Origin of the sequence: Promicromonospora kroppenstedtii (assembly GCF_044389675.1) — a bacterium.
Lineage (GTDB): Bacteria > Actinomycetota > Actinomycetes > Actinomycetales > Cellulomonadaceae > Promicromonospora > Promicromonospora kroppenstedtii.
Window position 1 is genome coordinate 114,140 of record NZ_JBIRYI010000003.1, and the last position, 113,539, is coordinate 227,678.

Genomic DNA, 113,539 nt, shown 5'->3' on the forward strand with positions numbered 1-113,539 from the left:
CGGTGTTCGTCTACTACACGTTCCAGTTCGCGCCGATCGGCATGGCGCTGCCCGCGATCGCGGCCCTCTACTCGGCAGCGGAGATGGGGCGCACCGGCTGGGCGGTCGGCGGCGGCGCCGTCCTGGTCGCGGTCGCCACCTACTACCGGGTGACGGGCACGGCCGAGGAGTACCTGACGCCGTACGACCTGGTCACGAACCTCGCGCTGGTCGCGGCGGCGATCGCGCTGGGCGTCGCGGTGCGGTTGTCCCGGGAGGCCCGGGTGCATCAGGCGCACGCCGCCGAGCAGCGGCTCCAGGCCGAGCGGCTGCGCATCGCCCGCGACCTGCACGACGTCGTGGGGCACAACCTGTCCGTGATCGCCCTGCACTCGGGCGTCGCGGCCGAGGCCGTGGGCCGGGACGACGACGCGGCCCGGGGAGCGCTGGAGCACGTGCGGCAGGCGACGTCGGGCACGCTGCACGAGCTGCGGTCCACGGTGCGGGTGCTCCGCGCGCCCGTGGGCGACGCCGCGAGCCCGGCCCCGACCGGCCTGGCCGGGGTCGAGGCCCTCGCTGCCTCCGCCCGCGCCACCGGGCTCGCCGTCGACGTGACGCTCGACGTGCCGGACGGCGTCCTCGACGGCGCGATCGACGCCGCCGCCTACCGGATCGCGCAGGAGTCCCTGACCAACGCGCTGCGGCACGCCGGGGCCTCACGCGTGACGGTGTCCGCGCGGGTCGACGGCAGGCGCCTCGCGATCCGCGTGTCCGACGACGGACGCGGGGCCGGTCCCGCACCGGTGCCCGGCTCGGGGATCTCCGGGATGCGTGAGCGCGCTGCCGTGCTCGGCGGCACCCTGACCACGGGCAACGCCCCGGGCGGCGGGTTCGTCGTGGCCGCCGACCTGCCCCTGCGTCTGGAAGGCTGAGCGCCATGATCCGGATCGTGCTGGTGGACGACCAGGAGCTCGTGCGGGCGGGGCTGCGCGCGCTCGCCGAGAGCGAGGGCGACATCGTGGTGGTCGGCGAGGCCGCAGACGGGCTCGCGGGGGTCTCGCGGGTGCGGGAGCTGCGCCCCGACGTGGTGCTGATGGACATCCGGATGCCGCGGCTGGACGGCCTGGCCGCTACCCGGCAGATCGTCGCGGACCCCGCCCTGGCGGGCACCCGCGTGCTGGTGCTGACCACGTTCGACGAGGACGAGCACGTCTTCGAGGCCGTCCGGTCGGGCGCGGCCGGTTACCTGCTCAAGGACGTCGCGCCCGCCGAGCTGCGCCGCGCCGTCCGCGTGGTCGCGGCGGGCGACGCGCTGCTCGACCCGGCCGTGACCGCGACCGTGCTGCGCGCCGTCGCCGCGGCCCCGGCGCCCCGGGCCGGCGCCGACGACCGGCTGGCCGCACTCACCGAGCGCGAGCGCGAGGTGCTGCAGCAGCTCGGCCGCGGGCTGACCAACGACGAGATCGCCGCGGAGCTCTACCTGAGCCCCGCCACCGCGCGCACCTACGTGAGCCGGCTGCTCGCCAAGCTCGGCGCGCGGGACCGGGCCGCCCTGGTGATCCTCGCGTACGAGACGGGCCTGGTCAGGACGCCCTGACCAGGCCCGTCCGGGCCGGCCAGGACGTCAGAGCGACCGCAGCCGCGGCAGCACGTCCTCGCTGAACTGCGTCAGGAACCGCTCCTGGTCGTGACCCGGCCCGTGCACCACCAGGTGGTTGAGGCCTGCGTCGACGTAGGGCTTGATCATCGCGACGGCCTCGTCGGGGTCGGAGGCGACGATCCAGCGCTTGGCGACCTGCTCGATCGGCAGCTCGTCCGCGAGCTGCTCCATCTCGGTGGCCGAGGTGACGCTGTGCTTCTGCTCCGGAGTGAGCGACAGCGGCGCCCAGAACCGGGTGTTCTCCAGCGCGGCGGCGGGATCACGGTCGTAGGAGATCTTGATCTCGATCATCTTGTCGACGTCCGCGACGTCGCGCTCGGCCTTCTCGGCACCCTCGGCGACCGCGGGCAGCAGCTTCTCCGTGTACAGGTCCATGCCCTTGCCGGAGGTGCAGATGAAGCCGTCGCCCGCGCGTCCCGCGTACTTCGCCACGAGCGGCCCGCCGGCCGCGATGTAGACGGGCACAGGGCTGACGGGCCGGTCGTAGATGTTGGCGCCGACCAGCTCGTAGTAGTCGCCCTTGAAGTCCACGGACTCCTCGGTCCACAGGGCACGCATGAGCTGCACGGCCTCACGCAGGCGCGCGAACCGCTCCTTGAACTCGGGCCACTCCATGCCGGAGACGGCCGTCTCGTTAAGAGCCTCACCCGTGCCGACACCGAGGATCACGCGGTTCTCGGTGAGCAGGGCGAGCGTCGCGAACTGCTGCGCGATCACCGCGGGGTTGTAGCGGAACGTAGGGGTGAGCACGCTCGTGCCGAGCTGGATGCGGGAGGTCCGCTCCCCCGCCGCGGCGAGCCAGGCGAGGGCTGAGGGCGCATGACCCCCCTCGTGCCGCCACGGCAGGAAGTGGTCGGAGACCATCGCGCTGTCCAGTCCCACCTCCTCGGCGCGTACTGCGAGCTCAACCAGCTCGCGCGGCCCGAACTGCTCGGCGGACGCCTTGTACCCGATCTTCAGAGTCACGGTTGTGACCCTACGCTCCATCGCCCGCCCGCGAACCCGCTCGTCGCGCACATCACATCGTCCCTGCTCAGGAACGCCGCATCGCCGCGGCGGACCACGCCCCGGCAAGCGCGACGAGCACCACGAACACCCCCAGGACCAGCGGTGCCGGCAGGTACACGAGGCCGACGCCGACCGCGAGCACGGGGACCACCAGCCCGGCGTAGCCCACGAGGAACACAAGGGCGAGGGCCTCGGCCCGCTCGGCGGGCGGCACCAGCGCCGCCGTCCGGCCCAGGGCGGACTTGAAGAGCAGACCCGCCCCGCCGCCGGCGAGCAGGCCACCCGTCAGGAAGAGCGCCGTCGACGGCAGCACGACGCCGCCGAACAGGGCGGCCGGACCCACGATCATCAGGGCCGTGGCCGCGCGCAGCTGGCGGGCCGGTGCGACGCCCGCGACGACGGACTGCCCGAGCGCGCCGGCCAGGAACGGCGTGGCCGCGACGACCCCGGTGACCACCAGCGACGTCTGCCCCAGCTCGTCGTGCACGAACGACGCCGCGACCGAGCTGAACAGGCCGAACACGGCGAAGGCCGTGAACGCGCCGACCGCGTTCGCCACGAACGGACGCCGGGCCTCGGGGCCGATCGCCACGCGCTGGGGGCGGTAGGGCCGCAGGCCCGGCCGGTGCAGGACCGTCTCGGGCACCAGCAGCGTGCCGACCAGGAGCAGCACCAGCACCCCGGCGAACACCGCGTACGGCAGTACCAGCGGATCGGCCGACGGCTCGGCGATCAGCCCGGACAGGAGCGGTCCGAGCCCCAACCCGCCGAGGTTCGCGACGGTGGCGACCACGGCCGCGCGGGCCGGTGCCGGGCGGGACCGGGCGCCGTCCAGCTCGGCGAGGTAGGCGGTGGCCGTCGCCGTCAGCGCGCCGATCCCGACACCGGAGACCAGCCGGGCCGCGACCAGCCCGGCCAGGTCGTCCCGGGCCAGAAAGACCACCGCGGCCAGGAGCTCCAGCGCGGCGGCGAGCAGGACCAGCGGGCGCCGTCCGACCCGGTCGCTCAGGTGCCCCACGAAGAAGAGGCTCGCCACGACGCCCACCGCGTAGGCGGCGAAGATCACCGTCACCGTGAACGGCCCGTACCCGTCGCGGGCCACGTACAGCGGGTAGAGCGGGGTCGGCACCGTCGAGAACGCCATGAGCAGCAGGAAGGTCAGACCGGTGACCCAGAACCCGGCGCCGTGGCGCCGCGGACCGGCACGGGTCGGTACGGGCGGGGCGGGGTAGGTCTGCGTGTTCGTCACCCCAGCAGTCTGCGCCCGGCACATTCATCAGGACAAGCGAATCATTGTGATGCGGTCTATCGCTTCTCGCGATAACTCTGCGACGATGGCCCCATGGACACCCGGCACCTGGAGTACTTCATCGCCGTCGCGGAGGAGGGCAGCTTCACGCGCGCCGCGCACCGGCTGCAGACCGTCCAGTCGGCGGTCTCGGCGGGCGTGCGCACGCTCGAACGGGAGGTGCGGGCGACGCTCTTCGTGCGCTCCACCCGCCGGGTCGAGCTGTCCGACGCCGGCCGCGCGCTCCTGCCCGAGGCGCGGGCCGCGGTCGAGTCGCTGGACCGCGTCTACGACGTCGTGGCCGCCGCCGAGAGCGGCCTGCGGGGGCGGCTGCGCCTCGGGGTCTTCGCCAACTCCGACATGCTCGACATCCCGGCGCTGGCCGGGCGGTTCCACCAGCTCTACCCGGGCGTCGCGCTCAGCGTCGTCGCCTCGCCCACCGGCTCGACGGGCCTGGTCGACGACGTCCGGGCGGGCCGGCTGGACGTCGCGATCACCGGGCTGCCGGCCGCGGACCTGGCGGGCCTGCGGTCGCACGAGCTGCTGGCCGACGAGTTCGTCGCGGTGGTCCCGGAGGCCCATGAGCTGGCCGGGCGCGCGGTGCTCTCCCTGGAGGAGCTCGTCGGCGAGCCGTTCGTCGACGGCCCGCCTGGGTTCGGCAACCGCGTGATCATCGAGCGCGAGCTGGCCGCGCGCGGCCTGCGCCGGAGCGTCGTGGTCGAGAGCCCCGACATGAGCCTGGTGGCCGCGTTCGTCGCGGCCGGGCTCGGCGTCGCCGCGATCCCCCGCATGGTGCTGCGCCCCGCGCCCGGCGCCGTCGTCCTGCCCCTCGACGTCTCGCTCACGTTCTCCATGCGGTCCGTCAGCCGGCTCCGCGCCACCCGCCCCGTCGAGGCGGCGCTGGACCTGCTGCACGGGGTCGCTAGGAGCCCGAGCCTCCCAGCGCCCGGTACGCCCGGCTCGTGAGCTCGTGGTCCAGATGCGGCTCCAGCCAGGCGCTGGTCTCCACCACCCGAGGCAGCGAGACCCCCGTGCTGATCCCGAGCCCGTCGAGCATCCACAGCAGGTCCTCCGTGGCGAGGTTGCCCGTGGCCGACTCCGCGTAGGGGCACCCGCCCAGGCCCCCGGCCGACGTGTCGAACGTGGTCACCCCGTGCCGCAGCGCGGCGGCGACGTTGCCCAGCGCCTGCCCGTAGGTGTCGTGGGCGTGCAGGGCCAGCACGTCGTCGGGCAGGCCGGCCGCGTTCAGCGCGTCCAGGAGCGCGGTCACGTGCCCCGGCGTGCCGACGCCGATCGTGTCGCCGAGCGAGAGCTGCTCCGCGCCCAGGTCCATGAGGCGCTTGCCGGCCGTGACCACCTGGTCCAGCGGCACGTCGCCCTCCCACGGGTCGCCGAAGCACATCGAGACGTACGCCCGCACCCGCATCCCCGCGGCGCGCGCCCGCGTCATGACCGGCTCGAACATCGCGTACTGCTCGTCCAGGGACCGGTTCAGGTTGCGGCGCGCGAACGAGTCCGTGGCGCTGGCGAACACCGCGATGTGCCGCAGGCCCAGGTCGTAGGCCCGTTCCAGGCCGCGCTCGTTGGGCACCAGCACCGGCAGGTCGCGGGCGTGGTCACCGAGCCGGTCCACCAGCGCCGCGAGCACGTCGGCGGCGTCGGCGAGCTGCGGCACCCAGCGCGGGTGCACCAGGCTCGTGGCCTCCACGTACGGCAGGCCGGCGTCGAGCAGGCGCTCGACCAGGTCCACCTTGACCGCGGTCGGGACCACCGCCCGCTCGTTCTGCAGGCCGTCGCGCGGTCCCACCTCGTAGACCGTCACGCGCTCGGGCAGGGCCGGGTCGCGCACCACCTGGGGCGTGCGGTACTCGCGAGGCGCCGACGCAGGCATCGACCCGGGGACCGGCTCAGGCATCGGGCACCTCCAGCACGAAGAGCACCTGCCGCGCCGCGACCTGCTCCCCCGCGGTCGCGCGCACGCGCACCACGCCGTCGGACGGCGCCACCAGTGCCAGCTCCATCTTCATCGCCTCCAGCACGCCGAGCGTCTGCCCGGCGGTCACCGGCTCGCCGTCGCGCACGTCGACCCGGGTCAGGGACCCGGGCATCGCGGCGACGACGACGCCGTCGGACAGGTCGGCCTCGGCGGCGCGGGAGCCACCGGGCCGGGTGAACCGGAACGTGTGCCCGCGGGTGCTCACCTCGACCGAGCGCGGGCGGACGTCGACCACGAACCGGGCCGTGACGCCGTCCAGCTCCAGCAGCTCCAGGCCACCGGTGCCGTCCGCTGCGGCACCCGCCGCGGCACCGCCCGCCGCGCGGCACGACGTCGGCGGCTCGCCGTCGCGCCGCACCTCGCCGCGGGCGGTGCTCACGCGCAGCACCACGTCGTCGAGCTCGACCCAGGTGTCGGCGGGCGGCCCGGCGAGCCGCCAGCCGTCGCCGCCGGCACGCACGGCGGCCGCGGCCACCGTCCAGGCCGCCGCGACGAGCGCGGGTCCCGGGTCCGGCGCGGGCAGCTCGTGCGTGTCGAGCCACGCGGTGTGCACCTCGCCGTCGCGGAACGCGCCGGAGTCCGCGAGCGCCCGCACGAACCCGGTGTTGGTCACGAGCCCGCCGATCGCGGTGTCGTCGAGGGCGTCGACGAGGGCCTGGCGGGCGGCCTCGCGGTCGGCGCCGCGGGTGATGATCTTGCCGATCATGGGGTCGTAGGCGGCGGGGACGACGGTGCCGTCCTCCAGCCCGGCCTCGACCCGGACGCCGGGCGAGCCGGGCCAGCGCACCCGGGTCGCGGTGCCTGCCTGCGGCAGGAACCCGCCGAAGGCGTCCTCGGCGTAGATCCGCGCCTCCATGGCGTGGCCGACGACGGTGACGTCGTCCTGCGTGAAGCCGAGCGGTTCGCCGGCGGCGACCAGGAGCTGCTGCTCGACGAGGTCGATGCGCTGCCCGCGCACGCGCACGACCTCCTCGGTGACGGGGTGCTCGACCTGGAGGCGGGTGTTCATCTCGAGGAACCAGGCGCCCTCGATGCCCTGCCGGGTGTCGACGAGGAACTCCGCGGTGCCGACGCCGGTGTAGCCCACCTGGCGGGCCAGGTTCACGGTCCATCGGTGCAGCGCGTCGCGCAGGGCGGGGTCGAGGTCGGGGGCGGGCGCCTCCTCCAGGACCTTCTGGTGGCGGCGCTGGGCGGAGCAGTCGCGTTCGTGCAGGTGCAGCACGTTGCCGTGCTCGTCGGCAAGGACCTGGACCTCGACGTGGCGGCCGCGTTCGACGAACCGTTCGAGCAGCAGGGTGTCGTCGCCGAACGCGGCGGCGGCCTCGCGCCCGGCCGCCGCGATCGCCGGGGCGAGCTCGGGCTCGGAGCGCACGATGCGCATGCCCTTGCCGCCGCCGCCGGCTGCGGCCTTGACCAGGAGCGGGAACGTGACGGCGGAGGGCGTGCGTCCGCGCAGCGGGATCTCCTGGAGCACGGGCACACCGGCCTCCCGCGCGATCTCCCGCGCCGTGTCCTTGCGCGCCATGGCGTCCATCGCCTCGGGGGGCGGCCCCACCCAGATCAGCCCGGCGCCGACGACGGCACGCGCGAGCTCGGCCCGCTCGGACAGGAACCCGTACCCGGGGTGGACGGCGTCGGCGCCGGTCTCCTTGGCGGCGGCGAGCAGCGCGGGGATCGACAGGTAGGACTCGGCGGGCGGCGTCGGGCCGAGGCGGACGGCGACGTCGGCGGCGCGGGTGTGCGGGGCGCCGGTGTCGGCGTCGGAGTGGACGGCGACGGTGCGCAGCCCGAGGCGGCGGGCGGTGCGGATGATCCGCAGGGCGATCTCGCCGCGGTTGGCGATCAGGAGGGTGTGCATCGTCATCACATCCGGAAGATGCCGTAGGAGGGCGCGGGGATCGGGGCGGCGGCCGTGGCGGCCAGCCCGAGGGCCAGGACGCGGCGGGTGTCGGCGGGGTCGACCACGCCGTCGTCCCAGAGGCGCGCCGTGGCGTAGTAGGGGTTGCCCTGGGTCTCGTACTGGGCGCGGATCGGGGCCTTGAACGCCTCGACGTCGGCCGCGGGGGCGTCGGCGAGGTCCTTGCGGACGGTGGCCAGGACGGACGCGGCCTGCTCGCCGCCCATGACGGAGATGCGGGCGCCGGGCCACATCCACAGGAACCGGGGGTCGTAGGCGCGGCCGCTCATGCCGTAGTTGCCGGCGCCGAACGAGCCGCCGAGCACCACGGTGAACCGGGGCACGGAGGTGCAGGCCACGGCCGTGACCAGCTTGGCGCCGTCCTTGGCGATGCCGCGGTGCTCGTACTCCTTGCCGACCATGAACCCGGCGATGTTCTGCAGGAACACCAGCGGGATGCGCCGCTGGTCGCAGAGCTGTACGAAGTGCGCGCCCTTGAGCGCGGACTCGGAGAACAGGATGCCGTTGTTGGCCACGATGCCGACCTGGTAGCCGTCGATCCGCGCGAAGCCACAGACCAGTGTCTCGCCGTAGCGGGCCTTGAACTCCTGCAGCTGGGAGCCGTCGACGATGCGCCGGATCACGTCGCGCACGTCGTACGGGGTGCGCGGGTCGGCGGGCACGTCGTAGAGCCCGTCGGGGTCCGCCTCGGGCTCCTCGGGCGGCACCCGGTCCAGCACCTGCGCGGGCGCCGGGGTCGTCGCGACGATCTCGCGCACGATGCGCAGGGCGTGGGCGTCGTCGTCGGCCAGGTGGTCCGCGACGCCGGAGGTGGTGGTGTGCACGACGCCGCCGCCCAGCTCCTCCGCCGTGACGACCTCGCCCGTGGCGGCCTGCACCAGGGGTGGCCCGCCGAGGAAGATCGTGCCCTGGTCGCGCACGATGACGGCCTCGTCGCTCATCGCGGGCACGTACGCGCCGCCCGCGGTGCACGAGCCCATGACGGCGGCGACCTGCGGGATGCCACGGGCCGACAGGTTGGCCTGGTTGTAGAAGATGCGCCCGAAGTGCTCGCGGTCGGGGAACACCTCGTCCTGCATGGGCAGGTAGGCGCCGCCGGAGTCGACGAGGTAGACGCACGGCAGGTGGTTCTCGGCAGCGATCTGCTGGGCGCGCAGGTGCTTCTTCACCGTCACGGGGTAGTAGGTGCCGCCCTTGACGGTGGCGTCGTTGGCGACGACCACGCACTGCCGCCCCGCGATGCGCCCGATCCCGGTGACGATGCCCGCGCTGGGCACGGCCCACTCGCCCCCGTACATGTCGTAGGCGGCCAGGGCCCCGATCTCCAGGAAGGGGCTGCCGGGGTCGAGCAGCCGGTCGACCCGGTCACGGGCCAGCAGCTTGCCGCGCCCGGTGTGGCGGGCGCGCGCCTCGGGCGAACCGCCCTGGCGCACGCGCGCCAGCCGTTCGCGCAGCTGCGCGGTCAGGGTGCGCAGATCCGGTCCAACGCCGACGTCGGTGGTCATGTGCCGCAGCATAGCCCGCTGGTTAACGATCGTTAACCCCGGGAGCCCGCCGGCGCGTTCCGGGTCAGCGGAGGCCGCGCCGGTAGTCGCCCGGGGCGACGCCGCACACCTGGCGGAACGTGTCGTAGAAGCTGCTCTGCGCGGTGAACCCCGCGGCGTGCGCGATCTCGGCGGCGGTGCGGTCCGAGGTGATCAGCAGCCGCTGCGCCTCCGCGACCCGGCACCTCGCGATGTACGCGCCGACCGTGGTGCCGACCACCCGCTTGAACAGCGTCATCGCGTGGCTGGGACTCAGGTGGACGGCGCGGGCCACGTCCGTCGCGGTGATCGGCTCCCGGTAGTGCTCCGCGACGTACTGCGCCATGGCCGTGGCCCGGGCTGCGGCGCCGGACAGGGGCACCTCCGCGGCCCCGGGCCCCGAACCCGCTGGGCCGGCCGCGCCCGCGGGACCCGCCGGGCTGTCCAGCACCCGACGCACGAACGCCTGCGCCTCCAGCATGACCACCGTGCGGTGCCCGCCGTCGAGGACGTCGCGGTGCCAGCTCGCGAACAGCGCGGCGACGTCGCGCACCAGCACGGCCGCCGGCACCACGACGGGCCGGGCACTGAGCAGCACCGCGACGTGCTCCGTGGGCAGCGCCCAGCGCAGCACCTCCGTGAGCGGGATGTGCACCCAGGACACGTCGGTCGGCGTCGCGCACGGGTGGACGAGCTGGTGCGGGGTGCCGCCCCAGAACAGCGCGACCTCGCCCGCCTCGACCCGCAGGCCGGAGCCCCCGAAGAGGTACTCCAGCCGCCCGGTGTGCACGAGGTTGAGCTCCAGGTCGTCGTGCCGGTGCGGGCGCGCCATCACGGGCGGCACGCCGTGCCGCACCCACAGCGCGGCCTCGTCCAGCTCGACCTCGTCGTCCGCGAGCACCATGGGCAGGCAGCATAGGGGCTGCCCCGGCACGCCGCCGGTCGAAGGATCCCGGAGACGGCGGGCACGCAGCCGGAGGTCTCACCGGCATCCTCGGACCTAGCGTCGCCGCATGGCTCATTCACCGAAGATCACCATCATCGGCGCCGGCGGCTTCGTGTTCCCGTTCCGCCTCATCGGCGACCTGCTCAGCTTCCCCGCCCTGCAGGCGGCCACGCTCACGCTCATGGACCTCGACGCGGGCCGCCTGGACCGGGTGGCGGGCGCCGCCCGCGAGCTCGTGGACCACCACGACCTGCCCACCGTCGTCGAGCAGACCACCGACCGGCGCGCGGCCCTGGCAGGCGCCGACTTCGTGATCATCACGTTCCAGGTGGGCGGCGTGGAGTCCTACCGCCACGACGTCGAGATCCCGCGCCGGTACGGTGTCGACCAGACCGTGGGCGACACGGTCGGGCCGGGCGGCGTCTTCCGGTTCCTGCGCTCGGTGCGCGCCTACCAGGACATCGCCGCGGACGCCCTGGAGCTGTGCCCCGGTGCCCAGTTCATCAACTACGCCAACCCGATGGCCATGGCCACCGCATACCTCAACGCGCTCGGCCTGAGCACGGTCGGCCTGTGCCACTCCGTGCAGGGCACCACCCGCATGCTGGCGCGCACGCTCGGCCTCCCGTACGACGAGGTGTCCTACCGCTGCGCCGGCATCAACCACCAGGCGTGGATCCTGGAGTTCCGGCACGGCGCCGAGGACGTCTACCCCCGCCTGCGCGAGGTCATGTCGACGCGGCACCAGCGCGGCCGCGCGGCCTCCGACCTCCTGGCCGACGACGGCGACCACTCCGACGCCGCGCTCGCCGCCAGCACCTACGAGGGCGGCAACGAGCAGGTGCGCACCACGCTGATGAACCACTTCGGGTACTTCGAGACCGAGTCCAGCCACCACGCCTCCGAGTACGTGCCGTGGTTCCGCAAGGACGATGCCACCACCAGGGAGTACATCCCGGAGCGCTGGGACTACTACGAGATCTGCGCCGCCCACGACGAGCAGGGCGACGTCGACGAGCAGCTCGAGCGCCTCAAGGCCGACCTGACGCCGTCCGTCGAGTACGGGGCGTCCATCGTCAACGCCGTCGTCACCGGCGTACCCGCCGTCGTCTACGGCAACGTGCCGAACTCCGGACGCGTCATCACCAACCTGCCCCACGACGCCTGCGTCGAGGTGGCCTGCCTCGTCGACGCGAACGGAGTACAGCCCACCACGCTCGGCGACCTGCCGCCGCAGCTCGCCGCGATCAACCGCACCAACGTCAACGTGCAGACGCTCGCCGTGCGCGCGGCGCTGACCGGCGACGTCGAGCACGTGCACCACGCCGTCGCGCTGGACCCGCTCACCTCCGCCCACTGCACGCTGGAGCAGGTCCGCGCCATGACCGACGAGCTGCTCGCGGCCCACGCCGCCCTGCTGCCCGCCGCCCTCGCGCCCGCTGCCACGGCGCGCTGACCACCCGGCGGCCCCGGGCGACGGCGCCCGGGGCCACCGGCCCCCCGATAGAGACATCAGCACCACCCTCGACGAAGAGGAGACGACATGCCGACCCAAGGGCTGTCCCGCCGCGCGTTCATCGCGGTGGCGGGGATCAGCGTGGCGGGCGCGCTCGCGGCCTGCTCCGGCGCCCCGACCGGGACCAGGCACCTGCGCCTGTCCTCGTGGAACATCCCGCTCGACCTGGAGTCGTACCAGGCGATCGCCGACGAGTTCGTGGCGAACCACCCCGGCACCAGCGTCGCGGTCGAGGTGACCACCGGGCAGTTCCACCAGTGGTTCATCACACGGCTCGCGGCCGACCTCGCGCCCGACATCATCCGCATCACACCCCAGCAGATCGGCCGCTACGCCGCGAACGGCAGCCTGGTGGACCTCACGGGCGCCGTGCCCACCGACTACCGGGACGACTACTCGGAGCCGTTCTGGGCCATCGGCGCCAAGGAGGACGGCCTGTTCGGCGTCTTCCAGCACACCGACAACTTCATCACCTACTACCACCGGGGCGTGCTGGACCGGATCGGCGTCACGGCCCCGGCGTCCCTCGACGAGGCGTGGCACTGGGACGAGTTCCTGGAGATCGCCCGCGAGGCCCGCCAGGTGACCGGCGGATACGGGTTCGGCTACGGCTGGAGCGGCCCGGAGACGGCGTACCGCTGGCTGCCGATCGTCTACCAGAACGGCGGCGCGTTCCTCGGCGACGACGGCGAGACACCCTCCATGGACAGCCCCGAGGCGATCGGGGCCCTGGACTTCGGCCGCCGCTGGTACGCGGAGGGCCTCGTGTCGCCGGCGAACATGAGCAAGTCCGGCGGCGGGGCCGTGGCCCGCGACCTGTTCCTCACCGGGCAGATCGGGCTCATGCTCGACAACCCGGAGTCGATCGCCGCCCTCGACGAAGGCCTGCCCGACGAGTGGGGCACGGCGCCGATGATCCGCAACACCGGCGAGGCGTCCGACCTGGGCGGCAACGCCCTGGCCGTCACGAGGTCCAGCAAGTACCCGGAGCTGGCCGCCGAGCTCGTCGCGCACATCACCAGCCGCGCCAACGTGGTCGAGTTCTGCCGACGCGGCAACTGGCTGCCCGCCCGGTCCTCGCTCGACGCCGCCGACATCGGCTACGAGCGGCACGCCGACACCATGCAGCAGTTCATCGACCAGGCCGGGACCATCCCGCTGTCGATGGTGCGGGCGGAGTCCGGCCGTTACTTCAGCTCGCTCAACTCGGTGTTCGCCGACTACCTCGACCTGTGCCTGCTCGGCGAGCTCACCCCGGCGCAGGCCGGCGCCCAGATGACGGAGGCGATGCGCAGTGTCACCACACGTTGAGCCGCCGCCGCGACGGCGCGCCCGCTGGGCACCGTACGTCTTCGCGGGGCCCGCCGCGCTGCTGTTCCTGGCGTTCTCGCTGCTGCCCATCGTCATCGCGGTGGCCCTGTCCTTCCAGGACACGGCCACGCTCGGCGACGGCGAGTGGGTCGGCACCGCGAACTACGAGACGATGCTGGGCGACCCGCTGCTGCGCACCGCGCTGTGGAACACGGTGCTCTTCACCGTCGGCACCGTGCCCACCGCGATGGCGATCGGCCTCGCGCTGGCCGTCGCGCTGAACCGGCCGCTGCCCGGACGCGGCGTGCTGCGTGCCCTGTTCTTCGTGCCGATGGTCGCCGCCGGCGTCGTGGTCGGCGTCATCATGTCGTGGATCTTCAACCCCGACTACGGCGTGGCCAACAACGCGCTGGCCGCCCTCGGGCTGGGCGGCCTGCCGTGGCTGACGTCGCCGCGCACCGCGATGCTCACGCTGATCGTCGTGGTGGTCTGGACCCGGATCGGGTTCTGCATGGTGATCTACCTCGGGGCGCTCCAGTCGATCCCCGCGGAGCTGCGCGAGGCCGCCGCGATCGACGGCGCGAGCGGCTGGCAGCGCTTCCGGCGCCTGACGGTGCCGATGCTGGCGCCGACCACGTCGATCCTGCTCATCCTGAACGTCGTGTTCTCGCTCCAGGCCTTCGACGTCATCTACGTCATGACCGGCGGCGGGCCCGGGTTCTCGACCACCGTGCTCATCCAGTACGTGTTCCGGTCGGCGTTCGCCGACGCCCGCATGGGGTACGCGGCCGCGCTCGGCCTGCTCCTCGTGCTGATCCTGCTGGTGTTCACGCTGCTGCGGCAGCGGGCCACCAGGCGAGCGGAGGAGCTCCTGTGACCCGGACCAGCAGACGACGCACCCGGCGCTGGCTGCTCACCGCGGCCCTGACCGCCGTCGCCGCCCTCGTCGTGTTCCCGCTGTACTGGATGGTGGTCTCGGCGCTCACGCCGGGCGGCCAGTCGCAGAGCAGCGAGTTCTACCTGTGGCCCGACGCGCCGACCACGGACAACTTCACCGAGGTGTTCGCCCAGCAGCCGGTGTGGCAGTGGCTCGGCAACTCGTTCTTCGTGGCGTCCGTGGGCACCGCGCTGTCGGTCTGCGTGTCGCTCGGCGCCGGGTACGCGCTGGCCAAGTACCGGTTCCGCGGCCGCGGGCTGCTGTACGCGGCGTTCCTGGTGACGATCATGATCCCGATCCAGGTCACGCTCGTGCCCGCGTTCCTCGTCACGGCGCGCCTGGGGCTGGTCGACTCGCCGTGGGCGGTGATCCTGCCGACGTTGTTCGACGTCGTCGGCATCTTCATCGCCCGCCAGTTCATGCTCGGCGTGCCCGACGCGCTGATCGAGGCCGCCCGGCTGGACGGCGCCGGGGAGCTGCGCACGTTCTTCCGCGTGGTGCTGCCGACCTGCTGGCCGCTGGTGGGCGTGCTCGTCATCCTCGGGTTCATGAACCGGTGGAACGACTTCCTGTGGCCGCTGGTGGTGCTGCAGGGCAACGAGAGCCTGACCGTGCCCGTGGGGCTGTCCACGCTGACCAACAACCCGGCGTTCACCTCGCCCTGGGGCGCGGTGATGGCCGTCGCCACGGTCGCCGTCGTGCCGCTGCTCGTGGTGTTCCTGGTGTTCCAGCGCACGTTCGTGCAGGGCATCGCCAGCACGGGGATCAAGTAGCCGCCGCCGACAGCCGCGCTCGTAGACTGCACCGGTGACCCCGCGCAGGCAGCAGATCCTGAGCACGGCAGCCGACCTGTTCGCCGCCCGTGGTTTCCACGGCGTCTCGATGGGCGACATCGGCGCGGCCGTCGGCATCTCCGGCCCGGCCCTCTACAAGCACTTCGCCAGCAAGGAGGACATCCTCGGGCAGTGCCTGCTGCACGCCTCCGACCAGCTCCTGGCCGGGGCGCGCGAGCTGCTGCCCGACCCCGCGGTGGCCGACGGCGCGCTGGCCGCGCTGATCGACCGGCACGCCGACTTCGCGCTCGACAACCCCGCGCTCATCGTCATCCAGGAGCGCGAGTGGGGCGCCCTGGGCACGGAGGCCCGTGCCCAGGTGCGCAAGCACCAGCTCGCCTACATCGACGTCTGGACCGACGCGCTGCGCCCCCTGCGCCCCGACCTCGGCGCCACCGAGGCGCGGGCCGCCGTGCAGGCCGCCTTCGGCCTGCTCAACTCCACGCCGCACAGTGCCCGGATCGGGCGCGCCGCCATGCGGGCCCTGCTGACCCGCATGGCGCACGCGGCCCTGCTCGCTCCGCCTGCGGGCCCTACTCCACCGGCAGACCAAGCCCCCGCGCGATGAGCATGCGCTGCAGCTCGGACGTGCCCTCGCCGATCTCCAGCACCTTCGCATCCCGGTAGAACCGGGCGATCGGCCCGTCCTCCATGACGCCGTAGCCGCCGAAGACCTGCGCCGCGATGCGCGTGGCCGTCACCGCCGACTCGGTGGCATAGAGCTTGGCGACGGAGGAGGCACGCCGGAACTCGTCGAGCGGCGCCCCCGAGTCCTTCAGTGCCGCGGCCCGGTAGGTGAGCGCCCGGCTGGCCTGGAGCATGACCTCGATGTCGGCGATCTGGAACGCCACACCCTGCTTGCGGCCGATCGGCCCGCCGAACGTGGGGCGCACGCCGGCGTGCTCCACCGTCAGGTCCAGCATGGCCTGGATGCAGCCGGTCGCGAGCGCCGCGACGGCCACGCGGCCGGTGTTGAGGCAGAGCATGAGCTGCTTGAAGCCGTTGCCCCGCTCCCCCAGCAGGTTCGCCTCGGGTACACGCACGTTCTCGAAGCGCAGCGGGTGGGTGTCGCACGCGCGCCAGCTCATCTTGTCGTGCAGGGGCTCGACGACGAACCCCGGGGTGTCGTTGGGGACGATGATCGCGGACAGCTCCGGGCTGCCGTCCGGCCGGGTGCCGGTGCGCGCCGCGACGGTGCAGAGGCTGGTGACGGGCGTGCCGGAGTTGGTGATGAACTGCTTGGCGCCGTTGATCACCCACTGGCCGTCGGTGAGCTCCGCGGTGGTGGACATGGCGTTGGCGTCGCTGCCCGCGCCGGGTTCGGTCAGGCCGAACGAGGCGAGCCGCCGGCCGGCGATCAGGTCGGGCAGCCAGGTTTCCTTCTGCTCCGCGGTCCCGTACGCCAGCAGGCTGCCGACGCCGAGGCCGACACCGGCCCCGAGCGTGATGCCGACGGACTGGTCCACGCGGCCGATCTCCTCGACGGCGATGCTGAGCCCGGTGAGCCCGAGGTCGGACCCTCCGTATTCCTCCGGGGCGGTCAGGCCGAACAGGCCCAGCTCCCCCATCTGGTGCACCACCTCGACGGGCAGGCGGCATTCCCTGTCCCATCGGGCGATGTGGGGCGCGATCTCGCGGTCGGCATAGTCACGTACCGCGTCCCGGAGCTTGGTGTGCCCCGGGTTCTCTGGTGTATGCATGTTGCGCATGTCACAGAGGTTAACCACCATTAACCTCACAGCGCCAGGCCCCACCCGGAGGACTTCTCGATGACCGACCACAACCAGGTCACCTACGACGTCGTCGCACTCGACCGACCCGACGCCGCGCCCGACGCGCCGCCCGTCCCTTACGCCCGCATCACGCTCGACGCGCCCCGGCGGCGCAACGCCCTGTCCGCCGCCCTGCTCGACGAGCTGCGGGCCGCCCTCGACCGCGCCGCGCACGACGACGTGCACGCCGTGGTGCTGGCCGCCGCCGGCCCCGCGTTCTGCTCCGGCGCCGACCTCACCGAGGCCCTGGCCGACGGCATGACCACCTCCGCGCGCCGGCTCGCCGACGTGCTGCGCGACCTGCTCGTCCTGCCCAAGCCCGTGGTGGCGCGCGTGCACGGGCCGGTGCGGGCGGGCGGCATCGGCCTGGTCGCCGCGTGCGACGTCGCGGTCAGCGCCGACCACATCACCTACGCCTTCACGGAGGCCCGCCTGGCGCTCGCGCCCGCCGTCATCTCGCTCGCGGTGCTGCCGCGCCTGTCACCGCGGGCCGCGCAGCGTACGTTCCTGACCGGCGCGCAGTTCACGGCCGCCGAGGCGGCGGAGTGGGGGCTGGTGACGAGCGCGGTGCCGGCTGCCGGTCTCGACGCGGAGGTGGACACCGTCCTGGCCGGCCTGGCCGCGGGCGACCCGCAAGGGCTGGCCGCGACGAAGGAGCTGCTCAACGCGGACGTGCTCGCTCGCTTCGACGCCCACTCGGACGACGTCGTGGCCTCGTCGGCGGAACTGTTCGCCTCGCCCCGGGCGCGGGCGGCGATGGAGAAGCTGCTGGCACGGTGAGCCCGGGTCGCGTGCGTACACGTTTCCCGGCACCCTCCCGGCTCGGCTGCGACGGTGCGGGCCGCGACGGTGTTGGATGGGGGGCGTGGCTACCCGGATCTCCCAGCGCAACGCACGCTTCCAGCAGCTCCAGACCCTCGTGACGAACCGCAACAAGCGGCACCGCGCGGGCGAGTTCCTGGTGCAGGGCGTGCGGCCGATCACGATGGCCGTGGAGCACGGCTGGGAGGTCCGCGCCCTGCTGTACGACGCCGAGCGCCGGCTCTCGCAGTGGGCCCGGGACCTGCTCGCGGCCCACCCGCACACCGAGCACGTCAAGATGGCGCCCGACCTGCTGGCCGAGCTCGCCGAGAAGGAGGACGCCGAGCTGCTCGCCGTGCTGGCGATGCGGCCCGACGACCTCGACCGCATCGAGGCCGGTCCCGACTTCCTCGGGGTCGTGTTCGACCGGCCCACGCAGCCGGGCAACATCGGTGCGATCGTGCGGTCGGCCGACGCGTTCGGCGCCCACGGCGTGATCACCACGGGGCATGCCGCCGACGCCTACGACCCCAAGTCGGTGCGCGCCACCACCGGCTCGTTCTTCGCGATGCCGGTGGTGCGCTCGCCGTCGACCGCCGAGGTCATGGACTGGGTCGCGGCGCGCCGGGCCGCCGGGCTGCCCCTGGTGGTCGTGGCCACGGACGAGCACGGCGACGCCGACGTCTCCGCCTACGACCTGACGCAGCCGGTGCTGCTGCTGGTCGGCAACGAGACCGCGGGCCTGACGCAGTCGTGGCGCGACGCCGCGGACGTGACGCTGAGCATCCCGATGACGGGCTCGGCGAGCTCGCTCAACGCCGCGAACGCGGCCACGGTGGTGCTCTACGAGGCCCGCCGCCAGCGCCTGGCGAAGTAGGCACCGCCACCGCCGGTCGTCAGAGCTCGATCGACAGCATGCGCGAGCCCGTCGTCTTCGTGTATCCCAGGCTCGCGTACAGGCCGTGCGCCCCGCTCGGGTTCGCGGTGTCGACGTCGAGCGCGGCGTACTCCATGCCGTCGGCCGCGAAGGCCCGCATGCCCGCCGCGAGCGCCGCCAGCGCGGCCTTGCGGCCCCGGTAGGCGCGGCGCGCGCCGAGGATGTCCGTGTACCCGAACGAGTACCCGCGCACGGCGAAGTCCTCGGGGTAGTGGCCGGCGAGCTCGTAGCCCACCACGAGCGGTTCGCCGGCCCGCAGCGCGGCGGCGGTCTCGGGGTCTGTGTCAGGCGACGCCAGCAGCGCGTCGACGTCGGGGGCGTCGTCGACCACGAGGAAGGACCACTGCGGAGCGAAGCCCGCGCGCTCGGCCCACTGCTCGCGGGTCTGCGGCTGGCTGCCCCAGTGGTCGCGGAACGCGTCGTTGTGCGCGAGGCGCGCGGCCTCGTCGAACGCCTCGGACCACGGGGCGAGGCGCAGCGAACCGGACAGCGCCACCTCGGGCACGGGCGCGGCGTCGGGTCCGGCCAGGGGCCGCGCGAGGTCGGAGTAGTAGCGGCGCACCTGCATACCGGCACGCTCGTACAGGCGCGCCTTGTCGGCGGGCGAGTTGTCCTCGGCGAACACGGCGATGCGCGCGGGCACGTCCTTGCCCGACTCCGCGAGCATCTGCCGGGCGCGGCCGATCGACCAGGCCAGCAGCTCGCGGCCGATGCCCTCGCGGCGGCGGTCGGGGTGCACGCCGCCCCAGGTGAAGGCCCGCACCAGGGTGACGTCGCCGGGCGGGCTGGCGACGTAGCCCCAGGCCACGAGTGTGCCGTCGGCGTCGAAGCCGAGCAGGGAGTCGCGGGTCATGTCGCGCCAGGCGCCGTCGAAGATCTCCTCGATCTCCTCGGCGGTCTCGACGTAGGGCTCGGCGTCGGCGCGGGCGATGAGGTTGCGCAGGGCGAGCCACACGGGCACGTCCTCGCGCGTGGCGGGGCGCCAGGTGAGGTTGCCCGCGGTGGGCACGGTCACGGCGGCCGGGGCGGCGGCGCGCTCGGCGATCGGGGCGAGGGCGGCGGACTCGTCGGTCTCGGTGCTCATGGTGCTTCCTTCAGGGTTCAGTTCGGGTTCGGGTTCACAGCTCGATGGCGTACAGCGTGGAGCCGTCGCTCTTGGTGTAGCCCAGCCGGGCGTACAGCGCGGGGGCGCCGGTCGGGTTGTCGGTGTCGACGTCGAGCTCGGCGTGCTGCATGCCGTCGTCGGCGTAGACGCGCATGGCATGGGTGAGGAGCGCGACGGCGATGCGGCGTCCGCGGTAGGCACGGCGCACGCCCAGCAGCTCGGTGTAGCCGGCGGTGTAGCCCTGCGTCGCCCAGTCGTGCTCGTACCTCCCGGCCCGGTGCAGGCCGACGACGTACGGCGTGCCGGGCGGCACGGTCAGGTCTCCGGGCTGCTCGTGCTCGGAGCCGGGGTAGCGCACCGACTCGTCGACCACGACGAACGACCAGCCGGGCGCGAACGAGCTGCGGTGCGCCCGCCAGGACTCCGGCGTGCGCGGCTGGCTGCCCCAGTGGTCCCGGAACGCGTCGTTGCGTGCCAGGCGGGTGGCGTCCTCCAGGGCGTCGGTCCACGGGACCAGGCGCAGCGGCGGCTCCAGGCCGACCGCGGGCACGGGTGCGGCGAGGTCGCGCAGCAGGTTGGCGTAGTAGCGCACGGGCTCGAAGCCGCCGGCGCGCAGCAGGTCGCGCCGCTCGGGCGGGTCGCTGTCCACGACCTCCACGGAGATCCGCGCGGGCAGCCCGGCCAGCCGCGGGTCGCCGTCCGACGCCGCGAGCGCCTGCCGGGCGCGGCCCATGGCCCACGCGAGGAGCTGGGTGCCGATGCCCTCGCCGCGGCGGGTGGGGTGGACGCCGCCGACCAGGGTGGCCCGCAGGAGGTCGACGCCGTCGGTCGGGAAGCGCTCGACCCAGGCGTAGGCCAGCAGCGCGCCGGTGGCGTCCAGCCCGACGAGGGTGTCGGCGTCGGCGTCGAACACGGGGGCGTCGAAGCTCTCGGCGGTCTCGTCGGCGGACGTGAACCAGTCGCGTCCGTCGGCTTCCTGGACGGCGCGCACGAGCGCCGTCAGCGCGGGCACGTCGGCCCGCGTCCAGGGGCGCCAGGTGAGGCCGCCCGCCGTCGGGGGCGGCAGCGCGGACGGCGCGGCCGCGCGGTCGCCGATGGTCGCGCGTACGGGTGGGGACATGCCGTCACGCTAGGCGAGACGGGTGCTGTCGGCCACGGGATTTACGCGCCGGCGCCCACCGGGTCGGCGCCCACTCGGACGAGGCGGGCGAGCTTGTCGGCGTCGGCGGACCCGGCGTCCGGGTGGTAGACGACGAGCATGAGGTCCTCGGCGCCGGCGATGCTCAGCCGCTCCCGGTTGACGGTCAGGTCGCCGACCACGGGGTGCGCGATCCGGAGCGGGGTGCCGCGCTGCCCGCGCACCTCGTGGCGTGCCCAGAGCTCCCGGAACCGGCCGCTGGCCGCGGACAGCTCGCCGGTGAGCTCGACGAACCGGGGGTCGTCGACGTCGGTGCCCGCCGCCTGCCGCAGGCTGGCCACGAAGCACTCGGTGACGTTCGCCCACTCGGGGTACAGCGCCCGTACGGAGGGGTCGAGGAACAGGTCGCGGAGCTGGTTGCCGCCGACGGCGAGGTGCGGGTCGATCGCGCGGGCCAGGTCGTTGGACGCCAGCACGTCGAAGTACCGGCTCTCGATGAACGCGGGCTGCACCAGGGAGCCAAGGAGCTTGCGGGCGCCGTCCGGCACGGTCTGCGCGCGCGGCCGGGGCGTCCGGTGCCGGGGCGCCTCGGCGACCAGGGACAGCAGGTGGGCGAAGTGGTCGTCGTCGAGGCGGAGCACGCGCGCGAGGGACTCCAGCACCGCCACGGACGGGTGGCGGTCGCGGCCGCGCTCCAGGCGCAGGTAGTAGTCGGCGCTGATGCCGGCCAGCATCGCGACCTCCTCGCGCCGCAGCCCGGGCACGCGCCGCCCGCCGGCGTCGGGCAGGCCCGCCTGCCGGGGCGTGACCAGCTCGCGCCGGGCTCGCAGGTAGGCGCCGAGCCGGTTGGCCGTCGTGCGCCGAGGGGGTCCTGCGGCACCCCCGGCTCCGGAGGGTCCTGGCTGGTCGTGGTCGGCGCTCATAACGTTCCCAACGGCCCGCCCGGGCCGCCTATTTCTGGAGGAACGCATGACCGTCACGCTGATCACCGGGGCCAACAAGGGCATCGGGTTCGAGACCGCCCGCCTGCTGCTGGCCGCGGGCCACGACGTCTGGGTCGGCGCCCGCGACGCCGGGCGCGGGGCGAAGGCCGCCGCGGAGCTCGGGGCGCGGTTCGTCCAGCTCGACGTGACCGACGACGCCTCGGTCGCCGCCGCGCTGGCGACCGTCGACGCCGAGGCGGGCAGGCTCGACGTCCTGGTGCACAACGCGGGCATCCTGGACACGGGCCTCGACGGTCCCACCGCGCTGCGGTCCTTCGACACCAACGCGGTGGGCATCGTGCGCGTCACCGAGGCGGCGCTCCCCCTGCTGCGCCGGTCGGAGAGCCCGAACGTGGTGACGGTGTCCAGCAGCGCCGGGTCGTTCTGGGCCGTGACCAACCCCGAGCGGCCGGAGTACGGCCTGCCGATCGCGCTGTACGCGGCGTCGAAGGCGGCGGCCACCATGCTGACCGTGCAGTACGCCAAGGCGCACCCCGGCATCCGGTTCAACGCCCTGGAGCCCGGCACCGCCGCCACCGACATGACGGCGTCGTTCGGCATCGGGCGGACGCCCGCGGAGTCCGCCGCCGTGGTGGCGCGGCTGGCGACGCTCGGCGCGGACGGCCCGACCGGCACGCTCCAGGACGAGAACGGCACGCTGCCGTTCTAGGTCCCTGGGGCGTGCCGGCCGGGCCGTCCGCAGGCCGGGCCGCGGGCCTCAGGCGAGGTCCGCGAGCTCCTTCTCGAACCGCGTGCGCAGGGCCGCCTTCTCGGCGGGCGGCAGCCACGACGCCTCGACGCCGGCCAGCGCCATCTGGCGCAGCCGCTCGTCGGGGACGGCGAGGTCGTCGGCGAGGATCCGGTACTCCCCCGCGAGCGTGGTGGGGAACATGCCCGGGTCGTCGGAGGCGGGGATCACGTTCAGCCCGGCCTCCAGCATCGCGGCGATGGAGGCCCGCCGCCACGGCCGCCACGAGCGCCGCGACGTCGTGGAGATCACCGTGAACGGCACCTGCTCGTCGCGCACCCGCGCCACCACGTCGTCGTCCTGCAGCACGAAGTAGCCGTGGTCGATGCGGTCGCAGCCGAGCACGTCCAGGCAGGTGATCGTGTTGACCGCGACCGGGGCGTGCTCGGACGAGTGCGCCGTGCGGCCCAGGCCCGCCTCGCCCGCGAGCCGGTAGGCCGCCGCGAAGCGCTCGGGCGGGCCCGCCGTCTCCAGGTTGTCCAGGCCGATGCCCGCCACGTACTCGTGCGGGTTGTCGACCACGGTGCGCACGCGGTCCAGCGCGTCCTCGCCCGAGCCCGACCGGTCGATCGCGGCGATGAGCCGGCCCGACATGCCGAAGTCGCGCTCCGCCATCCGGATGCCCTCGGCGTACGCCTCGACGGAGCCGAGGTAGCCGAGGGACGCCAGGTGCTCGGGGACGGCGTCGAAGGAGACCTCGAGGTGGCGCGTCGCGCTCGTGCGGTGCGCCGCCTCGAACGCCTCGTAGGTGATCCGGGTGAGGTCGTCCGCGTCGCGCAGCACCTGCGTGACCCAGCGGGACGCCTGGAACAGGGAGTAGGAGACCTCGGGCTCGTCTGCGCTGCGGCCCTGCGGCACGGGGACGCGCGTGTCGCGGTACAGGTCCGGGTCCGGCGGCAGGGAGTTGATGTCGGCGAAGATGCGCTCGGGCTCGGCCGGCAGGTCGAGGCCCTCGCGCCGGGCCAGCTCCGCGAAGGTGCTCGCCCGGACCGTGCCGATGAGGTGGCAGTGCAGGTCGACCTTGGGCATCAGGTCCAGGGTGCTGGGCCGGGCCTGCGGGTCGGCGGTGAGCTCAGGGCTCATGTCGGTGCTCGTCATGGTGTCGGGCCCGGTCAGCCGGCCGTCACCTCACGGGCGAACCGGTCCACCCACTCGCCGCGCGTGGGCACCAGCTCCGCCGGGTCGAGCGTCGCGTAGCCGGCCGCGACCGGGTCGGTCGCGATGTCGCCGACCACCGCCGAGATGGAGTCCGGCACCGTCGCGTCCGGGTTGACCGGCAGGTCGCCCACGAGCTCGGCGGACCTGGTCTGCGCCTCGGCCGAGAGCAGGTAGTCGATGAACTGGTGCGCGCCGTCGGCGTTCGGGGCACCCGCGGGGATCATGGCGCGGTTGGTGGCCATGTACCGGCCGGTGGCCGGCGGCGTCCAGGCGAACGGCTCGCCCGAGGCGACCAGGTCGGTCGCGAATCCGCTCAGGGAGTCGGCGGCGACGATCTCGCCCTGCGTCAGCAGGTTCGTCACCTCGGTGGACGACGAGTAGAACTGCAGGATGCCCGGCGCCCAGCCCCCGATGGTGCCGAGCGCGGTGTCGATGTCGTACGGCCCGTCCCCGTAGGTCTCCCCCACGCCCGAGATCATGAGCTGGCCGGCCGTGACCGAGATGTCGGGCAGCGCGAGGCTCCCGGCGTGCGCGGCGTCGCCGTACAGGTCCCAGTCGGCAGCCTCCTCGGCCGAAAGCGCCTCGGTCGAGTAGATGGTCCCGTTGAGCTGGTAGCTGTAGGCGGGGCCCGCGTAGGAGTCCTCCAGCGCGAAGTCGGCGACGTCGTCCAGGGCCGGCACCTTGGCGGCGTCGACCTGCTGGAACAGGTCGGTCTCCTGGCCCAGCGCGGCGTAGTAGTCGGAGAGCAGCATGACGTCGATGCCGGAGCTGTCGCCCGCCACCTGGAGCTGCGAGAGCCGGTCGGCGTTCGAGCCGGTCTCCACCTCCACCTTGATCCCGGTCTCGGCGGTGAACGGGTCGATCACGGCCTCCTGGAACTCCTCGACGCCGAACGGGAACGTGGACACGACGATGGTGTCCTCGGCCGCGGCGTCGTCCCCGGCGGAGCAGCCGGAGGCCAGCAGGGCGGTGGCCGCGAGGCCGGCGGCGACGGCCGCGGAGCGGCGGGCGGTCGGGGCCGCGAGGCGGCGGACGGGCACGGCGTGGGTCATGAGATTCCTTCGGTTGCGGGTTCGGCGGTCAGCGGGGCCAGCCGCGCCGTGGGCGCGAGCAGGCGGACCCGGTCGCCGGCGGCCGGGGCCGGTCCGGCTCCGGCAGCGGTGTGGTCGGCACGGTGGTCGGCGACCAGGCGCACGGTGGCGCCGGCCGGGTCGGTGGCCTCGCAGGTCACGAGCACGTCGACGCCGCGGTAGGCGACGTCGCGCACGACGGCGTCCAGCACGACGGCGCCGTCGGCCTGCCCGTCCAGCGGGGTGTCCGCGGGCAGGACGCGCAGGTGCTCGGGGCGGACGGCGGCCTCGCGGCCGTCGGCCAGGGTCAGGAAGTTCTCGTAGCCGAGGAACTCGGCGACGAACCTGTCGGCCGGCGCGGGGAAGACGTCGCGCGGCGCGCCGGTCTGCACGACCTTGCCGGCGCGCATCAGCACCATCTCGTCGGACATCTCCAGGGCCTCGTCCTGGTCGTGCGTGACGAGGACGACCGTGAGCCCGGTCTCCGACTGGATGCGGCGGATCTCGGCGCGCATCTGCACGCGCAGCCGCGCGTCCAGGTTGGACAGCGGCTCGTCCAGGAGCAGCAGGCGCGGGCGGATGGCGACGGCGCGGGCCAGCGCGACGCGCTGCTGCTGGCCGCCCGAGAGCTGCTTGGGCTTGCGGTCGCCCAGGTGCCCCAGGCCCACGAGCTCCAGCGCCTCGGCCGCCCGGCGGCGCCGCTCGGCCGCCGGCACCTTGCGCATGGTCAGGCCGTACGCGACGTTGTCCGCGACCGTCAGGTGCGGGAACAGCGCGTAGGACTGGAACACCATGCCCAGGTCGCGCTTCTCGGGCGGCGTGCGCGTGGCGTCCTGGCCGTCGATCAGGATGCGGCCCGACGTCGGCGTCGCGTACCCGGCCAGCATGCGCAGCGTGGTGGTCTTGCCGCAGCCGCTGGGGCCCAGCAGCGTGGTCAGGCGGCCGCGCGGGATGCGCAGGTCGATCGAGTCGACGGCGGTGAAGCTGCCGAACCGCTGGGAGACGCCGACGAGCTCGGCGGCGGGGGTGGTCATCGGTTGATCCCTCCGAAGATCTTGGCGAAGCCGACCGTGCGCTCGGCGACCACGGCGACGACGACCGTCGCGGCGAGCACGAGCGTGGAGGCGGCGGCCACCATCGGGTCGTAGCTCTGCTGGACGTAGTCGAGCATCGTGACGGGCAGCGTCCGGAAGTCGCGGGTCTGCAGCAGCAGCGACAGCGGCACGTTGTTGAACGAGGTGACGAAGCCGAGCAGCCCCGCCGAGATGAGGCCGGGCCGCAGCATCGGCAGGGTGACGGTGACGAAGGCCCTGATCGGCGAGGCGCCCAGGCCGCGGGCCGCCTCCTCCAGGGCCGGGTCGGCCAGCGCGAGCGAGGCCCCGGTGACGCGCACGGCGTACGGCAGCAGCAGGGCGGTGTGGCCCAGCAGCAGGGTGGTGAAGTTGTCCAGGTGCAGGCCGATCATGAGCTGTTGGTACAGCGCCAGGCCCACGACCAGCTCGGGCACCACCAGCGGCGACAGGAACAGGCCCTCCAGCAGGCCCTTGCCGGGCAGCCTGCCGCGGTGGATCGCCAGCGTGACCGGCACGCCGAGCACCAGCGCCAGCGCCGTGGCCAGCACGGCGAGCTCCAGGCTGGAGACCACGGCCTCCATGAACGGCGAGTAGGCCAGCGCCTCGCCGAACCAGCGCGGCGACAGCCCCTCGGGCGGGAAGCGCAGCGTGCTCCCGGCCGTGAACGCCGTGGCCACGACGAACAGGATGGGCACGATCATGATCACGTAGCCCGCGACGGCGAGCGTGCCCGCCACGGGGTGGCGCAGCTTCAGGCTCCGGCTCACGAGGTGGCCCCTTTCCGGCCCGCCAGCGCCGAGATCCCGGAGACCAGGAAGACCAGCACCGTCATGACGATCGCCGTGGCCGACGCCGCGGCCCAGTCCACGGTGACGCTCGCGTAGGAGAAGAGCTGGGTCGACAGCATGCGCTGGCTGGACCCGCCCAGCAGGTACGGCGTGGTGTACGCCGTCACCGAGCCCGCGAAGACGAGCGTGGCGGCGACCACGATGCCCGGCAGCGACAGCGGCACCAGGATGGTCCAGAAGGACCGGGTGCGGCTGGCGCCCAGACCCCGGGCCGCCTCGTCGAGGCCGGGATCGACCTGCGCGACGGCGGAGTAGCACGTGATGACCGCCAGCGGCAGGAAGAGCTGGACCAGGCCGAGCACGATCGCCAGCTCGGTGTACAGGAGCTGGGGCGCCTTCTCGACGATGCCCAGCCCGGTCAGGAGCTGGCCGATGACGCCGTTCGAGCCGAGCACCACGAGCCAGCCGAAGGTGCGCACGACGTTGCTCAGCAGCAGCGGGAAGATCGCCAGCGCGAGCAGGACGCCGGCCCACCGGGACTGCGAACGGGCCAGCAGCGACGCGATCGGGAACCCGAGCACCACGCACAGCGCGGTGACGATCAGGCCGATGCGCACGGTGCGCCAGATGATCCCGAGGTCGTAGGGGTCGGTCAGCATCGCGCCCATGCGCTCGATCACCTGGGCGAACGTCACGCCGGGTGGCGCGAAGAGCATCGCGACCGCCGGCAGCAGGAAGCCCACGAGAAGAAACGCGAGCCCCGGCAGGAGCAGCAGAAGTGTGGAACGTGCTCGCACGAGCCGTCTTTCGTTGATGGAACCGGTTCCATCGGACCCTAAGGCATGATGGGCGCCTCTCCTGCAATCGCGCGTTAACTTCCTGTTACGACACCGGACAGCGTGGGCGGAATCGGTTGCATCGTCCGTCTAGAGTGTCCCCACCGACATAGGAGGTACGGTGCCTGATCTGTCCGACGTCGCCGCGGTGGCCGGCGTCTCCAAGGCGACCGCGTCGCGGGCGCTGAACGGGAGCGGCCTGGTGGCCCCCGAGACCGCCGTGCGCGTCACGGCGGCGGCCGCGCGGCTCGGCTACGTGCCCAACCGGGCGGCGCGCGAGCTCGCCCGCGGGCGTACCGGCATCATCGCCATCGTGGTCCCCACCCTGGACAACACGTTCTTCACGCCGATCATCGCCGGGGCACAGGCCCGTGCCGAGGAGGCGGGTCTCCAGCTCACCGTGGCCGTGCACGCCCTGGACTCCGCGAGCGCCGTGGAGCGGCTCGCCCGTCAGGTGGACGGCTTCCTCGTCGTCGCGCCGCGCGGCAGCGACACGCTGGTGGCGAGCGCGGGCGCGGCCAAGCCCGCCGTGCTGGTCGACCGCGAGATCGACGGCATGACGTCGGTCGTCGCCGACACCGCCTCCGCCTTCGGCACCCTGACCTCACGGCTCGCCGCCGAGGGCCACCAGCGCATCGTCTACGTGGGCGGGCCGGAGGGGTCGTGGCAGGACCGGCAGCGCACCGCCGCCGTGCGGGACGCCGCCCGCACGGCCGGGGCGGAGCTGACCGTGCTCGGCCCGCGGCCCGCGACGTTCGTCGCGGGGGTCGAGGTGACGCCCGCCGTCGTCGAGACGGGCGCGACCGCCGTCGTCCCCTACGCGACGTCGATCGGGCTGGGCCTGCTGCTGGCGCTGGGCACGCGGGGCGTGGAGGTGCCGCGTGACCTGGTGGTGAGCACGGAGCCCACGGTCATCGAGGCGCTCGGCCTGGAGCACACCCCCGCGATCGACGTGGACGGCGAGGAGCTGGGCCGCACCGCCATGGACCTGCTGGCGCGGCAGCTCGACGGGCAGGACGAGCCCGGCCGCCAGGTGCGGCTGCCGGTACCGGTGCGGGGCTGAGCCTGGGCGTCGCCGGCGCCCGGCGGCGTCGCGAGACGAGCAGCGCCGGCAGCGGCAGCGGCGTCAGTGGACCGAGAAGCCGCCGTCGACGAACAGCGAGTGGCCGGTGACGTAGCCGGAGGCGGCGCTCGCGAGGAAGACGGCGGCGCCCGCGAAGTCCTCGGGCACGCCGTTGCGCCCGACGGTGGTGCGGGCGGCGAGCGCCGTGACCTTCTCGGCGTCGTCCTGCAGGTGCTGGTTCAGGGGCGTGAGGACGAAGCCGGGTACGAGGGTGTTGGCGGTGACGCCACGCGCGGACCAGGCCTCGGACTGGGAGCGGGCGAGCGACTCGAGCGCGCCCTTGGAGACGCCGTAGACGCCGCTGTCGACGAAGGAGCGGTGGGCCTGCTGCGAGCTGATGTGGATGAGCCGGCCGAAGCCGCGAGCCGCCATGCCGGGCGCGAACCGCTGCCCGAGCATGAACGGTGCCTCCAGGTTGACCGTCATGGTGACCTCCCAGGTCTCCTGGTCGACCTGACCGAGGTGGGGGCGCAGGTTGATGCCCGCGCTGTTCACGAGGACGTCGGGCTCGCCGGCGGCCGCGACGATCCCGTCGGCGGCGGCGCGGATCCCGTCGCGGCTGGAGAGGTCGGCGACCACGGTCTCCACGGCGCAGCCGCGCTCGCGCAGGCCGGTGGCGACCTCGTCGAGGCGGTCGGCGCCGCGGGCCAGGAGCACGGTGTGCGCACCCGCCAGGGCGAGCGCCTCGGCGATGGCGCGTCCGATGCCGGAGCTGCCGCCGGTCACCACGGCGGTGCGGCCCTCCAGGGAGAACAGGGAGGCCAGGTAGTCGTGCGTCGTCATGCGGGGACGATACCCCCGCGGTATCGACGGCCGGGCACTCGCGGCGCCGTCGTCGGGTGGGGGCTTACGCTGCCCGGGTGACCGCACTCCCCGCCGCCCTGCCCGCGCTCGCCGAGCGCTCCGCCGCCCTGCTGGAGGCCATGCGCACGCGCGTGGTCGTGGCGGACGGCGCCATGGGCACGATGATCCAGGAGTCGAACCCGACCCTGGACGACTACCAGGGGCTGGAGGGCTGCAACGAGATCCTGACGGTCTCGCGGCCCGACCTGATCGCGGGGGTGCACGACGCGTTCCTCGCGGTGGGCGTGGACGCGATCGAGTCGAACACGTTCGGCGCCAACTGGTCGAACCTGTCGGACTACGGCATCGACGACCGGATCCGCGAGCTGGCCCGGGAGGGCGCCCGGATCGCGCGCGAGCGCGCCGACGCGTTCTCGACGCCGGACAAGCCGCGCTGGGTGCTGGGTTCCATGGGTCCGGGCACCAAGCTGCCGTCGCTCGGCCACACCACGTACGCGCACCTGCGCGACACGTTCGCGGAGCAGGCGGCGGGCCTGATCGAGGGCGGTGCGGACGCGCTGCTGATCGAGACCAGCCAGGACCTGCTGCAGGCCAAGGCCGCGGTGACGGGCTGCCGGCAGGCGATGGCCGCGGCGTCGGACGGTGGCGTCGGGCAGCGGGTGGCGATCATCGTGTCGGTGACGGTGGAGACCACCGGGACCATGCTGATGGGCTCGGAGATCGGCGCGGCGCTGGTGGCGCTCCAGGCGCTGGACATCGACGCGATCGGCATGAACTGCGCGACGGGCCCGGAGCAGATGAGCGAGCACCTGCGGCACCTGTCGCAGCATGCCCAGATGCCGGTGGCGTGCATGCCGAACGCGGGCTTGCCCGTGCTGGGGCCGCACGGCGCGTCCTACCCGCTGACCCCGCAGGAGCTCGCGGCGGCGCACACGCAGTTCGCGCGCGAGTTCGGGCTGGGACTGGTCGGCGGCTGCTGCGGCACGACGCCGGAGCACATGCGGCTCGTGGTCGAGGCCGTGGGCGGGCAGCCGGTGGCGGCGCGCGAGCCGGCGCGGGAGAACGCCGTCGCCTCGCTGTACTCCGCGACGGACCTGCGCCAGGAGACGAGCTTCCTCGCGATCGGCGAGCGCACCAACGCGAACGGCTCGAAGGCGTTCCGCGAGGCGATGCTGGAGGCCCGCTGGGACGACGTCGTCGACATCGCCCGGGCCCAGACGCGCGACGGCGCGCACCTGCTGGACGTGTGCGTGGACTACGTGGGGCGCGACGGCGTCGCGGACGTGCGGGACGTCGTCTCCCGGCTCGCGTCGGCGAGCACCCTGCCGCTGGTGATCGACTCCACGGAGCCCGCCGTGATCCGCGCGGGCCTGGAGCTGCTGGGCGGCCGCGGCGTGGTCAACTCGGTCAACTTCGAGGACGGTGACGGGCCGACGTCGCGGTTCGGGCGGATCATGCCGGCGGTCGTGGAGCACGGCGCCGCCGTCGTCGCGCTGACGATCGACGAGGAGGGGCAGGCGCGCACCGCCGACGGCAAGGTCGCGATCGCGTCCCGGCTGATCGACACGCTGGTGCGGGACTGGGGCATGCGGGTGGACGACATCATCGTCGACGCCCTGACGTTCCCCATCGCGACGGGCCAGGAGGAGACGCGGCGCGACGCCATCGAGACGATCGAGGCGATCCGGCGCATCAACCAGAAGTATCCGGGCGTGCACACCACGCTCGGCGTCTCGAACGTGTCGTTCGGCCTCAACCCGGCGGCGCGCGCGGTGCTGAACTCGGTGTTCCTGCACGAGGCGGTCGAGGCCGGGCTGGACTCGGCGATCGTGCACGCGGCGAAGATCCTGCCGCTGTCCTCGATCCCGGACGAGCAGCGGCAGACGGCGCTGGACCTGGTGTGGGACAAGCGTGAGTGGGACGCCGACGGCAACCTGACCTACGACCCGCTGTCGAAGCTGCTGGACCTGTTCGAGGGCGTGGACGCCGGGGCGATCCGCGACGCGCGCGCCGCGGAGCTCCTGGCCCTGCCCGTGGGGGAACGGCTCGCGCGGCGCATCATCGACGGTGCCCGCAAGGGCCTGGAGCCCGACATCGAGGAGGCGCTCGGCGCCGGGATGAGGGCGCTGGACATCGTCAACGACCACCTGCTGGAGGGCATGAAGGTGGTGGGCGACCTGTTCGGCAAGGGCGAGATGCAGCTGCCGTTCGTGCTCCAGTCGGCGGAGGTGATGAAGGCCGCCGTCGCGCTCCTGGAGCCCCACATGGAGAAGGTCGAGGGCTCCGGCTCGAAGGGCACGATCGTGCTGGCCACGGTACGCGGCGACGTGCACGACATCGGCAAGAACCTCGTGGACATCATCCTGACGAACAACGGCTACACGGTGGTGAACATCGGCATCAAGCAGCCGGTGAGCGCCATGATCGACGCCGCGATCGAGCACGACGCCGACGTCATCGGCATGTCGGGGCTGCTCGTGAAGTCGACCGTGGTGATGAAGGAGAACCTGGAGGAGCTGGCCTCGCGCGGGTACGAGAAGCGCTGGCCGGTGCTGCTGGGCGGGGCCGCGCTGACCCGCACGTACGTCGAGGACGATCTGGCCGGCGCCTTCCCCGGCACGGTGCGCTACGCGAAGGACGCGTTCGAGGGGCTGCGGCTCATGGAGCCGCTGGTGCGGGTCGCGCGCGGCGCCTCACCCGACGACGTCGGCCTGCCCGCCCTGCGCAAGCGGCGGCACAACGTGGTCACGGTGACGCAGACCGCCCAGGAGGGCCTGCCCGCCCGGTCCGACGTCGCGACCGACAACCCCGTGCCGGCCCCGCCCTTCTGGGGCACGCGCATCGTCAAGGGCGTGCAGCTTTCCGAGTACGCGGCGTTCCTGGACGAGCGGGCGACGTTCATGGGCCAGTGGGGCCTCAAGCCGGGCCGCGCCTCCGCTTCTGGTCCGGCCGGTGCTTCTTACGAGGAGCTGGTCGAGACCGAGGGCCGGCCGCGCCTGGCCGAGTGGCTGGACCGCATCCGCACCGACCAGATCATGGACCCCACGGTGGTCTACGGGTACTTCCCGGTGTGGTCGGAGGGCGACGACGTCGTGGTCGCGCACCACGGTGACCTCGCCGGGATCGGGGCGCCCGACGGCGGGTCCGGCGGCGAGCCCGGCACCGAGCGGCTGCGGTTCCACTTCCCACGGCAGCGCCGCGACCGGCACCTGTGCCTGGCCGACTTCGTGCGGCCGCGCTCGTGGGTCGAGGAGACCGGGCGGTTCGACGTGCTGCCGGTGCAGCTCGTGACGGTCGGTGACATGGTCTCGGCGCACACCGCTCGCCTCTTTGAAGCCAACAAGTACCGCGAGTACATGGAGCTGCACGGACTGTCGGTGCAGCTCACGGAGGCGCTGGCGGAGTTCTGGCACGCGCGGGTGCGCTCCGAACTCGGGTTCGCGTCCGAGGAGCCCAGCACCGTGGAGGGCATGTTCAAGCTGGAGTACCGCGGGGCGCGCATGTCGCTCGGGTACCCCGCGTGCCCCGACATGGAGGACCGGCACAAGGTCGTGGAGCTGCTGCGTCCGGAGCGGGTCGGGGTGACGCTGTCGGACGAGCTGCAGCTGCACCCGGAGCAGTCCACGGACGCGTTCGTGTTCCACCACCCGGAGGCGAAGTACTTCTCCGTGTGAGCCCCGTAGGAGATACGGTGCAACGGGCGGCCTCGGGATACGGCGACCTCGCCGCGAGACACGGGTGGACTCTTGCTCGCGCCTCAGCACCCAATGGGAGGCAACCGTGGAACGCTTCCGTGTCGCCTAGATGACGGCGAAGAGGCGGTCGGACGGGTCGATCACGACGTCGACCTGCGCGCCGACGCGGACGCGTCCCCAAGAGAAGACGGCATCCGCCTCGAACGTCTCCAGACCGTCGGCCTGGATCAGGAGCACGGCCGCGATGCTGTCCTCGCGGGATTCGACGGACAGGATCTTCGCAGTCCCGGGAATGCCGGAGGCACGTAGTCGACGGTTGTCACGCGACGAGTTGATCAACCCGCTAGTGAGCATGAATGCGATGAAGAGGCACGTCAGGGAGCCAAGTCCCCAGGCCCCAGCCTCCTGCGGGTCTCCGGTTACGAGGTGGTAGACGAGGATGCCCGGCACGACCAGCACGCCGATAGTGCAGCTCAGCAAGAAGACAAAGGCAACTCGGCCGAGATCGTCCGAAGCCTGCCTTCCTGATCGTGCCTTCGCCATGGCCGGATGCTACCCAGTCGGCCGGCCGACCAATAGACATTTCACGCACCTGCCAGCCTCGCGACGATGGGTCGCGCCATCCTGTGTCAGACCGGCGGCAGCGCACTGCCCGGAAAGCGCTCAGGCTTGGAGATCCGTAGATCTCCGGGCCTGGCATTTGTAGCGGGAGCGGGACATGCGACTGCAGCGCGGAGTGACCGTGGCAGGGCCCGAGCCCGGCGTGGCACGCGCTCTCGCCGACCGGCCCGCTGCTTTCGCGGTAGGCCTGTCGCAAGCTGCAATACTGAGCGCATGGACGATGCGGTCCTCCGCGCTGTCGACGCCGTCACGGTCCCCGTACCGGATCTCGACTCGGGTCTGGCGTTCTACCGCGACCGGCTGGGACACCGGCTGCTGTGGCGGAACGACGCCGTCGGGCAGGCCGGGCTCGTGCTGCCCGACGGTGAGAGTGAGCTCGTGATCACGACACGTCAGGCGTACGAGCCGGACTGGCTGGTGAGCTCTGTGCCCAACGCCGTGGCAGCGGTCGTGGCCGCAGGCGGCACTGTCGTCACGGAGCCGGAGGAAATTCCCGTCGGCCGCGTCGCGGTGGTCGCCGATCCGTTCGGGAACCAGCTGGTGCTGGTCGATCTCTCCAAGGGCCGGTACGAGTAGACCGTGAGAAGCAGGCCGTGGCGTTGGTCGGCTGTTGCACTCGTCCGGACTGAACTCGGGACCTACGACCCGCGTGGGCTCCCGGTAGCCGAGTGGTCCGTCGAGCCGGAGAAACGGTCTGGCGAGCCGGAGAGCAACCCGAGCCATGCGCGACGTCAGGCCTCTACGGCTTCTCGTTGTCGCCGAGAGTCTCGTCCTCGGCAGCGGAGGTGCCCCGCACCATCGCGAACACCGGGAAGAACGCCACACCGAGCGCGATACCGATGGCGAGGTTGTCGAGCGTGATGCCGAGTGCCACCCCGATGCACAGGCCGACGGCGACACCGGCGCCCCAGCTCCAGCCGGTGGTCGTTCCGGCGTCGTCCCCGCCCTGGTCGTCCGGTCCGGTGGGTGCCATGTGCCCAACGTAGGCAGGTAAACGCGTCTGAGGCCTCCCCCTGAGGTCTGATCTTGTGCCGGTCCGTCCCCCTGGAGGCCTACGAACCGTCCAGGCGCCCGACCACCGTGTCGAGCGTCGGCCACGGGGCGCCCGCCCGCAGCACGCGCAGGAGCTCCTCACCGAAGGCCCTCCCCCGTGGGAACTGGTCGTCGACGTCCCACCGCCAGGCGGCGACCATCGCGAGGACGAGCTGCCGGCAGTCGTCGAGCAGCTCCAGGTCGGCGCCCGGGTAGTGCACGCAGACCGCCTCCGGAACGTGAGCGAGGTCGAACTCGACCGGCCCGCGGCAGCAGGTCTCGAGGTCGATGAACAGCGGGCCGTGCTCCGTGCCGAGCACGTTGCCCGGGTGCGGCTCGCCGTGCAGCAGCTGCTCGACGGCGCCGCGGTCTTCGATCGCTCGTCGCAGGCCTGCCAGCCTGCGGCCGAGAAACACCCGGTCGGTGTCCGCGAGCGCCGGCGAGCGGGCCGGGTCGGCGACGATCTCCTCCGCCTCCGTGATCCGGTCCGTGAAGCGCGGGCTGGGCAGGTCGACGGTGCGCATGCCGTCGTGCAACTGCTTCAGCGCCTTGGCGATGTCGGCAGGTGGCGGCCCGGGCGTGACGGACGGGTAGTAGGTCCACAGGGTCACGGCGAAGCCGTCGCGCACGTGCACCCGCGGGTCCACGCGAGGTTCCAGGTGGCCCACCGGCGCGACGCCCGCGGCGAGCAGCTGGGCGAGGTCGACCTCGAACTGCGCGACCTCCTGGCCCAGCGGGGCGACGCGGGCGAAGACGTCGCACGGCGTCAGCCGCAGCGCCAGCTTGTTCGAGTCGTGCAGCACGACGGCGTCGTCGGCCGGCAGGTCGAGGGATGTCGCGATCGAGGTCGCAGCGGCGATGGCGCGCGTGACGTCGGTGGTCTCCACCGTCGCATCGTGGCACGGGCGGGCAAGGGGATTTCACCCGGCAAAGAGATGGTGGGTGAATAGTCAGGAAAGTACGGGAAAGGTACGGAAAGCCGGTTGTCGGGTCAGGTTCCTACCTTCGTCGTTGTCGGAGGAACCGCACTGCGGAGCGACCGGCGGGGAGCCTTCCCCGCCGGTCCCCGCAGGGCGGCAGATGAACCCACTCGAGAACGGGACGGAAGAACGATGCGCAGAATCGTGAGCGGAATCGTGGCCTTGGCGGCCACGCTCGGGGGCCTGGTGGCCGTTGCCCCAGCAGCGGGAGCGGCCGAGCTCGCACCTCTGGCGGACCCTGGTCAGGAGATTGTGGTCGACTGCGGGAACGCCGAGGCGAGAATTCAGGTCAACTGGGGCGTGGACAGCGTGACGCTGCGGTACCGGTTGAACGACACCGCCGCGGACGGTCGAAGCCCGGTCCTGAAGATCGCAGCGGTGACCGGTAACGGCGGTACTGCCAGCTACGTCTTCGACAACGGCACCGTCACCTACGCCCGCACCGCCGGCGAGGGCCTCGGCCCCTCGTACGGCGAGAACGGCTGGAACCCGGGGACCATCGGCTCCATCAACTACCTGAACATCAAGGTCTCCAACGGCACGACGGCCGAGGGCACCCTGTGCACGAAGTACGCGAACCTGTACAACTGGGCCCGCCTTGGGCTCGAAAACGCGTACGAGAAGGAGGGTGCGCCGTACTCAGAAGATGCCGGGACCGGCCCGGCCTACGACTGCTCGGGACTCGTGTACGCGTCCTACAACGAGGTGGCCAACTTCCCCGGGTGGCCGGTGCGCTCATCGCAGGCGATGTACGACTGGGCCCGGACGCACACCAGTCAGGCCAAGATCTACGCCCAGAAGGTGCCGTACTCCGAGCTCAAGGTGGGCGACCTGATCTTCTACGACACTGATGGGGATTACACCGGCAACATCACGCACGTCGCGTTCTACGCTGGCAACGGGACCGTCTTCGACGCCCACCAGACGGGCACTCCTGTTGGCTTCCACACCGACTGGGTCAACTCTCGTGTGGGTGCGTACCGCATCCTCGGCGCCGTGGAGTTTGCCGGCTGAGTCGCCTGAGCCACCGCAGGCCCGCCGCCTCCAAGGCGGCGGGCTCTGCCCGCTCGTGGGTCGGCAGCAGACGCCGGACAGCCGTCGCCTATGATCACGGCGTGCCGTCGCCCGATGACCAGAACCTCCCGGATTCCGTGGGTGACCTGCTCCGTCGGCACCGAGAGGCCCGCGGGCTGACCCAGCGCGGGCTCGCCGAGGATTCCGGAGTGAGCCTCGCTACGGTCCGGGATATCGAGCAGGGGCGCAGCCGCCGTCCCCGGCGGGATTCCGTCGCCGCCCTGATCGCCGCCCTCGGGCTCACCGGCCCGGAGGCCGACGGGCTTCGCGGACGCTTCGACCAGGTGCCCGCACGCCCCCGCTCCGACGGCACGACGGCGAGTCCCGGAACCGTGCACATCAGCGTCCTGGGGCCGTTGCTGCTGCGTCGGGGCGAGGAGAGGATCCCTCTGCGCTCCCGGATGCAGCAGGTCCTGCTCGCCGAGCTCGCAGCAGCCGCCGGGACGCCCGTGCCGCGCGAAGCGCTCATGGCAGCGCTCTGGCCGGACGAGACCCCGGCCACGACGGCGGCCCTGAACATCCACCTCACGCGCCTGCGCCGCCTGCTGGAGGACCCTGAGGACCCGCAGCCCGTGGTGGAGCTGGAGCGGGCAGGCATCCGGCTCCTCGTCCCGGCCGACCAGCTCGACCTGCTCCGGTTCCGCGAGCTCGCGGGGCACGCTCAACGGTCCGGGGCGACGAGCGGCGCGAAAGAAGCCCTCGCTGCTGCCGTCTCGCTGTGGCGCGGTGGTCCGGACCCGGACCTCGTGACGTCACCCGAGCGGATCGCGGCGGTCGAGGAGGAGTACGTGGCGGCGCTGCTGTCGTACGCGAGGATCACCCGTGAGCTCGGCGTCCCGGAGGACGCCGTCGTCCCGCTCACGGCCATGGCGGACCGCCGCCCGCTCGACGAGGTCGTCCAGGCGTCGCTGGTCCAGACGCTCGCAGCCGCGGGGCGCCAGGCGGAAGCGTTCAGCCGGTACGAGTCCACCCGGCAGGCCCTCGCCGCCGAGCTCGGCGTGGACCCCGGCGAACGGCTGCGCACCGCGCACCTGGACGCGCTGCGGCAGAGCTGGACGGACGAGTCCGCCGCCACGGCACCGGTCCCCTGGCAGGTTCCCGCGGACCCGCCGCACCTGGTGGGACGCGCGGAGGAGCGGTCCGACATCACGGCGGCGCTCGACCGCGGCCCCGAAGGTGCAAACGTGCCGGTCGTGGTCAGCGGCGCCGCAGGCATCGGGAAGACCGCGCTCTGCCTGTCCGTGGCACATGAGCTGCACGACCGGTATCCCGACGGTCAGCTGTTCGCCGACCTGCAGGACGCCTCAGGTGCTCCCGTCCCGCCCCTGGAGATCCTGCAGCGCTTCCTGCGCGCGACGGGACCCGGGACGCCGCCCGCCGACCTGCCGGAGGCGGCGTCGCTGTTCCGCAGCCGTCTCGCGGACCGGAAGCTGCTGATCGTGCTCGACAACGCCCGGGACGCGGCCCAGGTGCGCCCGCTCATTCCGGGGCTCGGCGACAGCGACGTGCTCGTGACCAGCAGAAGCCTCCTACCCGAGCTCGACAGCGCCGTCCTGGTCCGCCTGGACGTCCTCGACCGCACCGACTCCGTCCGGCTGCTGGGCGCCGCCGCGGCGACTCCGGACAGCGACGACACGGCGGTCCTCGACGAGCTGGCCCGCCTGTGCAGCGACCTCCCGCTCGCCCTGCAGATCACGGCCGCGCAGCTGCGGAGCCGCCGGCGGCTCCAGCCCGCGGACCTGGTCCACCGGCTCCGGGACGGGCAGAACCGGCTGGACCACCTCGCCGTCGGCACGTCGAACCTCTTCAACAGCTTCGAGCTCAGCTACACGGAGCTCTCCCCCACGGCCCAGCGCGTGTTCCGGATGTCGTCGCTCCACCCCGGCATCGACTTCGGTACGGAGGCGACGGAGGTGCTGGTGGGCGACGGAACGGCTGCCCGCGCCCTGGACGAGCTGCTCGACGCGAACATGCTGACCGAGCACGCCGCCGACCGGTTCCGCAGCCACGACCTGCTGCGGCTCTTCGCCCGGCGCAAGCTCACCCCGGGTGACCGCGTCCCCGACGCCGAGAGCCGCCTCCGGCGCTGGTACCTCGACCGGGCCACCGCGGCCGTCGGCTGGATCCACCCGCACCTGCTCCGCCTGACCGGCCACCCGGACCGTGCCGCGGTGTTCGGCGACGAGGACGCCGCCATGCGCTGGCTGGACCTGGAGTACCCGTCGATGCTGGCCCTGGTGACCTCGTCGGCCGACGATCCCGATCGCGATCCGGACGTCTGGCGGCTCGTCGACCAGCTCCGCGGATACCTGCTGGTCCGACGGTTCGACAGCTGGCAGCCACTGGCCGAAGCGGGCCTCGGTGCGGCCGACCGCAGGGGCGACGACCAGGCGCGTGCGGCGATGTACATCTCCCGCAGCTACGCGCACTGGGCGCACGGACGCATCGACGAGTCGCACGCGGACACCGTCCACGCGACCCGCCTCGCGGAGCGCTGCGGCTGGACCGACGCCGTCGCCTATCTGGGACACAACGTGGGCTGGGAGCACTACGAGGCCGGACGGCTCGTCGAGGCCGCGGCCTGTTTCGAGCAGACGCTCTCGCGGACCGAGCCCGAGGACCAGAACCGCGCCCTCGCCCTGAACGGGCTCGGTATGACCTACCTGGAACAGGACGAGCTCGTCCGCTCGGCGGACTCGTTCCGGGCCGCGCTGCGCATCAGCGAGCGCAACAAGCGCGAGGTGGCCGACCTGACGATCCGCGGAAACCTCGCCAGCGCGCTCCGGCTCCTCGGCGACACCGAGGCGGCGGAAGCCCAGCTCCACGAAGTCCTCGACGGATTCCGCGGGCGCGGCCACATCCGCGGGGAGCTATCCACGCTGGACGAGCTCGGCAGGCTCCTCGCCCAGACCGGCCGGCCCGCCGAGGCCGTCGAGACCGCCCGCGAGGCGCACGCCGCCGCGTCCCGGCTGAACGACCCCAGAGCCCAGGTCATCACCGGCGACGGCCTGGGCGTGAGCCTCCTGGCGGGTGGGCATACCGCCGAGGCGGCAGCCATCCTGACCGAGGCCGTAGCGCTCGCGACCGCGCACGGCTACCGGTCGTGGGAGGCCCGGGCGCGTGCCCGGCTGGCGAGTGCGCACCTCCGGCTGGGCAACGCCCGGGAAGCGACGGACGAAGCCGCGCGCGCCGCGGTCCTCGCGGAGGCGTGCGCTGCGACGTCCGTCGTCGTCGAAGCCCGGCGGGTGCACGGACTTGCAGGTCAGAAGCTCGCCTGACCCCGTCAGCGCGGCCGGTCGTCCGACCCGGCTCGCTGGTTCGCGAGGAACCGCGCCTTCTTCTCCCGGTTCCCGCACGTCCCCATGTCGCACCACCGGCGCGACCGACTCTGGCTGGTGTCGAAGAACGCCGCCTGGCAGGTCGGCGAGGCGCACAGCGCCAGCTTGCCGTCCCGCTCGCCCGCGAGGATCCCGATCGCGTCGGCGGCGATGACGCCGAGCGCGTCCTCCACGGCCGACGCCGCGGAGAGCCGCCACTCCCGGCCGCCCGCCGGGTCCAGCACGGCAGACGCACGGCCCCGGACACTGAAGTCGTTGATGACCTGGACCGCGGCACCAGGGAGCTCCTCCTGCCGCGCCGCCGCCGTCGCAGCCTCGTGGATCGCCTCCCGCAGCTCCCGCGCGCGCTCCAGCTGGCTCGCGGTGGCCGACTCCACGGCGAGGCCGCTCACCGCCAGCCAGTCGACGAGCCGGGCCGGCGTCGGGATGCGCTCCACGGGATCGCCGTGCCGCTCCGACAGCGTGCCCGTGAAGCTCGTCGCGAGCACCTTGCCGAGGCGGAAGTCCGGGAACCGAGCGGTCATGGAACCACCTTAGCCGGTTGCGACTTCCCCCGAGAGGCTGTTAGAACCGTCTTAGCCGGTTCTTCCGAACGCCGGCACCCCCGACGAGGAGGTCCCATGACCAGTCAGCCCAGCGACGTGCGGCGGTTCGAGGCGCACGTGACCGACGCCGACCTCGACGACCTGCGCGCCCGGCTGGCCGCGGCTCGACTGCCGGAGCCCGAGACGGTCCGCGGCTCCGCGGGCCCGGGCCGGTGGGACCAGGGTGTCCCCCTCGCCGACCTCGTGGACGTCGTGACCTACTGGCGCACCACGTACGACTGGTGGTCGTTCGAGGCGCGCCTCGACGAGATCGGCCAGTTCCGGACGACGATCGACGGCCTGGGCATCCATTTCCTGCACCGCCGGTCCCCGCGGGCCGACGCCACGCCGCTGGTCCTGACGCACGGCTGGCCGGGCAGCGTCGCGGAGTTCACGCACGTCGTCGACGAGCTGGCCGACCCGGCGAACCCGGACGCGCCGGCTTTCCACGTCGTCGCCCCGTCTCTGCCCGGGTTCGGCCACAGCGAGCGGCCGGCGACCACCGGGTGGGGCATCGAGAGGATCGCGTCCGCCTGGGTCGAGCTGATGGGCCGGCTCGGCTACGACCGGTTCCTGGCCCACGGGGGCGACTGGGGCGGCGTCGTCACCACGATCCTCGGCGGCCGGTTCCCGGACCACGTCATCGGCATCCACACGACCGTCGCGCAGCCGCCGCCCGGCCTGACGACGGAGGGGCTGACGGCGGCCGAGCGCACCTGGGTCGAGGAGTCCCGCGACTTCTGGGGGCGCCGCGCGGCGTACGCGAAGCAGCAGGCGGCCCGGCCGCAGACCATCGGCTACTCGCTCGTCGACTCACCGGTCGGGCTGCTCGCCTGGATCCTGGACAAGTTCGCCGAGTGGTCGGACACCACCGACAGCCCGTTCGAGACGATGTCCCGGGACAGCGTCCTGGACAACGTCACCCTGTACTGGCTCACGCGCACCGGCGCGTCGTCGGCCAGGATCTACGCCGAGAGCCACGCCTCGCTCGACCCCGACCTCCGGGTCGACGTCCCGGCGGCGGTCACCACCTATCCCCGCGACATCGAGCGGTGGCCCCGGCCCTGGGCCCAGGAGCGGTTCCGCCAGATCGTGCGGTGGCGGACGCCGGAGGCGGGCGGGCACTTCCCGTCCCTGAAGGTTCCGGGGTACTTCGTCCAGGACCTGCGCGAGGGCCTCGCGGCGGTGCAGCAGGGATGACGGCGGCCGTGCGGACGGGCGAGCCCCGCCCGCACGGCACCCGGTCAACGCCCGGTCAGGACCCCGTCACCGAGAACGGCGCCCGCAGCAGGTCCGCGTCCCGCGAGGACGACCCGACCAGCAGCTCGAACCCACCCGGCTCGACGACGCGGTTACCCGCCTGGTCCACGATCGTGCAGTCCGCGACCGGCAGGTCGAGGTCCACCACCACGCTCTCCCCGGGGGCGACGTCCACCTGCCGGTAGCCCTTGAGCTCCTTGTCGGTCCAGCTCACGGACGTCACCGTGTCACTGACGTAGACCTGCACCGTCTCGCGCGCCGGACGGGCACCCGTGTTGGTCAGGGTCACGCGGGCGTGGATCGTGTCGTCCTGGCCCAGCTCGGCGGACCGCAGCTCGAGGCCGCTGTACTCGACCGTGGTGTACGACAGGCCCTCGCCGAACACGAACGCCGGCTCCTGCGTCAGGTCGGCGTACCGGTCCCCGTGCTGGCCACGGAGCTGGTTGTAGTAGATGGGCTGCTGGCCCACGTGCCGGGCGAACGAGATCGGCAGGCGCCCGGACGGCTCGATCTGCCCGAGCAGCAGCTCGGCGATCGCCCGGCCGCCCTCCATGCCCGGGTTCGCCGTCCAGACCACGGCCGCGGCGTCCAGCGCGGACTGCGGCAGCACCAGCGGCTTGGAGGCCATGACGACGACGACCAGCGGCGTCCCCGTCTCGGCCAGCGCGTCCAGCAGGGCGACCTGCCCGCCCACGAGCTCCAGCGTCGCGGTGGACCGGCCCTCGCCCACCAGCTCGACCTGGTCGCCCACCACGGCCACGACGTAGTCGGCGTCCCGCGCCTGCGCGACGGCCTGTGCGATCAGGGCCTCGTCGGGGTCGCGCGGGACGACCACCTTGGGCCGGGGCTGGCCGTCGGGGAACGTCTCGCCCTCCGGCGGCGTCACGAGCGAGAGGATCTCGGCGCCGAGCGCGCTGGTCACCGTCCAGTCCTGCGGGGTCAGCTCGCGCAGCCCGTCCAGCACGGTGGTGATCATGTCGCGCGGGTGGCCGTCGGGCAGCCAGTCGGCCTGGCCCGAGCTGCCGGCCCAGTCGCCGAGCTGCGCCTGGGCGGCGTCGGCCAGCGGCCCGACGACGGCGATGCGCCGGGGCAGGTCGACGGCGCCCGCCATCGGCAGCGTGCCGTCGACGTTGCGGAGCAGCACCAGGGACCGCCGGGCGAGGTCCAGGTTCACGGCCGCGTGCGCCGCGGAGCCGATCAGGCTCGTCGCGCGCTCGGCGTCCGGCCGGCGCGGGTCCTCGAACAAGCCGAGCTCGAACTTCAGCGTCAGGATGCGGGCCACCGCACGGTCGAGGTCCGCCTCCGCGAGCAGGCCGGCCTCGATGGCCTCCTGGGCGCCCTCGAAGAACTGCGGGGTGGTCATCACCATGTCATTCCCGGCCCGTACGGCCGCGGCGGCGGCATGGGCGTGGTCGGGCTGGATCTTCTGCTCCCAGACCATCCGGCCCACGTTGTCCCAGTCGGTGATCAGCGTGCCGGTGTAGCCCCACTCGCCGCGCAGCACGTCGTTCAGGAGCCAGTCGTTGATCGTGATCGGCACGCCGTCCATGGACTGGTAGCCCAGCATGAAGGTGGCGCAGCCCTCCTTGGCGACCCGCTCGAACGGGGGCAGGAACCAGGAACGCAGCTTGCGGCGGGAGATGTCCGCCTCGGACGCGTCACGCCCGCCCTGGGTCTCGGAGTACCCGGCGAAGTGCTTGGCGGTGGCCAGGATCGCCGTCGGGTCCGCGAGCCCGGAGCCCTGGTAGCCGCGCACCATCGCCGAGGCGAGCTCGCCGATGAGGTACGGGTCCTCGCCGAACGTCTCGTCCACCCGGCCCCAGCGCAGGTCGCGGGCGATGCAGAGCACCGGGCTGAAGGTCCAGTGCACGCCGGTCGCGGCCGCCTCGACGGCGGTGACCCGGGCGGCCTGCTCGATCAGGTCCGGGTCCCAGGAGGATGCCATGCCGAGCTGGGTCGGGAAGATCGTCGCCCCCTCGAAGAACGAGTGCCCGTGGATGCAGTCCTCGCCCACCAGGAGCGGGATGCGCAGCCGGGTCTGCTCCACCAGGTCGTGGGCCAGCTTCAGCCGGCTCGGCGAGGTGTGCAGGATCGACCCCACGTGCTTGCGCAGGATGTCGCCCTCGTAGTCGCCCCGGGCGTCGAGCTGGAGCATCTGCCCGACCTTCTCGGGAACCGTCATCCGGGCCAGCAGGTCGGCGACCCGCTCCGGGACGGGGAGGCTCGGGTCGAGGTAGGCAGGGGCGGTGGCGACCGCGCCGTCGTCCGCGGGCTGGATGGTGGTGTTCACGGGGAGGAGCGTACCCACAAACTTACAGGGCGGTAAGTGTTTGTCCGGACGGCGGACACTCGTGCCGCGTGGCCCCGCCGGGGCATGCTGTACCCATGCCGAAGACCCTGCCCACTGGCCCCACCGTGATCACCGACGACAGCGAGGTGCGCTTCGTCGCCGGGGCCGACCAGTTCGCCCTCAAGCTCAAGGACGGGCACCTGCACGTGCGCGCCATCGACACCAGCGGCGACGAGGCCCAGCTCGTCGTGATCCCGACGTCGCGCAGCACCCTCAACCTGGAGATCAAGCACGCGGGCGGCCACGGGCCGGTGCCCGTGGAGGGGCCGACGCTGCGCTGAGCGGTCCGCCCCGGTAGGGCACGAAGGCCCCCGCCCTGCGGCGGGGGCCTTCGTCGTTCCCGGCGTTCCCGGAGGCCCACGGCCGGCCGAGCGTGCCTACGATGAAGACGGCTCATGTGCCGCGTCTCGAAGGAGGCTGAGTTCGATGAGGGTACTGGTGGCCTACGCAAGCAAGTACGGAGCGACGGAGGGCATCGCGCAACGCATCGGAGCGGCCCTGCGCGGACGCGAGCTGGACGTCCACGTCGCGAAGTGCGCTGATGTGGCCGAGGCGGCCGGCTACGACGCCTATGTCGTCGGGTCGGCGGCGTACGAGTTCAACTGGCGCAAGGACGCCAGGAAGTTCGTGGAGCGCAACGCCGACGAGCTCGCCTCGCACCCGGTATGGCTGTTCAGCAGCGGACCGCTCGGCACCGAGAAGGTCGACAAGGAGGGCAAGGACGTCCTGAAGGGCGCGGAACCCAAGCAGTTCACGGAGTACGCAGACCTCCTGCACCCGCGCGGGACGCAGGTGTTCCGCGGTGCGTACGACCACGACAAGATCCGCGGGGCCGACCGGATCATCGCGTGGATGCCGGCGATCCGGGACGTCATGCCCCAGGGCGACTTCCGCGAGTGGGATGCCATCGACGCGTGGGCGACATCGATCGCCGACGCGCTGGGGACATCGGCCGGCGGCCGCTGACGGCCGGTCCGCAGATCCGCTACCGGACAGGTCGGGTGCGGGTCACCGGGTGCCCCCCGACCAGAAGTCCGGGGCGACCTCCTCGGTGGCGTCGGCCGGCAGCGTCCAGCCCTTCCCGACGAGCCGGGCCCGTTCCTCGAACGTGACGGCGACGTCGTCCGGTTCGGCGGGTACCGGGACCCGGTCGTCGGAGCTCACCGTGGCCTCGACCCGCCAGTCCCTGCCGTCCCAGCGCAGGGTGCTGGTCCGCTGCGTCCACCGGATGTCGACGTCGGAGGCGTCCTGCGCCCCGCCGGCGCCGGCCAGGCACGGCGCCCAGGTGGAGACGACCACCCAGAAGGGCACCTGCGCGGCGTCGGAGCTCCCCACCGAGGCCACCTTGTAGGCGCCGAACTCGTAGGCGCACCCGGTGAGCGCGTCCGCCCCCAGCCGGTCCTGCGCCTCCGCGGCCGCCTGGTCGGTCAGGCCGCTCGCGGCGTGCCCCTCGTCGGTGAAGATCCGATCGGCGATCTGCGCCCGCTCCTGCGGCGTCCGGAACAGCGCCGCGTCGGCCGCGTTGCCGTAGGTCATCATGGCCGAGACCGCGCCGTCGACGCTCTGCGGAAAGCCGACGGGGACGCCGGCGACGTCCCCGGTCGCACCGGCGCCCTCCGCTGCCTCGCCCACGGGCAGGGCCGTCGCGACGTCCGTGGGTTCGAACATCGGGTCGAGCTCGTCCCCTCCGCGGAGGCCCAGCACGCCCACGACCGCGGCGATCAGCACGGCCCCGACCAGCCCGCCGATGATCCGGTCCCCCAGGCGCCGGTCGCGCCGCACCTGGGGATCGCCCTCGGGCAACCCGACCTCGTCCGCGACGGCGCGCTCCGGGTGCCGCGCCGTGTCTTCCTCGTGCGCGACCGGCATCGAGCTCCCCCTCGTCGAGACCTGGTGGACCGTAGGTTCGTGAGCAGGGCTCAGAAACGGCAGGGACAGCATAATCCCTGATCAGAGGGCTGCCGGCCGCACCACCGCGCCCGACGACGCCGCCTGCTGGATCGCGCACAGCAGCCGCACGGTCTCCACGGCGTCGTCGACACCGACGGGCACCGGCGTCGACGTCTCCAGCGCCTCGACGACCCCCGTCCACTGGGCCAGGTGTCCCGCGTGCCCGATCGCGAGCGGCTCGGCCGCGCCGCTCACCGGCCCGCCCGCCGTCGGCCGGGGCACCCCCGGCACGTCCCACCGCAGCACCTCGCCCTGGCCGAGCTCGACCGACCCCCGGGAACCGAACAGCGAGATCGTCGCGGGGAACCCGGGCGGCGTCGCCGTCGTCGTGGTCACGACGCCGAGGGCTCCCGAGGCGAACCGGAGCGTCGCGACCGTCGTGTCCTCGGCCGCGGTCGCGTGTGCGAGCGTGCCCGACTGCGCCGTCACCGACTCGACCGGGCCGCACAGCCAGCGCAGGAGGTCCACGTTGTGCACGCCCTGGTTCATGAGCGACCCGCCGCCCTGGTCCGCGGCGGAGCGCCAGCCCGCCGCGCGGTAGTAGTCGTCGTCCCGGTGCCAGTGCACCGTGGTCATGGCGAGCCGCAGCTCGCCCAGCGCGCCGTCGTCGAGCGCCCGCTTGAGCGCGATGTGCTCGGCCTCCAGGCGGCGCTGGGCGATCATCGAGACGGACCGCCCGCGGTCGTGCGCGGCGCGGGCGACCCGGAGCGCGTCGTCGACGTCGAGCGCGAGCGGCTTCTCGACGACGACGTGCCGGCCGGCCTCCAGCGCCGCCAGCGCGAGCGCCGCGTGGGTGCCGCTCGGGGTGCAGATCGCCACGACCTCGACGTCGGGGTGGTCGATCACCTCGCGGGGCGCGAGGCGCACCGCCGGCAGGTCACGCTCCCCCGGGCCCGCCGGCGGACGCACCCGGCCGCTGTACGCGACGAGCCGCGCCCGTCCCCCGAGCTCGCCGAGCGCCCGGGCATGCATCGCGCCGATGCCGCCCATCCCGACGATCCCCACCCCGAGCGGAGGCGCGGCGTCCTCACTCCGGCGCATGGCTCGCGCCGAGCAGGTCCCGCAGGCGCTCGGCCGCCGCCGTGAACCGGGGGTCGGTCAGCGTCGGCCCGTACTCGCGGCGCTCCGGCAGGCCGGGCTCCAGCGTCTCGACGATGCGGCCGGGCCGCGGGCTCATGACGACGATCCGGCTGCCCAGGTACACCGCCTCCGGCACGGAGTGGGTCACCAGCACCACGGTGGTGCCGGTCTCGCGCCAGATGCGGTTCATCTCGATGTTCATCTGCTCGCGGGTCAGGGCATCGAGCGCGCCGAACGGCTCGTCCATGAGCAGCACCCGGGGCTCGTGCAGCAGGGCGCGGCACAGCGCGACGCGCTGCTGCATGCCGCCGGACAGCTCGTGCGGCAGCGCCTTCTCGAACCCGGTCAGGCCGGTGAGCTCGATCAGGTGGTCGGCGCGCTCCTCCGCGCGGCGCCGGTCCATGCCGCGCATCTCGGCCTGGAGCAGGATGTTCCTGCGCACGCCGCGCCACTCGAGCAGGGCCGAGCGCTGGAAGGCGAACCCGATCTCGCGCTGCGGCCCGGTGACCGCTCGCCCGTACAGGCGCACGTCCCCCTCGGTGGCGAGGGTCAGCCCCGCGATGATCTTGAGCAGCGTCGACTTGCCGCAGCCCGACGGCCCCGCGATCGTGACGAACTCCCCCGGCAGCACGGCCAGCGAGACGTCGTCGAGCGCCACGGTCTCCGAGCGCTTGGAGGTGAAGCGCCGCGTGAGGTGCGAGACCTCGATGATCGGTTCGGCGCCGGCGGCCCGCGCGGCCGCGCCGTGCTCGGTCGTGGACTCGGTCGTCGGACCGGTCGTCGCGGTCACATGCCCTCCCCGAAGGTCCCGTCCCAGTACGCGTCCGGGGTCGGCTCGCCCTCGAACTCGGTGTTCTCCGTGAGGAACGTCAGGGTGTCGGTCCACTGCTGCTCGGTGTTCACGCCGGGCGCGGGGGCCTCCTCGAGGTTGAGCAGGCCGATCGTCGCCTCGAGCTGCGCCGCGAGCACCTCCTCATCGGGTGCCTGCTCGGCGTCGGCGGCCATCGCGGCGACGGCGGCGTCCGGGTCCTCGGACGCCGCGAGGAACGACTTCGACGTCGCCCGCACCATGGCCTGGACCAGCTCGGGGTCGCCGTCGATCGTCGCCTCGTGCGCCAGCAGGCCGGTGCCCAGCATGTTCATGCCGAAGTCCGAGAACGGCAGGGCCGAGACCTCCTTGCCGGTCTGGTTCTCGATGGTCGCCGCCTGGTCGTGGTAGAAGCCCTGGATGGCGTCGACCTTGCCCTCGATCAGCGCGGCGATCTTGCCGGCGGCGTCCACGTTGACCACGGTCACGTCGTCCGGGTTCACGCCGTTGATCTCCAGCCACGCCGGGAACGTGCCGTACATGGCGTCGCCGGGCGTGCCGCCGACGGTCTTGCCCACGAGGTCCGCGGGCTCGGTGATCCCCTGGTCGTCGAAGAACTCGACGGAGCTGGGGCCGGTCTGCAGGAAGACGCCGACGCTGCGCACGGGCATGCCGGAGCTGATGCCGTTCGCGAGCGGCGGCGTGTCCGCCCACCCGAAGTCGGTGTTGCGCTGCGCGACCTGCTGCACGGTGTTGCCGGACCCGTTGCCCGGCTGGATCGTGAGGTCGATCCCCTCGTCCTCGAAGATGCCCTCCTGAACGCCGTAGTAGAACGGCGCGTGCTCGCCGTACGGCACCCAGTTGAGGGTCACGGTGACCTCGCTCAGGCCCTCGGCGTTCTGCTCGCCGGACCCGCCACCGGCGGTCTGCCCGCAGGCCGCGACCGTCGCGAGCGCGACGCCCGCCACGCCCAGCGACATCGCGATCCTGCCGCCACGCCTCTGCTTCGTTGCACCACGCATGGGAGAGCCTTTCTGGTCGTGCCGCCACGGTGACGGCGGGAACGCGGAAGAGTGCTGGGCCGGGATCAGACGGTCGCGAGCGCGAGGTTGCCGCGCCGTGAGGCGTGCCACGGGATGAGGAGCCGTTCGAGCACCTCGACCAGCACGAACAGGACCACGCCGATGAGCGACATGAGGATCAGGTCGGCGAACAGCAGCGGTGCGTCGAGGTTGCCGCTGGCGAGCAGCAGCACGTACCCGAGGCCGCGGTCGGCGCCCACGAACTCGCCGACGACGGCGCCCACGACCGCCAGCGTGACGGCCACCTTGAGGCCCGACATGAGCTGCGGCAGGGCGCCGGGGAACCGGATCTTGCGGAAGGTCTTCCACCGGGAGGCGCCCATCGTCGCGGACATCTCCAGCAGCTCGGGGTCGACCGAGCGCAGCCCCGCGACGGCCGAGACGACGACCGGGAAGAAGGCGATGAGCACGGCCAGGACGATCTTGGGCGTCATGCCGAACCCGAACCAGACGACCAGGATCGGTGCGATCGCGATCTTGGGGATGACCTGGGCGAAGAGGATGAGCGGGTAGAGGGACTTCTCGGCCGTCCGGGAGTAGACCAGCAGCACGGCCGCCGCGACGCCGATCACGGCCGCGAGCACGAACCCCACGATCGTCTCCAGCGTGGTGACCCACGTGTGCTCCAGGAGCATCGGCCAGTCGGCCGCCATGGTCTCCGCGACCGCACCCGGGGAAGGCACGAGGTAGGCGGGGACCAGCTCACGCCAGGCCACGAACCACCAGACGGCGAACAGCGCGAGCAGCACTGCCGCCGGCCGCCACGACTCCGCGAGCAGCACGAGCGCACGGCTCCCCGCCGTCGGCCCGCCGGAGGGCTGGGCGGGCGGCCGGGACCTGGACGAGGACGGCGCCGTGGGACGGGCCTCCTGGGTGGTCACCATGGCGTGATCCTCCATAGTTCGCTCTTTCCGTTTCGTCGCACGGGGTCGACGTCGACACCGTGGGGCAGCGGGTCAGGGCACACCGGACGTCGTCGTCCCGGAGGTGCCGGTCGGTAGAGCAGGTCAGCGGCTCCGGCCTGGAGCCGCTTTTCACGGGGGACACTATGAGCCCCACCAGGGCCGGACAACGAGTTGCCACTTGTTGCCCCGCCACCGCGAGCGCCCGGTGGCACGCGGTTGCCACCGAGGCCGGGTCAGCCGTCGTGCGGGTCGGTCGCGGCGTCGTCGGCGACGGCCTCCAGGTCCACGGCGACCGAGCGGAAGCCCGCGGACCGTACGGCACGCAGGACCTCGCCGCGCAGGGGCTCCGACGTCATGGTCGCGAGGTCGCGGTGCGGGGCCTCGAGCCGGGCGAGATCGCCGTGGTGGCGTACGCGGATCTCCTCGAGGCCGAGGCGGCGCAGCTCGCTCTCCGCGGCCTCGACCTGGACGGCCTCGTCCGCCGGCTGGTCGCCGGGCTCGTCGTCGTCCCCGGGTGGCGGGCTCGTCCCTGGTGCGGCGCGCATGGTCATGCGGTCATTCGAGGGTGCGGCACCAGGGCAGTCAAGGTGTTGCCACCTCTTGCCGGGCAGGCAAGGACCTGCCACGCCCGCGCCGGTCCGCGGCAATTGGTTGCCGTCGACGGGTCGCGCGCCGTACGCTCCCCGCGCATGGGCGAAACTGCCGAAACAGGGAGCTCTCGGACCAGACCGACCATCTACGACGTCGCCAAGGCCGCCGGCGTCGCGCCCTCGACAGTCTCACGGGCGTTCTCCCGGCCGGGCCGGGTCAACGCGGACACGGCAGACCGCATCCGCCGCGTCGCCCACGAGCTCGGCTACCGGACGAGCCCGATCGGGCGCGCGATGCCCGACGGCCGGACGGCGCTGCTCGCGATCGTCGTGGCCGACCTGACCAACCCGTTCTTCTTCGAGATCATCCGCAGCGCGGAGAAGACCGCCATCGACTCGGGCTACACGCTGCTCGTGGTGGACGCGCACGAGTCCAGCGGGGCCGAGCGCCGGGCCCTGGAGCGCACTCTGCCCCTGGTGGAGGGCGTCGTGCTCGCCACCTCGCGGCTCTCGGACGCGGCGATCCGCGCCGTCGCCAAGCAACGGCCGACCGTCGTGATGAACCGCGTGGTGGCGGACGTCCCGAGCGTCGTGACCGACAACGCCCAGGGGATGCGGCGCGCCGTCGAGCACCTGGCGGGCCTGGGGCACTCCCGGCTGACGTACCTGGCCGGGCCGGAGGCGTCCTGGGCCGACGGCATGCGCTGGCGGGCCTTCCGCGAGGCGACCCGGGAGCTCGGCCTGCGGGCGCGCCGCCTCGGTCCGTTCGCGCCGACGCTGGCGGGCGGGCTCTCGGCCGCCCAGGCGCTGACCACGCACTCCGCGACGGCGACCGTCGCGTACAACGACCTCGTCGCGATCGGCACGATGCGCGGGCTGACCCGGCTGGGGATCGAGGTACCGCGCGACCTGAGCGTGGTCGGGTTCGACAACATCTTCGGCTCCGACTTCTGCACCCCGCCGCTGACGACGGTCGCCTCTCCCCTGCGCCACTTCGGCACGTTCGCCGTCCAGCGCCTGCTGAACCAGCTCCGCACCCCGTCGGCCGGGCTGTCGTCGGGCTCGTCGTCCGCCCTGTCGGCCCCGGCCCTGCTCCCGGCCAAGCTCGTCGAGCGCGGCTCCACGGCCCGCCGCACCTGACCGTCCGGGAGCGGCCCAGGGGCAACAAGTGGCAACTCGTTGTCCGGGGTCACCCCTGACCGCATAGTGACGTGGCGTACCCAGCCGTCGGCGCAACGACGCCGCCCGCGGCGGGCACGGTCCCCGGCAGGCAAGGTCCTCGATGGAGAGGCAAGGCCCATGGAACGTAGATCGACCCACCGCACCCTCGCCGCGATGCTCGGCGTGCTCGCGCTGCCGTTCACGGTGCTCCCGGCAGCCGCACAGCCGGCCGGGCCGCTGGTGGCGCAAGCCGCCGCGCAGCCCGCCACCGACCCCACCCGGCCGCAGGAGCCCGGCGTGACCATGCGCGTCTTCGACGTCCAGGTCCCGCTGGAGGACTACTGCACGCTCAAGCCGGGCCAGACGCCGAACATCGACGAGCTGAAGCCGACGATCGACTGGCGCACGGCCGACGACTTCGGCCTGACGGACCGGTTCGTCACCGAGGTCACCGGCTTTCTGAACGTGCCGGACGCCGGCAGCTACGACTTCCGCGTCACGAGCGACGACGGCGCGCGCCTGCTGCTCGACGACACCCTCGTCGTCGACCACCCTGGCAAGCACGGGGCGACGCCCAAGGACGGGTCGGTCGAGCTGGAGGCCGGGTACCACGCGCTGCGCATGGACCACTTCGACGGGGACTTCGGCCAGCAGCTCACGCTGGAGTGGCGCCCGCCGGGCGCGTCCGGCTTCGCGCTGGTGCCGAACTCGGTGCTGAGCACCGACGCCGAGGTCACGCGTGTCACCTCCCCCGGCCGCAAGGTCTGCGAGGGCGTCGACGAGGCGCCGGGCGACGGCCTGCCGCTCACCGAGGTGCACCCCGACTACACGCTGACCAACCTGCGCCCGGACGGCTTCGAGCCGCAGGTCACGGGCATGGACTGGTTGCCCGACGGGCGCATGGCCATCGCCACGTGGGGCGGCGACCGTGAGACGGTGCTCGGCGAGGTGTACCTGGTCGAGAACGTGACGGGCGACGGCGGCGCCGACGACGTCACGTACACCAGGATCGCCGAGGAGCTCGAGGAGCCGATGGGCCTGAAGGTGGTCGACGGGCGCATCTACGTCTCCGAGAAGCACGGCCTGACCGAGCTCGTGGACACCGACGGCGACGAGGTCACCGACGAGTACCGCGAGGTCGCGACCTGGCCGTTCGGCGGCAACTACCACGAGTTCGCGTTCGGCCTGCTGTACGAGGACGGCTACTTCTACGTCTCCACGGGCATCGCGATGGTTCCGGGCGGCGCGACGCGCGACCCGCAGCTCGTCGAGAACCGCGGCTCGGTGCTGAAGATCGACGAGGACACGGGCGAGGTCGAGTACCTCGCGGGCGGCCTGCGCACCCCGAACGGCCTCGGCTTCGGGGCCGACGGCGGCATGTACGTCACCGACAACCAGGGCATGCACGTGCCGACGTCGAAGCTGGTGCGCGTGCAGGAGGGCGCGTTCTACAACCACTACACGAACCCGGACGGCCCGTACGACGACCAGCCGGTGACCGAGCCGGTGGTGTGGATGCCGCACGGCGAGATCTCCAACTCGCCGAGCAACCCCGTGATCCTCACCGAGGGCGTGTTCGCGGGCCAGATGGCGATCGGCGACGTGACCTACGGCGGCCTGCAGCGCGTCTACCTGGAGGACGTCGCCGGCCAGGAGCAGGGCGCCGTCTTCCGCATGACGCAGGGCCTGGAGTCGGGCGTGAGCCGGACGAGCGTCGGCCCGGACGGGTCGATCTACGTGGGCGGCATCGGCTGGTCGGGCAACTGGGGCCAGGCGGGCAAGCTCGGCTACGGCCTGCAGAAGCTCACGTTCGACGAGAACCGGGCGTTCGACATGCTCGAGATGCGCGCGATCGAGGGCGGTTTCGAGATCGAGTACACCCAGCCGCTGTCGGCCGAGACCGCCGAGGACCTGGCCGGGAAGTACGAGGCCGCGCAGTGGCGCTACGTCTCGACGCCGCAGTACGGCGGGCCCAAGGTCGACGAGGAGGACCTGGAGGTCACCTCGGCCACGCTGTCCGACGACCGCAGGACCGTCACCCTGATGATCGACGGGCTCGAGCCCGGCCGGGTCGTCAACGTGCACTCCCCGCGGCCGTTCGCGGCCGAGGGCGGCGCGGAGCTGTGGAGCACCGAGGCCTGGTACACGATGAACCGCCTGCCCGACGGTTCGACGCCGCCGCCCGTCTACGAGGCCGAGGCCGCCGACATCGCCGGCGGCGCGGGCTGGAACACGAACCACGCCGGGTACTCGGGCGCCGGGTTCGTGGACCGCAACTGGGAGCCGGGGGCGCGGACCACGTTCGCCGTCCAGGCCGGCGAGTCGGGCCCGCACGACCTGGCGCTGCGCTACGCGAACGGCCAGAACTCCGACCCGAGCCCGACGCCGCGGTCGATGAGCCTGTACGTCAACGGCGTCAAGCAGAGGCAGGTCTGGCTCGACAGCACCGTGACCTGGTCCAACTGGCAGACACAGACCGAGACGGTCGAGCTGCGGGAGGGCGCCAACACGATCGCCTACGTGCACGACGAGGACGACCTGGGGCACGTCAACCTCGACAACCTCACCGTCACGCCCAGCGAGCGCATCACCCTGTTCGACGGCGGCGACCTCGACGCCTGGGAGAAGGCGAGCGGCGGGCCCGCGACGTGGCCCGTGGCGGACGGCTCGATGGAGTCCTTCGGCGGCGACATCCGCACCAAGGAGAAGTTCGGCGACTTCCGGATGCACGCCGAATGGTTCCAGCCCCAGCACGCCGACGACGTCACCGGCCAGGCCCGCGGCAACAGCGGCGTCTACATCCAGGAGCGCTACGAGGTGCAGGTGCTGGAGTCCTTCGGCATCGACCCGCCGAAGAACAACGACGCCGGGTCGGTCTACCTGAAGAAGGCCCCGGACGTGAACGCGGCGACCGCGATGGGCACGTGGCAGACGTACGACATCCAGTTCCGTGCCGCCCGGTTCGCCCCGGACGGGACCAAGACCGAGGACGCGCGGCTCTCGCTCTGGTGGAACGGGCAGCTCGTGCACGACGACGTGGCGATCGACGGCAAGACGGGCAACGGGAAGGACGAGGGGCCGACCCCGGGCCACATCAAGCTCCAGGACCACGGCGACGCCGGCCTGAACCCGCGGTTCCGCAACGTCTGGATCGAGCGCCTCACCGGACAGGAGACCTCCCAGGCACTCGCGTCCAAGGTCTCGGCGCGACTCGCCCCGCCGAAGGTCACGGCGGGCCAGGACGTCGAGACCGTGGTCCGGGTGCCCGGCGCCAAGGGCCGGCCGGCCCCGACGGGAACCGTCCGGATCAGCGTCGGCGACGTGTCGGTCAAGGCCACCCTGGGCCGCGGCCCGGCCCGGGTCGTCGTCCCGACGTCCGGCCTGGACAAGGGAAAACACCAGGTCACCGTGCAGTACCTCGGTGACCTGGTGTACGGACGGAGCACGACGACGGTCGACCTGACCGTCCGCTGACCTGGTCCCCGACCTGGCCCCCCGAAGCTGATCCGGTCCCTCGAAGGAGAGGTTCATCTGATGCGACGAACTGCCAGCACGACCCACACCCTGCGGCGCACCGCGAAGCCGTGGCTCGCCGCCGCTGTGGCCGCCACGCTGACCCTGCCGGTCCTGGCGCCGTGCGCGGCGGCGGCCGGGACCGGCGGAGCCGCCGGGACCGCCGCCTGCGCGTACGGCTACACCAGCGACGCCACCGTCTGGTTCGGCGCCGGCGCCGACTCCGGCGTGCCCAACCGCGAGACCGGCGGCGGCTGCACCGTCATGGACGAGATCATGGCCGGCGCGCCGTTCGCGACGCACGGCGCGTTCGTCCGCACGGTCTCCTCGGTGACGAAGGGCCTCGTCCGTGAACGGGTCCTGACCGGCGGCGAGCGCCGGGACATCGTCCGTGCCGCCGGCGACTCGGAGGTGGGCAGACCACACCCGGTCACGGGCGGCCGGTCCGTCGACCTGTCCAGGATCGGCCTGGTGGGCTACACGGTCCGCGCGACCATGCCCACCGACGCCGAGGGGACCCTGGGCGCGCTCGCGGAGTGCGGTTTCCAGAACATCGAGCCGTCGGGCGCCGCCGGCAACTTCTACGGCCACACGGCCGCGGAGCTGGCGCCGCTCACCGAGGCGGCGGGTATCGCGGTGCCCTCCCTCGGCGTGAGCCTGTCGAACCTGCAGAACGACCTCGACCTGGTGGTCGCCGAGGCGCACGCGATCGGGGCGAGTTACGTGCGCGTCTCGGGGTCGGGCTCGTGGACGCTGGAGGACTACTCCCGGACGGCCGCGATCCTCGACGAGGCGGGCGAGGCCCTGAGCGCCGAGGGCATCCGGGTCGCGTACCACAACCACGGGTACGAGTTCGAGACCGAGGAGGACGGCGTCACGGGCTACGACGTGCTGGTCCGGGAGACCAACCCGGCGTTCGTGACCATGGAGCTCGACGTGTACTGGGCCGCGAGCACGGACACGTCCGCCACGGACCTGTTCGCCCGGTACCCGGGGCGGTTCGAGCTGCTGCACCTCAAGGACATGGCGGAGGACGGCTCCTTCGCCGACGTGGGCGAGGGCACCATCGACTTCGCCGAGATCTTCGCCGGTGCCACGCTGGCCGGCGTCCGCTACGGCTTCACCGAGCACGACCAGCCGTCCCCCGACGGCGTGACGTCCGCGTGCACGAGCATCGGCAACCTCGCCGAGCTGCGCTACTAGTCCGCCACTGAACCGCCACTGACCCGTCCGGCTGCTTCCGGGCGAGGACACCCGTCCTCGCCCGGGGGTGCCGCACGCCCGCACGCACCATCCGACCCAGCACGAGGGAGTGTTGATGTCCGCACCGCACCGCAGGGCACGCCGCCGGGTTCTGGCTGCGACGACCGGTCTGGTCGTCGCGGTCGGAGCCCTGGTCCCCGCCACCACAGCCGCCACCGCCCATCCCGGCTCGGACCATGCCGAGACCGCCACGTTCGACAAGGTCCCGCTGGTCACCGAGGGGCTCGCCGACCCGTTCGAGCTCGACGTGGCCGACGACGGCCGCGTCGTCTACATCCAGCGCACCGGCCAGGTGGTCGTGCTGGACCAGGAGACGCTGCGCCAGTCCACGGCCCTGGACCTGGACTACTCCCTCGACCTGCTCCAGCAGTCCGACGGCCTGCTGGGCCTGACCCTGGACGACGACTTCACCGAGAACGGGTGGCTGTACCTGCTCTGGAGCGACCCCGACGTCGCGAGGATGAACCTCTCGCGGTTCACGATGGGGCCGGACGACACGATCGACCCGGCCTCCGAGAAGCGGCTGCTCGACTTCACCATCTGGCGTGGCGAGGGCCGCGCCAACTCCCACATGGCGGGCTCGCTCGCGATGGGCCCCGACGGCGACCTCTACGTCGCGACCGGCGACAACTCCGACCCCTTCGACCAGGCGGGCTACACGCCGATCGACGAGCGTGAGGGCCGCCGCGCCTGGGACGCGCAGGGCACGTCCGCCAACACGAACGACCTCCGCGGCAAGGTGCTGCGCATCACCCCTCAGGACGACGGCACGTACACGGTCCCGGAGGGCAACCTGTTCGCGCCGGGCACCGAGGGCACCCGCCCGGAGATCTACGGCATGGGCTTCCGCAACCCGTTCCGGATCACGGTCGACCCCGGCACAGGGGCGGTCCTGATCGGGGACTACGGGCCCGACGCCCGCGTGGCCGACCCGTTGCGCGGCCCCGAGGGCCAGGTCGAGTTCATCCGGATGACGGAGCCCGGCAACCACGGCTGGCCCTACTGCCACGCCGACAACCAGCCCTACATCGACTACGACTTCGCCACGGGCGTCTCCGGCGAGCCGTTCGACTGCGCCCACCCGGTCAACGAGTCCCCCAACAACACCGGCCTGCGCGAGCTGCCACCGTCGCAGGAACCGCTCGTCTGGTACGGCTACGGGGTCTCCGAGGAGTTCCCCGAGCTGGGCTCCGGCGGCGCGGCCCCGATGGGCGGCCCGGTCTACCGGTTCGACCCCGAGCTGGACGTCAAGACGAAGTTCCCGGAAAGCTTCGACGGGCACTGGTTCGTGTCCGAGTACGCCCGCAACTTCTACAAGGTGCTGTCGCTGGACGAGACCACGGGTGAGCTCGCCTCGATCGAGCCGTTCCTGGAGGGCGAGACGTTCGTCGCCCCGTTCGAGGCCGAGTTCGGCCCCGACGGCTCGCTCTACGTCATCGACTTCGGCCTCGGCCGGGGCGCCGGCCGCGGAAGCACCAACACGGACGCCGGGATCTACCGCATCGACTACGCGGCCGACGGCCGCCGGCCGATCTCGCGGTTCACCGCCGACGTCGACTCCGGGCCGGAGCCGCTCACGGTCGCCTTCGACGGCGGTACCAGCGAGAGCCCCGACGGGCTCGACATCACCTACGAGTGGGACTTCGAGAACGACGGCGTCGTCGACTCCACGCAGGCCACCCCCACGCACACCTACACCGAGCGGGGGCAGTTCAGCGCCCGCCTGACGGTCACGGACAGCGAGGGCTTCACCGGCGTCTCCGTGCAGAAGATCACGGCCGGCAACACCCGGCCCGACGTCTCCTTCGGGGCGCCGTTCCACGGCGGCTTCGCCGAGCTGGGCGACACGGTCGACTACGCCGTCGACGTGGACGACCCGGAGGACGGCTCGACCGGAGCGGGCACGATCGACTGCGAGCTGGTCACGGTGAACACCCAGCTGGGCCACGACACCCACGCGCACCCGCTGGACAACTACACCGGCTGCTCCGGGTCGGTGTTCCTCGACCCGGCGGACCACGGCGTCGGGCAGAACGTCTACCCCGTGCTCGGTGCCGGCTACGAGGACCTCGGCGCCGACGGCGTGCCCGCGCTGGCCGGCCAGGACGTCATCCACCTGCAGGTACGTGACAAGGAGGCCGAGTTCTACGCCGACAGCTCCGGAGTCACCGTGGCGGACGGCACCGAGGCCCGGGGCGGGCGGCTCGTGACCGACGCCGACCACGGCGACTGGATCGCGTTCGGGCCGGTCGACCTGCGCGGCATCGACGCCCTGACGGTCGGCGCCGTACGCGGGGCCGCCGACGCGACCGTCGAGGTGCGGGTCGGCAGCCCGACCGGGCGCAAGCTCGGCCAGGTCAGGGTCGACGCCGCCACGGCCGCCGGGCAGGTCGTCTCGCCGAGCATCGACCTGCCGGACCAGCAGGGCGAGACCACGCTGTACCTCGTGGTCAGGAGCAAGCAGGAACCGGCCGACGGCGCGAACCTCGGTCTCGACTGGCTCGTCTTCCACGGCCGTGGCGTCGCCGACGCCACCGCCCCGGTCGTGACGGCCGAGGCCGGCCGCGGGGGCGTCCGGGCGGGCGGCCCGGTCGACCTGTCCGGGTCGGCCGTGGCGCCCGAGGGGCGGGAGATCGTCGCCTACCAGTGGGACCTGGGCGACGGGACCACCGCGGACGGCGCGAGCGTCACGCACGTCTACGAGGAGCCGGGGCGCTACACCGCCCGGCTGATCGCGACGGACAGCGAAGGCACCCGCGACTGGACGACCGTGCGGCTGACGGTCCGGGGCTAGCCGCCCGGAGGGCAGGCCGGCCCGGACCATCTGGCGATGGTCCGGGCCGGTGCCGCACCGTTCTCACAGTCTTGGTTTTGGGGTCCGCGCCATGATTGCCGCCGCGAGCGGCCCGATCGACACTTGGTCGGTGGGTACAGATCCTGTGTCAGGAACCTGGTCAGAGAAGTTTGACGGCACGCTGGAAGAGGTGTTCCGCAGGTATCCGGTCCCGCTCGCCGGGCACCAGATCTTCAGCACGACCGACCCGGAGTCCGCGCGTGACGAGGTGGCCCGCACCCTCTTTCCGCACGAGCTGCGCCTCGAGGACGACGACCGCCCGTTCGAGGCGGCGATCCGCAGTGCCCGGCTCCGGACGGTGAGCATCACGGTCCTGGCCTACGGGTGCGGCGTCGAGCTCGTCGCCGAACGGGTCGCCGCCACGTACGTCGTCGCCCACGCACTCGTCGGGCGGGCGACGTTCGACGTCGGTAGGCACACGGTCGCGGTCCGGCCCGGGACGGCCGTGGTGCTCACGCCCGGTGAGCTGCTCCGCGTCAGGTGGTCCGCGGGGAGCGTGCTGATGGTGATCGCCGTCGACCGTGCGGCACTGGAGGAGGAGCTCGACACGTGGGTCGACGCCGACCCCGACGTGCCCCTGCGCTTCGAGCCCGCCGTCGACGTCTGGGAGTCGCCGGCCGCCGGCTGGTGGTCCGCCGTCGACAACGTCGTCGAGGACCTCGACTCGCCGGCGCCGATGCTGCGCCACCCCGCAGCGGCGTCCGCGGCGGAGCGTGGCCTGCTGGTCGGGCTGCTGCTCGCCGTACCGCACAGCCGCTCGGGCCGGCTGTGGGAGAAGCCACCGCCGGTCGGTCCCGAGTGGCTGAGGCGCGCCACCGACCTCGTCGAACAGCTTCCGCACCGAACGTGGACGGTGCCCGACCTCGCCCGGGCGGCCAACACGAGCACCCGTGCGCTGCACGACGGTTTCCGGCGGTGGCTGGGCACCACGCCCATGGAGTACCAGCGGCAGGTCAGGCTGCGGCGGGCCTGGGTCGAGCTGCGGACCGCCGACCCCGGCGCCGAGAGCACGACGGTCACCGAGGTCGCCTCGCGGCTCGGGTTCACCAACCTGGGACGGTTCGCCGCGGGCTATCGGCAGCGGTTCGGCGAGCTGCCGTCCGTGACGCTGCAGCGCGCCAGGGACGGCTACTGAACCGTCGCCGAGGCCCTACTTGACGGCACCTGCGGTGAGCCCCGCGATCACCTGCCGCTGCAGGACCAGGAAGAGGCAGATCGGGACCAGCATCACGAGCGTCGCCCCGGCCACCGCCCCGGTGACGTTGAACCCGAACTGGGACTTGAACCCGGCCAGCACCAGCTGGACGTTCCGGTTCTCCTCCGAGACGAGCAGGAGGTTGGCGAAGAAGAACTCGTTCCAGATGTTCACGAACGCCACGACCGCGACCGTCGCCAACGCGGGCCTCGTCAGCGGCAGCACCACGCGGAACAGCGTCGTGAAGTATCCGGCGCCGTCGATCATCGCGGCCTCCTCGAGCTCGGGCGGGGTCGAGACGAGGAACGCCCGCAGCACCACGAAGGTGAACGGGAACTGGAGCGCGGCGTAGAAGATGACCATCCCGAGCCGGGAGTCGTACAGCCCCAGCTCCCGCACCACGAAGAACACCGGTGTCGCCAGGCCGACCAGGGGCAGGGCGAGCGCCAGCGAGAACATGGCCACCAGCGCGTTGCGCCCGGCGAACGAGAACCGCGCCAGCGGGTAGGCCGCCAGGAACGCCGTCGTGAGCGCGCCCAGCGTGCCGAGACCCGCGTACAGGAGCGTGTTCAGCATGTACTCGTGCAGGTGGATCTGGGTGAACGCGTCGACGAAGCCCTGCACGGTGAACGGTGAGGGCCACAGCCCCTCCCCGGAGAAGATCTGGTTCCCCGTCTTGAAGCTGGACAGCATGACCCACACCGTCGGCGCCAGGGCCAGCAGCACGACGGCGCCCAGGAACCCGTAGATCAGGATGTTCGCCCACACGGACCGGCGTCCGGCCGTGGTGCTTCCGATGTCGCTCACAGTGCTCGCTCCCCGATACGAAAGACCCGCCGGACCGTGACGATCAGCACCAGGCCGATCACGATGATCACCGAGCCGACGGCGTTGGCGAAACCCCACTCACCGTTCAGGTACGCCCGGTACGCGTAGAGCGCCAGTGTCGCCGTGGCGTCGTCCGGGCCGCCGGCGGTCAGGATGAAGACCAGGTCGAACATGCCGATGTCCACCAGCAGCCGGATGAGGATCGCCGTGCCGATGACGTTGCGCAGCAGCGGCAGCGTGATCCGCGTCAGCTGCTGCCACGTCGAGGCCCCGTCGACGGAGGCTGCCTCGTACACCTCCCTGGGGATCGAGGCGACCTCCGCCATGACCAGGACCACGACGAACCCGATGATGAACACGAAGGTCCCCGCGACGGCCCAGCGGGCCGTCGCTGTGTCGAAGAGCCAGTCCCTGCCCGGCAGCCCCAGCCCCCCGAGGACGTTGTTCAGCAGGCCCGCCCGCGGGTTGTAGAACATGGAGAAGACGAGGGTGTAGGCCGCGCCCGAGATCACGAACGGCACGAAGATGATGGTGCGGAGCGTCTTCCAGCCCCGCGGCCGCAGCGCGAGCACCATGCCGACGCCGACACCCAGGGGAACCTGGACGAACACGGACGCCGCCGCGTAGAACAGCGTGTTGACCAGTGCCTTGAAGAACACCGGGTCGGCGAACATCTGCCGGTAGTTGTCCAGCCCGCTCCACGCGAAGTCGAGGCCGCTCCACCGGGCGAACGCCGTGGCCGTCAGCACGAGGAAGGGCACCAGGAAGAACGTGCCGAACAGGACGAGCCCGGGAAGCAGCGACACCGCGACCGGCCCGCGCATGCCCAGAGGGATCCGCGTACCGGGGACCGGCCGGGCACGTCGTGCGGCGATGCGGCGTCGCGCCGGCCCGGAGCCGTCCGGGCGCCCGCCCACCGGGCCGTCCGCGCGGCGTGCCGCGGCGGGCTCAGGGACAGGTGCCGGGGCTGAGGCCGGCGGACGGTGCCTCGTGAACACGCTCATGGCCGGCCTCCTACTGCGCGCTCGACGCGGAGTCGGCGGTCAGGCGCTGCAGGAACTCGTCGGTGTCCAGGTCGCCCTTCACGTAGGCGGGCCACAGGTTCTTCCACGACGTGTCGAGTCCCGCGGGTCCGTGCACCCGGGCGTGCGGGTACGCGTACTCCAGGTCAGCGGCCTGTTCGATCAGTCCCGTCGCCAGCGGTTCCAGGTCGGCGGCGTCGGTCGCGGCGGCGTCGACCCGGACCGGCGGGTTGGCGCCCGTCGCCTCGGCCTGTGCGAGCACCTCGTCCTGCGACGACATGAACCTGACGAAGGCGTCGACCGCCTCCAGCTCGCGCTCGTCCGTCGTCCCTGAGACCCAGCCGGCGCCCGAGACGACCACCGTGCCCTGGCCGCCGTCCGCCCAGCCGGGTGCCGGCGCGTAGCCGGTCTTCTCGTAGAGGCCCGGGGCAGCGTCCGTCGTCAGGTTGGTCTTGACGAACCACGGCCCGTTGGGCACCGTCGCCGCCTCCTCGGTCAGGAAGGGGGCAGCCGCGTTCTGGAAGTCGCCGGAGAACGCGTCGGCGTTCACGTAACCCTGCAGGTGCCAGTCGCGGAGCCGTTCGGTGGCTCGGACGACCTCTGGGACGTCGCCCCAGTCCTCCAGGTCGGCGATGCTCTCGCCGAGGAACTCGGCCCCGCCGGGCTGCGTCCCGATGAGATTGGCCCACATGAGCTTCGTCGCCCAGTCGCCGTCCAGCGCGACGGCGAACTTGCCCTGCCCCTTGAGTGTCGCCGCCAGGTCCTCGAACTCGTCCCAGGTGGTCGGGAACTGCTCGTACCCGGCAGCCTCGAGCAGCTCCTTGTTGTAGTAGATCCCGATCGCGTCGCGCTGCTGCGGGATCGCCCAGACCTGGCCGTCCGGGCCGGTCAGTGCGTCGAACGCCTGGTCGTAGAAACTCGCTGCCCAGTCGCCATCGGCCTCCAGGCTCGGCGCGAAGTCGTGGAGCCTGCCGGTCCGCTCCATGGCCTTGATCTCGCCGGAGTTGAGCTGGAACAGGTCCGGCAGGTCGTCCGCGAGCGCCAGGCGCTGGTAGTACTGCAGCCGGTCGTCGCTGGAGCCCGCGTTCGCGTTCTCGATGGTCTCGATCCGGTAGTCCCCGGCGAACTTCTCGTTGAATCGCTGCGCGGCCTCGTAGTTGTACTGCAGGAAGGGGTCGGTCGGGCTCTCCTGGCAGGTCGCGCAGGTGACCACCACCTCGCCCGAGTCCGAGACGTCCGTGCCGGCACCGCATCCCGTGACCGCTGCCAGCAGCGCGGTCGCCGACGCGGTCACCAGAGTCGTCCTTCGTGTCGTACCCATGTCGTCATCTCCCTTGATGATTCCTGCGTGGACAGGAGGGCCTCGTCGCCCTCGATGTCGGCCCGTCCCCGGCCGTCAGTAGCCCGCGACCCGCGGCCAGTGCCGTTCGATCCCGGCCGTCTCGACCTCTCGGGTGAAGTCGGCGAGCAGGTCCTCGTCGGCCCGGACCTGCCGTGGTGTCGCCTTGTGCTGCACGCAGAACGCGATCAGGTGGCCCGTGACCTCGCCGATGTTCCATTCCATGAGCGGCATCCGGTAGGCGCCGTTCGTGATGTGCGTGGTGCCGATGTTCTTGGCACCGGGGAGCAGGTTCTCGACACGGACGGGCACGAGTGCCCCCAGTGGCAGCTCGAACGGGCAGCAGCCGATGTCGATGTACGGGTCGCCGCCGGTGGAGGGGTGCAGGTCGATCCGGTACATCCCCACCCCCACGCTGTCGGCGTAGGTGACGGCACCGGCGTCGCCACGTACCGCGAGGGAGAGCTCCTGCTCGACGATGGTGTGCTCGGCCCGGATGCGCCGGGACTCCCGGATGTACGGGCTCTTGGCCAGCCCGTCGGCGGTGTCCCCGAGGACGTCGCCGCGCAGGCGCAGACCGGGCCAGCCGGTACCGCCGTCGGGGCGGGGCGCCTCGGTCTGCAACCAGTAGAGGAACGATCGGCTCAGCTCGCGGGCGGCGCGCACGTGCGCGTCGGCGTCCGGGTGGTCGAAGACCGGCCCGCCCCAGTAGTCCATCTGCGGCCAGTTCACGAGGGTGAGGTCGCTCGGATAGGTCTCGGGCCGGAAGTTGGCCCTGGCCGCGATGCGGCGGAAGGTCCAGAGGTTGCGGTCCATCGAGCCCACCCGCTGGTCCGCGTAGTCGGGCCGGATCGCCAGCGGGTCGTCGTCGGGGTTGGGCCAGAACTGGTGCCGTACCGGCTTGCGCGTCTTCGGGTGCGGCGCGGTCAGGGAGAGCTGGCCCTCGGGCCAGTCGACGGCGCGGGTGGTCCGGAACAGGTCGTAGCCCTCCGGCCGGTCGATGGTGTGGTCCTCCTCGGGCCGGTGGTCGAGCGCGAAGCACACCGACACCGGCTGCATGTTGAGCGGGTCGGCCACGGCCGCGGCGTGCGGCTCACCGGTGTCGGCCCGGGCCTCGGCGCCCGTGACGTGCTCGACGCCGGCCAGCGGCAGCAGCTCGCCGGTCTCGCTCGCGTCGACGACCCAGTCGGCGGAGATCACGGTGGTCGTGCCGGTCCGCCGGCTGCGCACCGTGACCGCCGTGACCCGGTCGCCGTCGGTCTCGGCCGCGGTGGGCTCGTGCTCCAGGAGAACACGCAGCAGGCCCGAGCCGCGCAGCGGGGCCACGAGGGTCTCGAGCACGGCGACCGTGACCCGGGGCTCGTGGCAGAGGTCGGAGACCTTGGCACCCCCGGGGTTGAGCGCTCGGCGGCTCCGCGCTTCGTCGGTCAGCGGGTAGTACCGCCGGTAGTACTCCCGGACCGCGTTTCTATATTCCCGATATGTCGCGGTACTGCCGAACTGCTCGATCCAGACGTGCTCGTCCGGCGGAACGCCCTGGGCGGTCAGGACGCCGCCCAGCCAATCGGTCGGCTCGGTGAGCACCACACGAATTCCGCGGCGGGCCGCGGTCACCGCTGCCATGACGCCGCCTACTCCGCCACCTACGACAAGAAGCTGTGTCTCGTTTTCACGCATACAAAGATGACACCAGGATTTGACCATTATTTACATGACTGCAATACACTGGTCTGTGTCCCATTTTGATGCCGGCGCGCGCCGCCTCCGGATCGCAGACGCGACGGCGAGGCAGCTCGTGCAGCCCGCCGGCTCCCGCATCGGGCCACGCCGGCAGCAGGAGATCCAGCTCATGCTGATCCACTCCGGGTCGATGACCCTCGCCCTGGACGGCGGCGCTCCCCGCCAGGTCTCCGCCGGCGAGATCTGCCTCCTCCTGCCGGGGCACACCGAGGAGATCAGGTTCAACGAGCACCTCGACACGGCCGAGACGCTGGTCCGGGGGCGGATGGAGCACTCGACCGCGGGGATGCGCGCCTGGCTGGAGTCGCTCCGGCCCACCAGGACGCTCTCCTCCGCGCTGACCTACCTGGCCCGGGAGGCCGTCACCACCCAGCAGACCCGGCTCACGGCCGACGGGGCCCTGGTGGACGCGCTCGCGACGGCGCTGCTGTGGCGCTTCATCGCCGAGTTCCGGAACCTGCCCGCCGCGCTGCCCGGGTCGATCGAGGAGGCCCGCCTGTACATCCACCAGCACCTCGAGCAGCCGATCACGCTCACGGACATCGCCCGGGCGGCGTCCGTCACGCCCGCGCACCTGGTCCGGATGTTCCGCACCCACATGGACACCACGCCGGTCCGTTACCTCTGGGACCGCCGCATCTCCCTGGGCGTGGAGCTGCTGACCTCGACGGGGCTCCCGGTCGGATCCATCGCCGTCCGCTGCGGCTTCAAGACCAGCTTCCACTTCTCCCGGAAGGTCAAGGAGACGACTGGCCTGTCACCGTCGGAGCTGCGCACGTCGACCGCGCGCGCCTGACGCGACGAGGCTCATGCCCGCCCCCTCCTCCCGCGCAGGCCGAGCACGGCCACGCCAGCGATGACGACACCGGCTCCCGCGAGCGCCACGTGCGGTCCCGCGAAGGTGGCCACCCACCCGCCGAGCAGTCCGCCCACCGGGTAGCCGACGCCGAAGGCCGCCATCCGGGCGGCCGTGTTCACGCGGGACCGGAGCCGGTCGGGCGTGCTCAGCTGGCGCCACACCACGGTGGCAAGCACCACCGCGAGATAGCCCGAGCCCCAGAGTGCCGTCAGGGCCAGCGCGACCGATACCGTCGTCGCGAGCGCGCAGCCGACCGCGCCGACCGCCGCGACCCACGTCCCCGCGAAGGCGACGCTCCGCTCGGTCGTCCGGCGGGTCGCCGCCGGGACGACGAAGGTCGCCACCAGGCCGCCGACGGCCCACGCCGCGAACAGCAGGCCGGTGGTGCCCCCGTCGGCCGGGACGCCGAGCCGCCGCACGCTCCAGGGGACCACCTGGGACACGAAGACCCCTTGGCCCGCGGTGACGGCCACGCCGAGCAGGATGGTCGAGCGCACCCGCGGGTGCGAGACCAACCAGCGAGCCCCGTCGAGGACGGCTCGGCGGACGCCCGGCGGTACCTGCGACACACCGGTCGCGCGCGGCAGGCCGCCGAGCCGGAAGCAGAGGTAGGCCAGCGCCGAGGCCGACGCGCCGACGGCGATGGTGGCCGAGGTGGGCAGGAGCACCGACAGGACGCCGACGAGCCCCGGGCCTGCCATCTCCACGACGCTGCTCGTGGCGAACATCAGCGCGGTCACCTCGGCGAGGCGGCCCGGGGGTGCCAGCGCGGGCACCAGCCCGAAGTTGGCGGCGTCCGCGAAGACGAAGGCAGAGCGCGCGACGGCCACCGCGACGACGACGTGCACCGGGGTGAGGACGTCGAACGCGGCGGCCGCCGGCAGGGTGCCGACCGCCAGCGCGGTGATCAGCTCGCAGGCCCGCAGGACAGCCGACCGGTCGTTCCGGTCGGCGACGGCTCCCGCGACGGGACCCAGCACCAGGTAGGGCAGGCCATGAGCGGCGACGAGCGCCGAGACCCACAGGGCCGAGGCCGTCTGCTGGTAGACCGCGACCGGCGTGGCGACGAGGACCACGGAGGCAGCGACCAGGGAGAGCACACGTCCCAGCCAGTACCACCGCAGCGACCGGTCGCGCAGCAGCCGTACCCATCCCGGCACCGGCTCAGCGCGCCGTCAGCGTCTCGATCCGCGCCCCCGCGGCCGGGTCGATCGCCTCCCTGGGGTCGACGAGGCCCAGGCTGCGCCCGATCTGGAGCACCCGGCGGGAGAACTCGACGTTCGCCTCCCGCGCCTGCCCGAGGGCTTCAGGAGCCGGCTGCGCGTGCTCGACGGCGCCGAGCCAGTCGGCCTGGCTCGCGTACGAGACCGGCCACCGGAACCCGTGGAACCGGGTCGAGTTCGGCGCGACCGCCACCGCGCCGCGGCCGAGCAGCATCGCCCAGTAGAGGGCGTGGTACGAGTTGGACACGACGACCTTCGCCGAGGCGAGGCGCGTCAGGGTGTCGAAGATGTCCTCCGTGTTGTTCGTGATGTGCTCGAACTCGACCCCCGCGGCCAGGGGCCGGGAGGTGTCGATGCCACGCTCGTAGTGGTTCAGGACCACGAACTCGCGCTCGGGCTCGCGCTCCCGGAGCACGTCGAACGCCGGCAGCATGCAGCTCGCGCACGGGACCCACGGCATGCCCGCGTCCCAGTCCCGGACACCGACCACGTCGGCCTTGGCGAGCCACTCCGGCCAGAGCCGGGTCACGCCGTCCTTCAGCACGCGCCGGCGCCAGCCGGTGGTCGGGTCCAGGTGGACGCCCTGCTGGAAGTTGTGACCGATGCCCCAGAGGGCGACCGCGGCCGGCCGCTGGCGGAAGATCGACTCCACGCAGGACTCGAACCTCCCCGGCCCGACGAGCCCGCTGCCGCCGACGATGACGAGCTTGCCCTGAAGCGGTGAGTGCTTGCCCAGGTCCTGGAGCGACGCCGCCTCGTACAGGCTGATCGTCCGACCGAGCCGTTCGACCCACTGGACCGTCCGGCCCACCGCGGACCAGTGGTCGCCGACGTTGCGCATGTCGTTGCTCTCGCACACGGCGACGACGGGTGCGCCCTCGAGCAGCTCCGTGAGCTCCAGCAGGCTCCTCGTCGACGGCGTCGTCCCAGCGGGCCGCGCCGGGAACATCGCCCGTCCCACGACGTCGAGCCCCCTTGACACTTCCTCGAACTCCTTGACGGTTCGCGTCACACCCATGATCTCGAGCCCTTCGTCCATGACGGCGGTCAGTCGTATCCGGATCACGTCGGACTCACACGACCCGACGTGCTGACCACGCTAAGAGCGAAAAGCGCGCCGGCCTATACGCTGCACGCAGATCTAGCGGCCGATAATTGCAGAAAATAGCCGTGGAACCGGTTTTATGAATGACGGGTACCGAATGCGTTACGGTCGCGAGAACGCGCCCTTTCGCGACGTCCGGTCGTGGTCCAGGTGCTCCGCGTCGCGGGAGAGCTCCTCGGGCGTGGGCGCGGGACCGAGGATCGGGACCAGGTCGGCCAGCGCGAGCCGTAGGAGCCGGTCGGCGGCGCGCCGCCGGACGTCGGGCAGGTCGATCCGCATCGCGGTGGCCAGTGCGAGGTTGTCCGACGCGCGCGGCCCGGTCCGCACGATCACCCCCGAGCACGCGACGTCGCTGCGGCACTGGCCACGCTCGGTGTAGAGGCCGGTGGCGGCGGCCGCACGGAGCTTGTCGTCGAGCTCGCCCTGGCTGCGGACGGTCTGCCCGGTGAAGGGCCTGAGCCCGGACGCCTTCAGGTAGCGGTGCCGGTGGTCGGAGCGCATGGCGGCGAGCAGCGCCTGCCCGCCGGCGGTGGCGTGGGCGGCCTCGGGCAACCCGTCCGCGAGGTCGTCCAGCCGCGGGGCGCCGGTGAACTCGCTGTGCGCGACCACCGTCAGCTGCCCGCCGCTGAGCGAGGTCAGGAACACGCCGCACCCGGTGGCCGCCGCCAGCCTGGCGAGGACCGGCCGGATCCGGTCGAGACGCGCGGCCACGTCGACGGCGGGGCCGAGCACATCCGGGAGGAAGTGGTGGCGGCCCTCCTCGCCGCGCCACGCCCAGCCACGGTCGACGATCGTCCTCAGGTGGTGGTAGACGGTCTTCACCGGGATGCCCGTGCGCCGGGCGAGCTGCTTGGCGGTGAGCCCTTCCGGGCTGCGGCTGAGGTGCTCCACCAGCCGCAGCGTCCGGTCCGGGCTCCGGAGCCCGGGGACCGGGGAAGTCGGGTTCGATGCGGGCAACAAGATCGCTCCAGTCACTGAAGGGTGGCACCGACGAGGACGATCTTCGCTCGTACTGGGGAATCACTCATGATTGCTCGCCGGACAAAGGAGATAAAGAGCGTTCGCCGAGCTGCTTTCCGCCCTCAGAAACCGGCACACAATGATGAATTGCGATTGACCAGGACCATCGCGACCGGCCGACCGGACGTGGCACTGCCGCGGGCACCTGTGGACACCCCGCCCGTACCCGGCTAACGTTCCGGCCATGACGTCGCCCCGCATCTGCCTGGACTGGTGGCCCGCCGACTAGGCGGGCTCGCGACGCATCCACTCACACGTCCACGACCGCCTCGCCCGAGGCGGTCGTTTCGTGTTTCCCCACGAGACTCCCGGTTCCGGGCGAGCACCCCGAACCGAGAGGCTCCACATGTCCCTCCACCCTGGCTCGACCGGCCGGCACCCGCTCCTGGACCGGGTCCTGGCTTCCGACGGCTCTCTCCCCTTCGCGCTCCTGCGCCGCCACGGCGGCACCGAGGTCGAGGTGCTGACCGGCGACGTCGTCGATGCCGACCTGCTGCGCGACATCCCGCTCGACGGTGCGCCGGTGCTCGCCGTCGTCCCCTACCGCCAGGCCCGCGAGCGCGGGTTCACCGTGCGCGACGACGGCGCTCCCCTGCGCTGCCTGGTGGTCCGCGAGGCCGAGCGGGTCCCGCTGTCGGACGCGCTCGCGGTGCTGCCGCCCGAACCCGTGGCCGCCGAGCCGCTCGGCTTCGACACCCCGGACGACGGCTACGCGGGGATCGTGCGCCGCGTGATCGACGACGAGATCGGGCAGGGCGCCGGCGCCAACTTCGTGGTGATGCGCAGCTTCGAGGCGCACACCGGCGCGGCGCCGGTGCCCACGCTGACCTCCTGGTTCCGGGCGCTGCTGACGCACGAGGTCGGCTCGTACTGGACGTTCGCGGTGCACGCCCCGGGCCCCGGGGCCGCGGTGTCCCTGGCGGGCGCCACCCCCGAGCGGCACCTGACCCTGCGCGACGGCGTCGCCCGGATGAACCCGATCAGCGGCACCTACCGGCACCCGGCGTCGGGCCCCACCCGCGAGGGGGTGCTGGACTTCCTGCGCGACACCAAGGAGAACGAGGAGCTCTTCATGGTGGTCGACGAGGAGATGAAGATGATGAGCGCGCTGTGCCCCGACGGCGGGCGCATCGTGGGCCCGTACCTCAAGCAGATGGCCCGGCTGAGCCACACCGAGTACCTGCTGGAGGGCCGTACCACGCTCGACCCGCGCGACGCGCTGCGCCTGACGATGTTCGCGCCCACCGTCACCGGGTCGCCCATGGAGAACGCCTGCACCGTCATCGCCCGCCATGAGACGCGACCGCGCGGCTACTACTCGGGGTTCCTCGCCCTCTTCGAGCCGGAGGGCGCCGACGGCGCGACCGGCCCGGCCGGCTACTCGCTCGACGCCCCGATCCTGATCCGCACCGCCTACCTGCACGACGGCGGCCGCGTGTCCGTGCCCGCGGGCGCCACCCTGGTGCGGCACTCCGTGCCCGAGCACGAGGTCGCCGAGACCCGGGCGAAGGCTGCGGGGGTGCTCGCCTCGCTCGGGCTGGTCCCGCGCGGCACGGCGCCGGACGCCGTCGTCGACCTGAACGCCCAGGACGGCGTCGCCGAGGCCCTGGCCGTCCGCAACGCCCAGCTCGCGGAGTTCTGGGTCCGGCCGCAGGACACCGCCCCCGCCGCGACCTCGGAGACCTCGCCGCTGACCGGGCAGGACGTCCTCGTGATCGACCACGAGGACCAGTTCACGACCATGCTGGCCCACCAGCTCGACCACCTGGGCATGAACGCCCGCGTGGTGCGGTGGGACACCGTCGACGACGTGCTCACGGACGATCTCGTCGTGCTCGGTCCCGGGCCGGGCGACCCCCGCGACCAGGACGACCCGCGCATCGCCGCCATCACGCGCCGGATCCACGAGCGGGTCACCGCGGGCCGCCCGCTGCTCGCCGTCTGCCTGAGCCACCAGGTGCTCGCCGGGCTGGCCGGCTTCCCCCTGCGCCCGCTGCCCGCGCCGCGCCAGGGCGTGCGGCTGGCCGCCGACGTGTTCGGCACCACCGCCGCCGTCGGCTACTACAACACCTTCGGCGCGCGGCTGACCACCGTCGACGCCGCCGACGCGGACAACCCCGTGGCCCGGCTCGCCCTCGAACCGTCGGCCGACGACGACGGCGTGCTCACCGCGCTGCGCGGCCCGGGCGTGGCCTCGGTCCAGGGCCACCTGGAGTCGGTGCTCTCGTCCGACGGCATCGGCGTCCTCGAGGCGCTGGCCCGGCACGCGCTGGGGGCGACCGTGCGCTGATCTCAGCTCGCGGGGTCGCGCAGGGTCGACATCGCATCCAGCAGGGTGTCGTGGATGTAGGTGAGGTCGGCCGAGGCCGCGTCCCAGCTCTCGTCCGGCTGGGCCGCCTCGGCCGGCTCGTCCCAGACCGCCTCACCGTGCTGCCACACCCACCAGAGGTTGGCGCTCGGGTCCTGGACGCGGGCGAACGTCGTGCCGAAGAAGTCCGTGGGCCGCGTGACGAGCCGGGCGCCACGGGAGAGCGCGCGCTCCAGGGTCGCCTCGAGGTCGTCCACGTAGACCTGCAGCAGGCTCGGCGTGAACGGCCAGCCGGGCTTGCGCTCGGCCAGCATCACGGTGGTCGTGCCGACGACCACCTCGCCCTGGAGCAGCAGTCCGTCGTCGTCGACGGTGCGGGCCTCGGGCCGCTCCGCGCCGCCGAAGACCTCGACGACGAACCGCATCAGCTCCTCGGCGTCGCGCGTGATGATGAACGGGTTGACCGTGGCGTAGCCCTCGGGGGCCGCGGGGATGGGCATCGTGCTCCTTGTGACCGGTGCGGTTGCGAGGCCTCAGTCCAGCAGCCCCCGCGGGCCCCGGGCTTGAAGATTTCCGCCATCATCGGCCGGCCAGGATCCGGGCCGGCGTCTGCCCGTGGAATGCGCTCAGCGCCCGGGTCAGGTGTGCCTGGTCGGCGAAACCGCACCTGGCCGCGCACTCGGCGGGAGCCACTCCGCGCAGCAGCAGCTCGAAGGCCTCCCGGGCACGGGCGAGCTGCGCGATCTGCTTGCCCGTCAGGCCGGTGGCGGCGCGGACCCGCCGCTGCCGGTGCCGCTCCGAGTACCCGACGTCCTGGCCGGACAGCACCCGCCGCACGACGTCGTCCGAGTGCAGGAGACCGAGCTCGAGCAGCCGGTCGACGAACGCCTCCAGCTCGCCGTACTCCGGGAAGGCGACCCGGTGCCGCCCGATCGTGACGTGCTGATCCTCGACGGTCAGCCGCTGCTCCCCGCCCAGCAGCAGCCGCTTGCTCACGCCGGGCACCACGACGTGGGCCTTGAGCTGCACGCCCCAGCTGTGCTCGCCGACCGTCGAGCTGATCCAGCGGTGCCCGAGGGCCGGACCGGCAAGGCCCGCGGCCTGCTCGCCGTCCGGCTGCCGGGCGAACCACAGGTCCCAGTACTCGACCGCGGGCGTGAGGTAGCGCTCGTCGCGCGTGGCGCGGGCCTGCCACACGCACTCGACGTCCGGCGAGTCGGGATGCCGCTCCTCGTACATGCCACCCTCGGCACCCGGAGCGTCGTCGGCGTCAGCGGTCATGCCTGGAACCCTGCCACGTCGAGTGTCAGTGTCCAGTGGCAGCATCGGGACATGGAACGGATACAGCGTCTTCGACCCGAGGGGCTGGTCCACAGCCCCGCCTTCAGCCACGTCGCCGTCGTCCCGCCCGGCGCCACCACCGTCTACGTCGGCGGGCAGAACTCCGTTGACGCCGAGGGCGCGCTCGTCGGCGCCGACGACGTGGCGGCCCAGTCCGCCCGTGCCCTGGAGAACGCGGGCGTCGCGCTCGCTGCCGCCGGGGCGACCTTCGCCGACGTCGTGCAGTGGACCGTCCTCTTCGTCGACGGCGTCGACCTCGCCGCTGCCTACGGCGCCATCGCGCCGGTGCTCGCCGCCGAGGAGCCGCCGCTGGTGCTCGGTGCGCGGGTGGCTGGGCTGGGGGTGCCGGGCGCGCTGATCGAGGTCAGCGCGGTGGCGGCGGTGGTGCGGTAGACCAGCCTCCCCGCCGGTCAGTGCATGACCGCGAGCAGCGCCCCGACCCCCACGAACAGACTCCCGAACACCCGGTTGACGACCCGCGACCCCTTCTCCCCCGACGTCAGGCGGCCGAGCCCGCGCGCCGTCGTCGCGAAGAAGAACCACATGACCACGACGTCGATGACCACCACGGTCGCGGCGAGCACCGCGTACTGGCCGAGCAGCGGGCGGTCCGGCTGGACGAACTGCGGGACGAACGCGAGGAAGAACACGACCGCCTTGGGGTTCATGAGGTTCACCAGGAGCCCGCGCCGGAACATCGACCCGGCGGGCTCGGGCAGCCGGACGCCGCCGTCGGCGTCCGCACCTGGACCGGTCCTGGCCAGGAACTGGCGCACACCGAGGTAGACCAGGTAGGCGGCACCGGCGTACCGGATGGTGTCGAAGAGCCACGGCGTACCCGCGACGAGCACGCCGACCCCCGCGGCGACGATCACGAGGTGCACGAGCAGCGCCGCCTGCTGCCCGAGGATCCCCCAGATCGACCGCGCCCAGCCGGACGTCATGGCGTTCGACATCGTGTTGATCGCGCCCGCTCCGGGCGTGAGGGAGATCAGGACGCCCGCACCGACCAGGGCGAGCCAGAGGGAGAGCGGCACGGCGGTCAGCCTACGGCCAGACCGGACGCTTCCGGCACAGACCCTTTAGCACAACGCTAATGATCCCGCGCTTTACGCACTAATATCCCATTCACGTTGCACTGTCCGTGTCGTGTACTTAACGTATGTAACGCGAACACCGTTCGACTCACGGGAATCGTCCCGTGATCCCCATTTCATGAAAGGCATTCGCTCACATGAGCCTCATCGACATCGTCTCGAACCTGCTCGACAACCTGGGCCTGACCCTCGAGCAGATCCTGTGCCTGCTGGGCCTCTGATCTGGCATAACACCGCCCGGATCACCCGGTAGCGGTCGCTGGTACTCCTCCCCCAGCAGGCGAACGCCCCTCGCGGACCACCGCGAGGGGCGTTCGTTCTTCTGCGCTACGCACAATGGGTTGCGTCCACGCAATCATGGTCGTTTCGACTGGACAGCCCAGCAGGTCACGTATAAAGAAATGACCGATCATTTCGACGACCGGAATCACCCGGGCAGATCAGGTTCCGAACGTCTCCAGCAGCGTCGACCGTTCCGCGTCGGTGAGGTTGGTGGCGACGAGCGTGCCGCGCATGCCGTGGAAGCGCTCGCCGACCCGGTCGAGGTCGCCGTCCTGGGTCACCGCGAACAGCGCGGACGTGCCGACGGTGACCTGTTCCCGGATGGTCTCGAGCTGCTTCCGGTCGATGCCGACCGCCTCGGTGTGCTTGGCCAGGGCGCCGATCGCAGCGCCGGCGGCGACGCCGACGACCGGGACGAAGAACAGGCTGCCGAGGAGCAGCCCCCAGAACGCACCCCACCCGGTGCCGCGCCACTCGTTCTCGTGCGCCTGCTTGGTGGTCGGGGTCGCCTGCCCGACGGGCCAGGACACGACGGCGTGGTCGAGCACGGTGATCAGGCCCTCCGACGCCGCCTGCTTGAGGTTGGCGGCCGCCGCCTGAGCGCCCCCAGGATCGTCGAACTTCCAGACAGTGAACGTTGTCATGGTGATCTTCAGCCTTCCGGACGGTCGAGCCCCCGTCGTCCGATCGTCGCACCGGGGTGCACGCCCCGCTTGCCGAACTCACGACCGCTCGTGACCTTGCGCCGGACGCAGAGCCTGGCATTTCGGGTACGTCCGAAGACTGTTGCGATGGCGGGAAACACTCACGACGGTGATGTCGACGGCCCAGTCATCCGTGTCTACGGATGCGTGTCCACCAAAGGAGAATCTCAGATGCGATCCACGATCAAGTTATACGGAACTGGGTGCGTGCTCGCCCTGTTGCTCGCGGGAACAGCGGGAACCAGCACGATCGCCCGTGCCGAGACAGGTCTCCCCGAGCCGACTGCGCGGACCGCACAACAACTGTCCGCGGACGATATGGCGGCTGCACGCACGATCGCCGTCCAGCCCGATCGATTCGCGCCGCTGGTCGGCGGCCCATGGAGCAATCCTGCCCCCGCTCGGTTCTACACCAATCAGCCTGACACGGTGCCGGCCTGTGGCGTCGGGTACGCGTGCATGAAGATCAAGGCTGGTTCGCAGTCGTGGTACACCGACTTCTGGTACTACGACTACGGCGTCTATGCCCTGGAGAACTGGATCGGCGCGGGTTGGCTCAACAACCGACAGACGGGCGGGGCAACCCTGCGCACCTATACGGAGTCCGGCACCGTGATCAAGTGCTACCCCAGCAATTCGAACGGAGCAGTGTCGCGACCTAACTGGAGCCCGGTCTACTACATATCCCTCCTCCCCCAGCGATGCTGAGACCGCGCCCACTCGCCGTGACGGGCCACGACTGAATCGTCAGCCGCCGTTCGGACTCGCTTCACCCCTGCGCCAGCCGGCCCGGCCACGATGCCGACGTGGAAAACAAGCTCTCGCGCCGCTCCCTGCTCCAGGCGGCAGCGGCCGTACCGATCATCTCCGCGGCTTCGGCCGCCGTGGGCACGACGTCGGCGTCCGCCGCGCCGCTGTCCGCCGCGCCCCAGGGCGGGCGGCCGGACGCCGCCGCCGCGCGGTTCACGATCGCCGTCCTGCCCGACACGCAGTACCTCCTGGACGACGGCGGCTCCGACGCCGAGCCGGTCCGGGCGACGCTCCGTCACCTCGTGCGCGAGCAGGCCCGGGACAACATCGTGTTCATGACCCAGCTCGGCGACGTGACCGAGCACGGCACCGCCACCGAGATGCGCGCCGCGAGCCGCGCGTTCGAGGCCGCGGGCCGCCTCCCGTACAGCGTGCTGGCCGGCAACCACGACGTCAGCGGTGACGACCAGCGCGGCGACTCGCCGTACCTGCGCACGTTCGGTCCGCAGCGTTTCTCCCGGATGGGGACCTACGGCGGCTCTTCCCCCGACGGCTACAACAGCTACCACGTGGTGCGCGGCGGCGGGCGCGAGTGGCTGGTCCTGGCGCTGGACTGGCGCCTGTCCGACGCGGGACTCGCCTGGACGCAGGGCGTGCTCGACCGCCACGCCGAGCTGCCCGCGATCCTGACCACGCACGACCTGGTCTGGGCCGAGGACAACGGCACGGCCCACCTCTCCGACAACGGGCAGCGCCTCTGGGACCGTCTCATCAAGGGCAACGACCAGATCTTCCTCGCGCTCGGCGGGCACTACTGGCCGTCCGGCCGCACCACCCTGACCAACGACGCGGGCCACCCGGTGCACCTGCACATCACCAACTACCAGGACCGTTACTACGGCGGCGCGGGCATGGTGCGGTACTACGCGTTCGACCTGGTGCGCGGCGTGATCGACGTCGAGACGTTCTCGCCCTGGCTGCTGGCCAAGGAAGAGCCCACGCCCCTGGAGGCGGAGCACGTCGAGCTGAGCGGCGACGTGGACCGGTTCACCGTCGAGATCGACTTCGACGAGCGGTTCGCCGCGTTCGCGCCCCCGGTTCTGCCGGCGCCGCGTCCGCCGTCGGCCGTCATGCCGCGCGGGACCGTCGCGTACTGGCGGTTCGACGAGGCGGGCCTGGCCACCGCGGGGTCGGACGGCGCGCCAGTTGCGCCCGGCACCGTCGCCCGCGACCTGACGGGCAACGGGAACGACCTGACCTCCCAGCTGCTGCACGCCAGCGCCCCGGAGGCGCTGACCTGGTCGGCGGAGCACCACGACGCCCAGCCGGCCCGCGCCAGCCTGCGGTTCGACGGCGGCAAGTCTCCCGACCGCGGCGCCGTCCTGCGCACCGGGCCGGACGCGCCGGTCAACAGCGCGAGGTTCGAGTCGGGCTACACGATCGAGACGTTCCTGAAGCTGCCGGAGCCCTTCCAGGGCGACCACTCCTGGATGGGCATCCTGAGCTGGGAGGGCCGGGCGGGCGACGCCGGCAAGCACAGCGGCTGGTCCGACGACGAGGCCACCTGCAGCCTGAACCTGTCGGGCGAGCGGTTCCTGCAGTTCGTCGTCTATCCCGTCCCCGTCGACGCCGACCCGACGTCGTGGAGCCACGCGATCCCGGTGGGCCGCTGGATGCACGTCGCGCTCGTCAACGACGGCCGGCACACGGTGATGTACGTGGACGGCTCGAAGATCGCGCGCAACGCGGCCGAGGAGTCCCGCGGCATCTCCACGCTCGGCAAGCCGTTCGCGATCGGCGGCACCCAGTCCGCCGAGCGCTACGGGCAGGGCTTCTACGGCTGGATCGGCGACACCCGGATCGTCTCCCGCGCCCTGCGGCCCGACCAGTTCCTCACCGCCGTGACGGGCTGAGACGCCGTCCGACCTGCGTAAACATCTCTCGGATCTTTTCCGGGTGGCACAACCTTCCACCCGGCCGCTGCGTCGTAGGTGGTATGAGACACACACACGAGAAGGCACGTTCCATCGTCCTGACGGCCGGCCTCGTCGTCGGCCTCACGGCGGGGGCGGCGACGGCCGCCGTCGCCGCCCCCGCACAGGCGGCATGCTCCGCCGTCGCCGCGCACGCGCCGAGCCACGTGGCGGACCCGCCCGGCTGCGACCCGGTCGGCATCCCGATCGAGCTGGGCGAACCCACCGACGGCGCGACCGACACCTGGCAGTCCACCGAGACGGACGGCGTCGGCTACAAGCTCCCCGCCGACTGGACCGGTCGCGCGATCGTGGGCGACGGCGGCGCCGGCCACGAGTGGGAGTCACCCGAGACCATCTACTCGGACGAGTTCGGCGACCTGCACTGGCGGATCCTGATGCAGTCGCCCTTCATCGACCAGGAGATGCCCGACCCCGAGGTGCTGAACGAGCTCGGGTGGTACGCCTCGTACATCGACATCGAAGGCGCCTCGGAGGCCGTGCTCACGGCCGCGCAGACCGAGCACTGGGGCGCCCCGGGCGTCGAGACGATCGACTTCCAGGTCTTCGTCCAGTCCGAGGAGACCGGCGTGGTCAGCCGGTTCATCGGCGAGCTGCCCCCGGGCGAGGAGGGCCAGTTCCTCCTGGACAACTTCGTGCCGACGATCGAGCCCTGATCCTGGGGTGAGCTGAACCGAGGCGGGTCCCGGCAGGGGCCCGCCTCGTGGTCTCCGGGGTCGAGGCTCAGCCGGCGAGGTGCTCCGTGAGCCGGTCGACGAAGGCCGCCTGGGCGCTGACGACGACGCGCCGCGCGTCATCGGGGGCAAACCAGGCGACGCGGTCGATCTCGGGGACCTCGATCCGCCTGCCCGACCGCGGCGGCCACTCGACCTCGACCATGTTGCTGCCGATCTGAGCCAGATCGGGCCCGGGCCGCGGCCACTCGCGCGCCCACGCGAGCACCACCTTGCCGGAGCGCTGCCGCACCTCGCCCAGGTCGATGTCGGGGGCCGACGGCGCCGGCAGGTCCAGCCCGAGCTCCTCGCCCGCCTCGCGCAGCGCCGCGGCGTGCGGCTCCTCGCCGGGTTCGAGCTCGCCCTTCAGCACGCTCCACGAACCGGCGTCCTTGCGGGCCCAGAACGGCCCGCCCATGTGGCCCAGCAGCACCTCGAGGCCGCCGCCGGGCAGCCGCCGGAAGGGCAGGAGGCCCGCGCTCGTCGTCGCCATGGGTCCCAGTCTGGGTGCTCGCGGCGTCGTCGCCACCCCGACGCCGCTACGGTTCCGGGATGAGGACGATCACCGACCCCGCGGACCGCTTCGACATCCCGTTCACCGCCGACGAGAAGCGGACCCTGCTCGGGATCCTCGCCTTCCAGCGCGACACGCTGCGCTGGAAGTGCTCCGGGCTGAGCAGCGAGCTGCTCGCCTACCGCCACGCCCCGAGCACGCTCACGCTCGGCGGCCTGCTCAAGCACCTCGCGGTGATCGAGGCGGCCTGGGTCAACGTGACGTTCGCGGGGACAGTCGAGACGCCGTCCTGGTACACCCAGTACGAGGCGCAGCGGGAGCGCACCGACTGGACCTTCGCCACCGCCGTGGACGACTCGGCCGAACAGCTGCTGACCTGGCTCGACGAGGCGCAGCGGGTCACGGAGCGGGTCGTCGCCGAGGCGGACCTCGACGCGATCGCCCAGGAGCCGTTCTGGGACGGCGAGCGGGCCACGCTGCGATGGATCCTGCTGCACCTGGTCCAGGAGTACGCCCGGCACCTGGGGCATGCAGATCTGATCCGGGAGGCGATCGACGGGTCGGCGGGGATCTAGGTCGTCGGCGTCAAGGGTCCGTTGCTGTGCAGGGGCGGGCTGGGGCGGCGGGTGAGGTGCTGGTGCTGGTGCTGGTGCTGGTGCCGGTGCTGGTGCCGGTGCCGGTGCCGGTGATAGCTCGTGTTGGCGCGGTCCGGGTGGTTGTCCACAGGGCGCGCAGCCGGGTTCTGCTATTGGCAGAGCGGGCCGATTCGACGAGCGGTGCGTACAGGTGTGCGATATGTTGGTGGCATGACGCGAACCGGTGAAGTACCAGGACGAGCAGGCAGGGAGGCTGCTCGATCGGTGCTGCCCGGGAACGAGCGGGGACTGCCTGGTGGGGCGGTGCTGCCCGGTCGTGCCGGGACGTCCGGTGCGGCCGCGACTGGCGGGGCCGTCGATGTCGCAGGGGTGCGGACGGTGCGGCGGGTCCTGGCGGAGATGATCTTGCCTGGTGCCACTGACACTCCCGCCGGCGTACCCGGAGTGGTGCAGGCTCAGTGGGTGGACCTGCTCGGTGAGCTGGAGGCGCTGAAGAACGCGGTCACCGCTACCCAGGCCCGGCTGACGGTCGCCCTGGACGAGGCGACCCGCGCTGAGGAGGCCCGGCAGAGCATCCGCACGGAGCGGCGTGGGCGTGGTGTGCCCAACCAGGTCGGCGCGGCGCTACGGGTCAGCCCGCACGCAGGGGCCGGGTTCGTCAGCACGTCTCGGGTCTGGGTCACCCAGATGCCCCACACGTTCACCGCCCTGCAGACCGGGGTCCTCTCGCAGTGGCGGTCCACGCTGTTGGTGCGGGAGACGTCGCACCTGTCGCTGGAGCACCGGGCCCTGATCGACGAGGAGATCTGCGGCCCCACCCACCTGACCGAACTCGCGACGATGAGCACCCGACGACTGATCGCCCGGATCAAGGAACTCGCCGCCCGACTCGACGTGCACGCCTGTGTGAACCGCAACGCGAAGGCGGTCTCGGAACGCCGGGTCTCGATCCGCCCGGCACCCGACCTGATGGTCTACCTCACCGCGCTGGTACCGATGACCCAAGGAGTCCAGGCCTACGCCCAGCTCAAGACCCACGCCGACGCCGCCAAAGCGGGCGGGGACGGTCGTGGGGTGGGTCAGATCATGGCCGACACCCTCATCGAACGCGCCACCGGACGCGAACCGGGTCACGCGAATGATGTGCCGGTGACGATCAACCTGCTCGTCTCCGACGACACCCTCCTGGCCGCCGGTGGCCAACCGGGTGTGGTGGTCGAGGGCACCCCCGCAGGTGTGGGTGTCGTCCCGGCCCCGGTGGCCCGCAATCTCGCAGCGCACGCGATCGAGACCGACACCGCCTGGTTGCGGTCGATCTACGTCAACCCGCACGGCCGGCTCCTGGCCACGACCTCGACATCGCGGTTCCACCCGCAGGGCCTGGCGGCGTTGTTGCGGGCCAGGGAACAGGGCATCTGTGCCACCACGTGGTGTGACGCCCCGGTCCGGCACACCGACCACATCACCCCACACGCAGAAGGCGGCCCGACCAGCCTCGACAACGGGCAAGGCCTTTGTGCCAGGTGCAATCACGCGAAGCAGGCCCCCGGCTGGTCCCAGAAGACCACCGACCTCAACGGCCTCCACGCGGTCGAGACCATCACCCCCACAGGGCACACCTATGTCTCGGTCGCGCCCGCGCCACCTACACCGGCCAGGACACGGGTCACGGCACCCGCGCGTGACGCGTCCTCCGCGCCTGGCGTGCCCTCGGTGCGTGCCACTGCCTCAGCGCGTGAGGTAGCACCGATCACGGGCACTGACAGGCTCGGCAACGCGTCGGCAGACCGGCCGGCACCCGTCGCAGATGCCGAGACGCCCGGTGACGCGCCCGCAACCGCAGTATCGGGACCGGCCCTCGACCCCGACCAGGCCGGGAACCCCGTAACGGCGGCTCTCGCGTCAGCGACGGGCGGGTCCGACCATGTTCCGGACGCCTCGCCGACCCGCGACCGGACCGCGACCCCACCCTGGACCCCCGCGGTCGGCATGACCGGCCCCGCGCCCGGTCGCATCCCACGCAGCCGCTACTCGATCGGCTGCCAGACCGCACCGGCCCGCGGCCCGATCCCGTACCGGCCGAGCCCGCCGCCCCGCCAACTACGCCCGGCGCAGCAATCACACCTGGCCCATCAACCGCTCAACCGGCCAGCCAACCGGCCGTCCGGCCGAGCCCGCCCCTGGTCCCAAAGGCCCGACCTCTCCTGGGCCCACCCCAGCTGACAGACGCAGCACCGAACCGACGTCCCGTCACCCGCAGCGCCCCGCCCCGGTCACAGGAGGTCGAGCGGCGTCCCGTACTCCGGCTCGACGACCCGCGTGCGCGGTGAGAGCCGGCGGATCTGCTCGGTGAGGTCGCGCATCCGGGTCCGGGTGGCATCGCTGGTGCGCGGCGGGTTGGCCAGCGGCGTCTCGAAGTCGTCCCAGTGCACCAGGACGATCTGCTCGGGCTGGTCCAGCACGGTCAGCAGGCGTTCCGCATAGCCGGCGGTCACGTCGGTGCTCGGCACGGGCAACGCCACGGTGTCGACGCGCAGGCCCCGCAGCGCCTGGTCGTCGTAGTCGCTGCCGCCGAGCAGCAGCACGGACCTGCCCTGCGGCGACCGCAACAGGTAGGACAGGGTGTCGCCCTCGGGCAGGTCGGCGATCGTCCGCGGCCGAGCCGGCCTCTGGGTGCGAACGCCGGGAAACAGGAGCGCACCGGTCGCGGTCCGGCTGTGCAGCGACGGCACGACCCGCACCACCAGATCACCCAGGCGCATCTCCTCGCCGCCGCGCACCACGGCGAGCTGCCCCTGCGGCACACCCATGGCCAGGGCCAGGTGGTAGCCGGTCAGCGTCGTGAAGACCATGGCGCCGCGGGTACGGGCCAGGTGCGGCACGTCGGCGAAATGGTCCCAGTGGGTGTGGGTCACCAGGATCGAGTCGACGACACCGTCTGCCGAGCCGGCCCGGCCCAGCGCGCGGTCGAGGGCAGCGGCGTCGACCCTCAGCCTGGCGGTCGCGGCGAACCTGCCCGCGGCGAGGCCGGTGTCGAACCGCGTCACGTACGGGTCGAGCAGGACGGTCGTGGCCGGCGTCCGGATCTTCCAGCCCGAGGTGCCGAGCCAGGAGAACGAGGCGAACCCGCTCGGCGCGGCGGCCGGCCGGGTCTCGGACGCCGGGGCGGCGTCCGCCGCCAGCGCGCGGGTTCCGGCGACGCCGCCGAGCACACCGAGAGCTGCGGTGCCGGCGCTGGTCATGAGGGCGCGGCGGCTGAGGCCCCGCGTCGGGGAGGTGGGTGTCGTCATGACGCACACCCTCCGCGGACGGCGTCGGGAGAGTCAAAGAGTCTTGTGGACGTGACCCGAGTCGATCTCGATATGGTGCCCGGTTACGCTCCCGAGGTGGACCTGCTGCGGCACCTGGGCTTCTTCCGCGCCGTCGCCGACGTGCGGCACTTCGGCAACGCCGCCGCCGACCTCGGCATGACGCAGCCGCCTCTGTCCCAGGGGATCCGCCGCCTGGAGCGGCACCTCGGCGTGCGCCTGTTCGACCGGGACGCGCGCAGCGTACGGATCACCGCTGCCGGGCGGCAGCTCCTCCCCGCCGCGCGCGACCTCCTCGACGCCGCCGACGATCTCGTTGCCGCCGCCCGCGACCTCGCCCTGCCCGAGCAGGTGCGCCTCGGCATCGCCGCCGACCTGGAGGACGCCGTGCCGGGACTCCTGCGCGACCTCGCCGCCGACGGGACGGCCGTGGCACCGACCGTCGCGGGCAGCGTCGAGCTGGTCGACCTGCTGCGGGACGGGCTGCTCGACGTCGGCGTGGTGCGGCACCCGGGGGTGCACGACGGCCTCACCGCGGGCGAGGTGCTGGTGGTGCCGACCCGGCTGGTCGGCGCCGAGCCGGCCGGGGACGAGGGCACAGTCCTTGCGCAGGTCACTCTCCCCGTCGCCGTCCCGCCACGACATCACCAGCCGCCGGCGCACGACCAGCTCGTGGACGCACTACGGCGGGCCGGGCACAGCGGCGCCGTCGTCGAGGCGCGGGATGCCGCCCAGCGTCAGGCACTGATCGCGGCGGGTACGGCGGTAGGGCTGTCACCCGTCGTGGACGGCGCGGCCGGGCCGGCGTGCCCGCCGCTGCGGCTCCGCGTCGTGCTGCCCCACGTCACGCGACGGCGGCCCGAGGTGGACCACGACGCGGTGGCCGGGGCGATCGCAGCGGGCCTCGGGGCGGCGTCGAACGGCCCGCGGCAGACGACCCTGCCCGGCCCGACCCGATGACACCCGCCGCCCCGGACACCGTCGCGGCCCTCCGGGCCATCGCCCGCGACGCCGGTGTCACGGCCCACGTCCACGCGACCCGGCTGACCGGCCCGCCCGGGACGACGTCTCTCGTCGCCACCGAGCCGGTCGCGATCGCCTCCCTCTACAAGCTGCCGCTCGCCCTGGTCTGGGCGGACCTCGTCGCCGAGGGCCGGCTCGCGGCGGACCAGCCGGTCCGCCTCGCGGCACCGAACCGGATGCCCGGCCCGACGGGCGTGGCGATGCTGCTGGACGACGTCACCCTGAGCGCACGCGACGCCGTCCGGCTGATGCTCGCCGTGTCGGACAACGCGTGCGGCGACGCCGTGCTGGACCTGGTGGGCCGCGACCGGGCGCACGAGCACCTGGCGCGGCTCGGGCTCCCGGAGTCCCTGGTACGGCAGGGGTCCGCCGAGGAGACGCGCGCCGTCCTGCGGGACACCGGGACCGACGGCTGGGCCGCCGCCCAGCGAGTGCTCGCCGACCCCGACCGGGCCGCAGAGACCTCCCAGTACGACCCGGCCCTGGCGAGCGCGGCGACGGCGGCGCAGCTCGCGCAGGTGCTGCGCCTGCTGTGGTCGCGCCCGGGCGGGCCCCACGACACGGTGCGCGACGCGCTGGCCCACCAGGCATGGCGGCACCGGATCGGCAGTGGATTCCCGCACGACGACGTCCTGCTGCTCGGCAAGACCGGTTCCCTCGGCCGCCTACGGCACGAGGCGGCGGTGGTGCGCTTTCCGCACGAGCACCCGGTCGGCGTCGTGGTGCTGACCCGTGCCGCCCGGCCGGAGCGGCACCTGCCCCGGGTCGACGCCGCGATCGGTGAGCTGGCTCGGGTCGCCGTCGGCCCGCTACGGCTGGCCGACGACGAGTGACGTCCCGCTGTGCGCGGCCAGCGGTACGTCATGTAGTGCGACCAGTGCGGGACGATAGCCACATGCCCTCCCCCGTCCGCCCCGGCCTTCCCGTCACCCCCGCCCTGACGATCCCCCGGGCCGAGCTCACCGAGCGGTTCTCCCGCGCCTCCGGGCCGGGCGGCCAGGGCGTCAACACGACGGACTCGCGCGTCGAGCTGTCCTGGGACGTCGGCCGGTCCGCCGTCCTGCACGACACCCAGCGCGCCCGGCTCACCGAGCGGCTGGCGAGCCGGCTCGTGGACGGCGTCCTGACCGTCGTCGCCTCGGAGAACCGGGAGCAGCGGCGCAACAGAGACGCTGCCGCCCTGCGCCTCGCCGCGCTCGTCGCCGACGCGCTGGCTCCCGGCCCGAAGGCGCGCCGCGCCACGCGGGCCACCCGGGGCTCGCAGGAACGGCGGCTGACCGCCAAGAAGCAGCGCTCGGACACCAAGCGGCTGCGCTCCTCCAAGCCCCGGCGCGAGGACTGAGACCCGTCCGGAGATCAGCAGACGGTGGCGCTCACGTGCACCCAGCCGGTCTCCACGGAACCACCCGACTTGGGCTTCCACTGGAGCTTCGCGCTGCCGACCACGTCCGTGCCGCAGGACATGTCGAACGCGGGTGTCGCCAGGGCGTCCGAGACGTCTTCGTAGGGGAAGTTCTGCTTCACCGGGTAGAACGTGATGCTGGGCGGGTTCGTCCAGTCCTTGGTGATCGTGATGTCGGTCTCCACGATCCGTACGACGTAGTCGCCCGGCCGGCTGGCGTCGTCCGACACCGATCCGCGCACGTAGACGGTCCCGTTGGAGTTCTGCCGGATCGACACGCAGCGGTCGACCCGATCCCCCACGCAGTGCCCGGCCACGCGGGTCCACGCGCTGGCAGGTGCCGCCGTGAGCACGGTCGCCACCAGCGTCAGTCCTGCCACCGCGGCAAGCGTCCTCTTGATCCGGTTCATGCGATTCCCCCTGTCTCGCGGACGCCCTATCGGCGTCCCCGTCACGGTCCAGCCTGCCTGCGCGGGGGAACTTCCGCACGCAAAGTCATCGAGCCGCGTCGATCGTCGCGTGGATCGCGCCGAGCTCCTCCCAGGCCACCTGCGGCCGCTCCAGGCCGCGCTTCGCGAGGTAAGCCGCCGCCCGGGCGCGCAGGCCCCGCACGAACCGGAACGGCGTCAGCAGGCCCGCGGTCCGCACCCCGTCCACGACCCGCTCCGGACGGAACACCAGGCCCTGGTCGCCCTCGACGAGCTCGCCCAGCACGACGAGGCTGCGGTTCCCGGCCAGCAGCTCGTCGTGGCGGTGGAACAGCAGGCTCGCCGGGCCCGGCCGCGCGTCGGTGCCGGGCACCAGCAGGCCGCCGTCGACGGCCTCGGGGACCACCCGGTCGAGGGTCGGCAGACCGGCGTCGTCCAGCCGGGCCAGGACCCCGCTGGTGAAGTCGCCCAGCTCCTTGGCGAACGGCGCGGGCAGGCCCGGCATCGCCGGGACCGAGAGCGGCCGGACGGTGTCCGGCAGCGGCTCCCGCACCGCGACGGCGGCGGGCGTCACCGTGATGATCAGCCGCATGTAGTAGACGTCGAGAAGACGCCGGGCCAGCCGCCCGGTCGACAGGGCGCGCGACGACGGCTGGGCCGCCGCGATCCGCCGCCACAGGTCGGCGTTGCGCGCGAACGAGGTCACGACCTCGTCCGGGCACTCGGCCTCTCCCTGGAGCAGCACCTGCCCCACCTGGTCGAGGCCGCTGCCCGTGGGGTCCGAGAAGAGCACGGCGACGCGCGGGTCCCGCCGCACGTTGAGGGCCTTCTGGGCGAACCCGATCGACGTCGACAGCACGAACGTCCCGTCGTCGGGCCGCCACACACCCGAGACCGGCCACGCGACCGGGGTGCCCGACCGCGAGACGGTGGCCACCTCGCACGTGAGATAGGACGAGATGACTTTGGCTGCGACCGGGGCGACCAGCTGGTCGTTCTGCATTGATGATCTCCGTCTGGGAAAGGGGCCCTGACCAGGCAGCGGACAGAGTATCGGGGCTCGGCACGCCATCGACGGCGGCTACCCCCGCGGCACCTGGATCCCGTACTGCGCGACCTTCCGGTACACCGTCGCCCGGCTCATGCCGAGCTCGTCGGCCGCCGCTTGCATGGACGTGCCGTGCCGGCTGAGCACCCGCACGATCTCGTCCCGCTCGAACGCCTCGATCCGCGACAGCCGGCGGGACGTCCCGGACAGGACGCCGGGCGGCAGGTGCGCCACGTCGACGACGTCGGACCGGGCCGCCGCGAAGCGGACGGCGTCGGTCAGCCCGCGCACGTTGCCCGGCCACGGGTGGTTGCCGAGCGCGCGCTCGGCCGCACGCGTGAACGTGATCTCGTGGCCGCGCAGCCGGCGCGCGACCTGCCGGGCCAGCGGGAGCACGTCGTCAGGCCGGTCGCGCAGCGGCGGTACCTCCACCAGGGACCCGACCAGGGACGCCAGCGGGGCGGGGATGCCCTCGAAGCTCTCGGCGGTGATCGCGAACCCGACGCGCCGGGCCGCGTCGTCGCCACCGTGCGCGCGGGCGGCGAGCACCAGGTCGCGCAGCCGCTCGGCGGCCCAGAGCGGCAGACTCTCGACCCCGCGCAGGATGACGGCGGTGTGCGGCTTGTCGAGCTCGGGGGTCCAGAGGTCGAGCCAGGCGTCGATGTCCTGCGGCGCGGGCGCCCGGGCGGCGAGGATCCGGTCCCCCGGCCGCACCGACCGCTGGGCCTGGGCGAGCAGCGTGGCCCGGCCGGACCCGGGCTCACCGACCGCCGCGACGACGCGCCCCTCCGCCACGCCCGAGCTCGCCCGCGCGAGCGAATCGGCCCACGGCGCGGACAGTCCGTCCAGGGTGCCGGCGCCCGGCTCCAGCCGGGGCTTCTCGATCCGAAAGACCTCGCCGCGCGGCTGCGGCCGCGGGTGCTGCCCGCGGGACCGGGCGAGCATCAGCGCGGCCGTGGTACCGGCGGCCGACTGGGCGAGTGCCAGCAGCAGGTCGTTCGACGTGTCCGACCAGGTGGTGAGGTTGACGGCGCCCTCCACCCGCCCGGTCAGCGGGTCGAGCACGGGCGCGGCGGCGCACGTGTAGGTGCACAGGCTCAGGGCGTAGTGCTGCTCGGCGCGCACCACGGTGGGAGCGCGGTCCGCGAGCGCCAGCCCGAGCCCGTTGGTGCCGGCCTCGCGCTCGGCGTAGGAGAACCCGGGCGCCAGGTGCACGGCGTCCAGGGCGCGCAGCAGGGAGCTGTCGCCGCTGAGCCGGTTGAGCACCAGGCCGTCGGCGTCGGTGAGCATCAGGCTGACCGGTTCGTCGACGAGCGTGCGGTGCAGGTTGGTCAGCACCTCCTGGCCGCACCGGTAGAACAGCGACTCGTCGTCGTAGGTGCCGGTGAACACCGGCTCGACGTCCTCCAGCGGGACGCCGTACTCCTCGCTGCGCTGCCAGGAGTCGAGCAGGCGCTGCGGCATGGTCACGACCGGTGCGTCGTGCAGGCGTGCCCGCTCGGGCAGGTGCCCCTCGCGCATCCGAGCCTCCGTCGGTCCGTTCTGGCGTGCGGGCCACGCTACCGCCGGGCCCCGCATGCCGCCGTCGGGCCGCCGTCTCAGATTGAGACACCGGACCCCTGCCATACCGCCCGGCCCGCGCATACGTTCGCGGCAGTCGGTGTCGACGAGGTCACCGAGGACGGAGAACAGCATGTACACCAAGGACGGCGAGCGCTACTTCATCGTCGACGCGCACATCGCCCTGTGGGACGCGCGGCCGGAGAACCAGCGCAACATCCATGGCAAGCAGTTCATCGACTGCTTCTACGACTACCACTCGAACCTGTCGCCGGAGGCGGAGAAGTGGCCGTACGAGCAGTACCTCTACCAGGGCGGCGAGCGCCTCATGCGGGACGTGTTCGAGCACGGCTACGTGGACCACGCGATCTTCCAGCCGGCGCACCTGGGCGAGTTCTACGTCAACGGGTTCGGGCAGACCGAGGAGGCGTTCGCCCTGGCCCAGGCCAACCCCGGGCGCCTGACGTACAACCATCACTTCGACCCGCGCAACGGTGAGGCGGGCCTCGACCGGCTGCGGGCCGACGCCGAGCGGATGAACCTGAAGGGCGTGAAGCTCTACACGGCGGAGTGGCACGGCGAGTCGCGCGGGTACAAGCTCAGCGACCCGTGGGCGTACCGGTACATCGAGGCGTGCCGCGAGCTGGGCATCACCAACATCCACGTCCACAAGGGCCCGACCATCCGGCCGCTGGACCGGGACGCGTTCGACGTGGCCGACATCGACCACGTGGCCTCCGACTTCACGGACCTGAACTTCGTGGTGGAGCACGTGGGCCTGCCGCGGCTGGAGGACTTCTGCTGGATAGCCACGCAGGAGCCGAACGTGCACGGCGGCCTGGCGGTCGCGATGCCGTTCATCCACACGCGGCCCCGCTACTTCGCGCAGATCATGGGCGAGCTCCTGTACTGGGTGGGCGAGGACCGCATCCAGTTCTCCTCCGACTACGCGCTGTGGACGCCGCGCTGGCTGGTCGAGGCGTTCGTGGACTTCCAGATCCCGGAGGACATGTCCGCCGAGTACGGGCCGATCACGACGGCGCAGAAGAAGAAGATCCTCGGCCTGAACGCCGCGAAGATGTACGGGATCGAGGTGCCAGAGGAGCTGCGGCTGCCCGACGCCGACGAGCCCGACTCCGGCCCGCGCGAGCCGGAGCAGGCGGATCTGGCGGTGGCGCGATGAGCACGCTGACCCGGGCACCCGCCCCCGCCCCGACCGAGGCCGACGTGCGCCGCGCGCTGGACGCCGTCATGGACCCCGAGCTCGACCAGCCGGTCACGGACCTCGGGTTCGTGCGCTCGGTCGCGCTCGACGGCGGCCGCGTCGAGGTGCACCTGCGCCTGCCGACGTCGTTCTGCTCGCCGAACTTCGCCTACCTGATGGCGTCCGACAGCAAGGACGCCCTGGCCACCCTGCCCGGCGCGACCCACGTGGTCGTCGAGCTCGACGACCACCACGACTCGGCGATCATCAACGCGGGCCTGGCCGCCGACGCCGGGTACCGGGGCACCTTCCGGCACGAGGCGGAGGAGGGCCTCGACGAGCTGCGCGAGACGTTCCGCCGCAAGGCCCACACGGCGGCGATGGAGCGGGCGCTGACCGCGGTACTCCGAGAGCGCCCGGACCTGCCGGAGACCGAGCTGGCCGAGATCCGTCTCTGGGACCTTCCCGGCGACGCGACGACGGCGGCGCTGCTCCGCCGGCGCGCGGCGGTCGGGCTGTCCAACGCCGCCGACGCGCTGGTGCTGGTGGACCACGACGGCGTCGGCCACGCGCCCGAGCAGGTGCCCCTCGTGCTGCGCCGGGCCCGGTCCACGCGCATCTCCGTGGACGGCAACGCCCACTTCTGCCGCGGGCTGCTGCGCACCCGCTACCCCGGTTCGGAGAAGGACCAGTCCCCCATGAAGGAGCACACCCCATGAGCACGATGCGCGCCGTCCAGGTGGTCGGCTACCACCGGAACCTGGAGCTGACCGAGGTCGCCGTCCCCGAGCCCCGCGGGCCGTTCGACGTCGTCGTGAAGATCGGCGGGGCGGGGGTGTGCCGCACCGACCTGCACATCCTCGAGGGGCAGTGGGCGCAGAAGTCCCAGGTGGTGCTGCCGTACACGATCGGGCACGAGAACGCGGGGTGGGTGCACGCCGTCGGCAGCGCGGTGACGAACGTCGCCGAGGGCGACAAGGTGATCGTGCACCCGCTGATCACCTGCGGCCTGTGCCGGGCCTGCCGGTCGGGCGACGACGTGCACTGCGAGACGAGCGACTTCCCCGGCATCGACACGAACGGCGGGTACGCCGAGTACCTGCGCACCTCGGCGCGCAGCGTGGTGCGGATCGACGACTCGCTGGAGCCCGCCGACGTCGCCGCGCTCGCCGACGCCGGCCTGACGGCGTACCACGCCGCCGCGAAGGCGGCCCGGCGGCTGACGCCCCGCGACCGGTGCGTGGTGATCGGCGCCGGCGGCCTGGGGCACATCGGCATCCAGGTGCTGAGGGCGCTCACCCCGGCCGAGCTGATCGTCGTCGACCGCAACGCCGACGCGGTCAAGCTCGCCCGGGAGATCGGCGCCCACCACGGCATCGTGGCCGACGGCGGGCACGTGGACGCGGTGCTCGCGCTGACCGGCGGGCACGGCGCCGAGGTGGTGATCGACTTCGTCGGCGAGGGCGGAGCGACGTCGGAGGGGCTGCGGATGCTGCGCGAGGCCGGCGACTACCACGTGGTCGGGTACGGCGAGAACATCGACGTGCCCACGATCGACGTCATCTCCAGCGAGATCAACATCGTCGGCAACCTGGTGGGGTCGTACAACGACCTGTGCGAGCTGATGGTGCTCGCCGCCCGCGGCGCGGTCACGCTGCACACGGCGAAGTACGCGCTCGACGACTTCCAGTCGGCCATCGACGACCTGGACGCGGGCCGGGTGCGGGGGCGCGCCATCCTGATCCCGTGAGCCCGGGCGGGTGCGACCCACCGCGGCCGCCGCGCGTACGATCCGAGACGATGACCCGTGACGAATCGTCCGCGCTGGCCGCGGCCCTGCAGACCGCCCTGCCCGACGGCGCCGTGCTCACCGGCGGCCCCGACGTCGAGCGCTACGCCCACGACGACGCCGAATGGGCCGAGTACACGACGCCGGCCGCCGTCGTGCTGGCCACGAGCCTGGAGGACGTCGTCACGACCGTCCGGATCGCCGGCGAGCACAGGGCCCCCGTGGTGCCACGCGGCGCCGGGACGGGCCTGTCGGGCGGAGCGAACGCGACGGCCGGCGCCGTGGTGCTGTCGCTGGAGCGCATGACCCGTATCCGCGAGGTCAACGCGGCCGAGCGGTACGCCGTCGTCGAGGCGGGCGTGCTCAACGACGACCTGCGCCGGCACGTGGCGCAGCATGGCCTCTGGTACCCGCCGGACCCGGCGAGCCAGGCCATCTCGACGATCGGCGGCAACGTCGCCACCAACGCAGGCGGCCTGTGCTGCGTCAAGTACGGCGTCACGCGCGACTACGTGCTGGGGATGACCGTGGTGCTCGCCGACGGGTCAGTGGCCCGGCTGGGCCGCACCACCGCGAAAGGCGTCACCGGCTACGACCTGACGGGGCTGCTCGTGGGCTCCGAGGGCACGCTGGGCATCATCGTCGAGGTGACGCTCAAGCTCCGCCCGCTGGGCGGCCGCGAGGACCGCGCGATCGTGGGCTGGTTCCCCTCCCTGGCCGACGCCGGGAACGCGGTCGCCGCCGTCTCCGCCGCCGGGATCGTGCCCGCCGCGCTGGAGCTCATCGACAGCACCTGCCTGCGCGCCGTCGCCGACTGGCAGGACTGGACGCTGCCCGAGGGCGCCGCCGCACTGCTGCTGGCCAAGGTCGACGAGCCGGGGGCCGCGGGCGAGGCGCTCGCCGAGCGGGTCGCCGGCCTCTTCGAGAAGGCGGGCGGCACGCAGGTGGAGCGCGCGTTCGCGCCCGACGAGGTGGACCGGCTGTTCCTGGCCCGCCGACTGGCCTACCCCGCACTGGAGCGGCTGGGGCCCGTGCTCACCGAGGACGTCTGCGTGCCGCGCGGCGCCGTCCCGGAGATGCTGGGCCGCATCGAGCGCATCGCGCGCGACGCCGACGTCGTGATCGCCAACATCGCGCACGCCGGCGACGGCAACCTGCACCCGCTGATCATCGCGCCCGAGGGCGACGACGCCGCCAAGGCCCGCGCCAAGGTGGCCTTCGACCGGATCGTCGACGAGTGCCGGGCGCTGGGCGGGACCGTGACCGGGGAGCACGGCGTCGGCCTGCTCAAGCTGCCGGGCGCTGCGGCCGAGCTGAGCCCCGCGGTGCTCGCGATGCACCGGGCGGTCAAGGACGCGCTGGACCCGCGCGGGCTGCTGAACCCGGGGAAGGCGTTCCCGGCCGCCGGCTGACGTCCTACCGACCATGCACCTGCTGCCAGGACGGCCGCAGAACTGGCACCAACTGCATGGTCGGCAGTTTCGCGACCCCTGGCCCAAGGCGACAAATCACCCCTAAACTGACGCACGCGTGGTTGAAACGTTGCAACGAAGCTCGCTTCTCACCCGATCGCAGCCGCTTGGAGGCGTCATGGCCCTGGACCGCAGAACGTTCCTGAAGACCGCCGGCGTCGCGTCGACGGCAGCCGTGTTCCCCGCCGCGCCCCGGCCGCACGAGGCCGGGGGCGACGTCCGCCTGGCCGACCCCCTCGTCGAGAAGAAGACGAGCCCGCTCGGCATCGACGTCGACCGGCCCCGGTTCTCGTGGACCGTCGAGTCCGGCCGGCGCGGCGTGGAGCAGGAGTCGTACCGGCTGCGGGTCAGCACCCGCGGGCCGCGCCCGCGCCAGGTGTGGGACAGCGGCGTCGTGCCGTCCCGGGAGTCCGCGAACGTCGAGTACGCGGGTCCCGCGCTGGCCCCCGCGACGGAGCACACCTGGCGGGTGGACGTGGTGACCAACCGCGGCCGGAGCACCACGACGTCGTCGTTCCGCACCGGGCTGTACGCCGACGCCGACTGGGCCGGGGCCGAGTGGATCGGCAACGAGCGCGGCCCGGACCAGGTGACCGACCTGCGGTTCGACGACGCCGCCTGGATGTGGGCCGCCGAGGGCGAGCTGCCCGGCCAGGACCGGGCGTTCCGGATCACCCGGTCCGCGCCCGCGGGCACGGCGGCCACACAGGCCGAGGTGCTGATCACCGCCGACGACGCGTTCACGCTCTGGGTGGACGGCGCCGAGGTGGGCGGCACCGAGCCCACCGAGAACGGCTGGCAGTCGGCCCGCTTCTACACGGCCGACCTGACCGGCGCGCCCGGCAGCGACACCGTGCTCGCGGTGCGCGGCGCCAACGACGCCGTGAGCGCCGGCGCCGTGCTCGCCGTCGTCCGCCTCACGTTCTCGGACGGAACCTCCGCCACCGTGACCAGCGGGGACGACTGGAAGGCCGCCACCACCTTCGAGGCGGACTTCGCCCGGCCGGACCTCGACGACTCCGGCTGGGGGCAGGCCGCCCAGATCGCGACCTACGGCTCCGGGCCCTGGGGCAGCGGGGTGCGCCTGCCGATGCCGGACCCGCTGCCGGCGCCGCTGCTGCGCAAGGAGGTCGAGGTCAGGGCGGGCCTGCGGCGCGCCACGCTCTACCTGGCCGCGGGCGGGTACGCGCACGTCTCGCTGAACGGCCGGCCCGCCGACGACCAGGTGCTCGCGCCGGGGTTCTCCGACTACGACGACACCGTGCAGTACACGGCCACCGACCTGACGCGCGGGCTGCTGCAGGGCCGCAACGCGCTGGGCGTCGAGCTCGGCCGCGGCTTCTACGGCATGACGGGCGGCAACGTGTGGCGGTGGGAGGCGCCGCCGTGGCACGACGAGCCCGTGGTCCGGGCGGTGCTGCACCTGGAGTACGCCGACGGCGGCGTCGAGCAGGTGGTCACGGACGGGACCTGGCGGATCCACGCGGGCCCCACGGTGTTCGACGACCTCTACGGCGGCGAGACGTACGACGCGCGCCGCACCCTGCCGGGCTGGGACACGGCCGGGTTCGACGACGACGCGTGGGCCGCCGCCACCGTGCGGCCCGGGCCGCGCGGCGTGCTGGTGAACCAGCGGCAGCAGCCGGTCAAGGTGATCGAGTCCCTGCCCGCCGTCGAGGTCACGGAGCCCGAGCCGGGCGTGTACGTGGTGCGGTTCCCGCGCGTGCTCGCGGGCTGGGTGCGGTATACCGTCGCGGGTCCGGCCGGGGCCACGGTCCGGGCCGCGCACGGCGAGAAGCTGACCGCCGCCGGGCGCGTGAACCTGAGCAACAACGGCGGGTTCCAGGCGGGGTTCCAGACCGACCGGTTCACCCTGGCGGGCACCGGGCAGGCGGAGACGTGGGAGCCGCGGTTCTCGTACAAGGGCTTCCAGTACGTCGAGGTCACCGGGTGGCCGCAGGACGGCCCGCCGCCGATGGACGCGTTCACCGCGCAGGTGGTGCACACGGCCGCCGCGGAGACCGGCACGTTCGACAGCTCCAGCGAGATCATGAACCGCACCCACCGGGCCGTGGTGGACACACTGACCAACAACATCCACGGCATCCCGACCGACACCCCGATGTTCGAGAAGAACGGCTGGACCGGCGACGCCGCCGTCGGCGCGGAGATGTTCCTGCTGAACCTCGACGTGCACGAGCTGTTCGCCAAGTGGCTGCGCGACGTCCACGAGACCCGGGACGAGCAGGGCCGGCCGCTGGTCATCGCGCCGAGCTCCGGCGACTGGGGCGAGTGGGGCGTGTGCCCGCCGTGGCACGCGGCCTACGTGATGATCCCCTGGTGGCTCTACCAGTACGGCGCCGACCGGCGCGTGCTGACCGAGTGCTACGACGGCATGAAGCGGTACGTCGACCTCGAGTTCGACCGGTCCGACGGCGGCATCGTGCCGGACGCGCGGCTCGGCGACTGGGTCAGCCCGGAGGCGAGCCCCGCGGGCGGCAACGCGCCGGAGGACCTGCGGGTCTCGGCCACGGCGTTCCTGTACTCGATGACGCTGTTCATGCGGCGCAGCGCCGGGTTCCTCGGCAAGGCCGCCGACGTCGAGCACTTCGCCCGGAACGCCGCCACGGTCAAGGCCGCGTTCAACGCCGAGTTCCTGGACACCGACGCCGGGTACTACCGGGGCGACGGCGACCGCGGGTACCGGCAGACGCACAACGTGCTCGCCGTCGAGTTCGGCCTGGTGCCCGACGCCGCCACGACGCAGCGGGTGGTCGACAGCATCGTCGCGGACGTGCGCGCCAAGGGCACCACGCTCAACACCGGGGTGCTGGGCACCAAGTGGCTGCTGCCGGTGCTGACCCGGCACGGGCACGCCGACGTCGCCTACGAGCTGGCCACCCAGACCCGGTACCCGAGCTGGGGCTACATGATCGAGCACGGCGCCACCTCCATGTGGGAGCACTGGTCGCTGGAGGCACGCTCGTACGGGCACTACTTCCTGGGCACCGTGGACGACTGGTTCTACCAGCACGTCGCCGGCATCCAGGCGTCGCCCGAGACCGGGTTCCGGGACATCACGATCGCCCCCGCGGTCACCGGGCACCTGGACCGGGCGGCGGCGTCGGTCCGGACGCCCTACGGCAGGGTGGCCAGCGAGTGGCGGCGTACCGGCGACCGGCTCCGGCTGGACGTGACCGTCCCCGTCGGCTCGACGGCGACGGTACGGCTGCCCGCGTCCGGGCCCGACGCCGTCACCGAGCGCGGCCGCCCGCTGGCGCACGTCGAGGGCGTCGAGGGCGTCTCGACCGAGGACGGCGTGGTGCTGGTGCGGGTCGCGTCCGGCCGGTACGCGTTCGTCGCCTAGTGCTTTGTCGCGGATACTGCCGAGGTTCTGTTCAAGCCACGAGGTTGCAACGTTTCGAGCACCCTCCTGCGGGCAGAAGGTCGTGGTCTGAACAGAGCCTCAGCACTAGTCGCCGCCGCCCCGGGCCTCCTCGAACCACTCCGGCGGGGAGAACTGGGACAGCGAGAGCTCGGCGCCGAACGGGTCCCGGATCGCCGCCTCCTTGGTCCACTCGGTCTCCTGTCGCGCCAGGACCGTCGCACCGGCACGCTCCGCGAGAGCGGCGGACGCGTCGCGGTCGGCCACCAAGAAGGTCACGGACCAGTGGGCGGGCCCGGCTGCACGCAGGATCCCGGCCGCGACGTCCGCGAACCCGTCCGGTGCGCCCTGCTGCCGCTCGTAGATGTCCGGGTCGAAGGTGCGGGCCAGGTGGTCACCGTAGCCGGGCACGCGCAGCATCCCCGAACCGAGGTCGTCGCTGTGCTCCCAGCCGAGCAGCGGGCCGTAGAAGCGCAGCGCGGCGTCCAGGTCCGGCGTGCTCAGGTTGCTGAAGTTCCACGTGCCCGGCGCGTTGACGGACTGCGCGCCGGGCCGCGTGCCCGCCTGGACCAGCCGGCAGGTCGCGCCCTGCGGGTCGACGATCCGCGCCATCCGCCCGGCGCGCTCCCCCGGCGGTCCGACGTCCTCGGGCCCCGAGCTCACGATGCCGCCCAGCTCGACCACCCGGGCGGCCGCGGCGTCGGCGTCGTCCACGGCGATGTAGGTGTGCCACATGACCTCGCCGTCGAAACCGGCCGACGGCGTCCCGATCGCGCCGACCGTGGTCGCCTCCGTGCCGTCGAGCGACGCGACGACGTAGCGCCCGGGCACGCCGGGCGGCAGCCGCTCGGTGTACCGCCAGCCGAACAGGTCGGCGTAGAAGGCGAGCGCCGCGTCGACGTCGTGCGTCTCCAGGTCGATCCAGCTCGGCACGCCGTGGGGGTAGGTGCGCGGCGGGGTGGTGGGTGTGTCAGCCATGACGTCCTCCAGGTCGGATCCGCTACCCCCGATACTGCCTCCCGCCACTGACATCCGCTGCCGGGCCACCAGTAGTCTGCGCCCATGGCAGACCTGGGAAGCGTCACCTGGCCGCCCGAGCCGATCCGCACCAAGCGGCTGATGCTGCGCGAGCCCGAGGCCCGCGACCGGGCGGCGCTCATCGAGCTGAACGCGTCGCCCGAGGTGGGGGCGTACATCGGCGGAGCGCGTCCTCGCGACGAGCTGGAGGCCGCGATCCCGGCGGTGCCGAAGGGCCGGCCGGGTCAGTTCGTGGTCGACCTGGACGGGGCGATGATCGGGGCCATCACGCTCGAGAGCCGCGACGGCGAGCACCAGGCGCCCCGGGCCGCCGGGAAGGTCGAGCTGGGCTACCTGTTCCTGCCGCAGGTGTGGGGCCGGGGCTACGCCGCGGAGTCGTGCGCGGCCGTGCTCGACTGGTTCTCGGGGGTGCTTCCGGGCGAGCCCGTGGTGCTGACCACGCAGACCGCCAACGTGCGCTCGGTGCGCCTCGCGACGCGGCTGGGCTTCGTCGAGACGGCACGGTTCGAGGCGTACGGCGCCGAGCAGTGGTTCGGCGTGCGGTCCCCGGGGATCCAACAGGGCGTGGGTCGCTCAGCCCTCTGACGCGGCGCAGCCGATTGCGCGTCCCGACGGCGGGACGGTAGCGTCTGCGGTGATCGTGTACCGACCGCAGGAGGTGAGACCCGTGAACGCAGTGACCGCACCGGGTGCTCCCCCGCAGTCCACGATCCCGACGACGATCTAGTCGCCACGGGAGCGCCGCACCAGCAATCGCGAAAGGCGACTCCCATGAACACCACACCCTCTTCTGCTGTACCCCGTGCCCGCGCACTCGTCCTCGGGGGCGGCGGGGCGACCGGCAACGCCTGGCTGATCGGCGTCGTCGCCGGGCTGTCCGACGCCGGCGTCGACGTGACCACCGCCGACCTGACCCTCGGGACGTCGGCCGGGTCGACCACGGCGGCCCAGCTCGGCGGGGCGACTCCCGCCGAGCTGTACGCCGCCGTCCTCGCCGCACCGGCCCCAGCCGGCGCCAGGCCGACCCAGGATCCTGCCCGCGTCAGCGCGGCCGCCGACCAGATGGAACGCACCCGCCGGATCGTCGAGGGCGCCACGGACGTGGCCGACATGCGTCGGCGGCTGGGCGCGGCGGCCCTCGACCTGCCCGGCACGTCGGACGACGCGGTGCAGGCACGGTGGCGCGCCACCGTCGCCGCCCGCCTCCCCGACCAGGCGTGGCCGGACCGGCCGATCGCCCTCACGGCCGTCGACGCCCGCACCGGCGAGCCCGTCCTGTTCGACCGGCACAGCGGCGTGGACCTGGCGGACGCCGTCGCGGCGAGCTGCTCCAGCGGCTTCGCCTACCGCATCGGCGAGCGCCGGTACATCGACGGCGGCTACCGGGCCAACGCCGAGAACGCCGACCTGGCGGCCGGGTACGCGCGCGTGCTCGTGCTGTCCCCGTTCGGCGGCCGCACGCGGGCGCCCGCGGACTGGGGCCTGGACCTCGCCACGCAGGTGCGTGCGCTACGGGCCGGCGGCAGCCGGGTCGAGACGGTCTTCCCGGGCGACGCCGCCGCGCTCATGTCGGGCGCCGGCGCGATGGACTACTCGCGGCGTCCGGCCGTGGCGCAGGCGGGCTACGAGCAGGGGAGGTCCCTCGCCGGGCAGGTGGGCGAGCTCTGGCGCTGAGCCAGGTGTGATGCCTAGGGCGCCGACCGCCCGCGGTGCCGTCGCACCGCGGCGCGGTTGGCGCAGCGCACCGAGCAGTAGCGTTGCCGACCGTTGCGGGTCACGTCGACCACGACGTTCGTGCAGGGCTCCGACGCGCAGCGCGCCAGGCGGTGCATGCCGCGGGTGACGAGGTGGAGCGAGGTGCCCACGCTGATCACGGCCCGCAGCACCGCCGAGAGCACCTGGTTCTCGTCGCGGTAGTGCAGGTGCCAGCCCTCGCCGTCGTGGTCGGTCAGGCGCGGGTAGGCCGCCACGGCGGCCATCTGGGCGTTCAGCAGCGCGGCGCGCTGCTCGGGGTCCGGCGTGTCCACGACGCGCAGCCAGTCGTCGATGGCCCGGCGGGCGTGCGCGTGGTCGGCCGGCTCCTCGCGGAACTCCATCGTCATGCCGAACTCGCGGGTGCGGTCCTCGATCCCCGCCCGGTCGTCCGGCCAGTCGTTGGCCAGGGACGCGGCGAGCAGTACCGCGTACTCGCCGTAAGGGTTGAGATGCACAAGGCCATTACAGCATCGTGGAGGCATGACGACGACCGAGACGGCACTCCGGGCCGACGCCGACGCAAGCACCAGCACCAGCACCAGCACCAGCAACCTGGGGCACGAGCACTCGTGGACGACGGACTCGCGCCACCCCACCTCGGCCGGCTGGGTGCTCTACGTGCGGTGCACGGGGTGCGGGGCGCACCGCGTGGACCTGGAGACCCGCACGGACGCGCCGCCGGCCGCCCTCAGCAGGGCGGTCGGCGGCGCATGACCCCAGGGCACTACGCCCGCGCGAACAGCTCCGGCCGCTCCACCTGGATGTGCGTGATGTCCTGCAGCACCACGCGCAGGTGTTCGCGGAGCCGCGCGACGGCCGCGGCGACGTCGCCCAGGTCGAGCGCGTCGATCACGCTCTCATGCTGCTCGATGAGGCCGGTCATCTTGCCACCCTCGGGCAGCGAGAGCCGCCGGGCGCGGTCCATCTGCGCCTTCGCGGACGCCACGATGCGCCACGCGGACTCGTGCCCGCAGGCGCGCATGAGCCGCAGGTGGAACTCCTCGTCGAGGTCGAAGAACGCAGCGGCGTCCTCGGCGTGCTCCGCCTCGTGCTGCCGCACGATCAGGGCGCGCAGCTCGGCGACGTCGCCCGCGGTCACCAGGGCGCCGCCCTGCTCCAGCGACGAGCACTCGATGGCCTCGCGCACGAACTGGGCCGAGACGACGTCCTCGTAGCGAATGGGCCCCACGAAGCTGCCGCGCTGCGGGAACACCTCCACGAGCCCCTCCTCGGCGAGCAGGATCAGGCTCTCACGCACCGGGGTGCGGCTGACGCCGAGGCGTGAGCCGATCTCGGCCTCCGACAGCGGCTCGCCCGGGGCCAGCTCCAGCCCGATGATCTGCCGGCGGAGCCAGGTGTGGACCAGACGGCGGGTGTTCTCCCCGCGGACCCGGGCGGTGGTCAGGAGTGGCGGCGTCGACATGCCCTGATTCTGCCGTAGATCCGCGATCGTGTTCTAGCGCACTAGTATGCTAGCGTCCCGGGGTGATCCACTGCGAGGAGGCAGCATGAGCGGCACCCCGGCCGGCACGGTCGACCCGAAGACGCTGCGAAAGACCGTCGGCGCGTCCGTCATCGGCACCATCGCCGAGTACTACGACTTCTTCATCTACGGCACGGCCTCGGCCCTGGTGTTCAACCAGATCTTCTTCCCCGAGGCCGACCCGCTGGTCGGGACGCTCGCCGCGTTCTCGACGTACGCGGTGGGCTTCTTCGCCCGGCCGCTCGGCGGACTGGTCTGGGGCCACATCGGTGACCGGCTGGGCCGCAAGAAGGCGCTCGTGTTCACCCTGCTGCTCACCGGGCTCGGCACGTTCGCCGTCGGCCTGATGCCCACCTACGAGCAGATCGGCATGTGGGCGGCCGTCATCCTTGTGGTCGTCCGGCTCATCCAGGGCTTCGGCGTCGGCGGTGAGCAGGGCGGCGCGGTCCTGCTCACGGCCGAGGCGTCGCCGCAGAAGCGGCGCGGCTTCTACGCGAGCTTCGTGCAGCTCGGCTCCCCCGTGGCCTACCTCATCCCGACGGCACTGTTCGCCGGCCTGCAGCAGTGGATGGACGAGGACGCGTTCCTCGCCTGGGGCTGGCGCGTGCCGTTCCTGCTGTCGATCGTCGTGGTCGCCGTCGGCCTGTACATCCGGTCGAAGGTCGACGAGTCCGAGACCTTCAAGGCCGCCCGCGAGCGCAAGGCCGAGTCGCACGCCCCGCTGCGCCAGCTGTTCGGCCAGCGCCGTCGCGAGGTGGTGGGCGGGTTCTTCGCCAAGTTCGTCGAGGCCGCGATGTTCCCCTTCTACACGATCTTCCTGGTCGCGTACGCGGACAACAACGGCTACAGCTCCGGCCTGGTGCTGGAGGCGGTCATCATCGCGATCCTGGTCGAGATCGTCATGATCCCGGTGTGGGGGCACATCACCGACCGCGTCGGACGCCGCCCGGTGTTCCTGACGCTGGCCGTGCTGAACCTGCTGCTCATCGTGCCCGCGTTCCTCGCGGTGCAGACCGAGAACCTCGCGGTGATCACGGCGCTGCTCGTGGTCGGCCTCGGGCTCGGCCACTCCGGCACCTACGCCCCACAGGCGTCGTTCTTCCCCGAGCTCTTCGACTCCTCGGTGCGCTACTCGGGCGTCTCGGTGGTGTGGCAGTTCGGCGCCATGGTCGCCTCGGGCCCGTTCACCGTGGTCGCCACGGCGCTGCTGGTCGCGGCCGACGGCGGCTTCTGGCTGGTCGCCGGGTACACGGCGCTGCTCGTGGTGTGCTCGATCGTCGCTCTCGTCATGCTGCCCGAGACGGCGCCCGCACGGCGTGGCGGCGTGGAGTACGCGAGCTGGCCCGCGCTCGGTGGTGCTGGTTCGGCGGGCGGCGCTGCGGCGGTCGACGGCGGCGCGCCGGCCGCGGCGACGCAGGACTGACGACACGCTGCGCGGACGTCGCCCCGGACACGGGGCGGCGTCCGCGTTGCTGTGTCAGACGCGGTTGGCGCGGACCGGGTCCCCGGGGGCGGACGGCGCCCGGGTCAGCACCCTGACGACGTCGTCGACCGCTGCGGACGCACGGTCCGCGTGCTGCCACCTCGGGTACCGGACCACCGCCTGCTCGATCAGCACCCGGTGGAGCGTGACCGCCTGCCACCCGAGGTATCGGACGGCGGAGGTGACGTGGCCCCGGATCTTGAGCTGCCCGACGGCGACGGCGACCGCGGTCTGCGCGGCCGCGGTGACGAGGTGATCGTCTTCCTCGGGGCCTGCCGCCCACTCCCGGGCCACGGCCGAGTCGGCCGACCAGAGCCCGTCGGGCACCCCGAAGCCGTCCAGGCTGTCGACGAGGAACGCCGGGGCCTCGTCGTCGACCCCGCCCGCCAGGTACCACTCCGCGAGCGCCCCGAGGGTGTCGTGCCCGTGGTCGCTGCCGAAGGGCGCGAACTCGTCGGCGCCGTCGTAGAACGACCACGGCGCCAGCGCGACGAACGCGGGGTGGCTTGTCTCGGGAGCGAGCCCGTCGTCGTCGGAGTCCACACAGATGCCGCGCGCCTGCCAGAGTGCCGGGTCTCGCATGGTCAGGAAGCGTAGCCGCCAGTCGGCGATGTCAGAGGTGCCGCATAACCTGCGGACCGTGACCAACACCGACTTCCCGACGCTGCCCGATGCGCTCCCGCCCGGCCGCCTCGTGCACGCGGCGGAGGATCTCCCGAACCGCCCGCAGAAGCCGCTGCTGTGGATGTCCGACGAGCCCGTCGAGGGCGTCGCGGCGGAGTGGACGCTGCTGCGGGCGGAGCACGAGCGGACCGGCCTGTACCCGGTGCTGCTGGAGCACGACCCAGACAGGGGGTGGGACGACCGCTGGTATCTCGCGGGCAACACCGGCGACCTCGACGTCGACCCCGAGTCGGCGCTGCGCACGCTGTGGGACCAGCTCCAGGAGGTCCGGGAGCCCGAGGAGGACGACGAGGACGAGATCCCCGAGGAGGAGTGGCCGTCCGGGCCGTGGCCGGGTCTGGCGCGAGCGGGCGCCGGCGACGACAGCCCCGAGGCCATGGCCGATGAGTTCGCTGTGTACCTCCAGGGCAACGAGGACTTCCACGGGCGAACGCGCCGATGGCGACTCGGCCTGATCCCCGCTGACGACGGCGCCGACGCGCTCACGCTCGCCGGATGGGACGGACCCTGCAACCACACCAACTCGATCGAGCTCGGGGCGCGCGTCGTCGGGCTCGGACCGGACATGCTCTGGCTGTCGGTCGCCCGCCCACCGCAGGACCTCGACCACGCCCGGGCGGTCGCGCTCGAGCACTTCGCGTTCTGCCCGGACAACATCTGGCAGAGCGGCAACAACACGGTCGACAAGTACGCCTCATCGCTCATCGGAGTGAACGTCTGGACGTTCTGGTGGGACTGAGACCCGCTGCCGTGGCCCACTAGAAGGACCGCCCCGAGGGTCCGGGAAGTCCTTACCTCTCGGAGATGTGTTGCGCTGCGTAGACATTGTTCACGCAGCGCAACACACCTCCGAGACATACATTCACCCCGCTGCGCGGTCGCCGCCGGTCTGCGCCCCGGCGCCCGGCCGCAGCCCGACCCTCACTCGACGAACCGCTCCACCGACTCCACGCGGTAGACGGCGTCCGCCGGGACGCCCTCGAAGAAGTCGACGGCGACCTTCTCCTTCTCGCCGGGACCGAGCTTCTCGACGAACACCGGGCCCCGGTCGTAGGTCTTCTTGCCGTTCTTGCTCTCGGCGACCAGCGTGGCGCTGTACGTGAACGCCTGGGTCCCGCCATTGGTCACCACGACCGGGACCGAGATCCAGCCGGGCTGCTTGATCTCGGCAGAACCGACCGCGAGGTCAGCGCCCAGGTCCACGAAGCCGACGTCCTCGAACTCCGCGATGGTCAGCGCCGGGACGGTCACGGTGCCGCCGAGGTCGGTCCTGAGCTCGAACGAGCCGGTCACCACGGCATGGATCCGCAGCACGTCGCCCGTCTCCACGCCGTCGAGCATCACCTCCGGCCCGATGACGACGGCCGGGTCCTCCAGCTCTCGCTCGGTACCCGGCTGGTCCACCCCGAGGCCACCGAGGAACCGGTCGGTGCCGGTGGTGCTGTCGAACCTCGCGACCTCGGCGAAGACCACGACGGCCTGCCCCTCGGCGTCGCCGGGGTGCTCGACGACGGACTTCCACTGGGCCGCGTCGACCTCGACGAAGTCGGCAGGAGGAGCAGGTGTGGCTCCGCCCTCAGGAGCGGCCGTACTCCGGTCCACGATCGCCCTCGCCGCGTCGGACACGAACGTGGACGCCGCCATCGCGACGAACACGCCGAGCACCACGCCGACTATCGACAGGACGATGCCGGCGATCGCGGCGCCGCGCCCGGTCGGCGGGTCGGTGCGGCGCGACCGGGCCAGGCCCACGAACCCGAGAATGATGCCGAGGATCGACGGCACGAAGGGGAGGCTGAGGAACAGCGACGTGATACCGAGCACGAGGCTCGTCGTCGCGTGCGGGTTGACCTGCGCGGCCGGCGCACCGGCCGAACCGTACGGCGCGGAGCCGTGCGGAGACGGCACGACCGACGGCGGCGTGGGCCCCGGGGCCGCGGAGGACGGCGGGGCCAACGGCAGGGTCTCCGACGTCGGCGGTTCGGACGCGGTGAACCTCAGGTCCTGGGTCCGCTCGAACTCCCGCTCACCCACCGTGGTCCTCCGTCGCCGTGCCTCGTCGTGCGCGTCGCCGGCTCCGCTCGGCCCGAGCGGCGTGCGCTCTCTTGGAAGGGAATCGTACGGGCCGATAGTGGACAAGTAGCCGAAAAATCTCGAACAAGGACATTGCCACCCGGGTGAACTCCCAGGTCACGCCCGCACGTCGAGTTCCCCCCACCTGCGCGACGGCGCGGGGCACCGGCAGCGCGCGCCGGCACCCCGCGCCGTCGTCGGCCCTACTGGCCGGTGAAGACGAACGTCGAGCCGGGCTCCTTCTCGATGTCCCCCTCACCGGAGTTGGTGACGGTCACGTTCGACAGGATCGCGTTGCCGCGAGCGCCACCCATCGCGAGGATGCCGGAACCGTTGTTCGACTTGTCGATCCGGACGTTCGTGATGCGGACGTCCGGCATGTTGCCGCCGCCGTTCTTGAACTGGATGCCGTCGTACGTGGAGTCGACGATGTCCGTGTCGCGGATGGTGACCCCGGTGATGTCGTGGGTCTGCGGAAAGATCGTGATCGCCCCGAACTCCTGGTCCTCGTTCCAGAACGCCCCGCCGGTGCGGTAGAGGCCGTTGTTGGCGATGAGCGTCGTCCCCGAGAACGGCAGGGGGTCGTGGTCGGTCGCCAGCATGATGCCGGGGTAGTTCATGGTGTCGGAGATCAGGTTGTTCTCGATGCTGTTGTCGTAGCCGCCGTAGATCGCGATGCCGTTGGCGCGCCACGGCAGCTGAACCGTGTTGTTGCGGAACGCGTTGTCGTGCCCGATGTCGACGGTGCGGTCCTTGACGTACGGGTTGGCCCAGACGGCGAGCGCGTCGTCGCCGGTGTTGCGGAAGGTCGAGTTGAAGACGAGCGAGTTGCGCGTCCCGTTGCTGAAGTTGATGCCGTCCGCGTAGGTGTTGCGGATACGCATCCCGGAGAACTCGACGCCGTCGCCGGGACCCCACAGCTCGGGGATGTTGGTGTAGTCGCGCCCGACCCATACCCCGACGTTGGCGTGCTCGATCCACACGTTGGTGATCTTCGTGTCCTGCCCGAACCGCCCGTTGAGGCCGACGCCGCCCTCCTCCTGACCGTTGTTGCCGCGGATGTCGCCGGAGCCGAAGATCGCGATGTCGGAGATCTGGACGTTGTCGTCGATGTCGAACCCGAAGTTGCCCTCGTGCGGGTGGTTGATGACGCCAGGGGCGAGGTGCGGCTTGATCAGGCTGTAGAGCTGCGAGTGCCACATGCCCGCACCGCGGATGGTGACGTCGCTGATGCCCACCTGGTTGTGCGTGCCGCGGTCGAGCGGGTCGTCCGTGAGGATCTTCTTCTCCTGGCGCCACTGGCCGGCCGGGATCCACACGCAGTCGATCTCGCCCTCCTGGTCGGCGGTGACGGCGGCCTGGATGGCGGCGGTGTCCTCCAGCCCGTCGTTCGGGACGGCACCGTACTCGGTGATGGACGTGCACTGCGCCGGCTTGGAGGCGGGCGGCGCGACCTGCTCGAGCTCGACCAGGTCGATGATGTAGAAGGACGCGTCGTCCCCGGCGTCGCGCTGCAGCTTGAACACCGTGCCCGCCGGGAAGGACCGGTTCAGCAGGGCGTGCGACTCGTCGAACAGGCGGCGGGCGTCGCCGCCCGGGGTGTTGACGAGACCCTCGGGCTGGTCGGTGGTCCCGTACAACCACGAGTGCTTCGAGGAGAGCGTCAGCTTCTGCACGAACTGGCCGTCCGCGTACAGGCTGATCGTCTTCTCCTGTCCCCCGCCGGCGGCGGCGTCGGGGATCGAGTTGCGGACGACGATCGAGTTGGTCGGGTTGGTGGACGTGAACTGCACGTACTGGCCCGTGCTGTTCAGCCGCACCGACTCGCGGCCCGAGGACTCGGTGGCGAAGTTGGTGTGCCCGAACGTGCGCAGCGGGTCGGTCTGCAGGAGCGTGCCGTTGTGCTGTCCGTCCTCGGCCTCGTAGGTGGTGTACGGCACGGCCGCGCCGCGGCCCACGGTCACCGCGAGCGTGCCCGCGTTGTTGTCCTCGTCGGTCTCGTCGACGACGTCGGTCGCGTCCGCCGTGGCGGTCACGGTGACGCCGCCGTTGGTCGCCGTCCACGAGCCGGTGGGGGTGACGGTGACGGTGCCGCCCGCCGGCACGGCCGGCGTCGTCCCGTTGAGGGTGGTGGAGCCGGCGACGACGCGCGTGACCGAACCGGCCGCGGCGGACTGGTTGCCGCGGTTACGCACCTGCACGCTGAACGACACGGCCGCGCCGACCGCGGGGTTGGCCGGGTTCGAGGACACGGAGACGACCTCCAGGTCCGGCCCGGGCGCCTCACCGACCACGAGCTTGGCGGACGCCGTGAACGCGTTGTCGGTCTCGTTCTGCTCGGCGACCGCGTTGCCGGGGTCGACGACGGCGCCGACCGTGTACTCGCCCGCGGGCTTGGTGCCGGCCGCGACCGTCACCTGGGCGGTCGCGCCGGGCTGGAGCGCGGCGACGTCCGCCGAGCCCGCCGTGCTGCCGCCGATCTTCCCGTCCAGCGTGGTGGCCGCCGAGGCCCGGTCGCCCGTGTTCTTCACGGTCGCCGTGAGCGTCAGGGGCGTGGTCGCCGTCGGCGAGGCCGGGGACGCCGTCACCGCCGTGACCGTGAGGTTCGGGTTCGGCGCCGGGGCGCCGTAGACCTCGAGCTCCGCTACCTGCCCGTTGCCCGCCCCGGTGTTGGCGGTGAAGCGCAGGCGGACGTCGGTGACCGTGCCGGTCACGGGGACGTCCACGAGGTTGCCGCTCCCGGGCGCGAACGCGTACCCGGCGGACGCCTTGAGCTCCTGCCACGCCCCCGTGCCGGTGCGTCCCCAGACCGAGAAGGTCTGGGTGCGCGCGCCCCAGGCACCGTCGGGATTCACGCGCACCCGCACGCCGCTGACCTGCGTGGGCGCGGCCAGGGAGACGTCGAGCGTGGACGGGTACTGCCCGCCGGCACCCTCCCAGTACGTGCCGGTCTGGCCGTCCACCGCGTTGGCGACGACGTAGGTCCACTCGGTCGACGACGCGGCCGCGGGCCGGTTCAGGGCGTAGTTGGTGCCGGTCGGGTCGGTGGGGTCCGGCGGGTCGGTCGGGTCCGGGTCGCCCGTGGGCGTGCCCCAGACCTGCAGCTCGGAGACCTGGCCGTTGCCCGCGCCGGTGTTGGCGCTGAACGCGAGGCGCACCTCGTCGGCCTCCCCGTCCAGCGGGACCTCGACGGTGTTGCCGCTCGCCGGGTCGAACGAGTAGGCGGCCGAGGCCTTGAGGGTGCGGAACGACGACTCGCCGTCGGACCGGCCGAGCACGCTGAACGTCTGCGTGCGCGGCGACCACGCGGCGGGCGGAGGGAGCTTGACGACGACGCGCTCGACGTCGGCCTCCTGCCCGAGGTCGACCGTGAGGTGCGCCGGGTACTGCCCGCCCGCGCCCTCCCAGTAGGACGAGACGTTCCCGTCGTTCGCGTTGGCCGCGACGTACGTCTGCGTCACGGACGACGCCGTGATCGGCTTGCCGAGGGCGAGGTCGGTGGCGTCCGCGGCGTGCGCGACGGCGGCCAGTCCGAACGGCGCGACGAGTGCCAGCGCGGCGCCCGTCACGACCGTGTGCTTCCAGGGGATTCTCATGAACGTCCTCGTTCTCCCGCCGGGGCGGGCTCGGCCACCCGCGGGCGTCGTCGCCCGACGCCGTCGCGCCCGTCGTGGCGCGCGTCGACGTCCTGGGTGGATCGGGTCGGCGCCACCGAGGCAGCCGTGGAGAACTGCCGAACCGGGGGCGAGAGTGCAGAGTTGCAGTACGTGCACTGCTTTGTGCTCGTCTTCTGTCAATTTCTTGCAGTCTTGCGGTTCGGATATTACGAGGGCGAATCCTGGGGCGTCAAGGGCGCGGCGAGGTCTCGCCGCGCGCGTACCGCCACTAGGTCTGCGGTGCGGGCACGGGCATGCCCGAGGAGATCGTGCGCAGCTACCTCGCCGACCCGTTCCTCTACGGCGGCCGGTCGTTCTGCACGGGGTGCGGCGACTATGTGTCGAAGGCGGAGCTGCGCGGGGTGGGGCGGCGACGCAGTCAGGGGACGACGCACAGTCGTCCGCGGGCTTCCCCGAAAGATCCCCCGCTCCCGCTCTGGTGCCCCCGCGCCGCCAGGCGGACCGTGGAGGGATGGATCCCAGCCCGGAAGCGCCCACGGCCGAGGCCGTCGCCGAACGCCTCTTCGGCGCCGTCCTCGGCACCGTGGACCTGATGTCGACCTTCCTGGGCGACCGCCTGGGCTGGTACCGCTCACTGGCCGAGGACGGCCCCGCGACCCCGCCGCAGCTCGCCGAGCGCACCGGCACCGATGCCCGCTACGCGCGCGAGTGGCTGGAGCAGCAGACCGTCACCGGCCTGCTGCACCTCGACTCCGACGGCGCCGCCGACGAGCGCGTCTTCAGCATCCCGGCGGCCACCGCGGAGGTCATGACCGACCAGCACAGCCTCAGCTTCCTGGCGCCCCTCGGCCGGATGTTCGGCGCGGTCGGCCCCGCTCTTCCCCGGCTGCTCGACGCCTACCGCACCGGCGACGGGATCAGCTGGGCCGAGCTCGGCGACCACGCCCGCGAGGGGCAGGCGGACGCGAACCGGCCGTGGTTCGAGCACCGGCTGGCCGACGCGCTCGCCGGCGTCACCGACCTGCACGGACTGCTTGCGCGCCCCGGTGCCCGCGTCCTCGACGTCGGCAGCGGCGGCGGGTGGTCGAGCATCGCGCTGGGCAACGCCTACCCCGACGCCACGGTGCACGGGATCGACATCGACGCGCCGTCGGTCGTGATGGCGGCCGCGAACGCACGGACAGCCGGCGTCTCCGACCGGGTCCGGTTCTCGCACGGGGACGCCGCGGAGCTTCCGGTCGAACACTATGACGTGGCCTTCGCCTTCGAGTGCGTCCACGACATGCCCCGGCCCGTCGACGTGCTCACTGCCGTCCGGAGGTCGCTCACGGCCGGCGCCCCGCTGATCGTGATGGACGAGGCCGTCGCCGAGACGTTCGCACCTGACGGCGACGAGCTCGAGCGGATGATGTACGGCTTCAGCCTCTTCGTCTGTCTGCCCGACGGCCGCTCCAGCAGCCCGAGCGCGGCCACCGGTACGGTCATGCGCCCCGATCGCCTGCGGGAGTACGCCCTGGCAGCCGGGTTCGGCACGGTCGAGGCGCTGCCGATCACGGACTTCGGCTTCTTCCGGTTCTACCGGATCACCTGAGCACCTCGGGGCTCCTGGCCAGACCCTCAGGAACCGTCCGGCACCCGGAAGGCCACCGTCCGCACCGGGTTGTCGAACTCCGTGGTGCGCAGCGACACCTGCACCTCCCACTCCCCCGTGGTCGGCAGCACGACGTCGCCCGCGTAGACCCCCGGCCCGAGCGAGCTGAGCGACAACTCGCCGAGTTCCACCTCGTCGGACGCCAGGCTCATCCGCGGGGCCTCGAAGCCCTCCGCGGGCTCCCCCGCCGGGTCGGTCATCTCGATGGTGAGCGTGGCCGGCCCGACGGCGACCGGGTCCAGGGTGATCCGCGCCGAGATGTCGTCCAGGCGCACCGACTCGGTGGCGCTCTCACCGCGGCCCTCGGCCGCGACCGCCGACGCCGTCTCGGGGCTCCGGTCCACCAGGAAGCCGGTGACCGCCAGCACGACGACCAGCACGCCCGCCTCCGCGAGCGCCGTCCGGACCAGGGGTGTGGCCGAGGCCGCACGGTCGGTGCGGGCGGGCGCCGACCGGCCGCGAGATACCGCACCGCCGCGGGACGCCTTGCGCCCGCGGGGCGGGGGCGGGCGGGTGGGCTCGGGCTGCGCCGCCGCCTCGCGGAACCTCGGCAGCAGCGCGTACCGGTTCCACGCGGCGATGCCGATCGCGACCAGGGCGGCGAGCACCTTGACCAGCAGCAGGGCGCCGTAGCCGGAGTCGAGCAGGGCCGCCCAGCTCCCGGAGATCCGCCACGCCAGCACGGTCCCCGCGACCACCAGCACCGCGAGCAGCCCGGCCGCCCAGGTGGAGAACGCGCCGAGCACGACGGCGCCGTGCTCGCCGCGCGCGAGGTCGCCCAGGACCAGGGAGATCGCCACCAGGCCGCCCAGCCAGAGGGACCCGGCGGCCAGGTGCAGCACGTCCACGCCAAGCACGAGCGCCTCGGGCGTCGCGGCCCGCGTGTGCCCGGTGAACGCGGGCGCGGTGACGGCCAGCGCGCAGCCGGCCAGCACCAGCGCGACCCGCCCCCGGCCGGGGGCGGACGCCGGGAGCGCGCACCCGGCCAGGGTGAGTCCCACGACGACGACGGCCGGCACCGCGTACTCGGCCGCCGCGAGCGCCGTCCAGGTGTCGCCGTCGGCGAGTGCGGAGGCCGGGAGGCCGAGCTGGTAGAGCGCGACCAGCGGCACGGCGACCGCCCAGCCGAGCGCGCCGATGCCGGCCGCCACGCGGGCGACGGGCCGCAGCCGGGCGCGCGAGCGGTCGGCTGCGGCGTCGCGCGGGAGGAACAGCACCGCGAAGGCGGCCAGCCCGGCGGTCAGGAGCAGGCCCGCGTAGCCCACGCCGCGGACGACGCCGAGCAGGGCGGGTGCCTCGGTCCCGGCGTCGGCCCCGGTCCCGGTCCCGGGTACGTCGACGACGTCGCTGGGTGCGCCGACCGCGAAGCTCAGCGAGCCGCCGATCGGGTGGCCGTCCTCGGACACGAGGCGCCAGACGACCACGAGGGTGCCGTCGGCGACCTTCTCGTCGAGATCGACGAGCAGCCTTGAGGCGCGGACCGTGGCCGTGGAGGCCACCTCGGTACCCGTCGCGTCGAACACCTTGATACCGGCGGGCACCCCGATCACGGACTCGTTGAAGGTGAACGTGACCCGCTCGGGGGCGGTCTCGAGCACCGCGCCCTGGGCCGGGTCGGTACTGATGAGAGTGGCGTGGGCCGAGACGGTGCCGGCCGGGCCCACCAGGAGGGCGGCCAGGACGGTGAGCAGGAGCAGCCAGCCCCCGGCGCGCCGGCCGGCGTCGGCGAGGCTCATGGGTTCCGACGGCGGCGGAGCAGGACGGCGCCGCCCACCAGCGCGCCCGCGACCAGCAGAGCGGCCGCGCCGTAGGTGACCAGGGGGTTGCGACCGGAGTCGGCGTCGGCGGGGGCGGCGGCGGCGGGTGCGGCGGCAGTCTCGGCCTCGAGGGGCTCGGCGACCGCACTGGCCTCGGCCGCGGGCTCGTCCTCAACCTCTGCCTCGCCCGACCCTCCGCTCTTCCCCTCCGTCACGACCAGCACCGGCGCCGGCCGCTCCAGGTCGTCGTGCCCCTCGGCGTGCTCGGCGACCTCGGTCCAGGCGGCCTCGCCCACCTCGCACCGCTGGACGACCGGGAACACGAGGGTCGCCCCGTCGTCGTCGGGCAGGCGCACGGAGAAGGCGACCTCGGCGTGCTCGCCGTCCGGCAGCGGGGTGTCCGTGCTGTAGGTGAGGCCGTCCCCGGTCTGGTCGACCGCCCAGCGGTCCGTGCCGGAGGCGCGCACGTCCGTGACCTCCTCGGGCATCCGGATGATGATCGCGGTGGTCGCGGACTCGGCACAGCCGTGGGGGATCTCGACCCGGAGCTCGGCCGTGGCGCCCGCCGCGGTGGTGGACGGCGTGATGGTCACGTGCGCGGACGCGGTCACGGTCCCGATCACCACCAGGCCGGCGGCCGCGAGCGAGGACAGGGTGACCCGCCGGACGGCGGTCTTGCGATTCATGGCGACTCCATCGTCGAGTTGGGCGATACCAAATCAGCCCGCCGAACCACTGTCAAGAGTGTGAACTGAGGGCCCGAAACCGTGGACGTTCACCCACCGCACCGCGTACGGTGGTTCACGTCACCGAACCAAGGTCGCTCCCGTGAACTGTGTCCCGGCAGAGCGCCCGCCACCGGAGGGAAGCCATGCCCAACATCACCGTCGAGCTGCTGCGCGGTCGCACCGTCGAGCAGCGTCGTGACTTCGCCAAGGCCGTGGCCGACAGCGCGGTCGAGATCCTGGGCGCCCGCCGCCAGGACGTCCGCATGGTCTTCAGCGAGATCACGCCCGACATCGTCGCCAACGGCGGCGTGCTCGCCAGCGAGGACGAGAGCCGGGCGGGCGTCGTCGCCACGTTCGCCGACGACTGACGGCTGGTTCCTTTCGAGGCCTAAGTTTCTTCGCTTTGAGCTGGCTCAAAGCGAAGAAACTTAGGCCTCGAAAGGGAGGAGCGGGCCGGGCCCGGGGAGACGTGTCTCCCCGGGCCCGGCCCCTTTCTACTTCACCCTGACCGTCACCCTGGTCTCGGCCGCGAGCGCGAGCTCGCTGCCGAGGTAGGACGCCGTGAGCGTCAGGTCCTTCCCCTTGGGCTGGTTCACCTCGAACCGGGCGAGCCCGTCCTCGATGTCCCCG

99 protein-coding genes (2 of these 99 cut by a window edge) are annotated in these 113,539 nt (G+C 72.6%); 47 read left to right on the top strand and 52 right to left on the bottom strand.

The annotated features are described in order from the left end of the window. Window positions 1-911 carry the 3' portion of a sensor histidine kinase gene (locus ACH47X_RS06235; protein ID WP_397402439.1) on the top strand. The gene continues 220 nt to the left of window position 1, outside the view, so the window shows 911 of its 1,131 coding nt (coding positions 221-1,131); its start codon lies off the left edge, out of view; its stop codon occupies window positions 909-911. Between the two features lie 5 nt (window positions 912-916). Next, window positions 917-1,576, top strand: coding sequence for a response regulator transcription factor (locus tag ACH47X_RS06240; protein WP_397402441.1), 660 nt, complete (start codon window positions 917-919; stop codon window positions 1,574-1,576). Window positions 1,577-1,603: 27 nt separating this feature from the next. Here ACH47X_RS06240 and fgd read toward each other — a convergent pair whose 3' ends face one another. Beyond that, on the bottom strand, window positions 1,604-2,605 hold the full coding sequence (fgd, locus tag ACH47X_RS06245; RefSeq protein WP_036966656.1) for a glucose-6-phosphate dehydrogenase (coenzyme-F420): 1,002 nt from the start codon (window positions 2,603-2,605) through the stop codon (window positions 1,604-1,606). A gap of 67 nt (window positions 2,606-2,672) precedes the next feature. Next, window positions 2,673-3,896 carry an MFS transporter gene (locus tag ACH47X_RS06250; protein ID WP_397402444.1) on the bottom strand — a complete coding sequence of 408 codons (1,224 nt, stop codon included), beginning with the start codon at window positions 3,894-3,896 and terminating at the stop codon, window positions 2,673-2,675. 93 nt (window positions 3,897-3,989) lie between these two features. Between ACH47X_RS06250 and ACH47X_RS06255 the strand changes: the two genes are divergently transcribed. Then, the gene (locus ACH47X_RS06255; protein ID WP_397402446.1) at window positions 3,990-4,901 is read left to right on the top strand and encodes a LysR family transcriptional regulator; all 912 of its coding nucleotides are present in this window, start codon (window positions 3,990-3,992) and stop codon (window positions 4,899-4,901) included. On the opposite strand, the gene ACH47X_RS06260 is transcribed toward ACH47X_RS06255, so the two are convergent. The 4 genes from ACH47X_RS06260 to ACH47X_RS06275 form a co-directional block, all read right to left on the bottom strand. Next, window positions 4,858-5,850, bottom strand: a complete 993-nt coding sequence (locus ACH47X_RS06260; RefSeq protein WP_397402448.1) for a hydroxymethylglutaryl-CoA lyase — start codon at window positions 5,848-5,850, stop codon at window positions 4,858-4,860. The two genes, ACH47X_RS06255 and ACH47X_RS06260, sit on opposite strands and share 44 nt — an antisense overlap. Continuing rightward, complete coding sequence (locus ACH47X_RS06265; RefSeq protein WP_397402450.1) at window positions 5,843-7,795, bottom strand: acetyl/propionyl/methylcrotonyl-CoA carboxylase subunit alpha; 1,953 nt, start codon at window positions 7,793-7,795, stop codon at window positions 5,843-5,845. The genes ACH47X_RS06260 and ACH47X_RS06265 overlap by 8 nt, the downstream gene beginning before the upstream one ends. Next, entirely contained in the window at window positions 7,795-9,354 is a 1,560-nt protein-coding gene (locus tag ACH47X_RS06270) for an acyl-CoA carboxylase subunit beta (protein ID WP_397402452.1), read from the bottom strand. Before ACH47X_RS06270 ends, ACH47X_RS06265 begins: the two co-directional genes overlap by 1 nt. Window positions 9,355-9,418: 64 nt before the next feature. Beyond that, the gene (locus tag ACH47X_RS06275) at window positions 9,419-10,276 is read right to left on the bottom strand and encodes a helix-turn-helix domain-containing protein (protein ID WP_397402454.1); all 858 of its coding nucleotides are present in this window, start codon (window positions 10,274-10,276) and stop codon (window positions 9,419-9,421) included. 109 nt (window positions 10,277-10,385) lie between these two features. Between ACH47X_RS06275 and melA the strand changes: the two genes are divergently transcribed. From melA to ACH47X_RS06300, 5 genes are all read left to right on the top strand, one after another. Further along, the gene (melA, locus tag ACH47X_RS06280; RefSeq protein ID WP_397402456.1) at window positions 10,386-11,774 is read left to right on the top strand and encodes an alpha-galactosidase; all 1,389 of its coding nucleotides are present in this window, start codon (window positions 10,386-10,388) and stop codon (window positions 11,772-11,774) included. Between the two features lie 87 nt (window positions 11,775-11,861). Then, window positions 11,862-13,145 (top strand): ABC transporter substrate-binding protein, encoded by a 1,284-nt coding sequence (locus tag ACH47X_RS06285; protein WP_397402458.1) that lies wholly within the window; start codon window positions 11,862-11,864, stop codon window positions 13,143-13,145. Continuing rightward, window positions 13,129-14,022, top strand: coding sequence for a carbohydrate ABC transporter permease (locus ACH47X_RS06290; protein ID WP_397402460.1), 894 nt, complete (start codon window positions 13,129-13,131; stop codon window positions 14,020-14,022). Before ACH47X_RS06285 ends, ACH47X_RS06290 begins: the two co-directional genes overlap by 17 nt. Then, entirely contained in the window at window positions 14,019-14,855 is an 837-nt protein-coding gene (locus tag ACH47X_RS06295; RefSeq protein ID WP_397402462.1) for a carbohydrate ABC transporter permease, read from the top strand. Before ACH47X_RS06290 ends, ACH47X_RS06295 begins: the two co-directional genes overlap by 4 nt. Before the next feature lie 34 nt (window positions 14,856-14,889). After that, window positions 14,890-15,483 carry a TetR/AcrR family transcriptional regulator gene (locus ACH47X_RS06300; RefSeq protein WP_036964335.1) on the top strand — a complete coding sequence of 198 codons (594 nt, stop codon included), beginning with the start codon at window positions 14,890-14,892 and terminating at the stop codon, window positions 15,481-15,483. Here ACH47X_RS06300 and ACH47X_RS06305 read toward each other — a convergent pair. Further along, window positions 15,449-16,624 carry an acyl-CoA dehydrogenase family protein gene (locus ACH47X_RS06305; protein ID WP_397402465.1) on the bottom strand — a complete coding sequence of 392 codons (1,176 nt, stop codon included), beginning with the start codon at window positions 16,622-16,624 and terminating at the stop codon, window positions 15,449-15,451. The two genes, ACH47X_RS06300 and ACH47X_RS06305, sit on opposite strands and share 35 nt — an antisense overlap. A 60-nt stretch (window positions 16,625-16,684) precedes the next feature. Here ACH47X_RS06305 and ACH47X_RS06310 point away from each other — a divergent pair, with 60 nt between their 5' ends. Both ACH47X_RS06310 and ACH47X_RS06315 read left to right on the top strand, forming a co-directional pair. Beyond that, window positions 16,685-17,467: an enoyl-CoA hydratase-related protein gene (locus ACH47X_RS06310; RefSeq protein WP_397402467.1), complete on the top strand. Its 783-nt coding sequence runs from the start codon at window positions 16,685-16,687 to the stop codon at window positions 17,465-17,467. An 85-nt stretch (window positions 17,468-17,552) separates the two neighbouring features. Then, window positions 17,553-18,365, top strand: a complete 813-nt coding sequence (locus tag ACH47X_RS06315; protein WP_397402469.1) for a TrmH family RNA methyltransferase — start codon at window positions 17,553-17,555, stop codon at window positions 18,363-18,365. Window positions 18,366-18,384: 19 nt separating this feature from the next. On the opposite strand, the gene ACH47X_RS06320 is transcribed toward ACH47X_RS06315, so the two are convergent. The 3 genes from ACH47X_RS06320 to ACH47X_RS06330 are packed head-to-tail and all read right to left on the bottom strand — an operon-like array spanning window position 18,385 to window position 21,591. Next, window positions 18,385-19,509 (bottom strand): GNAT family N-acetyltransferase, encoded by a 1,125-nt coding sequence (locus tag ACH47X_RS06320; RefSeq protein ID WP_397402471.1) that lies wholly within the window; start codon window positions 19,507-19,509, stop codon window positions 18,385-18,387. Between the two features lie 34 nt (window positions 19,510-19,543). Further along, window positions 19,544-20,650, bottom strand: a complete 1,107-nt coding sequence (locus ACH47X_RS06325; protein WP_397402473.1) for a GNAT family N-acetyltransferase — start codon at window positions 20,648-20,650, stop codon at window positions 19,544-19,546. A 41-nt stretch (window positions 20,651-20,691) separates the two neighbouring features. Then, entirely contained in the window at window positions 20,692-21,591 is a 900-nt protein-coding gene (locus ACH47X_RS06330; RefSeq protein ID WP_397402475.1) for a helix-turn-helix domain-containing protein, read from the bottom strand. A 46-nt stretch (window positions 21,592-21,637) separates the two neighbouring features. Between ACH47X_RS06330 and ACH47X_RS06335 the strand changes: the two genes are divergently transcribed. Beyond that, a complete protein-coding gene (locus ACH47X_RS06335; protein WP_397402477.1) occupies window positions 21,638-22,321 on the top strand; it encodes an SDR family NAD(P)-dependent oxidoreductase in 684 nt (227 codons plus the stop codon). 48 nt (window positions 22,322-22,369) lie between these two features. On the opposite strand, the gene ACH47X_RS06340 is transcribed toward ACH47X_RS06335, so the two are convergent. The 5 genes from ACH47X_RS06340 to ACH47X_RS06360 are packed head-to-tail and all read right to left on the bottom strand — an operon-like array spanning window position 22,370 to window position 27,285. After that, a complete protein-coding gene (locus ACH47X_RS06340) occupies window positions 22,370-23,482 on the bottom strand; it encodes an adenosine deaminase (protein WP_397402479.1) in 1,113 nt (370 codons plus the stop codon). 29 nt (window positions 23,483-23,511) lie between these two features. After that, entirely contained in the window at window positions 23,512-24,609 is a 1,098-nt protein-coding gene (locus tag ACH47X_RS06345; protein ID WP_397402481.1) for an extracellular solute-binding protein, read from the bottom strand. Continuing rightward, window positions 24,606-25,661, bottom strand: coding sequence for an ABC transporter ATP-binding protein (locus ACH47X_RS06350; RefSeq protein ID WP_142036823.1), 1,056 nt, complete (start codon window positions 25,659-25,661; stop codon window positions 24,606-24,608). Before ACH47X_RS06350 ends, ACH47X_RS06345 begins: the two co-directional genes overlap by 4 nt. Next, window positions 25,658-26,467, bottom strand: a complete 810-nt coding sequence (locus ACH47X_RS06355; RefSeq protein WP_397402484.1) for an ABC transporter permease — start codon at window positions 26,465-26,467, stop codon at window positions 25,658-25,660. Before ACH47X_RS06355 ends, ACH47X_RS06350 begins: the two co-directional genes overlap by 4 nt. Next, entirely contained in the window at window positions 26,464-27,285 is an 822-nt protein-coding gene (locus ACH47X_RS06360; protein WP_036964329.1) for an ABC transporter permease, read from the bottom strand. The genes ACH47X_RS06355 and ACH47X_RS06360 overlap by 4 nt, the downstream gene beginning before the upstream one ends. 160 nt (window positions 27,286-27,445) lie before the next feature. Between ACH47X_RS06360 and ACH47X_RS06365 the strand changes: the two genes are divergently transcribed. Then, window positions 27,446-28,387, top strand: coding sequence for a LacI family DNA-binding transcriptional regulator (locus tag ACH47X_RS06365; protein ID WP_397402486.1), 942 nt, complete (start codon window positions 27,446-27,448; stop codon window positions 28,385-28,387). Window positions 28,388-28,450: 63 nt separating this feature from the next. Here the strand turns inward: ACH47X_RS06365 and ACH47X_RS06370 are convergent, their stop codons facing one another. Then, window positions 28,451-29,230, bottom strand: coding sequence for an SDR family NAD(P)-dependent oxidoreductase (locus ACH47X_RS06370; RefSeq protein WP_142036836.1), 780 nt, complete (start codon window positions 29,228-29,230; stop codon window positions 28,451-28,453). A 140-nt stretch (window positions 29,231-29,370) separates the two neighbouring features. Here ACH47X_RS06370 and metH point away from each other — a divergent pair, with 140 nt between their 5' ends. Next, a complete protein-coding gene (gene metH, locus ACH47X_RS06375) occupies window positions 29,371-32,925 on the top strand; it encodes a methionine synthase (RefSeq protein WP_397402885.1) in 3,555 nt (1,184 codons plus the stop codon). A gap of 126 nt (window positions 32,926-33,051) precedes the next feature. On the opposite strand, the gene ACH47X_RS06380 is transcribed toward metH, so the two are convergent. Next, the gene (locus ACH47X_RS06380; RefSeq protein ID WP_397402489.1) at window positions 33,052-33,489 is read right to left on the bottom strand and encodes a hypothetical protein; all 438 of its coding nucleotides are present in this window, start codon (window positions 33,487-33,489) and stop codon (window positions 33,052-33,054) included. Window positions 33,490-33,780: 291 nt separating this feature from the next. On the opposite strand from ACH47X_RS06380, the gene ACH47X_RS06385 reads away from it, so the two are divergent. Continuing rightward, window positions 33,781-34,143 carry a VOC family protein gene (locus ACH47X_RS06385; protein WP_397402491.1) on the top strand — a complete coding sequence of 121 codons (363 nt, stop codon included), beginning with the start codon at window positions 33,781-33,783 and terminating at the stop codon, window positions 34,141-34,143. Window positions 34,144-34,306: 163 nt separating this feature from the next. Here the strand turns inward: ACH47X_RS06385 and ACH47X_RS06390 are convergent, their stop codons facing one another. Together ACH47X_RS06390 and ACH47X_RS06395 are read right to left on the bottom strand one after the other, a co-directional pair. After that, on the bottom strand, window positions 34,307-34,540 hold the full coding sequence (locus ACH47X_RS06390; protein ID WP_397402493.1) for a hypothetical protein: 234 nt from the start codon (window positions 34,538-34,540) through the stop codon (window positions 34,307-34,309). A gap of 79 nt (window positions 34,541-34,619) precedes the next feature. Next, window positions 34,620-35,486, bottom strand: coding sequence for a phosphotransferase (locus tag ACH47X_RS06395; RefSeq protein ID WP_397402495.1), 867 nt, complete (start codon window positions 35,484-35,486; stop codon window positions 34,620-34,622). Between the two features lie 237 nt (window positions 35,487-35,723). Here ACH47X_RS06395 and ACH47X_RS06400 point away from each other — a divergent pair, with 237 nt between their 5' ends. Further along, complete coding sequence (locus ACH47X_RS06400; RefSeq protein ID WP_397402497.1) at window positions 35,724-36,593, top strand: C40 family peptidase; 870 nt, start codon at window positions 35,724-35,726, stop codon at window positions 36,591-36,593. Window positions 36,594-36,694: 101 nt separating this feature from the next. After that, on the top strand, window positions 36,695-39,931 hold the full coding sequence (locus ACH47X_RS06405; RefSeq protein ID WP_397402499.1) for a BTAD domain-containing putative transcriptional regulator: 3,237 nt from the start codon (window positions 36,695-36,697) through the stop codon (window positions 39,929-39,931). 5 nt (window positions 39,932-39,936) lie between these two features. Here ACH47X_RS06405 and ACH47X_RS06410 read toward each other — a convergent pair whose 3' ends face one another. After that, a complete protein-coding gene (locus ACH47X_RS06410; protein WP_397402501.1) occupies window positions 39,937-40,515 on the bottom strand; it encodes a CGNR zinc finger domain-containing protein in 579 nt (192 codons plus the stop codon). Between the two features lie 96 nt (window positions 40,516-40,611). On the opposite strand from ACH47X_RS06410, the gene ACH47X_RS06415 reads away from it, so the two are divergent. Continuing rightward, on the top strand, window positions 40,612-41,775 hold the full coding sequence (locus ACH47X_RS06415; protein ID WP_397402503.1) for an epoxide hydrolase family protein: 1,164 nt from the start codon (window positions 40,612-40,614) through the stop codon (window positions 41,773-41,775). A gap of 55 nt (window positions 41,776-41,830) precedes the next feature. On the opposite strand, the gene ACH47X_RS06420 is transcribed toward ACH47X_RS06415, so the two are convergent. Beyond that, complete coding sequence (locus ACH47X_RS06420) at window positions 41,831-44,125, bottom strand: exo-beta-d-1,3/1,6-glucosidase (protein ID WP_397402505.1); 2,295 nt, start codon at window positions 44,123-44,125, stop codon at window positions 41,831-41,833. 95 nt (window positions 44,126-44,220) lie between these two features. On the opposite strand from ACH47X_RS06420, the gene ACH47X_RS06425 reads away from it, so the two are divergent. After that, window positions 44,221-44,466, top strand: coding sequence for a hypothetical protein (locus ACH47X_RS06425; protein WP_377247871.1), 246 nt, complete (start codon window positions 44,221-44,223; stop codon window positions 44,464-44,466). Window positions 44,467-44,611: 145 nt separating this feature from the next. Then, complete coding sequence (locus ACH47X_RS06430) at window positions 44,612-45,151, top strand: flavodoxin domain-containing protein (RefSeq protein WP_397402507.1); 540 nt, start codon at window positions 44,612-44,614, stop codon at window positions 45,149-45,151. Between the two features lie 42 nt (window positions 45,152-45,193). Here ACH47X_RS06430 and ACH47X_RS06435 read toward each other — a convergent pair whose 3' ends face one another. The 6 genes from ACH47X_RS06435 to ACH47X_RS06460 all read right to left on the bottom strand — a co-directional run bounded on the left by ACH47X_RS06435 (window position 45,194) and on the right by ACH47X_RS06460 (window position 50,561). Then, window positions 45,194-46,054, bottom strand: coding sequence for a hypothetical protein (locus ACH47X_RS06435; RefSeq protein ID WP_397402509.1), 861 nt, complete (start codon window positions 46,052-46,054; stop codon window positions 45,194-45,196). An 81-nt stretch (window positions 46,055-46,135) separates the two neighbouring features. Further along, complete coding sequence (locus tag ACH47X_RS06440; protein WP_397402511.1) at window positions 46,136-47,176, bottom strand: Gfo/Idh/MocA family protein; 1,041 nt, start codon at window positions 47,174-47,176, stop codon at window positions 46,136-46,138. After that, window positions 47,163-48,005: an ABC transporter ATP-binding protein gene (locus ACH47X_RS06445; protein WP_397402513.1), complete on the bottom strand. Its 843-nt coding sequence runs from the start codon at window positions 48,003-48,005 to the stop codon at window positions 47,163-47,165. Before ACH47X_RS06445 ends, ACH47X_RS06440 begins: the two co-directional genes overlap by 14 nt. Beyond that, complete coding sequence (locus ACH47X_RS06450; protein WP_397402515.1) at window positions 48,002-49,045, bottom strand: ABC transporter substrate-binding protein; 1,044 nt, start codon at window positions 49,043-49,045, stop codon at window positions 48,002-48,004. Before ACH47X_RS06450 ends, ACH47X_RS06445 begins: the two co-directional genes overlap by 4 nt. A gap of 65 nt (window positions 49,046-49,110) precedes the next feature. Then, window positions 49,111-49,989: an ABC transporter permease gene (locus ACH47X_RS06455; RefSeq protein WP_397402517.1), complete on the bottom strand. Its 879-nt coding sequence runs from the start codon at window positions 49,987-49,989 to the stop codon at window positions 49,111-49,113. A gap of 254 nt (window positions 49,990-50,243) precedes the next feature. After that, window positions 50,244-50,561, bottom strand: coding sequence for an adenine nucleotide alpha-hydrolase family protein (locus ACH47X_RS06460; RefSeq protein WP_142036913.1), 318 nt, complete (start codon window positions 50,559-50,561; stop codon window positions 50,244-50,246). A gap of 138 nt (window positions 50,562-50,699) precedes the next feature. Here ACH47X_RS06460 and ACH47X_RS06465 point away from each other — a divergent pair, with 138 nt between their 5' ends. From ACH47X_RS06465 to ACH47X_RS06485, 5 genes are all read left to right on the top strand, one after another. After that, window positions 50,700-51,740 (top strand): LacI family DNA-binding transcriptional regulator, encoded by a 1,041-nt coding sequence (locus ACH47X_RS06465; protein ID WP_397402520.1) that lies wholly within the window; start codon window positions 50,700-50,702, stop codon window positions 51,738-51,740. A gap of 159 nt (window positions 51,741-51,899) precedes the next feature. Next, a complete protein-coding gene (locus ACH47X_RS06470) occupies window positions 51,900-55,235 on the top strand; it encodes a family 16 glycoside hydrolase (RefSeq protein ID WP_397402522.1) in 3,336 nt (1,111 codons plus the stop codon). A gap of 60 nt (window positions 55,236-55,295) precedes the next feature. Next, a complete protein-coding gene (locus ACH47X_RS06475) occupies window positions 55,296-56,477 on the top strand; it encodes a sugar phosphate isomerase/epimerase family protein (protein ID WP_397402524.1) in 1,182 nt (393 codons plus the stop codon). A 115-nt stretch (window positions 56,478-56,592) separates the two neighbouring features. Next, the gene (locus ACH47X_RS06480; protein ID WP_397402526.1) at window positions 56,593-59,331 is read left to right on the top strand and encodes a PKD domain-containing protein; all 2,739 of its coding nucleotides are present in this window, start codon (window positions 56,593-56,595) and stop codon (window positions 59,329-59,331) included. A gap of 190 nt (window positions 59,332-59,521) precedes the next feature. Beyond that, on the top strand, window positions 59,522-60,526 hold the full coding sequence (locus ACH47X_RS06485) for an AraC family transcriptional regulator (RefSeq protein ID WP_397402528.1): 1,005 nt from the start codon (window positions 59,522-59,524) through the stop codon (window positions 60,524-60,526). Between the two features lie 15 nt (window positions 60,527-60,541). Here the strand turns inward: ACH47X_RS06485 and ACH47X_RS06490 are convergent, their stop codons facing one another. The 4 genes from ACH47X_RS06490 to ACH47X_RS06505 form a co-directional block, all read right to left on the bottom strand. Further along, a complete protein-coding gene (locus ACH47X_RS06490) occupies window positions 60,542-61,393 on the bottom strand; it encodes a carbohydrate ABC transporter permease (RefSeq protein ID WP_397402530.1) in 852 nt (283 codons plus the stop codon). Then, the gene (locus tag ACH47X_RS06495; RefSeq protein ID WP_397402532.1) at window positions 61,390-62,418 is read right to left on the bottom strand and encodes a carbohydrate ABC transporter permease; all 1,029 of its coding nucleotides are present in this window, start codon (window positions 62,416-62,418) and stop codon (window positions 61,390-61,392) included. The genes ACH47X_RS06490 and ACH47X_RS06495 overlap by 4 nt, the downstream gene beginning before the upstream one ends. 10 nt (window positions 62,419-62,428) lie before the next feature. Beyond that, window positions 62,429-63,730 carry an ABC transporter substrate-binding protein gene (locus ACH47X_RS06500; RefSeq protein WP_397402534.1) on the bottom strand — a complete coding sequence of 434 codons (1,302 nt, stop codon included), beginning with the start codon at window positions 63,728-63,730 and terminating at the stop codon, window positions 62,429-62,431. A gap of 102 nt (window positions 63,731-63,832) precedes the next feature. After that, window positions 63,833-65,479: an FAD-dependent oxidoreductase gene (locus ACH47X_RS06505; RefSeq protein ID WP_397402536.1), complete on the bottom strand. Its 1,647-nt coding sequence runs from the start codon at window positions 65,477-65,479 to the stop codon at window positions 63,833-63,835. A gap of 7 nt (window positions 65,480-65,486) precedes the next feature. Here ACH47X_RS06505 and ACH47X_RS06510 point away from each other — a divergent pair, with 7 nt between their 5' ends. Continuing rightward, complete coding sequence (locus ACH47X_RS06510) at window positions 65,487-66,311, top strand: helix-turn-helix transcriptional regulator (protein WP_397402538.1); 825 nt, start codon at window positions 65,487-65,489, stop codon at window positions 66,309-66,311. Between the two features lie 11 nt (window positions 66,312-66,322). Here ACH47X_RS06510 and ACH47X_RS06515 read toward each other — a convergent pair whose 3' ends face one another. The 3 genes from ACH47X_RS06515 to ACH47X_RS06525 form a co-directional block, all read right to left on the bottom strand. Further along, window positions 66,323-67,534 carry an MFS transporter gene (locus ACH47X_RS06515; RefSeq protein ID WP_397402540.1) on the bottom strand — a complete coding sequence of 404 codons (1,212 nt, stop codon included), beginning with the start codon at window positions 67,532-67,534 and terminating at the stop codon, window positions 66,323-66,325. A gap of 4 nt (window positions 67,535-67,538) precedes the next feature. Beyond that, window positions 67,539-68,663, bottom strand: a complete 1,125-nt coding sequence (locus tag ACH47X_RS06520; RefSeq protein ID WP_397402542.1) for a hypothetical protein — start codon at window positions 68,661-68,663, stop codon at window positions 67,539-67,541. A 141-nt stretch (window positions 68,664-68,804) separates the two neighbouring features. Continuing rightward, the gene (locus ACH47X_RS06525) at window positions 68,805-69,677 is read right to left on the bottom strand and encodes an IclR family transcriptional regulator (RefSeq protein WP_397402544.1); all 873 of its coding nucleotides are present in this window, start codon (window positions 69,675-69,677) and stop codon (window positions 68,805-68,807) included. A 391-nt stretch (window positions 69,678-70,068) separates the two neighbouring features. On the opposite strand from ACH47X_RS06525, the gene ACH47X_RS06530 reads away from it, so the two are divergent. Next, window positions 70,069-72,012 carry a chorismate-binding protein gene (locus ACH47X_RS06530; RefSeq protein ID WP_397402546.1) on the top strand — a complete coding sequence of 648 codons (1,944 nt, stop codon included), beginning with the start codon at window positions 70,069-70,071 and terminating at the stop codon, window positions 72,010-72,012. Window positions 72,013-72,014: 2 nt separating this feature from the next. Here ACH47X_RS06530 and ACH47X_RS06535 read toward each other — a convergent pair whose 3' ends face one another. Continuing rightward, window positions 72,015-72,530 carry a VOC family protein gene (locus ACH47X_RS06535; RefSeq protein ID WP_397402548.1) on the bottom strand — a complete coding sequence of 172 codons (516 nt, stop codon included), beginning with the start codon at window positions 72,528-72,530 and terminating at the stop codon, window positions 72,015-72,017. A 79-nt stretch (window positions 72,531-72,609) separates the two neighbouring features. Beyond that, the gene (locus ACH47X_RS06540) at window positions 72,610-73,311 is read right to left on the bottom strand and encodes a helix-turn-helix domain-containing protein (protein ID WP_397402550.1); all 702 of its coding nucleotides are present in this window, start codon (window positions 73,309-73,311) and stop codon (window positions 72,610-72,612) included. A gap of 51 nt (window positions 73,312-73,362) precedes the next feature. Between ACH47X_RS06540 and ACH47X_RS06545 the strand changes: the two genes are divergently transcribed. Next, window positions 73,363-73,764 carry a RidA family protein gene (locus ACH47X_RS06545; RefSeq protein WP_397402553.1) on the top strand — a complete coding sequence of 134 codons (402 nt, stop codon included), beginning with the start codon at window positions 73,363-73,365 and terminating at the stop codon, window positions 73,762-73,764. Between the two features lie 17 nt (window positions 73,765-73,781). On the opposite strand, the gene ACH47X_RS06550 is transcribed toward ACH47X_RS06545, so the two are convergent. Together ACH47X_RS06550 and ACH47X_RS06555 are read right to left on the bottom strand one after the other, a co-directional pair. Next, window positions 73,782-74,408 (bottom strand): LysE family transporter, encoded by a 627-nt coding sequence (locus tag ACH47X_RS06550; RefSeq protein WP_020014453.1) that lies wholly within the window; start codon window positions 74,406-74,408, stop codon window positions 73,782-73,784. A 500-nt stretch (window positions 74,409-74,908) separates the two neighbouring features. Next, a complete protein-coding gene (locus tag ACH47X_RS06555; RefSeq protein ID WP_397402556.1) occupies window positions 74,909-75,394 on the bottom strand; it encodes a DUF1269 domain-containing protein in 486 nt (161 codons plus the stop codon). A 267-nt stretch (window positions 75,395-75,661) separates the two neighbouring features. Between ACH47X_RS06555 and ACH47X_RS06560 the strand changes: the two genes are divergently transcribed. The 3 genes from ACH47X_RS06560 to ACH47X_RS06570 all read left to right on the top strand — a co-directional run bounded on the left by ACH47X_RS06560 (window position 75,662) and on the right by ACH47X_RS06570 (window position 78,854). Then, window positions 75,662-76,162, top strand: coding sequence for a hypothetical protein (locus ACH47X_RS06560; protein WP_397402558.1), 501 nt, complete (start codon window positions 75,662-75,664; stop codon window positions 76,160-76,162). Window positions 76,163-76,260: 98 nt separating this feature from the next. Further along, window positions 76,261-78,117 carry a LamG-like jellyroll fold domain-containing protein gene (locus ACH47X_RS06565; RefSeq protein ID WP_397402560.1) on the top strand — a complete coding sequence of 619 codons (1,857 nt, stop codon included), beginning with the start codon at window positions 76,261-76,263 and terminating at the stop codon, window positions 78,115-78,117. A gap of 83 nt (window positions 78,118-78,200) precedes the next feature. Continuing rightward, window positions 78,201-78,854, top strand: coding sequence for a hypothetical protein (locus ACH47X_RS06570; protein ID WP_397402562.1), 654 nt, complete (start codon window positions 78,201-78,203; stop codon window positions 78,852-78,854). Between the two features lie 67 nt (window positions 78,855-78,921). Here ACH47X_RS06570 and ACH47X_RS06575 read toward each other — a convergent pair whose 3' ends face one another. Next, window positions 78,922-79,404 (bottom strand): NUDIX domain-containing protein, encoded by a 483-nt coding sequence (locus tag ACH47X_RS06575; RefSeq protein WP_397402564.1) that lies wholly within the window; start codon window positions 79,402-79,404, stop codon window positions 78,922-78,924. A 59-nt stretch (window positions 79,405-79,463) separates the two neighbouring features. Between ACH47X_RS06575 and ACH47X_RS06580 the strand changes: the two genes are divergently transcribed. Both ACH47X_RS06580 and ACH47X_RS06585 read left to right on the top strand, forming a co-directional pair. Then, window positions 79,464-80,000 carry a DinB family protein gene (locus tag ACH47X_RS06580; RefSeq protein WP_397402566.1) on the top strand — a complete coding sequence of 179 codons (537 nt, stop codon included), beginning with the start codon at window positions 79,464-79,466 and terminating at the stop codon, window positions 79,998-80,000. Window positions 80,001-80,420: 420 nt separating this feature from the next. Beyond that, entirely contained in the window at window positions 80,421-82,244 is a 1,824-nt protein-coding gene (locus ACH47X_RS06585; protein WP_397402887.1) for an HNH endonuclease, read from the top strand. Window positions 82,245-82,294: 50 nt separating this feature from the next. On the opposite strand, the gene ACH47X_RS06590 is transcribed toward ACH47X_RS06585, so the two are convergent. Beyond that, window positions 82,295-83,311 (bottom strand): MBL fold metallo-hydrolase, encoded by a 1,017-nt coding sequence (locus ACH47X_RS06590; RefSeq protein WP_397402568.1) that lies wholly within the window; start codon window positions 83,309-83,311, stop codon window positions 82,295-82,297. Window positions 83,312-83,362: 51 nt separating this feature from the next. Between ACH47X_RS06590 and ACH47X_RS06595 the strand changes: the two genes are divergently transcribed. The 3 genes from ACH47X_RS06595 to arfB all read left to right on the top strand — a co-directional run bounded on the left by ACH47X_RS06595 (window position 83,363) and on the right by arfB (window position 85,694). Continuing rightward, window positions 83,363-84,289 carry a LysR family transcriptional regulator gene (locus ACH47X_RS06595; RefSeq protein ID WP_397402570.1) on the top strand — a complete coding sequence of 309 codons (927 nt, stop codon included), beginning with the start codon at window positions 83,363-83,365 and terminating at the stop codon, window positions 84,287-84,289. After that, window positions 84,286-85,185, top strand: coding sequence for a serine hydrolase (locus ACH47X_RS06600; protein WP_397402572.1), 900 nt, complete (start codon window positions 84,286-84,288; stop codon window positions 85,183-85,185). The genes ACH47X_RS06595 and ACH47X_RS06600 overlap by 4 nt, the downstream gene beginning before the upstream one ends. A gap of 62 nt (window positions 85,186-85,247) precedes the next feature. Beyond that, window positions 85,248-85,694 (top strand): alternative ribosome rescue aminoacyl-tRNA hydrolase ArfB, encoded by a 447-nt coding sequence (gene arfB, locus ACH47X_RS06605; protein ID WP_397402574.1) that lies wholly within the window; start codon window positions 85,248-85,250, stop codon window positions 85,692-85,694. A 14-nt stretch (window positions 85,695-85,708) separates the two neighbouring features. On the opposite strand, the gene ACH47X_RS06610 is transcribed toward arfB, so the two are convergent. The 3 genes from ACH47X_RS06610 to ACH47X_RS06620 all read right to left on the bottom strand — a co-directional run bounded on the left by ACH47X_RS06610 (window position 85,709) and on the right by ACH47X_RS06620 (window position 88,751). Beyond that, entirely contained in the window at window positions 85,709-86,164 is a 456-nt protein-coding gene (locus ACH47X_RS06610) for a hypothetical protein (RefSeq protein WP_397402576.1), read from the bottom strand. An 85-nt stretch (window positions 86,165-86,249) separates the two neighbouring features. Further along, window positions 86,250-87,185, bottom strand: a complete 936-nt coding sequence (locus ACH47X_RS06615) for a pyridoxamine 5'-phosphate oxidase family protein (protein WP_397402578.1) — start codon at window positions 87,183-87,185, stop codon at window positions 86,250-86,252. 78 nt (window positions 87,186-87,263) lie between these two features. Next, window positions 87,264-88,751 (bottom strand): helix-turn-helix domain-containing protein, encoded by a 1,488-nt coding sequence (locus ACH47X_RS06620; protein WP_397402580.1) that lies wholly within the window; start codon window positions 88,749-88,751, stop codon window positions 87,264-87,266. Between the two features lie 172 nt (window positions 88,752-88,923). Between ACH47X_RS06620 and ACH47X_RS06625 the strand changes: the two genes are divergently transcribed. The 5 genes from ACH47X_RS06625 (at window position 88,924) to ACH47X_RS06645 (ending at window position 96,622) form a co-directional block, all read left to right on the top strand. Further along, window positions 88,924-89,973, top strand: a complete 1,050-nt coding sequence (locus tag ACH47X_RS06625; protein WP_397402582.1) for an amidohydrolase family protein — start codon at window positions 88,924-88,926, stop codon at window positions 89,971-89,973. Further along, a complete protein-coding gene (locus ACH47X_RS06630; RefSeq protein WP_397402584.1) occupies window positions 89,970-90,713 on the top strand; it encodes an iron-sulfur cluster assembly protein in 744 nt (247 codons plus the stop codon). The genes ACH47X_RS06625 and ACH47X_RS06630 overlap by 4 nt, the downstream gene beginning before the upstream one ends. After that, window positions 90,710-91,744 carry an NAD(P)-dependent alcohol dehydrogenase gene (locus ACH47X_RS06635; RefSeq protein WP_397402586.1) on the top strand — a complete coding sequence of 345 codons (1,035 nt, stop codon included), beginning with the start codon at window positions 90,710-90,712 and terminating at the stop codon, window positions 91,742-91,744. The genes ACH47X_RS06630 and ACH47X_RS06635 overlap by 4 nt, the downstream gene beginning before the upstream one ends. A 50-nt stretch (window positions 91,745-91,794) precedes the next feature. Continuing rightward, the gene (locus tag ACH47X_RS06640) at window positions 91,795-93,195 is read left to right on the top strand and encodes an FAD-binding oxidoreductase (protein ID WP_397402588.1); all 1,401 of its coding nucleotides are present in this window, start codon (window positions 91,795-91,797) and stop codon (window positions 93,193-93,195) included. Between the two features lie 178 nt (window positions 93,196-93,373). Further along, window positions 93,374-96,622, top strand: a complete 3,249-nt coding sequence (locus ACH47X_RS06645; RefSeq protein ID WP_397402590.1) for a family 78 glycoside hydrolase catalytic domain — start codon at window positions 93,374-93,376, stop codon at window positions 96,620-96,622. Between the two features lie 105 nt (window positions 96,623-96,727). Here the strand turns inward: ACH47X_RS06645 and ACH47X_RS06650 are convergent, their stop codons facing one another. Beyond that, a complete protein-coding gene (locus ACH47X_RS06650; protein ID WP_397402592.1) occupies window positions 96,728-97,618 on the bottom strand; it encodes a VOC family protein in 891 nt (296 codons plus the stop codon). Window positions 97,619-97,702: 84 nt separating this feature from the next. Between ACH47X_RS06650 and ACH47X_RS06655 the strand changes: the two genes are divergently transcribed. Both ACH47X_RS06655 and ACH47X_RS06660 read left to right on the top strand, forming a co-directional pair. Continuing rightward, the gene (locus tag ACH47X_RS06655; protein ID WP_397402594.1) at window positions 97,703-98,263 is read left to right on the top strand and encodes a GNAT family N-acetyltransferase; all 561 of its coding nucleotides are present in this window, start codon (window positions 97,703-97,705) and stop codon (window positions 98,261-98,263) included. Window positions 98,264-98,449: 186 nt separating this feature from the next. Next, window positions 98,450-99,352 (top strand): patatin-like phospholipase family protein, encoded by a 903-nt coding sequence (locus tag ACH47X_RS06660; RefSeq protein ID WP_397402596.1) that lies wholly within the window; start codon window positions 98,450-98,452, stop codon window positions 99,350-99,352. A 14-nt stretch (window positions 99,353-99,366) separates the two neighbouring features. Here the strand turns inward: ACH47X_RS06660 and ACH47X_RS06665 are convergent, their stop codons facing one another. Beyond that, window positions 99,367-99,888 carry a CGNR zinc finger domain-containing protein gene (locus ACH47X_RS06665; RefSeq protein WP_397402598.1) on the bottom strand — a complete coding sequence of 174 codons (522 nt, stop codon included), beginning with the start codon at window positions 99,886-99,888 and terminating at the stop codon, window positions 99,367-99,369. 25 nt (window positions 99,889-99,913) lie between these two features. Between ACH47X_RS06665 and ACH47X_RS06670 the strand changes: the two genes are divergently transcribed. After that, complete coding sequence (locus ACH47X_RS06670; RefSeq protein ID WP_397402600.1) at window positions 99,914-100,147, top strand: hypothetical protein; 234 nt, start codon at window positions 99,914-99,916, stop codon at window positions 100,145-100,147. 10 nt (window positions 100,148-100,157) lie between these two features. Here the strand turns inward: ACH47X_RS06670 and ACH47X_RS06675 are convergent, their stop codons facing one another. Continuing rightward, a complete protein-coding gene (locus tag ACH47X_RS06675; RefSeq protein ID WP_397402602.1) occupies window positions 100,158-100,856 on the bottom strand; it encodes a GntR family transcriptional regulator in 699 nt (232 codons plus the stop codon). Window positions 100,857-100,941: 85 nt separating this feature from the next. On the opposite strand from ACH47X_RS06675, the gene ACH47X_RS06680 reads away from it, so the two are divergent. Further along, a complete protein-coding gene (locus ACH47X_RS06680; RefSeq protein ID WP_397402604.1) occupies window positions 100,942-102,339 on the top strand; it encodes an MFS transporter in 1,398 nt (465 codons plus the stop codon). A gap of 54 nt (window positions 102,340-102,393) precedes the next feature. On the opposite strand, the gene ACH47X_RS06685 is transcribed toward ACH47X_RS06680, so the two are convergent. Then, window positions 102,394-102,981, bottom strand: coding sequence for a hypothetical protein (locus ACH47X_RS06685; protein ID WP_397402606.1), 588 nt, complete (start codon window positions 102,979-102,981; stop codon window positions 102,394-102,396). Between the two features lie 58 nt (window positions 102,982-103,039). Here ACH47X_RS06685 and ACH47X_RS06690 point away from each other — a divergent pair, with 58 nt between their 5' ends. Continuing rightward, window positions 103,040-103,822, top strand: a complete 783-nt coding sequence (locus tag ACH47X_RS06690) for a DUF4253 domain-containing protein (RefSeq protein WP_397402608.1) — start codon at window positions 103,040-103,042, stop codon at window positions 103,820-103,822. A gap of 182 nt (window positions 103,823-104,004) precedes the next feature. Here the strand turns inward: ACH47X_RS06690 and ACH47X_RS06695 are convergent, their stop codons facing one another. After that, window positions 104,005-105,117 (bottom strand): DUF4190 domain-containing protein, encoded by a 1,113-nt coding sequence (locus tag ACH47X_RS06695; protein ID WP_397402610.1) that lies wholly within the window; start codon window positions 105,115-105,117, stop codon window positions 104,005-104,007. A gap of 242 nt (window positions 105,118-105,359) precedes the next feature. Then, the gene (locus ACH47X_RS06700; protein WP_397402612.1) at window positions 105,360-108,752 is read right to left on the bottom strand and encodes a CARDB domain-containing protein; all 3,393 of its coding nucleotides are present in this window, start codon (window positions 108,750-108,752) and stop codon (window positions 105,360-105,362) included. 532 nt (window positions 108,753-109,284) lie between these two features. Between ACH47X_RS06700 and ACH47X_RS06705 the strand changes: the two genes are divergently transcribed. Further along, window positions 109,285-110,364, top strand: a complete 1,080-nt coding sequence (locus ACH47X_RS06705; RefSeq protein WP_397402614.1) for a class I SAM-dependent methyltransferase — start codon at window positions 109,285-109,287, stop codon at window positions 110,362-110,364. Window positions 110,365-110,390: 26 nt separating this feature from the next. Here ACH47X_RS06705 and ACH47X_RS06710 read toward each other — a convergent pair whose 3' ends face one another. Together ACH47X_RS06710 and ACH47X_RS06715 are read right to left on the bottom strand one after the other, a co-directional pair. After that, window positions 110,391-112,160 (bottom strand): copper resistance CopC/CopD family protein, encoded by a 1,770-nt coding sequence (locus ACH47X_RS06710; protein WP_397402616.1) that lies wholly within the window; start codon window positions 112,158-112,160, stop codon window positions 110,391-110,393. Further along, window positions 112,157-112,867, bottom strand: coding sequence for a YcnI family protein (locus ACH47X_RS06715; protein ID WP_397402618.1), 711 nt, complete (start codon window positions 112,865-112,867; stop codon window positions 112,157-112,159). The genes ACH47X_RS06710 and ACH47X_RS06715 overlap by 4 nt, the downstream gene beginning before the upstream one ends. Window positions 112,868-113,052: 185 nt before the next feature. On the opposite strand from ACH47X_RS06715, the gene ACH47X_RS06720 reads away from it, so the two are divergent. Continuing rightward, window positions 113,053-113,277 (top strand): tautomerase family protein, encoded by a 225-nt coding sequence (locus tag ACH47X_RS06720; protein ID WP_036970004.1) that lies wholly within the window; start codon window positions 113,053-113,055, stop codon window positions 113,275-113,277. Between the two features lie 126 nt (window positions 113,278-113,403). On the opposite strand, the gene ACH47X_RS06725 is transcribed toward ACH47X_RS06720, so the two are convergent. Then, on the bottom strand, window positions 113,404-113,539 hold the 3' portion of the coding sequence (locus tag ACH47X_RS06725) for a LamG-like jellyroll fold domain-containing protein (RefSeq protein WP_397402621.1). The gene runs 5,624 nt beyond the window's last position; 136 of the gene's 5,760 nt are visible here — the last part of the coding sequence; its start codon lies off the right edge, out of view — the gene reads right to left on this strand; its stop codon occupies window positions 113,404-113,406.

Bases quoted from the DNA above. Each gene is read 5' to 3' on its own strand.
- ACH47X_RS06475 (WP_397402524.1), top strand. From the start codon at position 55,296: ATGCGACGAACTGCCAGCACGACCCACACCCTGCGGCGCACCGCGAAG.
- ACH47X_RS06340 (WP_397402479.1), bottom strand. From the start codon at position 23,482: ATGAGCCCTGAGCTCACCGCCGACCCGCAGGCCCGGCCCAGCACCCTG.
- ACH47X_RS06635 (WP_397402586.1), top strand. From the start codon at position 90,710: ATGAGCACGATGCGCGCCGTCCAGGTGGTCGGCTACCACCGGAACCTG.
- ACH47X_RS06270 (WP_397402452.1), bottom strand. From the start codon at position 9,354: ATGACCACCGACGTCGGCGTTGGACCGGATCTGCGCACCCTGACCGCG.
- ACH47X_RS06570 (WP_397402562.1), top strand. From the start codon at position 78,201: ATGAGACACACACACGAGAAGGCACGTTCCATCGTCCTGACGGCCGGC.
- ACH47X_RS06625 (WP_397402582.1), top strand. From the start codon at position 88,924: ATGTACACCAAGGACGGCGAGCGCTACTTCATCGTCGACGCGCACATC.
- ACH47X_RS06575 (WP_397402564.1), bottom strand. From the start codon at position 79,404: ATGGCGACGACGAGCGCGGGCCTCCTGCCCTTCCGGCGGCTGCCCGGC.
- ACH47X_RS06285 (WP_397402458.1), top strand. From the start codon at position 11,862: ATGCCGACCCAAGGGCTGTCCCGCCGCGCGTTCATCGCGGTGGCGGGG.
- ACH47X_RS06325 (WP_397402473.1), bottom strand. From the start codon at position 20,650: ATGTCCCCACCCGTACGCGCGACCATCGGCGACCGCGCGGCCGCGCCG.
- ACH47X_RS06240 (WP_397402441.1), top strand. From the start codon at position 917: ATGATCCGGATCGTGCTGGTGGACGACCAGGAGCTCGTGCGGGCGGGG.
- ACH47X_RS06265 (WP_397402450.1), bottom strand. From the start codon at position 7,795: ATGACGATGCACACCCTCCTGATCGCCAACCGCGGCGAGATCGCCCTG.
- ACH47X_RS06720 (WP_036970004.1), top strand. From the start codon at position 113,053: ATGCCCAACATCACCGTCGAGCTGCTGCGCGGTCGCACCGTCGAGCAG.
- ACH47X_RS06640 (WP_397402588.1), top strand. From the start codon at position 91,795: ATGACCCGTGACGAATCGTCCGCGCTGGCCGCGGCCCTGCAGACCGCC.
- ACH47X_RS06555 (WP_397402556.1), bottom strand. From the start codon at position 75,394: ATGACAACGTTCACTGTCTGGAAGTTCGACGATCCTGGGGGCGCTCAG.
- ACH47X_RS06585 (WP_397402887.1), top strand. From the start codon at position 80,421: ATGATCTTGCCTGGTGCCACTGACACTCCCGCCGGCGTACCCGGAGTG.
- ACH47X_RS06455 (WP_397402517.1), bottom strand. From the start codon at position 49,989: ATGGTGACCACCCAGGAGGCCCGTCCCACGGCGCCGTCCTCGTCCAGG.
- ACH47X_RS06260 (WP_397402448.1), bottom strand. From the start codon at position 5,850: ATGCCTGAGCCGGTCCCCGGGTCGATGCCTGCGTCGGCGCCTCGCGAG.
- ACH47X_RS06600 (WP_397402572.1), top strand. From the start codon at position 84,286: ATGACACCCGCCGCCCCGGACACCGTCGCGGCCCTCCGGGCCATCGCC.
- ACH47X_RS06460 (WP_142036913.1), bottom strand. From the start codon at position 50,561: ATGACCATGCGCGCCGCACCAGGGACGAGCCCGCCACCCGGGGACGAC.
- ACH47X_RS06330 (WP_397402475.1), bottom strand. From the start codon at position 21,591: ATGAGCGCCGACCACGACCAGCCAGGACCCTCCGGAGCCGGGGGTGCC.
- ACH47X_RS06680 (WP_397402604.1), top strand. From the start codon at position 100,942: ATGAGCGGCACCCCGGCCGGCACGGTCGACCCGAAGACGCTGCGAAAG.
- ACH47X_RS06345 (WP_397402481.1), bottom strand. From the start codon at position 24,609: ATGACCCACGCCGTGCCCGTCCGCCGCCTCGCGGCCCCGACCGCCCGC.
- ACH47X_RS06275 (WP_397402454.1), bottom strand. From the start codon at position 10,276: ATGGTGCTCGCGGACGACGAGGTCGAGCTGGACGAGGCCGCGCTGTGG.
- ACH47X_RS06540 (WP_397402550.1), bottom strand. From the start codon at position 73,311: ATGACCGCTGACGCCGACGACGCTCCGGGTGCCGAGGGTGGCATGTAC.
- ACH47X_RS06675 (WP_397402602.1), bottom strand. From the start codon at position 100,856: ATGTCGACGCCGCCACTCCTGACCACCGCCCGGGTCCGCGGGGAGAAC.
- ACH47X_RS06310 (WP_397402467.1), top strand. From the start codon at position 16,685: ATGACCGACCACAACCAGGTCACCTACGACGTCGTCGCACTCGACCGA.
- metH (WP_397402885.1), top strand. From the start codon at position 29,371: ATGCGCACGCGCGTGGTCGTGGCGGACGGCGCCATGGGCACGATGATC.
- ACH47X_RS06470 (WP_397402522.1), top strand. From the start codon at position 51,900: ATGGAACGTAGATCGACCCACCGCACCCTCGCCGCGATGCTCGGCGTG.
- ACH47X_RS06530 (WP_397402546.1), top strand. From the start codon at position 70,069: ATGTCCCTCCACCCTGGCTCGACCGGCCGGCACCCGCTCCTGGACCGG.
- ACH47X_RS06670 (WP_397402600.1), top strand. From the start codon at position 99,914: ATGACGACGACCGAGACGGCACTCCGGGCCGACGCCGACGCAAGCACC.
- ACH47X_RS06435 (WP_397402509.1), bottom strand. From the start codon at position 46,054: ATGCCGGTCGCGCACGAGGAAGACACGGCGCGGCACCCGGAGCGCGCC.
- ACH47X_RS06650 (WP_397402592.1), bottom strand. From the start codon at position 97,618: ATGGCTGACACACCCACCACCCCGCCGCGCACCTACCCCCACGGCGTG.
- ACH47X_RS06645 (WP_397402590.1), top strand. From the start codon at position 93,374: ATGGCCCTGGACCGCAGAACGTTCCTGAAGACCGCCGGCGTCGCGTCG.
- ACH47X_RS06255 (WP_397402446.1), top strand. From the start codon at position 3,990: ATGGACACCCGGCACCTGGAGTACTTCATCGCCGTCGCGGAGGAGGGC.
- ACH47X_RS06350 (WP_142036823.1), bottom strand. From the start codon at position 25,661: ATGACCACCCCCGCCGCCGAGCTCGTCGGCGTCTCCCAGCGGTTCGGC.
- ACH47X_RS06545 (WP_397402553.1), top strand. From the start codon at position 73,363: ATGGAACGGATACAGCGTCTTCGACCCGAGGGGCTGGTCCACAGCCCC.
- ACH47X_RS06335 (WP_397402477.1), top strand. From the start codon at position 21,638: ATGACCGTCACGCTGATCACCGGGGCCAACAAGGGCATCGGGTTCGAG.
- ACH47X_RS06415 (WP_397402503.1), top strand. From the start codon at position 40,612: ATGACCAGTCAGCCCAGCGACGTGCGGCGGTTCGAGGCGCACGTGACC.
- arfB (WP_397402574.1), top strand. From the start codon at position 85,248: ATGCCCTCCCCCGTCCGCCCCGGCCTTCCCGTCACCCCCGCCCTGACG.
- ACH47X_RS06580 (WP_397402566.1), top strand. From the start codon at position 79,464: ATGAGGACGATCACCGACCCCGCGGACCGCTTCGACATCCCGTTCACC.
- ACH47X_RS06535 (WP_397402548.1), bottom strand. From the start codon at position 72,530: ATGCCCATCCCCGCGGCCCCCGAGGGCTACGCCACGGTCAACCCGTTC.
- ACH47X_RS06480 (WP_397402526.1), top strand. From the start codon at position 56,593: ATGTCCGCACCGCACCGCAGGGCACGCCGCCGGGTTCTGGCTGCGACG.
- ACH47X_RS06655 (WP_397402594.1), top strand. From the start codon at position 97,703: ATGGCAGACCTGGGAAGCGTCACCTGGCCGCCCGAGCCGATCCGCACC.
- ACH47X_RS06465 (WP_397402520.1), top strand. From the start codon at position 50,700: ATGGGCGAAACTGCCGAAACAGGGAGCTCTCGGACCAGACCGACCATC.
- ACH47X_RS06385 (WP_397402491.1), top strand. From the start codon at position 33,781: ATGGACGATGCGGTCCTCCGCGCTGTCGACGCCGTCACGGTCCCCGTA.
- ACH47X_RS06380 (WP_397402489.1), bottom strand. From the start codon at position 33,489: ATGGCGAAGGCACGATCAGGAAGGCAGGCTTCGGACGATCTCGGCCGA.
- ACH47X_RS06505 (WP_397402536.1), bottom strand. From the start codon at position 65,479: ATGGTCAAATCCTGGTGTCATCTTTGTATGCGTGAAAACGAGACACAG.
- ACH47X_RS06370 (WP_142036836.1), bottom strand. From the start codon at position 29,230: ATGACGACGCACGACTACCTGGCCTCCCTGTTCTCCCTGGAGGGCCGC.
- ACH47X_RS06660 (WP_397402596.1), top strand. From the start codon at position 98,450: ATGAACACCACACCCTCTTCTGCTGTACCCCGTGCCCGCGCACTCGTC.
- ACH47X_RS06495 (WP_397402532.1), bottom strand. From the start codon at position 62,418: ATGAGCGTGTTCACGAGGCACCGTCCGCCGGCCTCAGCCCCGGCACCT.
- melA (WP_397402456.1), top strand. From the start codon at position 10,386: ATGGCTCATTCACCGAAGATCACCATCATCGGCGCCGGCGGCTTCGTG.
- ACH47X_RS06410 (WP_397402501.1), bottom strand. From the start codon at position 40,515: ATGACCGCTCGGTTCCCGGACTTCCGCCTCGGCAAGGTGCTCGCGACG.
- ACH47X_RS06615 (WP_397402578.1), bottom strand. From the start codon at position 87,185: ATGCAGAACGACCAGCTGGTCGCCCCGGTCGCAGCCAAAGTCATCTCG.
- ACH47X_RS06610 (WP_397402576.1), bottom strand. From the start codon at position 86,164: ATGAACCGGATCAAGAGGACGCTTGCCGCGGTGGCAGGACTGACGCTG.
- ACH47X_RS06430 (WP_397402507.1), top strand. From the start codon at position 44,612: ATGAGGGTACTGGTGGCCTACGCAAGCAAGTACGGAGCGACGGAGGGC.
- ACH47X_RS06700 (WP_397402612.1), bottom strand. From the start codon at position 108,752: ATGAGAATCCCCTGGAAGCACACGGTCGTGACGGGCGCCGCGCTGGCA.
- ACH47X_RS06715 (WP_397402618.1), bottom strand. From the start codon at position 112,867: ATGAATCGCAAGACCGCCGTCCGGCGGGTCACCCTGTCCTCGCTCGCG.
- ACH47X_RS06425 (WP_377247871.1), top strand. From the start codon at position 44,221: ATGCCGAAGACCCTGCCCACTGGCCCCACCGTGATCACCGACGACAGC.
- ACH47X_RS06710 (WP_397402616.1), bottom strand. From the start codon at position 112,160: ATGAGCCTCGCCGACGCCGGCCGGCGCGCCGGGGGCTGGCTGCTCCTG.
- ACH47X_RS06510 (WP_397402538.1), top strand. From the start codon at position 65,487: ATGACTGCAATACACTGGTCTGTGTCCCATTTTGATGCCGGCGCGCGC.
- ACH47X_RS06320 (WP_397402471.1), bottom strand. From the start codon at position 19,509: ATGAGCACCGAGACCGACGAGTCCGCCGCCCTCGCCCCGATCGCCGAG.
- ACH47X_RS06390 (WP_397402493.1), bottom strand. From the start codon at position 34,540: ATGGCACCCACCGGACCGGACGACCAGGGCGGGGACGACGCCGGAACG.
- ACH47X_RS06590 (WP_397402568.1), bottom strand. From the start codon at position 83,311: ATGACGACACCCACCTCCCCGACGCGGGGCCTCAGCCGCCGCGCCCTC.
- ACH47X_RS06305 (WP_397402465.1), bottom strand. From the start codon at position 16,624: ATGCGCAACATGCATACACCAGAGAACCCGGGGCACACCAAGCTCCGG.
- ACH47X_RS06685 (WP_397402606.1), bottom strand. From the start codon at position 102,981: ATGCGAGACCCGGCACTCTGGCAGGCGCGCGGCATCTGTGTGGACTCC.
- ACH47X_RS06630 (WP_397402584.1), top strand. From the start codon at position 89,970: ATGAGCACGCTGACCCGGGCACCCGCCCCCGCCCCGACCGAGGCCGAC.
- ACH47X_RS06450 (WP_397402515.1), bottom strand. From the start codon at position 49,045: ATGCGTGGTGCAACGAAGCAGAGGCGTGGCGGCAGGATCGCGATGTCG.
- ACH47X_RS06440 (WP_397402511.1), bottom strand. From the start codon at position 47,176: ATGCGCCGGAGTGAGGACGCCGCGCCTCCGCTCGGGGTGGGGATCGTC.
- ACH47X_RS06705 (WP_397402614.1), top strand. From the start codon at position 109,285: ATGGATCCCAGCCCGGAAGCGCCCACGGCCGAGGCCGTCGCCGAACGC.
- ACH47X_RS06620 (WP_397402580.1), bottom strand. From the start codon at position 88,751: ATGCGCGAGGGGCACCTGCCCGAGCGGGCACGCCTGCACGACGCACCG.